This is a genomic window from Streptomyces sp. JHA26 (assembly GCF_002005565.1).
Taxonomy (GTDB): domain Bacteria; phylum Actinomycetota; class Actinomycetes; order Streptomycetales; family Streptomycetaceae; genus Streptomyces.
Window position 1 is genome coordinate 170,437 of the sequence record NZ_BDJC01000001.1, and the last position, 112,393, is coordinate 282,829.

Below are 112,393 nucleotides of genomic sequence, written 5' to 3' on the forward strand. Positions count from 1 at the left end.
AACTATTGACGCTTGACGCGAACAGGCCAACACTGGCGCCGTTGTCGATCCCCCCAGGAGAGGAAGCACCGCCATGAGCGTGCTCGTCCAACCCGTGCGGCGCGGCAGTCGCGGCGTCGCACTGCTCGTCAGAACCGCGTGGGCCGTCGCCCTGGCCGCCCTGGCCGCGATGATGCTGCCGGGCACCGCTCACGCCGACACGGTCGTGACCACCAACCAGACCGGTACCGACAACGGCTACTACTACTCGTTCTGGACCGACAGCCAGGGCACCGTCTCCATGAACCTGGCGTCCGGCGGCCGGTACAGCACCTCGTGGCGCAACACCGGCAACTTCGTCGCGGGCAAGGGCTGGAGCAACGGCGGGCGCAGGACCGTGCAGTACTCGGGCACGTTCAACCCGTCCGGCAACGCGTACCTGGCCCTCTACGGCTGGACGTCCAACCCGCTCGTCGAGTACTACATCGTCGACAACTGGGGCACCTACCGGCCCACGGGCACCTTCATGGGCACCGTGAACAGTGACGGCGGCACCTACGACATCTACAAGACGACGCGGTACAACGCCCCGTCCGTCGAGGGCACCCGCACCTTCGACCAGTACTGGAGCGTGCGGCAGTCGAGGCGGACCGGCGGCACCATCACCACGGGCAACCACTTCGACGCCTGGTCGCGTGCCGGGATGCCGATGGGCAGCTTCAACTACTACATGATCATGGCGACCGAGGGCTACCAGAGCAGCGGCAGCTCCGACATCACGGTCGGCGGCACGAGCTCCGGCGGTGGCGGCGGTGGCGGCGGTGGCGGCGGTGGCGGCGGTGGTGGTGGTGGCTGCACCGCCACGCTGTCGGCCGGGCAGAAGTGGGGTGACCGGTACAACCTCAACGTCTCGGTGAGCGGGGCCAGCAACTGGACGGTGACGATGAACGTGCCGTCCCCGGCGAAGGTGCTGTCCACCTGGAACGTCAGCGCCAGTTACCCGAGTTCACAGGTGCTGACGGCCAGGTCCAACGGCAGCGGCAACACCTGGGGCGCGACCATCCAGGCCAACGGCAACTGGACCTGGCCCAGCGTCTCCTGCAGCGCGGGCTGACCCCGGACACGAGGAACGAGGAGGACCCACTCGTATGCGCACCAGACCCCGCCCGTCATGGCGTTCCCGCGTCACCGGGGTGGCAGCCGCCGGGCTGACCGTCGCCGCGCTGGCCGCCGCGGGCACCGTCACCGCCGATGCCGCGCCCGCCGCCGCACCCGCACGGGCCGCCGCCTGCAACGGCTACGTCGGCCTCACCTTCGACGACGGCCCCTCGAGCACCACCCAGGCCCTGCTCAACGCCCTCAAGCAGAACGGGCTGCGGGCCACCATGTTCAACCAGGGCCAGTACGCGGCCCAGAACCCGTCACTCGTCCGCGCCCAGGTCGACGCCGGCATGTGGGTCGCCAACCACAGCTACACCCACCCGCACATGACCCAGCTCGGCCAGGCCCAGATGGACGCGGAGATCTCCCGCACCCAGCAGGCCATCGCGAACGCGGGCGGCGGCACGCCGAAGCTGTTCCGCCCGCCCTACGGCGAGACCAACTCCACGCTGCGCTCGGTCGAGGCCAAGTACGGCCTGACCGAGGTCATCTGGGACGTCGACTCGCAGGACTGGAACAACGCCAGCACCGACGCCATCGTGCAGGCCGTGTCCCGGCTGGGCAACGGCCAGGTCATCCTCATGCACGACTGGCCCGCCAACACGCTCGCGGCGATCCCCCGCATCGCGCAGACCCTGGCGAGCAAGGGCCTGTGCTCCGGCATGATCTCCCCGACGACCGGACGCGCGGTCGCCCCCGACGGCGGCGGCACCGGTGGCGGTGGCGGGGGTGGCGGTGGTGGTGGCTGCACCGCCACGCTGTCGGCCGGACAGAGGTGGGGTGACCGGTACAACCTCAACGTCTCGGTGAGCGGGGCCGACAACTGGACGGTGACGATGAACGTGCCGTCCCCGGCGAAGGTGCTGTCCACCTGGAACGTCAGTGCCAGTTACCCGAGTTCACAGGTGCTGACGGCCAGGTCCAACGGCAGCGGCAACACCTGGGGCGCGACCATCCAGGCCAACGGCAACTGGACCTGGCCGACGGTCAGCTGCAGCACCGGCTGACCCGGCCGAGGACCCGTGGCGCGACGGCCACCGGCCGTCGCGCCACGGGCCGCAAAAGGAGGTGCGCGCACCGGCGGGCCCGGGATACGTTCCTGCCTGTTCGAGGGGGAACCGACATGACGAAGCTCAACCAGATCATCGCCGTCGAGAAGGGCGTCAAGAGCAAGGCGCTCCAGGACGTCACCGCCGCGCACGCCAAGGTGCAGAAGCCCGCGCTGCTGGCCGGCATCTCGCGCACGTACCAGCCGAAGGACGAGGAGGGCGAGCAGCTGCCGCCCGAGTCCACGCGGGTGCAGGTACGGGCCGAGGACGTGCTGCGCGAGATGTCCACCTCGCTGACCCGGCTGTTCGACGTGACCGCCACCAAGGACTGGGCGAACTGCACGGCCCGCGCGGACGTCACGGTCGACGGGCGGACGGTCGTCGCCGACGTCCCGGTCGGCCACCTGCTCTTCCTGGAGAAGCAGCTCACCGACCTGCACGCCTTCGTCAAGAAGCTGCCCACGCTCGACGCCGCCGAGTCCTGGTCCCAGGACCCGTCCACGGACTGGTGGAAGACGGACCCGGTCCGCACGATCCGCACCAAGAAGGTCCCGCGCAACCACGTCAAGGCCGAGGCGACCGACAAGCACCCGGCGCAGGTCGAGGTGTACTACGAGGACGTCCCGATCGGGTACTGGACGACGGTGAAGTTCTCCGGGGCGCTCCCGGCGCGGCGGGTGAACGAGCTGCTGGAGCGGGTCGAGAAGCTCCAGCAGGCCGTGAAGTTCGCCCGCGAGGAGGCCAACGGCGCCGAGGTCGCCGACCAGCGGGTCGGCGACGCGGTGTTCGGCTACCTGTTCGGCTGACGCCGGTCACGGGTAGCCCCACGATCGCCCTCGCGTGCGAGCGCGGGGGTGCGCGACAGGCGCGGGCCGGATTGAGGACCGGCTCGCGCGACGAGCGCAAGCTGAAACTGAAGTTCAGCCTGAAAGGCGCAGGCGAAACGCCTGAACCGTCAAACTCAGACTCTCGCTCCAGCTTCAGCATCGCCGCCCATCGCCGGATCGACCGGGTACGGACGAACGCCGTCGGATGCGAGTTCGACTCTCGCCTGCACCTCTCGCGCGGTGCGGTAGTTCAAAGGAAGAACACGACGGCATGATGACTGATCCGTCCCCTTAAACGCGCCGGCGTGCGCGTTCGGGTGGCATCCCCAGGGGCCCGGGAGCTGGATACGACTCCCGGGCTCCGCCACGTCCGGGGCGCGCCACGTCCGGGGCGCGCCGGCCCGGACGTCCGCTCAGCACCAGCGGGTGCGCGGGCAGTTCCAGCCGCCTCCGCCTCCGCCACCGCCCCCGCCGGACGAGCTCCCGGAGCTGTCCGGCAGCCCGTTCGGCCAGCTGCTGTTGCGGTTCCGGTCGCCGGGGAACGGGTCGCGGTAGTCGGGGTCTCCGTCGTCGTCGCGGTCCGGCAGGTTCGGCCTGTCGCCGTCCTCCCGGTCCGGGTCCGGGCAGCCGTTGTCCGGGTCGGTCAGTTCGAGGGTCACCCACAGGCCGACGGTGACGTCCCCGCCCTCGGCCGGGTCGGTCGCGCACACGCGCCAGTCGTCGTACTCACCCTCGTCGGGCAGCTGGTCGTTGAGGTACGCCGTGTCCGCCCGGATGTGATCGGCCGGGACGGTCCCGAGGCCGACGACCTCCTTGTGCGCCGTCTTCCACGTCTTCCAGACCAGATCCGGCATCGTCGGCCACGGGACGGGACCGCCGTCCGTCTCGGGGCACGGGCTGCCGACCTTCACCGCCCCGAAGTCGATCGTCTTCGTTCCGGACGACGTCCAGCCGGTCTTCTGGAAGCAGACGGTCCAGTTGAGGCGCATCATGATGCTCTTGTCCTGGTCGGACGCGTCGTGCTCGTCGACGCCGAAACCGGCCGCCTCAGCCTTCTCGCGGGCGTCGTCCAGCGTCATGCCCCGGTAGTCCGCGGCCTCCGGCCGAGGCTTGGTGCTCGGCTTCGCGCTCGGGGACGGCGACACGGAGGCGAGGGCCCCGGCCGTGCCTCCTCCGGCTCCCGCCTTCCCGTCCGCCTCCGCCGCGGCGGTCGACGCCCCGCCCTCGGGCGTCTCCGGGAGGACCGCGCCGAGCAGCGCCATGGCCCCGATCGTGGCGGCCACCTTCACGCCCTTCTGCCAGGGACTGTCCTTCCAGATCAGGACGATCGCGGCGATCAGGGCGAGGAAGCCCACGTACTCGTTGAGCAGACCGAGCAGGGGAACGGCGAGTACGGAACCGGCGCGGGCCTGGCCGGTCCGCCACCAACGGGCCCCGGGGCCCGCCGGACCGGCGGGTGGTGGTGGCGTGGGAGGGGTGGGCGGATGGTGCATGAGCGGTGTCTTTCCTGGAGCAGGGTCCTGAAGGCCCGTGAGGCTCTACCGACCCTCTGCCGAGCGACCGCATCGTACAGAGGCGGTCATACCGGATGGAACGGCGGCTGCCGCTGTCCGCAGGTGACCGGTACGCCGCCGCTCACGGGAACGCTCCTCCGGGAAGCGGGTCAAGCTTCCCCCGGCTCGGACGCTTGGTGGGGAAAGCGGGCGCAGGTGACCGTCCGACACCCCTCGCGGCCGTCCCGCGCATCCGGGAGCGACCACGGGCACATGAGGGCAGGGGAGCCGCGACCTCTCGCGGACCGAGTCAGCCGACGCTAGCGGACGGGGCCCTGCTCGTCGACGAGGAAGTCAGGCCTTCCACGGAACAGGTCAGTGGTCACCGGTCCGTAGGCGACGTTGAAGGTGTCCAGCCAGTAGGACCAGTCCCGGATCCCCAGCGCGCTGCTGAAGCGGTAGTTCAGCTGCCAACGGACCCACTGCCCGGGGGCGAGGCGCACGGCCGGCAGGCGTCGTCGCCGTGGCGGCAGGGCGAACAAAGGCTCCACTCGTGGGAAGACCCGCAGGCGTCCTTCGGCTTCACGGAGTTGTACATCGACCTTGCCCAGGTCCTCAAGAGTGTCATGAGGCTGGAAACCGTCCTCCTCGCGCATGCGCACCACGTGCGCCGGCGGCCGCGGTGCAGGGGGAAGGGGAACCCGATCGGGGCGGCATTCCTGCGCGCGGCACTCCCGCCTCCCCGGGACTCCTTGGTCCACGATGTCCGCACCCACTGCACGGTGATCTCCATGTCACCTCACTCCCCGTCCGGCTCGTTCAGGATCTCGCCGTAGTAGTGGCGCCGCTGGCTCAGCGTCCGGGCGACGTCCTCGTCCGTGACCCGGGAGATCTCCCCGAGGTGCCCCAAGAGGTTGTCCCGTTGGGGATGGGCGGAGCCTTTGACGTACTCCGTGGTGACGGACACCCCGGCGGCGAGCAGCAGGTGGTGCGGAAGGCCGCACCAGGTGTCGAAGCTCCGGCAGACGGCTCCCCACAGGAGCCAGACGTCCTCGACGCGGCGTTCTTCGGCGACCCGCAGAGCGGCGAGTTCGATGCTGTGGCTGAATCCCCAGGAGTGCCCGTGCCACCGTGTCTCCTGAAGCAGCAGGAACCGGGCGAAGTCCCCGTCTTCCCGGCAAGGCTCCCGGACCAGGGCTTCGAGGACCTGCTGCCTGTCCTCCGAGCGGGAATCCACGGGCAGCCCGTCCGCGGTGTGCTGCCCGTCGAACTCCAGAAGCTCCCACCGCTCGGGGTCCCCGCGCCACCACACCAGGTCGGGTACGGCGGGACGGCTCATGGGCGTGCCTTCCGTGCGAGGAGGGACGTCGTTGTATGTACGCGATCAGCGTCGGCGGGGACGGCCCAGTTTCGCACGACTGCTGCCGGCCCTGGGCCGTCTGCGAGCCACCTGAGGGGCGATCGCGTCGAGCCGCGGTTCCGGTCGCGGATCATGTCCCGCAGGGCGGTCCGGGCGGCAGCCAGGTCGTCCCGTGCCTCGGCCGCCCCGTCCTGCAGGCTCCCGCCCCTTCCCCGCACTGCCGGTCCGCGTCGACCGCCCGGCCCGCGGGAGCCGTTTCCCGGCACGCCGGGGCGGGTCAGTCGAACAGCTTCTCCTGCTTGCTCTCCGCCGCCTTCCGCATCCGCCTGTTCCGTGCCCCCACGACCACCGTCGTCGCCGCGGCCGTCACCGCGAAGGCCGCCGGGACCATCCAGTTCCGGTTGACCGCGTGGCCCAGGGCGTGGTCCACGGAGAGGCGGCCGGGGCCCGTGACCGCGAGGCCGGCGGCCGTCAGGCCCAGGGAGGCCGCGTACTCGTAGCCGCCGCTCTGGGCGAAGAAGCCGTTCGGGGCGTGCACCGCCGCGACGCCCGCCATCGCGCCGGCCGCCGCCGCACCCGCGGCCGGGGTGGCCAGGCCCAGCGCCAGCAGGACGCCGCCGCCGGCCTCCGCGAGGCCCGCCGCGGTCGCGCTGGCCCGGCCCGGGGCGTAGCCCATGGCCTCCATGGCCCGGCCGGTCCCCTCGAGCCCCCCGCCGCCGAACCAGCCGAGCAGCTTCTGCGCACCGTGGGCGGCCAGGACGCCTCCCGTCCCCAGACGGAGCAGCAGCAGTCCGAGATCGCGTCGGTCGTAGCAGGTCATGTCGGCTCCTTCGGGAGAACGTGAGGTGATGCCCCTCCTCGCGTTCCCACCGTCACACCGGCCCCGCGCCCCCGCACCCGACCGGTCCGCAGCGGGCGCCGTTCGGGTGGCGGGGGTGCGGGACCGGTGTGACGCTGGCCGGCATGACGATCCAGACCACCCGACTCAGCGACCCGGCCGTGAGGGCCTTCGTCGCCGCCGTCAACGCCCACGACCGCGAGGCCTTCATGGCGCTGCTCGCGCCGGACGCCACCATGGCCGACGACGGCGACGACCGGGACCTCGCCCAGTGGATCGACCAGGAGATCTTCTCCTCCAACGGCCACCTGGAGGTCGACAACGAGTCGAACGGCGGACGCTCCCTCATCGCCCGCTACCGCAACGACACCTGGGGCGAGATGCGCACCCGGTGGAGCTTCACCGTGGACGACGACGGCCGCATCGCGCGGTTCGAGACCGGGCAGGCGTAACCGGGGCCGTGCAAGGCCGCGCGGTCGCACTTGCCTTCGGGTGCGCTTCAACTCCTAGCGTCCCCGGGCATGGAGACCAACGGAACGACCAGGACCACCAGGACCCTCGGCCGAGGGGGCATCGAGGTCAGCGCGCTCGGTTTCGGCTGCTGGGCCATCGGCGGCGAATGGCGGGACACCGCCGGGCAGCCGCTCGGCTGGGGACGCGTCGACGACGACGAGTCCGTACGGGCGATCCGGCGCGCCCTCGACCTCGGCGTCACCTTCTTCGACACGGCGGACGTCTACGGCACCGGGCACAGCGAACGCGTGCTGGGCCGCGCCCTCGGCAAGCGACGGGACGACGTGGTCGTCGCCACCAAGTGGGGCAACGTCTTCGACGCGGACACCCGCACCCTCACCGGCGCCGACGACTCGCCCGCGTACGTCCGCCGAGCGCTCACCGCGTCGCTGGAGCGCCTGGGCACCGACCACGTGGACCTCTACCAGCTGCACCTCGCCGACGCCGACCCGGAGCGCGCCGCGGACCTCCGCGACGTCTGCGAGGAGCTCGTGACGGAGGGGCTGGTGCGCGCGTACGCGTGGAGCACGGACGACCCCGCGCGGGCCGCCGTGTTCGCGTCCGGTGAGCACTGCGCGGCCGTGCAGCACCGGGCCAACGTCCTCCAGGACGCGCCCGAGATGATCGCCCTGTGCGAGGCCTCGGGGCTGGCGAGTGTCAACCGCAGCCCGCTCGCCATGGGGCTGCTCGGCGGCAGACACGCGGACCGGCGGGCCCCGGCGGCCGGGGACATCCGCAGCAGACCGCCGGCCTGGCTGCCGGGGTTCGGGGACGGGACCGGTGCCGACCCGGAGTGGCTGGCGCGGGTCGAGGCGCTGCGGGACGTCCTCACCTCGGGCGGCCGCACGCTCGCGCAGGGCGCGCTGGCCTGGCTGTGGGCCCGCAGTGACCGCACCGTGCCGATCCCCGGGTTCCGTTCCGTCGCGCAGGCCGAGGAGAACGCGGGCGCGCTGGAGAAGGGGCCGCTCACCGACGGCCAGACGGCCGAGGTCGAGCGGATCCTCCGGGGCTGACGCCGACGGGCATGTCGGCGGCAGCCGTCCGCCCACCGGTGCGCATCCCGCGGTCCCGCGCGGGATCCACCCCCCTCCGGTGGCCGGAACGGCTGCCGCCTCCCCCCTCGCCATGGTTCGCGGAATCCTGGAAGGCCGACGCTCCGAGTGTGAAGCTTCGGTGAAGGAAAGTTGAGCATAAGTCCGCCGCCGGCCGCAAGGGTGCGGACTGTTGAATTCCGGTTGTGCGGATCGCCGACGGGCCGTCAAGGGGACCGCCCGAGCGGTCCGTTCAGCCGCGCCCCACGTACGGCATCGTCGTCGCCATGACCGTCGCGAACTGCACGTTCGCCTCCAGCGGCAACTCCGCCATGTGCCGCACCGTGCGCGCCACGTCGACGACGTCCATCACCGGCTCGGGCGCCATCTCCCCGTTGGCCTGGAGCGCTCCGGTCCGCATACCGGCCGTCATGTCGGTCGCCGCGTTGCCGATGTCGATCTGGCCGACCGCGATGCCGTAGGGCCGGCCGTCCAGGGACAGCGACTTGGTCAGGCCCGTCAGCGCGTGCTTGGTCGCCGTGTACGCCACCGAGTGCGGACGCGGCGTGTGCGCGGAGATCGAGCCGTTGTTGATGATCCGGCCGCCCTGCGGAGTCTGCTCCTTCATCTGCCGGTACGCCGCCTGCGCGCACAGGAACGCCCCGTTGAGGTTGGTGTCCACCACGTGCCGCCACGCGTCGTAGGGCAGCTCCTCGACCGGCACGCCGCCCGGGCCGAACGTCCCGGCGTTGTTGAACAGCAGGTCCAGCCGCCCGAACCGGTCGCGCACGGCGGCGAACAGGGCGGCCACGTCCTCGGGCCGTGACACGTCGGTCCGCACGGCGAGCGCGGCGCCGCCGGGGACGAGCGCGGCCGTCTCCTCCAGGGTCCCGGCGCGCCGGCCGGCCAGGACCAGCGTCCAGCCCGCGCGCAGCAGTTCGGCGGCGACCGCGCGGCCGATGCCGGAACCGGCACCCGTGACCACGGCGATCCTCTCCCGGCCGGTCATGTCGTACGTCCCCTCGTCAGCGGTTCTCGCGGTGTTCATGAAGCCGCAGCGTACGCGTGGGGGACGGACCGGCGATCATGCGGAACTCATCCGTCCGCCACAGGCCCGTCATGTCCGCGCCAAGATGGCGTCGTTCCCGGCCATTCGAATGCCCCCTGCACCCACCGCAAGGGGAGGAACGGATGACACCCGCGAACCACCAGGACCCGAACCGTGCCCGGACCGACCGGGCCGACCGGGCCGCGCACGCGCCCGAACTCCGCGCCGCCGCCCGCCACCTGGGCCGCCGCCGCTTCCTGACCGTCACCGGCGCCGCCGCGGCGCTCGCCTTCTCCGTGAACCTGCCCGCCGCCGGCACCGCGAGCGCTGCCGAACTCGACCCGGCCCGGCTCACCGGCGACCCCTTCACGCTCGGCGTCGCCTCGGGCGACCCGCTGCCGGGCTCCGTCCTGCTGTGGACGCGCCTGGCCCCCACGCCCTACCAGGCCGACAGCGGACTGCCCGCCAAGCGCGTCACCGTCGGCTGGGAACTCGCCCTCGACGAACGCTTCCGCCGCGTCGTCAGACGGGGCACCGCCACCGCCCACCCCGAGTTCCACCACGCCGTCCACGTCGAGGTCGACCACCTCGCCCCCGGCCACGTCTACTACTACCGCTTCCGCGCCGGCCGCTTCGTCAGCCCCGTCGGCCGCACCCGCACCGCGCCCCCGGCCCGCAGCCGGGCCGCCGAGCTCACCTTCGGCCTGGTCTCCTGCCAGCGCTACGACCAGGGCTACTACACGGCCTACCGCCACCTCGCCGAGGAGGACGTGGACGTCGTCTTCCACCTCGGCGACTACCTCTACGAGTACGCCGTCAACGCCGTCGGCGGCTCCCGCGCCTACCCGGCCGGCACCCTGCCCGACCTGTTCGACCACGAGACGGTGACCTTGGAGGACTACCGCCTGCGGTACGCCCTCTACAAGTCCGACCCCGACCTGCGGGCCGCGCACGCCGCGCACCCCTTCGTCGTCACCTGGGACGACCACGAGACCGAGAACAACTACGCGGGCGACACCCCGGAGAACAGCGTGCCACCCGAGGAGTTCCTGCTGCGCCGGGCCGCCGCCTACCGGGCCTACTGGGAGAACATGCCGCTGCGCCGCCCGCAGCTGCCCGACGGACCGGACCTGAAGCTGTACCGCCGTCTGCACTGGGGCCGGCTCGCCCAGTTCGACGTGCTCGACACCCGCCAGTACCGCTCCGACCAGGCCTACGGCGACGGCTGGCAGTTCCCCGGCCCGGAGTCCGAGGACCCGAGCCGCACCCTGACGGGCGACGCCCAGGAGCGCTGGCTGATCAACGGCTGGCACCGGTCGGACGCCGTGTGGAACGTGGTGCCCCAGCAGGTCACCTTCTCCCGCCGGTACAGCTCCACCGCCACCCCGGCCAAGGTCTCCATGGACTCCTGGGACGGCTACCCGGCCTCCCGCGAACGGATCCTGGCCGGCGCGCAGGCCGCCGGTGTCGAGAACCTGATGGTCCTCACCGGCGACGTGCACGTGCACTACGGCTTCGACATCAAGCGCGACTTCTCCGACCCGGACTCCCGGACCCTGGGCACGGAGATCGTCACGTCCTCCGTCACCAGCGGCGGCAACGGCTCCGAGAAGCCGTCCAACTGGGACGCCTACACGGCCGCCAACCCGCACCTGCGGTTCTACAACGGGCTGCGCGGCTACGCGACGGTGTCGCTGGGCCGTGAGCTGGCGCGCGCCGACTTCAAGACGGTGTCCCACGTGACCACCGAGGGCGCGCCGCTCACGACCGCCGCCTCCTTCGTGACGGAGGTGGGCGAGCAGGGGCTCAAGCCGGCGTGACCTCACGCTCCGCGGCCACCTCGACGGGGTGCTCGCCCGGGTAGCGGACGCCGACGCGGTCCCGGATCGCGTCGAGCGTCCGCATCACGGCGAGGGTGCCGTCGAGCGGGACCAGCTGCGAGCGGGTCTCACCGGCCCGCAGCGCGCGCATCACCTCCCGGGCCTCGTGCTTGAGGCTGGCCCGGGGGCCGTCGGCCGGGTCGGCCGTGAACTCCTCGGGGTCGCGGCCGTCCCGGTGCAGCACGAAGCGCTCCGGGAAGAAGAAGCCGTCGGGGACGTCGATGCGGCCCTGCGAACCGGTGACCGACGCGGCGTTGGGCGTACCGCCGGTGATGGAGCAGTGCACCGAGGCGAGAGCGCCGCTCGCGTAGGAGAGCAGCGCTCCCGTCTGGAGGTCGACGCCCTCCGGCGAGAGCACCGCCCGCGCCGTCACGTCCGACGGCTCACCGAGCAGGAGGTGCGCGAACGACACCGGGTACACGCCCAGGTCGAGCAGCGCGCCGCCGCCCTGTGCCGGGTCCCGCAGCCGGTGCGCGGGCGGGAAGGGCCCCGCCAGTCCGAAGTCCGCCTGGAGACTGCGGACCTCGCCGATCGCGCCGTCGTCGACCAGGGCCTTCAGCCGCCGCACCATCGGATTGCAGTACATCCACATCGCTTCCATCAGGAAGCTGCCGCGCTCCCGCGCCAGCGCGACCAGTTCCCCCGCCTCACGCGCGTTCAGCGTGAACGGCTTCTCGCACAGCACGTTGCGGCCCGCCTCCAGACAGAGGCCGGCGGCGGCCCGGTGCGCCGCGTGCGGAGTGGCGACGTACACCACGTCGACGTCCTCGTCGCGGGCCAGCGACTCCCAGTCCCCGTACGCCCGCGGTATCCCGAACCGCTCCGCGAACGCCTTCGCCGACGCCTCGGTCCGTGAGGCGACCGCCACGACCTCCGCGTCCGGCAGGTCGACCAGATCCGCCGTGAACGTCGCCGCCATCCCCCCGGTCGCCAGAATCCCCCAGCGCACCTTCTGCTCGGTCACCGTGCCCCACCCTCGCTCACGTTCAGACAAGTCCGTACGAGCTGAGAGCATAGGTGCCGGATCTGTCGAAGAGGGAGGGGCACATGCCCGAGCGCGGGCCGTCCATACCGCACGCGTCACCGTCGGACACCACACCACCCGGCACGCCCCGGGCGGCCGGACCGGACACGGAACCGGCCGTCCGTCCACCGCGCGGCACCCGCCGCGCCAGTCTGCTCGTCACGCTCGTCCTCGGCGGCCTGACCGCCACGCCGCCGCTGGCGATGGACATGTACCTCCCCGCGCTGCCGGAGGTCACCGAGTCCCTGCACGCCCCGGCGGCGACCGTCCAGCTCACGCTCACCGCCTGCCTGGCCGGCATGGCCCTCGGCCAGCTCGTCGTCGGGCCGATGAGCGACAAGTGGGGCCGCCGCCGCCCGTTGCTGACCGGCCTCGCCCTCTACGTCGTCGCCACCGCGCTGTGCGCCCTGGCGCCCACCGTCGAACTGCTGGTCGCCTTCCGGCTGGCGCAGGGACTCGCGGGCGCCGCCGCCATCGTCATCGCGCGGGCCGTCGTGCGCGACCTGTACGACGGTGTGGCCATGGCCCGCTTCTTCTCCACCCTCATGCTGATCTCCGGCGTCGCCCCGGTCGTCGCACCGCTCATCGGCGGGCAGATCCTGCGGGTGACGGACTGGCGGGGCGTGTTCGTCGTGCTCACCGTGGTCGGGGTGCTGCTGGGCGGGGTCGTGTGGGCCAAGCTGCCCGAGACCCTGCCCGAGGCCGAACGGCACGCCGGCGGGATCGGCGACACCCTCCGCTCGATGCGCGGCCTGCTCGCCGACCGGGCCTTCACCGGGTACATGCTCGCCGGCGGCTTCGCCTTCGCCTCGCTGTTCGCCTACATCGCGGCCTCGCCGTTCGTCATCCAGGAGATCTACGGCGCCTCCCCGCAGACGTTCAGCCTGCTGTTCGGGCTCAACTCGATCGGCCTGGTCGTGGCGGGGCAGATCAACGGCAAGGTCCTCGTCGGGCGGGTCGGCCTGGACCGGGTGCTGGGCATCGGCCTCCTCGTCGTCATCGTCGCCGCGACCGCGCTGCTGCTGATGTCCCTCGGCGTCTTCGGCGAGGCCGGGCTCGCGCCGGTCGCCGCCGCGCTGTTCGTGCTGATGTCCGCGATGGGCATCAGCCTGCCCAACACGCAGGCGCTCGCGCTGATGCGGGTCAAGCAGGCCGCCGGGTCCGCCTCGGCGCTGCTCGGCACGTCCTCCTTCCTCATCGGCGCCGTCGCCTCGCCGCTGGTCGGGATCGCCGGGAAGGACACCGCCGTGCCGATGGCCGTCGTCCAACTGGGCGCGTCCCTGGTGGCGTTGGCCTTCTTCCTGGGCATGTGCCGCCCCTTCGCCGGGCGTGCGACCGCGGAGGGGGCGGAGAGCTGAGCGCTCCGAGACTGCGCCGCGGCACCCCGGAACGGGCCGGACTCGACCCCGAACAGCTCCGTCGTGTCGTGGAGGACGTGCACGCCCTCACGGCCGGCGAGCGGCCCTGGGCGGCGGGCGCCGTCGTGGCCGTGGGCCGCGGGCCCGTGCTCGCCGTCGAGGAGGCGGCGGGCTGGGCCGTGCGGTACGCGTCCTACGATCCGCGCGCCGACTCCGGCGTGGAGCTGCCCGCCGGCTCCCGCGTGCCGACGACCGTCGGCACGCCCTTCGACCTGGCGTCCCTGACCAAGCTGTTCACCGCGGTCGCCGCCGTGCAGCAGATCGAACGCGGCACGCTCGGCATCGACGCGGAGGTGGGGGCGTACCTGCCCGACTTCCGCGGCGCCGCCGCGCACGGCGTCACCGTGCGGCAACTGCTCACGCACACCTCCGGGCTGCGGCCCGAACTGCCGCTGTACGACTGCGCCGACGACGAGGAACGCCTACGGCGGCTGCGTGCCGAACCACCGGTGGGGGTGCCCGGCACGTACTGCTACTCCGACCTGAACATGCTGCTCCTGCAGAAGGTGCTGGAGCGCGTCAGCGGGCGCGGCCTCGACGCCCTCGTGCGCGACGGGATCACCCGGCCGCTGGGCATGACGGCGACGCGCTTCGGGCCGTGCCCCGGCGCGGCGGCGACGGAGGACCAGCGGCGGCCGTGGGCCAAGGCGGACCGGGGGATGCTGCGGGGCGTCGTCCACGACGAGAACGCCTGGGCGCTGGGCGGGGTGGCCGGACACGCGGGGCTGTTCTCCACCGGCCGGGACCTCGCGGTCTTCTGCCGGGCACTGCTCGCGGGCGGCTCGTACGGGCCCGCGCGCATCCTCGGCCCCGACTTCGTGGAGCTGCTCCTCGCCGAGCCGGGGCTCGGCTTCGCCCTGGACCAGCCGTGGTTCATGGGGGAGCTGGCGGGGCGCGGGGCGGCCGGGCACACCGGCTTCACGGGCACGATGCTGGTGCTCGACCGCGCGACGGACACGTTCGCGGTGCTGCTCGCCAACACGGTGCACCCGCGGCGCCGGCCACCGGACAACGGGCCGCGGGCGACACTGGGGACACGGGTGGCGAAGGCGGTGCGGGCGGTCTGACCGCCGCGCGCCGCCGGTCCGCGCACTCGCGGGCCGTCGTGTCCGGACGGCCCGGGAGGCGCCCCGGCGGTGCCGGGGCGCCTGGGCCCGCGCCCTCCGCCCCGTAGAATCTCCGGGTGAACGCCCCCGCCACCCCCGCCGACACCCTGCGCACCGCCCTCGCCGGTCTCGTCGACGGGCTCCCGCCCCGCCAGGCCGCGCAGGCCGTCGAGCGGCTGATCGCCAACTACCGCGGGGACACCCCGACCGACGCCCCGATCCTGCGGGACCGCGCGGACGTCGTCGCGTACGCCGCGTACCGCATGCCGGCGACCTTCGCCGCCGTGCGGTCGGCGCTCGCGGCGTTCGCGGACGCCGTGCCCGACTGGACGCCCGCGAGCCACATGGACGTGGGCGGCGGGACCGGCGCGGCGACCTGGGCCGTCAGCGACACCTGGGGCGGCGTCCGCCCGGTGACCGTGCTCGACTGGGCCGAGCCCGCGCTCGCCCTCGGCAAGGAGATCGCCGCCGCCCACCCGGCCCTGCGCGACACCCGCTGGCAGCGCTCCCGGATCGGAGCGGCGCTCACCGTCGAGAGCACCGATCTCGTCACCGTCTCCTACGTCCTCAACGAACTGGCCCCGTCCGACCGTGCCGCCCTCGTCGACGCCGCCGCCGGCGCCGCCCGGGCCGTCGTGATCGTGGAGGCGGGCACCCCCGACGGCTACGCCCGGGTCATCGAGGCCCGGCAGCGGCTGATCGCCGCCGGCTTCCACGTCGCCGCGCCCTGCCCGCACAGCGCCGCCTGTCCCATCGTCCCCGGCACGGACTGGTGCCACTTCGCGGCGCGGGTCAGCCGTTCCTCCCTGCACCGCCAGGTCAAGGGCGGATCCCTCGCCTACGAGGACGAGAAGTTCAGCTACGTCGCCGCCGCCCGCTTCCCGGCCGCCCCCGCCGCCTCCCGCGTGGTCCGGCGCCCGCAGATCCGCAAGGGACAGGTCCTGCTCGACCTGTGCGAGACCGACGAGCAGCTCCGCCGCCGGACGGTCACCAAGCGCCACGGCGACCTGTACAAGGCGGCCCGCGACGCGGAGTGGGGCGACCCGTGGCCCCCGGCGGCGGAGCGCTAGTCAGGACTCCTCCCGTTTCTCCCGGAGCCTGCGCAGCAGTTCCCGTTTCTGGGCCCGCGCGTCCGGCGCGCCGCCGATCCGGCCGCCCCGGTCGCCGCCGCGCAGGGCCTTGCGGCCGAGGGTGCGGCGCGCGCCGCCCACGCCCAGCATGTTTCCGGCTCCGCCTCGGGTCATGGAGGCTCACTTCCCTTCACTCGAATTGACGAGACGGTTCGTCTCGCTTGATGTCGTCACCACTGTCAGGCGAGACGCACCGTCTTGTCAACTGGTAAGTTCGGGCCATGGCCACCCAGAAATCCACCCAGGTCCCCGACGCCACGCGCCGCAGCACCAGGTCCCGCCGGGCCATCTACGACGCCGCCCTCGCGCTCGTCGCCGAGGTCGGCTACCCCAGGACCACCGTCGAGGGCATCGCCGCCCGGGCCGGAGTCGGCAAGCAGACCATCTACCGCTGGTGGTCCTCGAAGGCCGACGTCCTGCTGGAGGCCTTCCTCGACCTCGGCGAGCAGTCCGCGCAGGCGGCGGGCCAGGAGGCGTACGCCATCCCGGACACCGGCGACCTCGCCGCCGACCTCAAGGCCGTGCTGCGCGCCACCGTCGACGAGCTCACCGACCCGAAGTTCGAGGCGCCCTCGCGCGCCCTCGCCGCGGAGGGCGTCGTCAACGAGCAGCTCGGCCGGGAGTTCGTCGCCAAGCTCCTGGAGCCGTCGCTCCAGCTCTACGTCGACCGGCTGCGCGCCGCCCAGGACGCCGGCCAGATCCGGCCGGAGATCGATCCGCGCATCGCCCTCGAACTCTTCGTCTCCCCGCTCGCCCAGCGCTGGCTACAGCGCACGGCCCCGTTCGACCACGACTACACCGACACGCTCGTCGACTATGCGCTGTACGGCCTCGTCCCGCGCTGACCAGTGAGGTTTGTCCCTTCCCGCCCCCTCAAGCGCCGATTGGTGGGAGCATGGGGCATGCTGGTGCGCACGACGGCGAGGCGAGGGGATAGATGAGCGCGGACTTCGGTGGCCGGCCCGGCCTGCGGGACAAACTCTCCCAGTGGCTGCGCAAGGGCCGCCCGAAGGAGGCCGCCGGTGACGGTGGCCGGGAGTCCCTGCTGCTCGCCGCCGCCGCCGCGGGGCTGCCGCTGGCACCCGCCGCCCACCCCGTCGGCTACCGCTGTTCCTGCGACCGCGTCGGCTGCCCCACCCCCGCCCGGCACCCCGTGTCGTTCGCCTGGCAGACGCAGTCCACCACCGACCGGTCGCAGGTCGAGCGCTGGGCCCGGCACCAGCCGGAGGCGAACTTCATCACCGCGACCGGCATGGTCCACGACGTCCTCGACGTGCCCCTGGAGGCCGGCCGCGAGGCGTTGCGGCGGCTGCTCGACGCGGGCGTCGAGGTCGGGCCCGTCGCCGGGAGCGACGACGGCCGCATGCTGTTCTTCACCCTCACCCGCGGCACCCCCGAGCAGGAGGACGAGTGGTGGCCGTGCGAACTGGACTGCCACCCCGAGACCATGGACGAGCACCCCGGCCTGCGCTGGCACTGCCGCGGCTCCTACGTGCTCGTACCGCCCGCCCGGCTGCCCGGTGAGGACCGGACGGTGCACTGGGTGCGCGGCCCCGAGCACCCGCTGCCCGACCCGCTGACCCTGCTGGAGACCCTCACCGACGCCTGCGCCCGGCACGTCGGCGAGGAGAGCGACCCCGCCGGCACCGCCTGGCCGCTGCGCCGCTGAACGCGGGCCGGCCGCGAGGGCGCGCTACTCGCCCTTCGCCGACGTCATGCCCTGGATCCGGCCCAGGACGGACACCTGACCGCTGCCCGCCGGGTCCAGCGCGACCTCGTTGGAGACGAACTCCATCGTCAGCGACTGCTTGATCTCGCCGTCCGTCAGCGCCAGCACGTCCTTGTTCGGCGTGGGCACGGAGGTGCCCTGCGCGGCCGTCTGCTTCTCGAAGTGGCGCGTGGTGAAGAACACCATCGCCCCGCCGTCCTTCGTGCGCAGCGCCAACGGCGCGTAGTCGCCGTTCGTCAGCGGCTCGTCGATGTACTGGGTGACCAGCCCCGGCCTGACCGACCGCTTCGTGCGCAGCTCCCGCCACGCGCTGGTGTGCGCACCGTCCGCGAAGGTCTTCCCGCCGTCCTTCAGGTACGTCGTGTAGGCCTTGCTCAACCCGGCGGGCACGGCGGCCAGTTCGGTGGAGTTCGCGGGGACGGCCTCGGCCCAGCCGTCCTCGTCGGTCTTGAACTCGGGCACGTCACCGGGGGCGACCAGCGTCAGGTACGCGACCTGCCAGGTCTCCTCCAGGCCGTTGCGGGTGAACACCAGCAGCCAGCGCGCCTCACCGCCCTTGTTGGCCCTGGTGTCCGCGACGAACCAGCGCGGCCAGCCCGCCTTCTTCGGGATGGTGAACTTCGCGTCCGTCAGCTCCAGCGGCGTGTGCGAGGGATTGCCGCCCGGGCTGTTGGTCCGGCCCGCCTTCAGCCGCGCCGAGTCGATGGCGGCGAGGGCGCCGGTGGTGTACTCGGCGTCCAGGGAACCGTCGTAGGCCCTGTCGGCCTCGTTGTACGCGTCCGTGAACTGCTGGAGCGCCTTCGCGGCCTCGGCCCGAGTGGTGGCGGGGAGCACCTCGCGCTCGCCGTGCACCACCACGCAACCGCTCGCCGACAACGACAAAGCGGTCACCGAGGCCGCTATCAGTGCGCTCCGGTCAAGCCTGCGGGGCCTTCGAGGGCCGCGATCCCTGCTCATCAGGTTCCTTCACCTTCCCCTTCCCGGAGGCGAACCCTACCGGGGCGAGGAACAGCGCGAGCGCCGGGACCAGGTACAGCAGCCACACCGTGACCTGGAGGACGGTCGGGTCGGGCTGGAAGTTGAACACGCCCTTGAGCAGGGTGCCGTACCAGCTCGACGGATCGACGGTGTCGCTGATGTCGAAGGCCAGCTTCGTCAGGCCCGGCAGCAGGTCGGCCTCCTGCAGGTCGTGCACGCCGTACGCCAGCACGCCCGCGGCCACGACGACCAGCATGCCGCCGGTCCAGGTGAAGAACTTGGCCAGGTCGATGCGCACCGCGCCCTTGTAGAACAGCCAGCCGAGCAGCACCGCCGTCGCCAGGCCCAGGGCCACGCCGATCAGCGGGCGCGGGGTGCCGTCGCTCGCCGCGTGCACCGACGCCCACACGAACAGGGCGGTCTCCAGGCCCTCCCGGCCGACCGCGAGGAACGCGGTGGCCACCAGCGCGCCCGTGCCCATCCTCAGGGCCGCGTCCAGCTTGCCGTGCAGCTCCGCCTTCAGGTGGCGGGCGGTGCGCCGCATCCAGAACACCATCCACGTCACCAGCACGACCGCGACGATCGACAGCGAGCCGCCGAGGGCCTCCTGCGCCTTGAACGTCAGCTCCTGCGAACCGTATTCGAGGACGCAGCCGAAGCCGAACGCGATGGCGACCGCGACCCCGATGCCGGCCCAGATCGGCTTCAGCGCGTCCCTGCGGCCCGTCTTGACCAGGTAGGCGATGAGGATGCAGACGACGAGGGAGGCCTCCAGGCCCTCACGCAGTCCGATCAGGTAGTTGGAGAACACGGTTACGCCTCCTTGGCGAACAGCGTGCTGCCCCACCAGTCGTCCGCGTCACGGACGCCGGGCGGGACCGCGAAGACCGCCGAACCCACGTGCTGGATGTATTCGTTGAGCGCGTCCGTCGCCAGATTGCGCTGGACGCGGATGAAGCCGGTGCGCACGTCGCGCTGGTAGGCGAGGAAGAACAGGCCCGCGTCCAGACGGCCCAGGCCGTCGGTGCCGTCGGTGAACGAGTAGCCGCGGCGCAGGATCGTCGCCCCGCCGTTGGAGTCGGGGTGGGCGAGCCGCACGTGCGCGTCGGGCTTCATCGCCTTCAGGAACGGCTCGTCGCGCTCCTTGGCCTTGCCGACCGGGGCGCCCTCGCCCTTGTCGCGGCCGAAGACGTCCTCCTGCTCCTGCAGCGAGGTGCGGTCCCAGGTCTCGATGTGCATGCGGATGCGCCGGGCGACGAGGTAGGAGCCGCCGGTCATCCAGTCCGGGCCGTCCTTCGCGCCGACCCACACGTGCCGGTCCAGGCGCTCGGTCTCCGTGCCGGAGATGTTGCGGGTGCCGTCCTTGAAGCCGAACAGGTTGCGCGGGGTCTGCGCGTCCGCCGTCGTCGAGGACGTCTTGCCGAAGCCCAGCTGGGACCAGCGCACGACGACCTTGCCGAAGCCGATGCGGGCCAGCTGGCGGATCGCGTGCACGGCGACCTGCGGGTCGTCCGCGCAGGCCTGGACGCACAGGTCGCCGCCGCTGCGGCCGCGGTCGAGGTTGTCGCCGGGGAACTTCGGCAGGTCGACCAGCGCCTCGGGACGCCGGCCGGCGAGGCCGAACTTCCCGAACAGGGACGGCCCGAAGCCGACGGTGAGCGTCAGCCGGGACGGCTTGAGGCCCAGCGCCTCGCCGGTGTCGTCCGGCGGGGCCTCGGCCAGACCGCCGTAGGCGCCCTCGCCGACCGGCTGCCCGGCGGTCATCCTCCGGGCAGCCGCCGTCCAGTCCTTCAGCAGCCGGACGAACTCGGCGCGGTCGTCGGTGGTCACGTCGAACGCCGCGAAGTGCAGCCGGTCCTGCACCGGGGTGGCGATGCCCGCCTGGTGCGCCCCGTGGAAGTCGACCGCGCCGCCCGCGTCGGCACCGGCCGGGTCCACGTCGTCGCCGGTGCGGGCCATCGTCATCGCGCCGCCCGCCGCGGCGGCGCCGAGGGCGAGCCCCGCACCGCCCCAGCCGATCAGCGCCCGGCGCGAGGGCGCCTGCGTCCTGCCGTCCGTGTCCGTCATCGTCGTCCCCCGGCGCTACTTGCCGACCACGGCGGCGGCGAGCTTGGACAGCGGCTCGGCGAGCGCGTTGACCGCGTCCGACAGCTCCTTGCGGTCGGCCTTGCCGACCTTGTCGTAGGAGGTGAACTCGTACGACGTCGGGCCCGGCCGGTACTGGTCGAGCAGCTCGTCCAGGGCGGCGAACCGCTTGTCGAGGTCCGCCGCCAGCGCCGCGTCGTTCTCCTTCGCGACCGGCTTCAGCAGCTCGTACGACTTCCGGGCGCCCTCGACGTTGGCCTTGAAGTCGACCAGGTCGGTGTGCGAGTAGCGCTCCTCCTCGCCGGTGACCTTGCCGGTGGCGACCTCGTCGAGGAGTTCCTTGGCGCCGTTGGCCATGGAGGTCGGGGTGATGTCGGCGGTGCCGACGCGGTTCTGCCAGTCCTTCAGGTCGGTGACCAGCGTGCCGGCGAGTTCCTTCTCGCGGTCGCCGATCTTCCCGTCCTGCCACAGCGCCTTCTCCAGGCGGTGCCAGCCGGTCCAGTCGGTCGCCGGGTCCTGGCCGTCCTCCAGGCCGTCCTCGCGGACGTCGACCTTCGGGTCGATGTCGCCGAAGGACTCCGCGACCGGCTCGGTGCGCTCCCAGCCGATGCGGGAGGGCGCGTACGCCTTCTTCGCGGCCTGGAGGTCACCGGCCCGCACGGCCTTCGCGAACGCCTCGGCCTTCGGCAGCGTCTCGTCGGCCTGCTGCTGCACGTACTGCCGGTAGGCGGCCACGGCCGCGTCCAGGCGCGGGTCGCGCTCGGCGGCCTTGCCGCCGGTGGCCCTGACGTCCTGGCGGATGCCCTTGCCCTTCATGCCCGGCTTGCAGGCGATCCGGTAGTCGCCGGCCTTCACCTCGGCGGTGACCCGCTGCTTGGTGCCGGGGCCGATGTTCTCCCGCTCGGTGACCACGCGGTCGTCGGGGAACAGGAGGTAGACCTCGGTGACCTCGGACCCCTTGTTCTCGATGGCGAGCTCGACGTGCCCGGCCGGGAACTCCTTCGTCGACACGTCGCACGCGTCGTCCGTCGCCGTGACGGTGACGACGTGGCCGCCGTCGGCCGAATCGCCCTTCTCGGCGCATCCCGTCACGGCGGTCAGGGCCGCCGCGGTGGCGACGGCGGTGACGACGGAGAGTCTGACGGCTCGCATGCGGGCTCCAAAGGATGGCCGAAAGTACGCGTGACGGGCCTCATAGGGAAGGTGAGGCTCGCCTAACGTACCTAAGGTTTTCCTAAGGGATAACCGTCGATGCGGTGATCCGAATCTCATGGACGGCGCAGGAGCACGGACCGGTCACGGTGGCTCAAAGGCGTGCTCATGGGAGAGTCAAAGGAAGGTCAAGAGGGGCGTGGTGGGGCGACCCGCGCGCCTCCGGGTGCGGCCGACCGTCCCCGTCCGGCCTCCGCGGCGGGCCCGGCCCCGGCGATGCTTGAATGCCCCGGTGACTGACTACGACGTACTGCGCGTCTTCTGCGCGCCGAACGGCGGATACGGCAACGAGCTCGGCGTCGTCCGGGACGGCTCCGTGCTGCCCGGACGGGACGAGCGGCAGGAGCTCGCCGCCAAACTCGGCTTCAGCGAGACCGTGTTCGTGGACGACCCCGAGCGCGGGATGATCGACATCTACACCCCGACCCTGGGCCTGCCGTTCGCCGGCCACCCCTGCGTCGGCACGGCCTGGCTGCTCGACGTGCCCGAACTCGTCACCCCGGCCGGAACGGTGGGCGCCCGCCAGGACGGCGAGTTCAGCTGGATCGAGGCCCGCCCCGAGTGGGCCCCGCCGCGCACCCTGCGCCAGTACGCCGCCGTCGCCGAGGTCGACGCGCTGCCGGTGCCGCCCAAGGGGGAGTGGGTCTACGCCTGGGCCTGGGAGGACGAGGCGGCGGGCCGCGTCCGGGCGCGGGCCTTCCCCGGCCGCGACGACGGCATCGACGAGGACGAGGCGACCGGGGCCGCGGCACTGCTGCTGACCGAGCGGCTGGGCCGCGCGCTCAACATCACGCAGGGCGTCGGCTCCCAGATCCTCACCGCCCCCCAGCCCGAGGGGTGGATCGAGATCGGCGGCCGGGTGCGCCTGGAGCGGTGACGGCCGGCGGCCGGACCGGTCAGGGCAGCGTGAGGATCTCCGCACCCGTGTCGGTCACCACCAGGGTGTGCTCGAACTGGGCGGTCCGCTTCCGGTCGCGCGTCACGACCGTCCAGCCGTCGTCCCACATGTCGTACTCGTGCGTCCCGAGCGTCAGCATCGGCTCGATCGTGAAGGTCATCCCGGGCCGGATGACGGTCGTCGCGTGCGGGCTGTCGTAGTGCGGGACGATCAGCCCGGAGTGGAACGACGAGTTGATCCCGTGCCCGGTGAAGTCCCGCACCACCCCGTAGCCGAAGCGCTTCGCGTACGACTCGATGACCCGGCCGATGATGTTGATCTGCCGGCCCGGCTTGACCGCCTTGATCGCACGGTTCAGCGACTCCCGGGTGCGCTCGACCAGCAGCCGGCTCTCCTCGTCCACGTCGCCGACCAGGTACGTCGCGTTGTTGTCGCCGTGCACGCCGCCGATGTACGCCGTCACGTCCAGGTTGACGATGTCTCCGTCGCGCAGCACCGTGGAGTCCGGGATGCCGTGGCAGATCACCTCGTTGACGGAGGTGCACAGGGACTTCGGGAAACCGCGGTAGCCGAGCGTCGAGGGGTAGGCGCCGTGGTCGCACATGTACTCGTGCGCGACCCGGTCCAGCTCGTCCGTGGTCACGCCCGGCGCGATCAGCTTCGCGGCCTCGGCCATCGCCCGCGCCGCGATCCGCCCGGCCACGCGCATCGCCTCGATCGTCTCGGGCGTCTGCACCTCCGGCCCCGTGTACGGCGTCGGCGCCGGTTTGCCGACGTACTCGGGCCGGCGGATGTTTCCGGGTACGGAACGGGTGGGGGACAGCTCCCCTGGGACGAGCAGCGACTGGCCAGACATGCCGCGAGTCTAACCAGGGGGCGTCGGGGAAGATGACGGTGGCGAGAGGAGCTGGTCATGGCCCTGTTCAAGAAGCGCACGGTCGGCAAGCCGGGCGAGTGGTACTACTGCCTGGAGCACAAGAAGGTCGAGGAGGGCCCGGAGTGCCCGGCCAAGGACCGCTTCGGACCGTACGCGTCCCGGGCGGAGGCCGAACAGGCGATGCGGACGGCGCGCGAACGCAACCTGGAGTGGGAGAACGACCCCAAGTGGCACGACGCCCCGGCCGCACGCGCGGACGAGGACTGACGAGGACCGGTCAGACACCCGGCGCGGCGGCTGCCGCGCGCTTCTCGCGCAGCCGCACCGCGTGCTCGTTCGTCCGCGCGTCGTACGTCATCATCGTCGGCAGGCACAGCGCCAGCAGGCCCACCGCGCCGGCGCACAGCAGCCCGCCCGACCACACCGACGCCCGCACCCCGACGAGCGCGGCCGTGCCGCCGGCCCGGACCTGACCCAGCTGCGGGCCCACCGAGTACGACAGCAGCTCGATCCCGGCGAGCCGGCCGCGCAGCTCGTCCGGGATCGTCTGGTTCCACATCGCGCTGCGGAAGACGCCGCTGACCATGTCGCAGGCACCGGCCAGGACGAGGCACAGCAGCACCAGCCACACGTCGCCGGCGACACCGGCGGCGGCGATCGCGACGCCCCAGCCGACGGCCGCCAGCACCACCATCCGCCCGTGCCGGTGCACCCGCGTCGTCCAGCCGCTGCTCACGCTCACCAGCAGCGAACCGGCCGGGATCGCCGCGTACATCAGGCCGAGCGACCACTCGGCGTCCAGCTCGTCCGCCAGGAACGGCAGCACGGCCAGCGGCATCGCCAGGAACATCGCGGCGAGGTCGATCGCGTACGTGCCCAGCAGCTCCTTGCGGTTCCACGCGTACCGGGCACCCTCCGCGATCGCCGCCCAGGACGGCTTCGCCGCGTCGTGCGAGGCGGGGGACGCGGCGAGGCGCACCCCCAGCAGGACGGACACGGCGAAGGTGACGAGGTCCACCCCGTACGCCCACTCCGCCCCCGCGTACGCCACCACGACACCGGCCAGCGCGGGACCGGCGATCCCGCCGACCTGCCAGCGCAGCGCGTTCAGCGACGCGGCGGCCGGCAGGTGCTCGTGCGCCACGATCCGGGGGACCAGCGAGTCCAGTGCGGGCCGCTGGAGCGCGCCGAGCGCCGAGGTGAGGGCCGCGACGACGTACAGCGGCCACACGGCCGGGCCCGGCAGCAGCGCGTTGACCAGCAGCATCACGCACAGCAGGCCCTGACCGGCCTCCGTCCACACGATCAGCTTCCGCTTGTCCCAGGCATCGGCGAGCGCCCCGCCGTACAGCCCGAACACCACCAGCGGCACCAGTTCCACGGCACCGATCGCGCCGACGGCCGCCGCCGACCCCGTCAGCTCCTTGACCTGCACCGGCAGCGCGACGAACGTCAGGAAGCTCCCGAAGTTCGTGATCAGCCCCGCCAGCCACATCCGCCGGAAGTCGGCGGAGGCCCGCCAGGGGGAGAGGTCGGGCAACAGGGCACGCAGCCCGGCCGGGGCGGGGGAGTCTTCGGTCACGAGGGGCCATCGTCGACGGACCGGACACCGGGGGCAACCGGTTTTCCCCGGCGGCGCCGGCCCGCGCGACCCGCCCCGGCCGCGCGCGGGGCGCCGGACGCCCCACGCCGTCACCAGCGGGGCGGCGGCGGAGCCGTGAGGTGGTCGGTCAGGCGGGAGAGACGGTCACGGAACCGCCGGCGCCCCCGCGGCGGCGGCCCCGCGTTCTCCCCCGCCGCCGCGCTGACCAGGTGCTGCACGGTGTCCAGGTCCAGCTCCGCCCCGTCCGGCACGGTCAGCGTCTCGTGCGCCATGGCCGTCAGCTCCCGCTCGCCGCTGCCCAGCGCCAGCACCGTCGCGCCGGCCCGCCGGGCGTCGTGCACCCGCTCCAGCAGCGGGGCCCCGGGGTCGTCGGGCGCCACCACCAGCAGCGTCTCCCCCCGCCGGGCCGCCGCCAGCCGCCCCAGCCCCACCGCCAGATGCGCCGGGTCCGACGGACGCGCGTCGTGCCGCACCAGGGTCGGCGCCAGCTCCGGCGTCCCCGACCAGGCGGCCTCGTCCACCAGGTGGGCCGCCAGATGCCACGGCTCGTACCCGGCCGTGCCCACCAGCAGCAGCCCGCCCCCGTACGGCACCACCGATCCCCGCAGCGCCCCCGCGAAACGCCGGGTGGCCCCCAGCCACTCGGTCCCGGCGAGCACGTCCCGCAGCAGCGCTACCCGTACGGCGTCCATGCGCCCGCATCCTGCCGCAACCCGGCCCGGCCGTCCCGGCGTTCGCCCCGGATTCCCCCGACCCGGGGACGGCGCCCCGCCCGGCGGCACCCGGGCCGGTGCGGCGGCCGGGGCGGACGTAGGGTCGGGCCCATGACCTCTACCGACAGTGCCGCACAGAAGGCCCCCGCCAAGGACCCCTGGGACCTGCCCGACGTCTCCGGGCTCGTCGTCGGCGTGCTCGGCGGGACCGGCCCGCAGGGCAAGGGCCTCGCCTACCGCCTCGCCAAGGCGGGCCAGAAGGTGATCGTCGGCTCCCGCGCCGCCGAGCGCGCCCGGGCCGCCGCCGAGGAGCTCGGGCACGGCATCGAGGGTGCCGACAACGCCGAGACCGCCCGCCGCAGCGACATCGTGATCGTCGCCGTGCCGTGGGAGGGCCACGGCAAGACCCTCGAGTCCCTGCGCGGGGAACTGGCCGGCAAGCTCGTCGTCGACTGCGTCAACCCCCTCGGCTTCGACAAGAAGGGTGCCTACGCCCTCAAGCCCGAGGAGGGCAGCGCCGCCGAGCAGGCCGCCGCCCTGCTGCCGGACAGCCGGGTCACCGCCGCCTTCCACCACCTCTCGGCGGTCCTGCTCCAGGACCCGGAGATCGACGAGATCGACACCGACGTCATGGTGCTCGGCGAGGAGCGGGCCGACGTGGAGATCGTGCAGGCCCTCGCCGGACGCATCGCCGGCATGCGCGGCGTCTTCGCCGGGCGGCTGCGCAACGCCCACCAGGTCGAGTCGCTGGTCGCCAACCTGATCTCCGTCAACCGCCGCTACAAGGCACACGCCGGGCTCCGCGTCACCGACGTGTGAGGCGATGGGGGACACTGGTGGGTGCCGGTACCGCGCGTGCCGGCCGCACCCGCAGTGCCGCAGTACCCGCACGTGTCCCCCCGACAGGAGCCCCGCCCATGCCCCGCCTCGCCGTCTACGCCCTGATCGTCTGCGTGCTCGCCGTGGTCGCCGCCGTCGTCTCCTTCGTGCAGGGCAGCGTGGTGATCGGGGTCGTCTGGGTGCTGATGACGGGCGTGTCCTCCAACATGTGCTGGTACTACGTCAAGCGCGGCCGGACCCCGCGCCGCGAGTCGGTCACGAACTGACCGAGCAGAACGCGTCGGTCTGCCAGAACCGGTACAGCTCGAAGCCGCAGTACGAGTCGACGTCGCCGATCCCCAGCCCGCGCAGGATCGCGTCGACCGCGTCGAAGAACACGCCGTTGACCGACGGCAGCCACAGCAGCGCGAACACGAACAGCAGCCCGAACGGCGCGAACGGCTCCACCTGCCGCCGCACGCCGTGCGACAGCCAGGGCTCGATCACCCCGTAGCCGTCCAGGCCCGGCACCGGCAGGAAGTTCAGGATCGCGGCCGTGACCTGGAGCAGCGCGAGGAAGGCGAGCGCGAGCCGGACGTCGCGCGGCACGCCGTCCAGCGCGTCCAGCCAGAACGGGGCCGTGCACACCGCGGCGAACAGGACGTTCGTCAGCGGACCCGCGGCCGAGATCAGACTGTGCCGCCAGCGCCCGCGGATGCGGCCCCGCTCGATGAACACCGCGCCGCCCGGCAGGCCGATCCCACCCATGATCACGAACAGTACGGGCAGCACGATGCTCAGCAGCGCGTGCGTGTACTTCACCGGATTCAGCGTGAGATAGCCCTTCGCGCCGACCGAGACGTCCCCGCTGTGCAGCGCGGTGCGCGCGTGCGCGTACTCGTGCAGGCACAGCGAGACGACCCACGCGGCCGTCACGAACAGGAACACGGCCAGGCCCGGCTGCTCGGCGAACCCGGTCCAGGTGGCCCACCCGGTGACCGCCATGACGGCGACGATCCCGAGGAAGACGGGACTGATCCGGCGGTCGCCGGGGCGGGTGGTGGCGGCGGTCATGGGACTCCCTGACTGACGTGCGCAGGCACGGCCTGGCCCGAGGCGATCACGAGGACTGCCGACCGTACCCGGCGCGGCGGGTGTTCGGCGAGGCCCCGGCCGGACGCTGCCGCGCCGCACCGGACGAACCCCGTGACCGGTCCCGACGGCGCCAGGGACAATGGGCCCGTGCGCTACCGCATCCTCGGCACCACCCAGGCACTCCGCCCCGACGGCACGGCCGTCCCCGTCGGCGGGGCACGGCTGCGCGCCCTGCTGACCGTGCTCGCCCTCAGGCCCGGCCGCGCCGTGCCCGCGGGGCTGCTGGTGGAGGAGGTGTGGGGCGGCGACCCGCCCGTGGACGCGCCGGGCGCCCTCCAGGCACTGGTCGGGCGGCTGCGCCGGGCGCTCGGCGCGGACGCGGTCGCCTCCGCCGACGGCGGCTACCGGCTCGCCGCCGCCCCCGACGACATCGACCTGCACCGCTTCGACCGGCTGGCCGGGGAGGGTTCCCGCGCCCTCGCCGACGGCGACCCGGACAAGGCGGCCGAGCTCCTCGCCGACGCCCTCGCCCTGTGGCGCGGCCCCGCCCTCGCCGACCTGCCCGACCGCACCGCCGAGGCGGCCCGCTGGGAGACCCGGCACCTGGACGTCCTGCGCGCCCGCCACGCCGCCGCCCTGGACCTCGGGCAGGCGGAGCACGCCCTGCCCGAGCTGACCGCGCTGTGCGACGGCCACCCCCTGGACGAGCCCCTCCAGGCCCTGCGGCTGCGCGCCCTGCGCGACACCGGCCGCACCGCCGAGGCGCTGGCCGCCTACGAGGACCTGCGCCGCCTGCTCGCGGACCGCCTCGGCACCGATCCGGGGCCCGAACTGCGGGCGCTGCACGGGGAGCTGCTCAACCCCGCGACGCCCTCCGGCCCCACCGCGCCTTCCGGTCCCACGGCGGACGCCGGCCCCACGGGGCGCGCGGCGCCCGCCGGACCTGCGACGGACCCCGGTTCCGCACCGCCCGCCGCCCCCGCCGCGCGATCCGCGTCCGGGACCCGCGAGGCCCCCGCCGCGGTCCGCCCCCGGGGCAACCTCCGCGCCCGGCTCACCTCGTTCGTCGGCCGGGACACCGACATCCGGGCCCTGCGCGCCGACCTGGCGACCGCACGGCTGGTCACCCTGCTCGGACCCGGCGGAGCCGGGAAGACCCGGCTGTCGCAGGAGGCCGCCGAGGACGCCGGTGACTGCGCGCCGGACGGCGTCTGGCTGGCCGAGCTCGCCCCCGTCGACGACCCCGGCGCCGTACCGGAGGCCGTGCTGACCGCCCTCGGCGCCCGCGAGACCGTGCTGTACGGCGCCGGCGCCGAGGAGATGCGGGCCGTCACCGCGACCGACCGGCAGGCCACCGCCGTCGAGCGCCTCGTCGAGCACTGCGGCCGGCGCCGCATGCTGATCGTCCTCGACAACTGCGAGCACGTCGTCGACGCCGCCGCCCGGCTCGCCGAGGAACTGCTCGCCCGCTGCCCCCACCTGACCGTCCTCGCCACCAGCCGCGAACCCCTCGGCGTCCCGGGAGAGGTGCTGCGCCCGGTCGAGCCGCTGCCCGAGCCGGCCGCGCTGCGGCTGCTCGCCGACCGGGGAGCGGCCGCCCGCCCCGGCTTCCGCCCCGACGCCGACGAGGGGACCGCGGCGGCCTGCGCCGAGATCTGCCGCCGCCTCGACGGCCTGCCGCTCGCCATCGAACTGGCCGCCGCCCGGCTGCGGATGCTCACCCCGCGCCAGATCGCCGACCGCCTCGACGACCGCTTCCGCCTGCTCACCTCCGGCAGCCGCACCGTCCTGCCCCGCCAGCAGACGCTGCGCGCGGTCGTCGACTGGTCCTGGGACCTGCTGGACGAGGACGAACGGGACGTCCTCGGCCGCCTGTCGGTGTTCGCCGGCGGCTGCGACCTGGCCGCCGCCGAGGCCGTGTGCGGGCCGGCCGCGCTGGAGGCGCTCGGCTCCCTGGTCGACAAGTCCCTGGTCGTCGCCGCCCCCGCCGGCGACGGCGAGATGCGCTACCGCCTGCTGGAGACCGTCTCCGAGTACGCCGCCGAACGCCTCGACGAGACCGGAGCCCGCGCCGACGCGGAACACGCCCACCTGACGTACTACCGCGAACTCGCCCGCACCACGGACCCGTTGCTGCGCGGCCCCGAGCAGCTGACCGCCATCGAGCGGCTGGAACGCGAGTACGAGAACCTGCGCACCGCCCTGCGCCACGCGATCGCCGAGCGCGACGAGCAGGAGGCGCTCAGCCTGGCGCTGTCGCTGGTCTGGTACTGGCAGATGCGCGACCTGCGGGTGGAGGCCCGGAACTGGTTCAGCGAGGTCATGGCCCTCGGCCCGGACCCGTTCGGCGAACCGGTCCGGCGCGCCGAGCCGGTGTGGGAGCGGTGCACGGCCGCGCCGCCCCCGATGACCGGGGAGGTGCTCGCGGAGGCCCGGCGGGGAGTCCACCTCGCCCACCTCGCCTGCATGGACACCGAGCTGGACGCCTGGCAGAACCCGCAGGCCCAGCGGAAGCTGCGCGTGATCGCCGAGACCTACGAACCGGGCATGCCGCAGACCTGCTTCCCGCCCGGCCTGCTCTGGTTCTTCGCGGTGATGCTCTCCGGCGACATGGACCGGCTGCACGAGATCATGAACGCCACGGTGCGCACCTGCCGTGAGACACCGGGGTTCGACTGGGAGCTGGCCGGCGCCCTGCAGATGCGCGCCCAGATGCTCGCCAACCGCACCGACTGGGCGGGCGACGCGGCCCGCGACGCCGACGAGGCGCTGGACATCTACCGCCGCCTCGGTGACGCCTGGGGCACCGCCGAGGCCCTGGCCGCCCACGCCGAGGCCCAGGAACGCCAGGGCGAGTACCGGCAGGCCGCCGCCTCCTACGAGGCCGCCGCGGAACTCGCCCGGCGGCTCGGGGCCCACGCCCAGGTGGACATCCTGGACGCCCGGCTCGGCAGCGTGCTGGTGGAGGCGGGCGACGCCGAGCGGGGCGAGCTCATGCTGCGCGCGGTGGTCGCCCGGACCGAGGGGACGGGACACAACGCCGCCATGCCGGCCGCCCGGCTCTACCTCGCCGGCCGGCTCGGCATGACCGGCCGGATCGCCGAGGCCCACGAGGAACTGCGGCTGCTGCGCGAGAACTTCTCCCTCTCCCAGTTCGTCGTCTTCGACGCCTTCCTCCTCGCCGCCGAGGCGTGGCTCGCCACGCTGGAGGGCCGCCACGAGGAGTGCCTGGCCAGGATCCGGGAGTCGCTGGAACGGGCGGACGACCCGTTGTCCGCCGTCATCGCCCCGCACATGCGGTCCGGGTTCCTGACCATCGCCGCGATGGCGATGGCCCGGGTGGACGGCGGGCGCCGCGCCGTGGACGCCGCGCGCTGCATCGGCGCCGCCGACGCGACGCTGCCGCCGGACCACGTGGCGATGGGCCTGGAGCGGGACGCGCGCGTCCGGGCCGTGGAGCGGGTCCGTGACGTGCTCGGCGCCGAGGCCTACGAGGCCGCCCACGCCGAGGGCACCGGCCTCACCGCGGAGGAGGCCGGCGCCCTGGTCTGACGTGTCCGGGCGCGTCAGGCCTTCGTACGGAACTTGTGGATCGCGATCGGCGCCATCACCGCCGTGATCCCCACCGACCAGGCGACCGTCATCCACAGGTCGTGTGCGACGGGGCCGCCCACCATCAGGCCGCGCGCGGCGTCGGCGAGGGCCGACAGCGGGTTGTAGTCGGTGAAGGCCTCCAGCCAGCCCGGCATCGACTGCGTCGGCGCGAAGATCGAGGAGCCGAACTGGAGCGGCATCAGCACCAGGAAGCCCATCGCCTGCACGGACTGGGCGTTCTTCATCACCACGCCCAGCGTGAGGAAGATCCACATCAGGGCCGAGCCGAACATCACCGACAGTCCCACGGAGGCCAGCAGCCCGCCCCAGTCGGTGATGTCGAAGCCGACGAGGACGCCGACGATCAGCAGCACCACCGTGGCGAACAGCATCCGCAGCAGCTCCACGGCGATCTTGGCGAACAGCACCGAGCCGCGCCCGATCGGCAGGGACCGGAAGCGGTCCATGACACCGGAGTTGAAGTCCTGGTTGAAGCCGGTGCCGACCCCCTGGGCCATGTTCATGCCCATCATGGCCATCAGACCGGGCACCACGTACTGGACGTACGCCTGCTGCCCGCCGCCCAGCGACTGGCCGATGGAGCCGCCGAAGACGTAGACGAACAGCAGCGTGAAGATCACCGGGAACAGGATCGCGTCGAACATCGACTCCGGGTCCTGCCGGATCCACAGCAGGTTGCGGCGGACCAGCGCGCCGGTGTGCCGCAGGTGCCCGCGCAGCGAGATCCGCGCGTCGGGGGCGTGGGTGATGGTGGTGGCGCTCATACGGCGACCTCCTCGCGGGCGTCGGTGGCGGCCGCGGCGTCCTGCGGGGCACTGGCGCGGTGACCGGTGAGGGACAGGAAGACCTCGTCCAGACTGGGCAGTTCGGTGGTGATGGAGGCGATGGTGACGCCGCGCGCGGTGACCGCGCCGACCACGGCGGTCAGCTGCTCGTCACTGAGGATCGGCACCAGGACGGTTCCGCTGCGGGTGTCCACGGTGGCGTTGGCGAGCCCGGTGATGCCCATCTCGTCCAGGAACGAGGCGAGCGGGCGCAGGTGGGCCGGATCGACCGGACGGACGCGCAGGGTGCGCCCGCCGACCTTCGCCTTCAGCTCCTCGATGCCGCCGTTCGCGATGACCTTGCCGCGGTCGACGACGGTCAGCTCGGAGGCGAGCTGCTCGGCCTCCTCCATGTACTGGGTGGTCAGCAGCACGGTGACGCCGTCGCCGACCATGCGCTTGACCTCGTCCCACACCTCGTTGCGGGTGCGCGGGTCCAGGCCGGTGGTGGGCTCGTCCAGGTAGAGGACGGCCGGGTGGCCGATCATGGAGGCGGCCAGGTCGAGGCGCCGCCGCATGCCGCCGGAGTAGGTGGCCGCGGGGCGCTTGGCCGCCTCGGTGAGCGAGAACCGCTCCAGCAGTTCGTCGGCACGGGCGCGGGCGTCCCTGCGGGACAGGTCGAGCAGCCGCCCGATCATGTAGAGGTTCTCCCAGCCGGGGAGCTTCTCGTCCACGGACGCGTACTGCCCGGTGAGTCCTATCACCCGCCGCAGCTGCCGCGGCTGCCGTACGACGTCGTAGCCGGCGACGTGCGCCTGTCCGGCGTCGGGGGTGATGAGGGTGGACAGGATGCGCACGAGGGTGGTCTTGCCGGCGCCGTTCGGCCCGAGCACGCCCATCACGGTGCCCTCACGCACGTCCAGGTCGACGCCGTCCAGCGCCTTGGTCTCGCCGTAGTGCTTGACCAGCCCCCGCACGGTGACCGCGCTGTTCGCGGCCGGGGGGTTGTCGTCGATTCGCTTCATGCGGAAGACACTGTCAGGACCCACTGACAAACCACCGACACGTCGCCGACAGCCCCGACATCCCACCGACGACCACCGCGGCCGTCGATCGGGCAGCCACTGCGGCGAGCCACCGGCTCCGCGGGAGCGGCACCGGTTCGGGTGCGGAGACGGGCCCCGCCGACGGGGGAAGATCGGCGGGGCCCGGTGGTGCCGTGTTGGTCCGGTGGACGTCGGTCTAGTGGACGGAGTGCTCCTCCAGCGGGAACGTTCCGCCGACGACGTCGTCGGCGAACGCCTTCGCCGCGTCGCCCATGACCTGGCGCAGGTCGGCGTACTTCTTCACGAACTTCGGCACCCGTCCGCCGGTCAGCCCGAGCATGTCGGTCCACACCAGCACCTGCGCGTCCGTCTCCGGACCCGCGCCGATGCCGACGGTCGGGATGTGCAGGGTGCGCGTCACCTCGGCGGCCAGCTCGGCCGGCACCAGCTCCAGGACGACCGCGAAGGCGCCCGCGTCCTGCACGGCCTTGGCGTCGCGCAGCAGCTGCTGGGCGGCCTCCTCGCCGCGGCCCTGCACCCGGTAGCCCATGGCGTTGACGGACTGCGGGGTGAGGCCGATGTGCGCCATCACGGGGATGCCGGACTCGACGAGCAGCCGGATCTGCTCGTGCGACCGCTCACCGCCCTCCAGCTTCACGGCCCCCACGCCCGCCTCCTTCACCAGCCGGGTCGCCGAGCGCAGCGCCTGCACCGGACCCTCCTGGTAGGAGCCGAAGGGCAGGTCGGCGACGATCAGGGCGCGGCTGGTGCCCCGGACCACGGCGGCCGAGAGCATCGTCATCTCGTCCAGCGTGACGGGCACGGTGGTGTCGTAGCCGAGGTGGCAGTTGCCCGCGGAGTCGCCGACGAGCATGACCGGGATGCCGGCCTCGTCGAAGACGGACGCGGTCATCGCGTCGTACGCGGTGAGCATGGGCCACTTCTCGCCGCGCTCCTTGGCGGCGGTGATGTCCCGGACGGTGATGCGACGGGTGCTCTTGCCCCCGTACAGCGCCCTGCCGCCGTCGGCGGGCTTGGCCTGAGGCGTCTGGGCAGCCGAAAGCTGCGTCATGGCAACGGCTCCTTCATGTCATCTCGAGGCGCCCTGACGGCGTCCCCGGATCCCCTTCATGGTGGCATCTCATGCCGACGGTCGGCTAGGGGACCCGCGCCATGCGGCGTACGACCGGACTCGACGGGTGCGGACGGGTGCAAACGGGTGTAAGGGCCCGGCAAGGCGATTCCGGTACGGAACGGTCCCGTGTCCCCGGTACGGAACGGTCCCGTGTCCGAGGAGTCCCGGGCTCGACGGTGCGAGAGGGCCGGCTCGGCCGCGAATGTGAGCGTTCCGTCACAGAGGCCCCTGGTCCCACCCCTGTTCGGAACTCCGGACACCGGCTCGCGCGTCCTCGTGCCCGAACGGTCGTCACGGGACGGCGGGAACGGAACCGATCATCCCCTAGGGTGCTGTGACACGGGGGGCGACGGTATGCACGGCAGGCAGTGAGGCGGCGGTATGGCGCAGCAGGCGTACATGACGGAGACGGACAACGGCGGCTCGGGACCCGAGCGTCGGAGCTCCCGGCTCCGGCGCCTGTTCGACCGGCTGGTCACCGGCTGGCGCGGCGACCGGCGGATCTGGCGCCGGGGTCTGATCACGGCGGCGGTGGCCGTGCTCCTGGCCGTCGTCATGGCGGCGCACTCGCACGTCCCCAACGCCGTCGGCAACCTCGGCAGCCTCACCGAGACCTTCCTGCCGTGGTTCGGCCTGCTGATCCCGGTCCTGCTCGTGATCGCCCTGGTCCGCAAGTCGGCGACGGCGCTGATCGCCCTCGTCCTGCCGGTGGCCGTGTGGCTGAACCTCTTCGGCGGTCTGCTCTTCGACAAGACCGGCGCCGGCGGCGACCTCACGGTGGCCACGCACAACGTCAACGCCGACAACGCCGACCCGGCCGGCACCGCCCGCGCCGTGGCCGCCGCCGGCGCCGACGTGCTGGCCCTGGAGGAGCTGAAGGCGTCCGCCGTGCCGACGTACGAGAGGGCGCTGGAGTCGGCGTACCCGCACCACGCGGTCGTCGGCACCGTCGGACTGTGGAGCAAGTACCCGATGAGCGACGTGAAGGCGGTCGACATCCGGCTGGGCTGGAAGCGCGCGATGCGCGCCACCGTGGCCACCCCCTCCGGCCCGGTCGCCGTCTACGTCGCCCACCTGCCCTCCGTCCGGGTGAAGCTGGAGGCCGGTTTCACCGCCCGGCAGCGGGACAAGAGCGCCGCCGCCCTCGGCGAGGCCATCTCCGACGAGAAGCTGCCCCACAAGATCCTGCTCGGTGACCTCAACGGCACCATGAACGACCGCGCGCTCACCGCGATCACCTCGCAGATGCGCTCCCCGCAGGGCGCCGTGGGCGACGGCTTCGGCTTCAGCTGGCCGGCGTCCTTCCCGATGGCCCGCATCGACCAGATCCTGGTCACGGGCGTCGAGCCGGAGACCAGCTGGACGCTCCCGGCGACGGGCAGCGACCATCTGCCGATCGCCGCGCGTGTGAAGGTCGACACAACGGCTTCCTGAGATTCGCCGCGGGAACATTCGCCCTGAGAGTCTTTGTTCCGTACGGGAACATAAAAACGTCCCCTCCCCGTACGCACACCCCGCTCTCGAAAGGCGAGACCCTTCATGCCCCTGGCCCTGCTCGCCCTCGCCGTGGGCGCCTTCGGCATCGGCACGACCGAGTTCGTGATGATGGGCCTGCTGCCCGATGTCGCCGGCGACCTGCACATCTCGATCCCCACCGCCGGACACCTGGTCTCCGCGTACGCGCTCGGCGTCGTCATCGGCGCCCCGCTGCTCGCGGCGGCCACCGCGCGGATGTCCCGCCGCACGGTCCTGATCGCCCTGATGGCGCTCTTCGTGCTCGGCAACGCCCTGTCGGCCGTCGCCCCCGGCGAGGTCTCCCTGCTCGCCGCCCGCTTCGTCAGCGGCCTGCCGCACGGCGCCTTCTTCGGCGTCGGCGCGGTGGTCGCCACCGGCATGGTGGCACCGGAACGCAAGGCCCGTTCCGTCTCCCTGATGTTCCTGGGGCTGACGGTCGCCAACATCGTCGGCGTCCCCGCGGCCACCGCCGTGGGCCAGCAGCTGGGCTGGCGGGCCACGTTCCTCGGCGTCAGCGTGATCGGCGTCGCGGCGATAGCGGCCCTCGCCGTCCTGATCCCGCGCGACGGCGCCCCCGCCCCCACCACGGGCCTGCGCGGCGAACTGGCCGCCCTGCGCTCCCTGCCCGTCTGGCTGGCGCTCGGCACCACGGTCGCCGGCTTCGGCGCGCTCTTCGCCGCCTACAGCTACATCACGCCGATGCTCACGGACGCGGCGGGCTTCGCCGACGCGAGCGTCACCCTGCTGCTGGCCCTCTTCGGCGTCGGCGCCACCGCGGGCAACCTGCTGGGCGGACGCCTGGCCGACCACTCCCTGCGCGGCACGCTCTTCGGCGGCCTCACCTCCCTGGTCGTGGTCCTCGCCCTCTTCCCCCTCCTGATGCGCACGGAGGTCACGGCGGCCGCCGCGGTGGCGCTGCTCGGCACGGCCGCCTTCGTCACCGGCTCGCCCCTCCAGCTGATGGTCATGGAGAAGGCCTCGGCGGCCCCCTCCCTCGCCTCCTCGGCCAACCAGGCCGCCTTCAACCTCGCCAACGCCGGCGGCGCCTGGATCGGCGGCCTCGCCCTCGCGGCGGGCTTCGGCGCCACCTCCCCGGCGCTCGCGGGCGCGGGGCTGGCGGTGCTCGGCCTGGGCGTCGCGGCCACGGCCTACGCGGTGGACCGACGCCGGGGCGCCGCGGGCGCCGGGCGGGAGCGGGTGGTGGCGGGCCACGTCCCGGAGACGGCGGAGACGGTACGGCGCTGACGGGGGCGGTACGGCGCTGACGGGGGCGGTACGGCGCTGACGCCCGCCCGCGCGGCCCGGCCGCCGCGCGGGCGGTCAGAGGTCGTCGGGGAGGATCCGGAAACAGGCGTACCGCCCGCCCGAAGGCCGTACGGCCCGGAAGTCCCGCAGATCCCTCGTGAGTACGGCGTCCGTGTCGTACTCGGCGGCGAGGGCCACGTCGACCGCGTCCACCAGGTCCAGGTCGAGCGACGCGTACCGTGCCCGCACCGTCAGTGCCGCGTCCAGGATCTCCGGCGTGGGCGGGGCGAGGACGAGCCGCATCTGCCGCACGCGTGCGGTGAGGGAACGCAGGATCGCGTCGGCGGCAGGGCGCCCGGCCCGGCTGGTCGCCACCTGGTGCACCTCGGTGAGCGCGAGCGGGGTGGCGACGAGGAAGCCGCACGCGTCGGCGGCCTTCCTGGCGGCGTGGTGGTCCGGGTCGGAGCGGTTGAAGAGGGTGAGGAGGCCGGAGGCGCCGGCCACGGCGATCACGCGGCGCGGCCCCGGTTCCGGCGTTCGCGCTCCTCGTACCCCTCGGTGACCGCGGCCCGGATCCCGCCCTTGTCCACGGGGCCGCCGAGGTCGAAGGTCTCCTCGTCGGACACGAACGGTTCGCCCCAGACGCGGTGCGCCAGGGCGATGCGGTGGATGCCCTCGCGGATGATCTCCGCCTCCGCGACACCGAGGCGTGCGGCGGCCTCCTTGATGAGCGCGAGGTCGCTGTCCTCGGCGTAGACGTTGGTGCGCTTCAGAGCCATGCTTCGATGGTACAGCTCCTGTACCACCTCGGGTGCGGCGTCGCGGACTCCTTACGGCGAAAAGGCCGTGCGAAGGTGCTCCGTGGCGCTGCAGGATGCGGACCATGACCGCCCGCGCCACCACCCCCGCCCGCCTCGGTGAGACACGCCTGTCGGACGGCCGCCTGCTCGGCTGGGCCGAGTGGGGGCCGCCGGACGGTGTGCCCGTCCTGCTGTGCCCCGGTGCGGCCACGAGCCGCCGGCTCGGCTTCGGCGCGGGCGCCGTCGACGCGCTCGGCGTCCGCCTGATCTCCGTCGACCGCCCCGGACTGGGCGCCTCCACGCCCGCCCCGGGCCGCGCCCTCGCCGACTTCGCCGCCGACGTCCGCCGGCTGTGCGCCCTGCGGGGCCTCGGGCGTCCGGCCGTGGTCGGCAACTCCCAGGGCGCGCCGTTCGCGCTCGCCTGCGCCGAGGCCGGCCTCGCTTCCGCCCTGTCCCTGGTCTCGGCGGCCGACGAGGTGGCCGCGCCCGAGTTCGCCCCCGCCCTGCCCACGGACCTGCGCGCCCTGACCGAGCTGGCCGTGCGGGACCCGGCCGCCGCAGAGGAGTTCTTCGCGGGCTTCGACGCGGAGGCGATGTGGGACCTGGTGATGGGCGGCAGCCCCGCATGCGACCTCGCCGTCTACCGGGACCCCGGCTTCTCGGCCGCCTACCGCCGGGCCCTGGCCGAGGGGTTCGGACAGGGCGCCGCCGCCGGATACGCCCGCGACAGCGTCCTCGCCATGGGACGGTGGCGCATCGGGTGGGACCGGATCACCGTCCCGGTCGACATCTGGTACGGCGAACAGGACACCACGCACTCGCCCGACCACGGCACCCTGCTCGCCACCCGCCTCCCCGACGCCCACCGCCGCATCGTCCCCGGCATCGGCGGCGCCCTGCTGTGGACGCACGCGGAAGCCGTGCTGACCTCGTTGCTGGGACGTGCCGGCCGTTGAGGAACCGGCGGTCCCCCGTTCGCGTGCCGGTGCCCCGACCGCCGCATCCGCACGGATCCGCCCGCCTCCCGTGAGCGGCGTCGCGACACGACGCGTACGACGGAGGGGTGCGGATGTCGGTGGGCAGTGGGACGGACGAGCCGGGCCGGGAGGTCGACCCGGACGACGAGTGGGGCGTGGCGGTCATCGCCACGGTCGGACGACAGCTGAAGCTGCGCCGCGAGGCGGCGGGCATGCGGGCGGGCGGCTTCGGGGTGGCCGTCGGGTACGGGGAGGACCTGGTCCACAAGATCGAGGGCGGTAAGCGGATTCCCCGCCGGGAGTACCCGGAGAAGGCGGACGAGGTACTGGGGGCGGACGGGCTCATCGCCGCGACCTGGGAGGACGTGAGGAAGGTCCGGTACCCGAAGCTGGTGCGGGACCTGGCCACGATGGAGTCACGGGCCGTCGGGTTGCTGTCGTACGGCATCCACAGCCTGCACGGTCTCGTCCGGACCGAGGAGTACGCCCGCGCCCTGCTGGCCACGCGCCGACCGGCGCTCTCGGAGGACGAGTTGGAGAGGGCGGTCGCCGCACGGATGACCCGCAAGGCCATCTTCGAACGGACACCCGCCCCGGAACTCGGCTTCGTGCAGGAAGAGGTGACCCTGAGGCGCCCCGACGGGGGGGCAGGATGGTGTTGCGCAGACAGCTCGAACACCTGCTGCAGGAGCAGCTGCAGCGACAGCAGCAACCCGGACGACTGCGTCGAGGTGGCCATGACCCCCGCCACCGTCCACATCCGCGACTCCCAGCACCTCGGCGGCCCCCGCCTCGCCGTCGAGTCGGCGGCGTGGGCGACGTTCGTGGCCTGGCCCCGCGCGGTCAGTCCTCGGGTCTGATCTCCGAGGCGCCGAAGAGCAGCCCGGCCGTCGCGCGACGTGGACGGCAGTGCAGGGGCGGTCGGCATCGACGCCACCAGGGCACCGGACGCGCCCTGACGGGCCCCGGACCAGGCGGTCCGGGGCCCGTCAGGGCTACGCCGTGGCTCAGAGGCACATGGGGCGCGCCTGGCCGGACGCCACCGACGCGCCGAGGCCGGCGCAGACGGAGACCGGGCCGGCCTCGGTGTAGAGACCCGCACCGACGGAACCGCCGGACGTGAGGACGACGGTGCTGACGGCGAGGCCGCCGGACACCTGGTCGAGGTCCGTGTCGGAGAGCGCGGCCGTGTCGACCTGGGGGACGAGGTTCATGACAGGTCTTCCCTTCGCGTGAAAGAAATCGGAGCGGTGGAGCGCGCACGCCGGAGCTCCGGATCGGGGGGTCCGGAACCGATTGCCGGGGTGCCGCGCGTTGATCAAAGCACGCTCGCGAACGACCCGCCGTCCGCGCGTCGTCGAGCGTTCACCGGTGTGTGCGTGCGGTCGGGGAAGGAGCCCCCGTCTTCACGTAATCCCCCGGTGGGAGAGCCTCCCGGAGGGCCGCGATGCGTACGAGTACCCCTCCCCGCCACCGTCTCGCCCGGTCCACGTGATCGTGTGATGAACGCTGTGCAGGTCCGCGGAATTTTCGGAGGACGGACGCCGGCCCGAATCCTTTGGACCGGCCACGCCGGGCGGGACCGGCTCGACCACATCGCCGGCCGCGCACAGGACCGGTCGTGAAGGACGCCTCGTCGCACCGTCCGCCCGGAGTCAGCGCATACCGGGCAGGCGGCGCAACTCGGCGACCTTCATCAGCCGGGCGAGAAGGAGGTAAACCGCGGCCGTCGCCAACGACCCGCCGGCCAGTGCGACGGCCGTCGGCAACGTGCCGCTCCCCAGACCCGCACACGCGCGTGCCGCGGCCCAGCCCAGCCCTGCAGCCGGGCCCGCGGCGCAGAACAGCTTCACGTAGGTGCGGCGCAGGCCGCCGTCGTCGATGCGCGCCCCGAGCCTCCTGCGCAGCAGGTGCGCGGTGAGTGCGAGACCGGCCGTGTAGGAGAGTGTGTAGGCGCCGGCCATGCCGACGACCGCCCAGCGGGCGGGCAGGAGCATGTGACACGCCGTGGCCAGGGCGATGTTCACGCCCGCGATCCAGGCGGCCACGAAGAACGGAGTGCGCGTGTCCTCGAAGGCGTAGAAGCCGCGCAGCAAGAGGTACTGGGCGGAGAACGGGATGAGCCCGAGTCCGAACGCCTGCAGCATGTACCCCAGCGGGCGGGCCGAGGCGGCGTCCGTGGCCCCGTGGGCGAACAGCAGCGATGAGATCTGCGGCCCCAGGGCGAGGAAGAGGAACGCGGTGGGCACGATGACCACGCCGCTGATCCGCAGTACCCGGGACAGGTCCGCGCGCAGGTCCGGGATGCGCCCCTCGGTGACGGCCCGGCTCATGCGCGGCAGCAGGGCCGTCACCAGGGACACCGTCACGATCGACTGCGGCAGCATCCAGATGGTCTGCGCGTAGGTGTAGGCCGAGTAGCCGGCGCCGGCCTGTGGCAGTTCCCGGTCGGCGGCATTGGCGTAGTTCGTGACCACCGTCAGGGCGACCTGGTTGGCCAGCACGAACAGCAGCGTCCACTTCGCCGCGTGGACGCTCTTGCCCAGGCCGGTGCCCCGCCAGTCGAACCGCGGGCGGAAACGGAATCCTGCCGCGCGCGCGAACGGGATCAGCGCCAGGGCCTGCAGGGCGATGCCTGCCGTCGTCCCGATCCCCAGCAACCGCACCTGCTCGGAGGTGATGTCCTCCACCCGCTCGGGCACCGTCATCAGCCCCAGGTAGGAGGCGAACATGGCGACCAGCACGACGTTGTTCAGCACCGGGGTCCACATCATCGCGCCGAACTTCTCGCGCGCGTTCAGGACCTGCCCGTAGATGCTGAACAGCCCGTAGAAGAAGATCTGCGGCAACAGGAACCGCGCGAACGTCACCGTCAGCTCGAAAGCCTCGTGACCGTCCGGGGTGTCCCGCATGTACAGGCCCACGATCTGCGGCGCCGCCCACACCGCCAGCGCCGTCCCCACGCCCAGTACGCAGACCACGAGCGTGACCAGACGCTGCTCGTAGGCGCGTCCGCCGTCGGGCTGCGTCGCCCTGGCCCGCACCAGTTGCGGCACCAGCACGGCGTTGAGCGCCCCACCGATCAGCAGCGTGTACAGACTCGTCGGCACGGTGTTCGCCGTGTTGTACGTACTGGCCAGCAGACCGGTGCCGAGCGCCGCGGCCTGCAGCACTTGGCGGATCAGCCCCGTCGCCCGTGACACCACCGTGCCGACGGCCATCAGTAAGGACGAACGAGCCAGCCCGCCCTTGTCCTTCTTCCGCCGGGCGGCATGCCGCCCCCTTCTCCGCTGCTCCTGCGGCCTGACCTGCGCCACGGAGTCCGCCCCCTCGACCATGCCGTCAACCTATGCTCCGGGGTCTCAGGGCCCCCAAGCGGCTCCCTCCTGCACAACCGTGCAGCGAACCAACGCCGCGACCGCGGGCCGGGAACACGGCGGTGCTCTACGCCGTGGACCAACGCAACAGCATGGGTCGATCGGTCGAACCTCCGGGTCGTCCGGACCTCATCCAAAACAGCGGAGAGTCCGCAATGACGTTCGAGAGTGCGCAAGGAGGTCGGATGACTTATGCGGGCCGTGGAACTTGTACGAAAAAGGCAACTCGCTTGACCAGGTGTAACCTTGACCCGGCGTGTGTCGTTTGGTGACCTCAATGCACATCGGGGGGCGTGGAGTGGGGGAAGAGTTGCTGCCGCGCAGCGTTGATGGCCGTCAATGCGTCCATCGAACAGAGGGGGAGCGCCGATGACGACCTACGCACTCAGCTTTGAGGTACAGCCGCTGTGCGACGTAGCCGCTGTCGAGGAAGCGTTCTACGAGCACTTCGACGGAACAGTCGCTGAATCTTTCGGGCGCTTTCTCATCACCATGTACATGGACGGCCACGACAATGGGGTGAGCGCCGCCAAGAATGCGGCGATGGAGCTCCAGCGCAAGCTCGACGTCGTCGTCTGCCGCATGGATCGCGACCTGGTCGACGCCTCGGAGATCGCTCGCCGTACCGACCGCAGCAGGGAAAGTATTCGCCAGATCATTCACGGCGAGCGCCACAAAGGTGAGGCGTTTCCAGTGCCGCTGGGTGCCCCTAACGGAAAAAGGATCTGGGAATGGGGCGTCGTCAACGAGTGGCTTCATCGGAACATTCCGGAAAGCGGTGATCCCGAGCGCTACCTCAGCCGGGACGAGATGGCGGTCGTAGACGCATGGCTTGTTCGATGGGGCACGATGCCGCAAGAGCAGCACGTGCGCTCCGAGTTCTACGAGATCACGGCAGCACAAATGGTGAGCACCGAGTTTCAGCGCCCCAGTACATCCCATCGCCCGAGTGGCGGCTGGGTTTCCTCCTGGAATGTGCGGCGTCAGACGCAGACTGAATCGCTGGCTTCGCGAACTGCTGGTTGAGGCGGAATACCATGCCTTTCGTTCTGAACGTGGCAGAAGATGAGCAGAAGCAGGCGCTTGGCGTTGCCAAAAGAGCTCACCTTTCGGGCATCAGAGTTCTCGAGGTGCACGCAAAGGTGCTCGACGCGGAAGCCGCTGATGAACTCCAACCCCTGGACGAGCTCTCGACGAAGCTCACGGTGGGACGTTCGGAAGGCCGCCTGCTGTACCGCTTCGAACACGATCTCACCATCAAGGGCTCGGACGACAAGGACGCCCTGCAGATCGGCCTCCATGTGGGTGCCCTCTTCGACTTTCCGGAAGAGGGCACCCCGGACGGAGATGCAAGTGAGGAAGCCCTTGCCGCATTCGGGCGCACTACCGTGCAGATGGCGGTCTACCCCTATGTGCGGGCAACGGTCTCCGACCTGGCAGCCCGTTTGGGCTGTGGTCCCGTCACGCTGGACCTCCTGGTCCTGCAGTAGGCGGCAGACGGCCCGGTGCCGGTGAGGCGCCCGGGGCCGGCGGTTTGAGGTCGCCGGCCCCAGGGGGGCGGTTCGACGGCCCGGCCGCGCGGCCCCTACAGCACCGGCAGCGACTTCCTCAGCTCGAACGCCGTGACCTGGGAGCGGTACTCCTCCCACTCCTGCCGCTTGTTGCGCAGGAAGAAGTCGAAGACGTGCTCGCCCAGGGTCTCGGCGACCAGGTCGCTGTGTTCCATCAGGGCCAGGGCCTCGCCCAGGTTCTGGGGGAGCGGCTCGATGCCCAGGGCACGGCGTTCGGCGTTGGACAGGGCCCACACGTCGTCCTCGGCGCCCGGCGGCAGCTCGTAGCCCTCCTCGATGCCCTTCAGGCCGGCGGCCAGCAGCACCGCGTAGGTCAGGTACGGGTTGGCGCCGGAGTCGATCGAGCGGACCTCGACGCGGGCCGAGCCGGTCTTGCCGGGCTTGTACATCGGGACGCGGACCAGCGCCGAGCGGTTGTTGTGGCCCCAGCAGATGTAGGACGGGGCCTCACCGCCCGCGCCGGCGGTGCGCTCGCTGCCGCCCCAGATGCGCTTGTAGCTGTTCACCCACTGGTTGGTGACCGCCGAGATCTCCGCCGCGTGCCGCAGCAGGCCCGCGATGAAGGAACGGCCGACCTTGGAGAGCTGGTACTCCGCGCCCGACTCGTAGAAGGCGTTGCGGTCGCCCTCGAAGAGGGAGAGGTGCGAGTGCATGCCCGAGCCCGGGTACTCCGAGAACGGCTTCGGCATGAAGGTGGCCTGCAGGCCCTGCTCGAGGGCCACCTGCTTCATGACCAGGCGGAACGTCATGATGTTGTCGGCCGTGGACAGCGCGTCGGCGTAGCGCAGGTCGATCTCCTGCTGGCCGGGGGCGCCCTCGTGGTGGGAGAACTCCACCGAGATGCCCATCGACTCCAGCATGGTGATCGCCTGGCGGCGGAAGTCCATGCCGATGTTCTGCGGCGTGTGGTCGAAGTAGCCGGAGTTGTCCGCGGGCGTCGGCACCGAGCCGTCGACCGGCTTGTCCTTCAGCAGGAAGAACTCGATCTCCGGGTGCGTGTAGAAGGTGAAGCCCAGGTCGGAGGTGCGGGCCAGGGCGCGCTTGAGGACGTAGCGCGGGTCCGCGAAGGACGGCGAGCCGTCCGGCATGAGGATGTCGCAGAACATCCGGGCCGTGCCGGGCGCCTCCGCGCGCCACGGCAGGACCTGGAACGTCGACGGGTCCGGCTTGGCGATCATGTCGGACTCGTAGACCCGGGCGAAGCCCTCGATCGCGGAGCCGTCGAAGCCGATGCCCTCGTCGAAGGCCTGCTCCAGCTCGGCCGGGGCCACGGCCACGGACTTGAGGAAGCCCAGCACGTCCGTGAACCACAGGCGTACGAACCGGATGTCGCGCTCCTCGAGCGTCCGGATCACGAACTCCTGCTGCTTGTCCATCTTCCGCTTCCCCATCCTTGCTGGTCAGGCCGCCTGTCTCCGGTACGGCGGAAGGCGGTCGGGCACCTGAGCATCACACCACAGCACCGTTTCGTGCGCGTTGCGGACCTTGATCGGCCGGCCGACCCCGGCCTGAACGGGACCCGGCCGTGTGCACCGCTCACCCGCAGCGTAGAGGCCGCGTGTTCGATCGGGCCATTCCTGCGGTCCCGCCGCGTCACAACATGTGACTTCCCTACGGGAGAGCACTCCCGCATCATTACGATCAGCGCACTCAACGCCTCCCTTTCTAGAAGGGCACACACCCCATGGGTTCCGCCAACAAGAGCAGCAGCACGGCGCGGCAGACACGCATAGCGGAGATGCGACGTGCCGAGGAGGCCCGCGACCGCCGGAACCGCATCCTCACGATCGGGATCGGCGTCGTGGTCGTCGTCGGTCTCGTCGTCGGCGGCGTGGTCCTCGTGCGCTCGCAGTCCGACGACTCCGACGACACGGCGGCCCCCGACGCCAAGACCTCCGGCAAGTTCGTCGCCGGCGCGGACGGCGTGCAGACCTGGAAGGGGACGCTGTCCCGCGACCACGTCACCCGGAAGGTGACGTACCCGGTCGAGCCCCCGGTCGGCGGCGACCACAACCAGGTCTGGATGAACTGCGACGGCGACGTCTACACCAAGCCGCTGAACAACGAGAACGCCGTGCACTCGCTGGAGCACGGCGCGGTCTGGGTGACGTACAACGACAAGGCCCCGAAGGCCGACGTCGACGCGCTGGCGGCGAAGGTGAAGAAGACCCCGTACTCGCTGATGAGCCCCGACGACAAGCAGAAGGAACCGATCGTGCTGACGGCCTGGGGCCACCAGCGCACCGTGACGGGCGCGAGCGACCCGAACGTGGACGCGTTCTTCGAGAAGTTCGTCCAGGGCGAGCAGACCCCCGAGCCGGGCGCCGCCTGCACCAACGGGCTGTCGCAGTGACACCCCGGAGGGCCGGCTGGATCGCGGGGGCCGCCGCGGCGGTGCTCGTCGCCGCCGGCGCCCTCACCTACGCCGGCGCCGACGACGACGGCGGGGCCGGCACCCCGGCCGCGGACTCGGCGGACGCCGGGTTCGCGCGGGACATGGCGGTGCACCACCAGCAGGCCGTCGAGATGTCGTACATCGTGCGCGACCGCACCGACGACGAGGAGGTGCGGCGGCTCGCCTACGACATCGCGCAGACCCAGGCCAACCAGCGGGGCATGCTGATCGGCTGGCTCGACCTGTGGGGGCTGCCGAAGGTGTCGTCCGACCCGCCCATGACCTGGATGGGCATGGGCGACATGCCGTCGGCGGGGGAGGGCTCGCTGATGCCCGGGATGGCCACCGACGCCGAGATGGACAAGCTCGCCGGCCTGAGCGGCAGGCAGGCCGAGGTGTACTACCTCCAGCTGATGACCGAGCACCACAAGGGCGGCGTCCACATGGCCGAGGGGTGCGCCGCCCGGTGCACGGTCGGAGTGGAGAAGCGGCTGGCCCGGGGCATGGTGGAGTCGCAGGAGTCGGAGATCCGGCTGATGGCGGACCTGCTGGCGGAGCGCGGCGCCCGACCGCGGGCATGACACCGGAACGCCCGACTCCACGACCCCGGCCGACGGCCGCGCCCCGGGCCCCTAGCGCTGCCGCCGGAGATCCGCCAGCACCCGGTGCAGCGGCTCCGTCTGCCGGCGCCGGTACTCCTGGATCGACCAGCCGTTGCCGTCCGGGTCCGAGAAGTACATGAACGTGGCACCGTCGTCCGGCGCGTACTGCACCGGCTCGGAGACCTCCAGGCCGCGCCCCACCAGTTCCGCGCGGGCCGCCTCGATGTCGGCGACGCACAACTGGAGCCCCTGGTAGGAACCGGGAGCCGGCCGGGGCCCCCGGGTCAGCTCCCAGACGCTGTCGCCGAGGGCGATCGAGCAGCCGGAGCCCGGGGGCGTGAGCTGCACGATCCGCATCCCCGGCATCACCTCCTGGTCGACGTCGACGTGGAAGCCGACCTTGTCCCGGTAGAAGTCCCGGGCACGGTCGATGTCGGTCACGGGCAGCGGGATCACTTCGAGGGTGAAGTCCATGCCCTCACCGAAGCGGATGGCGGCACGCCCCGCCACCGAAAAGGCGGAAGAGGCGGAATCCCGCGCGCGACGGCGTCCGGATCACGGACGGCGCCGTCCGCCCCTGCGCCCACTCGCGGCTCCCCGGTTACGCTCAAGGCCGTACGACCTTGATCCGACGGGGGCCGGCACCACCGGCCCGCAGGTCCGACAGGAGGCCGAGATGACGGCGCCGGGGCGCAGGAGCAGTACCTTCACGCGACTGCTGCGGCACGGTTTCACCGATCCCTCGGCCGCCGAGCGGCTGCTGGACGGCGTGGAGCTGACGCCGGTCCGCAACGACCCGGTCCTGCTGGAGGCGCTGGGCGCCACCGCCGACCCGGACCTCGCCCTGCACGGCCTGGTCCGGCTGCTGGAGGCACAGCCCGGTCCCGTCGCGCGCCGGGAGCTGCTGGACACCCTGATAGCGGCCAAGCCGCTGCGCGACCGCCTCCTCGGCGTGCTCGGCGCCTCCGAGGCGCTCGCCGACCACCTCGCCCGGCACGCCGGCGACTGGCAGGCCCTCGTCACCTACGAGCCGCGTGACCTGCACCGCGGTGTCGAGGAGTTCGAGCGCGGCCTCGCCGAGGCCACCGACCCCGTCTCGCTGCGCGTCGCCTACCGGCGCTGCCTGCTGTCCATCGCCGCCCGCGACGTGTGCGGCACCATCGACGTCGCCGAGACCGCCGCCGAGCTCGCCGACCTCGCCACCGCCACCCTGCGCGCCGCCCTCCGCCTCGCCGAGGAGGCCGCGCCCGAGGACGCCGCGCTGTGCCGGCTGGCGGTGATCGCGATGGGCAAGTGCGGCGGCCACGAGCTGAACTACGTCTCCGACGTCGACGTCATCTTCGTGGGGGAGGCGGCCGGCGAGGCCGACGAGAGCAAGGCGCTGCGGGCCGCGACCTCCCTCGCCTCGCACATGATGCGGATCTGCTCCGAGACGACCGTCGAGGGCTCCATCTGGCCCGTCGACGCCAACCTGCGTCCCGAGGGCCGCAACGGCCCGCTGGTGCGCACCCTCAGCAGCCACCTCGCCTACTACCAGCGCTGGGCCAAGACCTGGGAGTTCCAGGCGCTGCTCAAGGCCCGCCCGGTCGCCGGCGACCCGGCCCTGGGCGGCGAGTACGTCGCCGCCCTCCAGCCCCTGGTGTGGCAGGCCGCCGAGCGCGAGAACTTCGTCGCCGACGTGCAGAAGATGCGCCGCCGGGTGGTGGAGAACATCCCCGTCGCCGAGGTCGACCGCCAGCTCAAACTGGGACCGGGCGGCCTGCGCGACGTCGAGTTCGCCGTGCAGCTGCTCCAGCTCGTGCACGGCCGGGCCGACACGTCCCTGCACAGCGGTACGACGCTGGACGCGCTGAGGGCCCTCGCCGCGGGCGGCTACGTCGGCCGGGTGGACGCGGCCCAGCTCGACGAGGCGTACCGCTTCCTGCGCTCCATGGAGCACCGCATCCAGCTCCACCGGCTGCGGCGCACCCACCTCGTGCCCGAGGACGAGGCCGACCTGCGGCGCCTGGGCCGTTCCCTCGGTCTGCGCAACGACCCGGTCACCGGGCTGCTGCGCGAGTGGAAGCGGCACGCCGCCGTCGTGCGCCGGCTGCACGAGAAGCTGTTCTACCGGCCGCTGCTCGACGCGGTCGCCCAGCTGACGCCGGGGGAGACCCGGCTGCGCCCCGACGCGGCCCGCGAGCGGCTGGTCGCCCTCGGGTACGCCGACCCGGCCGCCGCCCTGCGGCACCTGGAGGCGCTGGCCTCCGGCGTCACCCGCAAGGCCGCGATCCAGCGGACCCTGCTGCCGGTGCTGCTGGGCTGGTTCGCCGACTCCGCCGACCCGGACGCGGGCCTGCTCAACTTCCGCAAGGTCTCCGACGCGCTCGGCCGGACGCCCTGGTACCTCAGGCTGCTGCGGGACGAGGGCGCGGCGGCCGAGAACCTCGCCCGGGTGCTGTCCGCCGGGCGCCTCGCCCCGGACCTGCTGATGCGGGCGCCCGAGGCCGTGGCGCTCCTCGGCGACGGCGACGCCGGGGGACTGGAGCCGCGCGGGCGGGCCCAGCTGGAGCAGGAGGTGCTCGCCGCGGTCCGTCGCGCAGACGGCGCCGTGCAGGCGGTCACCGCGGCGCGCGGGATGCGGCGCCGCGAGCTGTTCCGCACGGCCGCCGCCGACATCGTCGGCTCCTACGGCACCGAGGCGCACCCCGTCGAGGCCGACCAGGGCGCCCTGGTGGACCGGGTCGGCGCCGCGGTGTCGGACCTGACGGCGGCCACGCTGGCCGGCACCCTGCGGGCCGTGGTGCGCGAGGGCTGGGGGGACACCCTGCCCACCCGGTTCGCGATCATCGGCATGGGCCGCTTCGGCGGGCGCGAGCTGGGCTACGGCTCGGACGCCGACGTGCTGTTCGTGCACGAGCCCCGGGACGGGGTCGACGAGCGGGAGGCCGCGGACGCCGCGAACAAGGTGGTCGCCGAGATGCGCCGCCTGCTCCAGGTGCCCAGCGCGGACCCGCCCCTGATCATCGACGCCGACCTGCGCCCGGAGGGCAAGTCCGGACCGCTGGTGCGCACGCTCAAGTCGTACGCGGCCTACTACCGGCGCTGGTCGCTGACGTGGGAGTCGCACGCGCTGCTGCGGGCCGAGTTCGTCGCCGGCGACGAGGACCTGGGACGGCGGTTCACCGAGCTGGTCGATCCGCTGCGGTACCCGGCGCGGGGGCTCTCCGAGGAGGCGGTACGGGAGATCCGGCGGCTCAAGGCCCGCATGGAGTCCGAGCGGCTGCCGCGCGGCGCCGACCCCAAGCTGCACGCCAAGCTGGGACCGGGCGGCCTGTCCGACGTGGAGTGGACCGTGCAGCTGATGCAGCTGCGGCACGCCCACGCGGTACCGGGCCTGCGCACGACCAGCACCCGGCAGGCCCTCGCGGCGGCGTCCGGGGCGGGACTCGTCTCCGAGGAGAACGCCGCGACCCTCGACGAGGCGTGGGTGCTGGCGACGCGGGTGCGCAACGCGGTGATGCTGGTGCGCGGACGGGCCGGCGACACGTTCCCGACCGACCCGCGCGAACTGGCGGCCGTGGGCCGCTACCTCGGCCACGGCTCCGGCCACGCGGGCGACATGCTCGACGAGTACCGCCGCACGGCCCGCCGCGCCCGCACGGTGGTGGAGGACCTGTTCTACGCGTGACCGCCCCGGCCGCCACCGCTGCGGGCGGCCGTGCCTCCCTCAGCGCCTGAACGGCCCGGGAGGCACCCTCAGGGACGCGGGGCTCGCCCCCCGGCACCGGCGCCCGGCGCCCTCAGGCGCGCGTGGGCGCCCACGCGCGCCGTCGCACCCCGCCGCCCCCCGGCACCACCCGGGGCAACGCGTACGGCAGGCTCCCGCACCAGACCCGGGCCACCGCGTAACCGAAGGCCAGGCACAGCACACCCCCCACCGCGTCCAGCCAGAAGTGGTTCGCCGTGGCCACGATGACCACCAGCGTGAGCACCGGATACGCCAGCCCCAGCACCCGCACCCACGGCACCGACGCCAACGCGAAGATCGTCAGCCCGCACCACACCGACCACCCGATGTGCATCGACGGCATCGCGGCGTACTGGTTGGACATGTTCTTCAGGTCCCCGGACGCCATCGACCCCCACGTCTGGTGGACCATCACCGTGTCGACGAAGCGCCCGCCGTTCATCAGCCGGGGCGGGGCGAGCGGGTACAGGTAGTAACCGAGCAGGGCCACTCCCGTCGTCGCGAAGAGGACCAGACGGGTCGCCGCGTACCGCCCCGGATGGCTGCGGTACAGCCAGACCAGCACGCCCAGCGTCACCACGAAGTGCAACGTGGCGTAGTAGTAGTTCATGCCGACGACCAGCCAAGTCACCGAGTTGACGGCATGGTTGACCGTTTCTTCCACGGCGATGCCGAGTTGCCGCTCGGCCTGCCAGATCCAGTCGGCGTTGCGCAGTGCCTGCCCCCGCTGCTCCGGCACGGCGTTGCGGACGAGCGAGTACGTCCAGTAACTGAGCGCGATCAGCAGGATCTCGAACCACAGGCGGGGCCGGCGCGGTGTGCGCAGCCGACGCATCAGGCCCCGCCCCGCCACCTCCGTGACAGGATGCGGAACGCCCTCTTCCGAGCGTTCCGGAGTCCTCACGGTCACGTCACCCATAGGCATGAAGTCTGCCAGAAAAGCCCTGTCCCACCGATCATCCCCCGGGAGGATACGCGGCGCATCCGGCCACTACGGGACGGCTCAGGGACGGCTCCGCTCACCCGGCGCCGAGGCGGTCGAACCGCGCACCACCAGCTCCGGCATGAACACGAACTCGCTGTGCGGCGCGGGCGTCCCGCCGATCTCCTCCAGCAGCGTGCGCACCGCCGCCTGGCCCATCGCCGGGACCGGCTTGCGGACGGTCGTCAGCGGGGGGTCGGTGAAGGCGATCAGCGGGGAGTCGTCGAAGCCGACGACCGAGACGTCCTTGGGCACGTCCAGCCCGCGCTGCCGGGCCGCCCTTATGGCGCCCAGCGCCATCATGTCGCTGGCGCAGACCACGGCCGTGCAGTCCCGCTCGATGAGCGCGGCGGCCGCCGCCTGGCCGCCCTCCAGGGTGTAGAGGGAGTGCTGGACGAGTTCCGTCTCCACGGTCCGCGCGTCGAGGTCCAGCTGTTCCTGGACGGTGCGGACGAAGCCCTCGATCTTGCGCTGCACCGGCACGAACCGCTTCGGGCCGAGGGCCAGCCCGATGCGGGTGTGGCCCAGCGAGACGAGGTGGGTGACGGCGAGGCTCATCGCGGCGCGGTCGTCCGGCGAGATGAAGGGCGCCTGCACCTTCGGCGAGAAGCCGTCGACGAGGACGAACGGCACGCCCTGCGCGCGCAGCCGCTCGTAGCGCTCCATGTCGGCGGTGGTGTCGGCGTGCAGTCCGGAGACGTAGATGATGCCGGCGACCCCGCGGTCGACCAGCATCTCCGTCAGCTCGTCCTCCGTGGAGCCGCCCGGGGTCTGGGTGGCGAGGACCGGCGTGTAGCCCTGGCGGGTCAGCGCCTGGCCGATGACCTGGGCCAGGGCCGGGAATATCGGGTTCTCCAGCTCCGGGGTGATCAGCCCCACCAGGCCCTCGCTGCGCTGCCGCAGCCGCACGGGCCGTTCGTAGCCCAGGACGTCGAGGGCGGCGAGCACGGACTGCCGGGTGGTGGCGGCGACGCCGGGCTTCCCGTTGAGGACGCGACTGACCGTCGCTTCGCTCACGCCCGCCTGGGCGGCGATGTCGGCAAGCCGTGTGGTCACAGGGGTGGACTGTACCTGCCGGATGGCGCCTTGCACACCGACGGGGCGCCGTGGGCGCCCCGTCGGACGGCCCGGCGCGGACTGCTGCGTCATCGCGCTCCCTCGAGAAAGTGGCGGCAAGAGCTTGCAGAGTCTTGCACAACCGGCCCGATACCGCTCGTGGCCTGTAAGCAAGCGTCTCACGATGGTCGCCAGGAGGTCACACCCGGATAACTTCGGAGATCTCTTGCACTTTTTTGCAGCAAGACCTTTCGCCGCGCTTACATCGCTGTTACGTTCACGTCGCCCGACGGCAGCAACGGCGCGTCGGTGTCGGCAGGAGCGGCGGACGGGCCCGCACCCTGCACCACACGGGCTTTCACCCTCAAGGAGAACTCATGCGGCGTGGCATAGCGGCCACCGCTCTGGTGGCGTCCCTCGCCCTCGCGGCGACGGCGTGCGGCGGGGACGACGGCGACAGCAAGTCGGGCGGACCGGTCACCATCACTTACTGGGACACCTCCAACGCGACCAACGAGGCGCCGACCTACAAGGCCCTGGTCAAGGAGTTCGAGGCCGCCAACAAGGGCATCAAGGTCAACTTCGTCAACGTGCCCTTCGACCAGGCGCAGAACAAGTTCGACACCGCCGCCGGTTCCAAGGGCGCCCCGGACGTGCTGCGCTCCGAGGTCGGCTGGACGCCCGCCTTCGCCAAGAAGGGCTTCTTCCTGCCGCTGGACGGCACCGAGGCCCTCGCCGAGCAGGACAAGTTCCAGCCCAACCTGATCGAGCAGGCCAAGTACGAGGGCAAGACCTACGGCGTGCCGCTGGTCACCGACACCCTCGCCTTCGTCTACAACAAGGAACTGTTCGCGAAGGCCGGCGTCCAGCCCCCCAAGACCTGGGACGACCTGAAGAAGGCCGCCGCCACCATCAAGGACAAGACCGGCGCCGACGGCTACTGGGGCTCCACGGCCGGCTACTACGGGCAGCCGTTCCTGTACGGCGAGGGCACCGACACGGTCGACGCCGACGGCAAGAAGATCACCGTCAACTCGCCCCAGGCGAAGAAGGCGTACGGCACCTGGCTGAGCCTCTTCGACGGCAAGGGCCTGCACAAGGCCGACACCACCGCGGACGCCTACGCCCACATCCAGGAGGCGTTCGTCAGCGGCAAGGTCGCCTCGATCATCCAGGGCCCGTGGGAGATCACCAACTTCTACAAGGGCTCCGCCTTCAAGGACAAGAACAACCTCGGCATCGCCACCGTCCCGGCCGGCTCCACCGGCGAGGCGGGCGCCCCGACCGGCGGCCACAACCTGTCGGTGTACGCCGGTTCGGACCAGGCCCACCAGGAGGCGGCGCTGAAGTTCGTGAAGTTCATGACCTCGGCGAAGTCCCAGGAGACCGTCGCCCTGAAGAACTCCACGCTGCCGACCCGCGACGACGCCTACACCGACAAGGTCAAGACCGACCCGGGCATCGCCGGCTACCAGACGGTCCTGCCCGCCGCCCGGCCGCGCCCGGCGCTGCCGGAGTACAGCTCCCTGTGGACCCCGCTGGACGACGAGCTCCCGCAGATCGCCGGCGGCAAGAAGTCCCTGGACGAGGGGCTGGGCGACGCCGAGGCGGCGATCGTCAAGCTGGTGCCGGACTTCAGCAAGTAGGTCCCCCGACCGCCGGGCCCCCGCACCGGGGGAGGGGCCCGGCGGTCACCGGCCGGGCCCCCGGTCCCGGCCGCTGCCCCTGACCTTCCCGATGCTCCCGAAGGTGTCGAACCATGACAGTCGCCATCGACCGCGCGACCGGCAAGCGCCGCGGTGACCGCACCCCGCGGCCCGGCCTCGGCCGGCGTCTGAAAGACGGCTACCAGAAGCACTGGTACGCCTACGCCATGATCGCGCCGGTGGCCGTCGTGATCGGCGTCCTCGTGCTGTACCCGCTGGGCTACGGCCTCTACCTCACCCTCACCGACGCCAACAGCCTCAACAGCGCGCGCACCATCGGCGTCAACGAGATCGAGGCCACCTACAAGTTCGTCGGCCTGGACAACTACGCCGACATCCTGTGGGGCCCACGGCCTACGACCGCTTCTGGTCGCACTTCATCTGGACCATCGTGTGGACGGCCGTCTGCGTCGGCCTGCACTTCTTCCTCGGCCTCGGGCTCGCCCTGCTGCTCAACCAGAAGATGCGCGGCCGCACCCTCTACCGGCTGATCCTGGTCCTGCCCTGGGCCGTGCCCACCTTCGTCACCGTCTTCGGCTGGCGCTTCATGCTCGCCGACGAGGGCGTCATCAACGCCGCCCTGGACTGGCTGCACCTGCCGACGCCCGCCTGGCTCGAGGACACCTTCTGGCAGCGCTTCTCCGCGATCATGGTCAACACCTGGTGCGGTGTGCCGTTCATGATGATCTCGCTCCTGGGCGGCCTGCAGTCCATCGACGCCAGCCTCTACGAGGCCTCCGAGATGGACGGCGCGAACGCCTGGCAGCGCTTCCGCCACGTCACCCTGCCCGGCCTCAGGGCCGTCAGCTCCACCGTCGTGCTGCTCGGCATCATCTGGACCTTCAACCAGTTCGCCGTGATCTTCCTGCTGTTCGGCAACACCGCCCCCGACGCGCAGATCCTCGTCACCTGGGCGTACCAGCTCGGCTTCGGGCAGCAGCCGCGCGACTTCGCGCAGTCCGCGGCCTACGGCATCCTGCTGCTGGCCATCCTGATCGTCTTCACCTCCTTCTACCGCCGCTGGCTGAACCGCAATGAGCAGCAGCTCGCGAACTGAGGCAGGAGCCGCCATGAGTACAAGCACCGCGCCCACCCAGGCCCCCGCCGAGCAGACCGCCGCGCCCGCCGCGCCGCCGCGCAGGGTGCGCCGCCGCGGCGAACGCGGCCGCGCCGCGTCCCTCGCCTCCCACGGCGTGCTGATCGTCGCGAGCCTCGTCGCGCTCTTCCCGGTCGCCTGGCTGGTCTTCCTGTCCCTCGGCCCGGACAAGGACGACTACCTGCACCCCGGACGCATCTGGTCGAAGATGACCTTCGACAACTACGCGTTCGTGCTCCAGGACACCAACTTCTTCGACTGGCTGAAGAGTTCGCTGATCGTCTCGCTGGGCACCACGGTCATCGGCGTCCTGGTCGCCGCGACGACCGGCTACGCGGTCTCGCGGATGCGCTTCCCCGGCTACCGCAAGCTCATGTGGATCCTGCTGGTCACCCAGATGTTCCCCATCGCGGTCCTGATCGTGCCGATGTACCAGATCCTGTCGAAGCTCCAGCTCATCGACAACTACTTCGGCCTGGTCCTCGTCTACTGCTCCACCGCGGTGCCGTACTGCGCCTGGCTGCTCAAGGGCTACTTCGACACCATCCCGTTCGAGATCGACGAGGCCGGGCGGGTGGACGGGCTGAACCCGTTCGGCACCTTCTTCCGGCTGATCCTGCCGCTGGCCCGGCCGGGCCTCGCGGTCGCCGGCTTCTACAGCTTCATCACGGCCTTCGGCGAGGTCGCCTTCGCCTCGACGTTCATGCTGAGCGACACGAAGTACACCTTCGCCGTCGGACTGCAGAGCTTCGTCAGCGAGCACGACGCGCAGCGCAACCTGATGGCGGCCACCGCCGTGCTCGTCGCGATACCCGTCTCCGCGTTCTTCTACCTGGTGCAGAAGAACCTGGTGACCGGCCTCACCGCGGGCGGCACGAAGGGCTGACCGCCCCACCCGGAAAACGTCCGGCCGCGGTGCCATCCGACCCCGCTGCACCGCGGCCGGCCGCCCCTTTCCCCCACCACGCCTCCACTCCGTCACGTACAAGGACGTCATGAGCCAGCAGCACTCCGCCGCACCGGCCCCCACCTCCGCCACCGCCACCGTCGCGAGGCGCCGCGACTGGTGGCGCGACGCGGTCATCTACCAGGTGTACCCGCGCAGCTTCGCCGACAGCAACGGCGACGGCATGGGCGACCTGGAGGGTGTCCGCACCCGCCTGCCGTACCTGCGCGACCTGGGCGTGGACGCCGTGTGGCTCAGCCCCTTCTACGCATCCCCGCAGGCCGACGCCGGGTACGACGTCGCCGACTACCGTGCCGTCGACCCCATGTTCGGCACCCTCCTGGACGCCGACGCGCTGATCCGCGACGCCCACGGGCTGGGCCTGCGCATCATCGTCGACCTGGTCCCGAACCACTCCTCCGACCAACACGAGTGGTTCAAGCGCGCCCTCGCCGAGGGCCCCGGCTCCCCGTCGCGGGACCGCTACCACTTCCGCCCGGGCAAGGGCGAGAACGGCGAACTGCCGCCCAACGACTGGGAGTCCATCTTCGGCGGCCCCGCCTGGACCCGGGTCACCGAGCCCGACGGCACGCCGGGGGAGTGGTACCTGCACCTGTTCGCCCCCGAGCAGCCCGACTTCAACTGGGAGCACCCGGCCGTCGGCGACGAGTTCCGCTCCATCCTGCGCTTCTGGCTGGACATGGGCGTGGACGGCTTCCGCATCGACGTCGCCCACGGCATGGTGAAGGCCGAGGGCCTGCCCGACCTCGGATCCCACGAGCAGCTCAAGCTGCTGGGCAACGATGTCATGCCGTTCTTCGACCAGGACGGCGTCCACGACATCTACCGGCAGTGGCGGCTCATCCTCGACGAGTACTCCGGCGAGCGCATTTTCGTCGCGGAGGCGTGGACCCCGACCGTCGAGCGCACCGCGAACTACGTCCGGCCCGACGAGCTGCACCAGGCCTTCAACTTCCAGTACCTGGGCACCCACTGGGACGCCGAGGAGCTGCGCACGGTCATCGACCGCACCCTGGACGCCATGCGCCCGGTCGGCGCCCCGGCCACCTGGGTGCTGTCCAACCACGACGTCACCCGGCACGCCACCCGCTTCGCCAACCCGCCCGGCCTCGGCACCCAGATCCGCCTGGCCGGCGACCGCGAGCTGGGCCTGCGCCGCGCCCGCGCCGCCACCCTGCTGATGCTGGCGCTGCCCGGCTCGGCCTACGTCTACCAGGGCGAGGAACTGGGCCTGCCGGACGTCGTCGACCTGCCCGACGAGGTCCGCCAGGACCCGGCGTACTTCCGCGGCGCCGGCCAGGACGGCTTCCGCGACGGCTGCCGGGTGCCGATCCCGTGGACGCGCACGGGGTCGTCGTACGGCTTCGGCGACGGCGGCAGCTGGCTCCCGCAGCCGGCGAACTGGGGCGAGCTGAGCGTCGAGGCCCAGACGGGCGCGCCCGGCTCGACCCTGGAGCTGTACCGGGCCGCGCTGGCCGCCCGCCGTGAGCACGCCGACCTGGGCGCGGGCGACGCCGTGCAGTGGCTGCGGGCGCCCGAGGGCGTCCTCGCCTTCCGGCGCGGGGAGTTCACGTGCGTGGCCAACACCACCGGCGAGTCGGTGACGGTGCCCGCGTACGGGCGGCTGCTGCTGGCCAGCGGTGAGGTGACCGAGGCCGACGGCGAGGCCGAGGTGCCGGCGGACACGACCGTGTGGTGGACGACGGCCTGACACCCGCGTCGACGGGGATCCACGAGAATCTTCGGGCAATCGCGTACGGCCCGCTGCCCTTTCGGGCGGCGGGCCTTTACCATCTGCGTCACCCACAGTTTGCTGAAGCTTTCAGCAAGAGCCTTCAACGACGAAGGAACCCCACATGGCACGCAGAGCCCTCACGGGCGCCGTCGCTCTGGCCGCGGCCGCCCTTGTCATGACCCCAACGGGCGCGCAGGCTTCCCCACCCGGCACCAAGGACGTCACCGCGGTCCTCTTCGAGTGGAACTTCGCCTCCGTCGCCAAGGAGTGCACCACTACCCTCGGCCCCGCCGGCTACGGCTACGTCCAGGTCTCCCCTCCCGCCGAGCACATACAGGGCTCGCAGTGGTGGACGTCGTACCAGCCCGTCAGCTACCGGATCGCGGGGCGGCTCGGTGACCGCGCCGCGTTCAAGAACATGGTCGACACGTGTCACGCGGCCGGCGTCAAGGTCGTCGCCGACACGGTCGTCAACCACATGTCCGCGGGCAGCGGCACCGGCACCGGCGGCTCGTCGTACACGAAGTACGACTACCCCGGGTTGTACTCCTCGTACGACTTCGACAACTGCACCTCACAGATCAACAACTACGGCGACCGCTGGAACGTCCAGAACTGCGAGCTGGTCGGCCTCGCCGACCTCGACACCGGCGAGGAGTACGTCCGCGGCGCCATCGCCCGGTACATGAACGACCTGCTGTCACTGGGCGTCGACGGCTTCCGCATCGACGCCGCCAAGCACATGCCGGCCGCCGACCTGGCCAACATCAAGTCCCGGCTGAGCAATCCGAACGCCTACTGGAAGCAGGAGGTCATCTACGGCGCCGGGGAGGCCGTCCAGCCCACCGAGTACACGGGCAACGGGGACGTCCAGGAGTTCCGTTACGCCTACGACCTCAAGCGGGTCTTCACCAACGAGAACCTCGCCTACCTGAAGAACTACGGCGAGGGCTGGGGCTATATGAACAGCTCCGTCTCCGGCGTCTTCGTCGACAACCACGACACCGAGCGCAACGGCTCCACGCTCAACTACAAGGACGGCGCCGCCTACACCCTGGCCAACGTCTTCATGCTGGCCTGGCCCTACGGCGCTCCCGACGTCAACTCCGGCTACGAGTGGTCCAGCACGGACGCCGGGCCCCCCAACGGCGGTCGGGTCGACGCCTGCTGGCAGAACGGCTGGAAGTGCCAGCACAACTGGCCGGAGATCAGGTCCATGGTCGCCTTCCGCAACGCCACCCGGGGCCAGGCGGTCACGAACTGGTGGGACAACGGCGGCGACGCCATCGCCTTCGGGCGCGGCTCGAAGGGCTTCGTGGCCGTCAACCACGAGTCCTCCAGCATCTCCCGCACCTACCAGACGTCCCTGCCCGCCGGGACCTACTGCAACGTCCAGAACAACACGACCGTCTCGGTGGACGGCTCGGGCCGGCTCACCGCGACCCTCGGCGCCGACACGGCGCTCGCGGTGTACGCGGGCAAGTCCGGCTGCTGACCCTCCCGCCCCGGTCCTCGGGGACCGGGCCCACGGTGCCGTACAAGGCCGCCGGGGGCCCGGTGGGAGGGCCCCGCCAAGCGGAGCAACAGCGCATGCGCAGGCCCCGCACGGGTTCGAGGCTGGCGGCATGAGCATCCGTCCGTGGGTCGTCGTCGAGCCACCGGACGGCCGTGGCCTGCGCCGGGTGACCGTGGGCGGCGCCACCGCGGGCAGCGTCTGGTCCCCGCGCGGCCTGCGCGCACTGCTCGACCGGATGGGGTACGCGGACACCGACCTGGACGACCCCACGTCCGTGTGCTGGCGCGGCGGCGACCGGAACGCCTGGCCGGACCGCCCCTGGCGACGGCGCACGACCATGGTGGTCATGGTGGTCGGACTGCTCGCCTCGATGGTCCTCAACGTGCTGATCGGCTGGCCCGACGCCTCCGGGGCGCTGACCTTCGCCCAGCGTGTCAGCGGGGCCCTGTTCGTGCTGTCCGGCCTGGTCCAGGGGGCCGGGGCGGTCCTGGCACCCGGCTACTGGGGCCGGCGCGAGTTCCGGGCCTCGGGGGCGGTCGTCCTGCTCGGCGTCCTGATCGCGCTGGCCACGGACGGCCTGCTGTTCCTGATGTGGCTGGAGGAGACGGAGTACACGCCCTGTCTGCTCGCCTTCCTGCCCCTGGGCTGCTGGTCGGTGTGGGCTCTGGTCCTGCTGGTCAGGGAGAAGGCCTGGAAAGGCGTGCCGCAGCCGAAGAAGTTCGCGGCGGGGGTGTTCGTGACGGCCCTGCTGACCGGCGTCAGTCTCGCGTACTCCACCCTCTACCAGCCCGCGACGGCCCCCATGCGTTTCGCCCTCGAAGCAGAGTTCGGCAGGGTCCGCGAGGACCGCTCCCTCCCTTTCGTCCAGGTCCCGCTGAAACTCTCCGTGAAGAACACCGGAGAGGTGTCGGTCTACGTCATCATCAACGACTTCACCGTCTACGGCAGGACCGCCCGGTACTCCGAGCGCGGGGACTCCTCGGCACAGGCGTGGAAGGAGAGCTTCCAGCGCGAGGAGGAGGCCGAGCGGCACGTCGACGGGCTCACCTACCAGCGGCTGAGCAGCGGACGGCTGTACGAACCCGGGGACGTGCTGGAGGCCGGGCAGGAGGACACCCGCGAGCACGTCGTCCAGATCCCCAGGAACATGCCGTACGACCTGCTCCACGTCGACCTCCAGCTCACCTACATGCGCAAGGACCGGGGCCGCATCGACGTGGAGCACTTCCGGGAGCAGCACGAGTCGTGGCGGCACCCCCGCTACACCTGCCGGGCGGCCCGGTGCCCGGCGGACACGCTCGCCTACACCGGCCGGGTGTGGCACAACAACAACCTCGTCAACGTGACCCGGAAACCGCTCTACGTGACGGCGTTCTGGTCGCCGACGTCCCACCCGCTCTACTCCGTGTCCTCGTTCCACTTCACGGGCGGCTGGATCGATCCCGCGGCGGACAGGAGGGAGATCGGCAGGTTCGGCATCGCGACACGTCATGCCGACGGTGAGATCTCCGTCGCGGAGCTGCTGAGCTTCATACCTCCTGCGCCGCACTGAGCCAGTTCCCCGACTCGACACCCGCCTCGCTGTCCAGCAGCACGGCCGCCCGGAGGCAGTCGCGCGCGTGAAGACCGAGGGAGTGGTAGAGCTCGTCCGCCGGCAGCGAGTCGGCGAGCCCGGGGATCATCCGCCTGATGGCCAGCGCGCTCTCGGCGATCTTCTCGTTCCGCAGCTGCGCGTACACGTCCAGGGTGTCGTTCGCCGCCTCCTCGGACTTCCAGAAGTCCCGGACGCCCTCGCTGTCCCAGGCGGCGGGGACCAGGTGCCGGAGGTCCTCGGCGAGGGTGGCGTCCGGGACGGCCTCGAAGACGGAGTTGGTGCAGAGTTCGGCCGCCTTGCCGAGCGGTTCGTCCGGCAGCCCCTGGTCCTGGACCGCCTTCTTGACGTCCCTCTCCATCCGGTCCCTCTTCTCCTTCGCCCCGGGGTCGCCGGGCGGTGACGAACCGGCCTGGTGGGCGCTCTCCGCGAGCTCCTTCCGTCGGCCGTCCGAGGTGTTCGGGTCGCTCGCGGTCTCCACCGCGGTCGCCTCGTGCAGGGACTCCGCCGACTCGTGGGCGGCGGCACCGCTGCTCGCGCTCGGAGGCGCGCTCGGGTCCGCGGTCGCTGCTGCCCCTTGCCGGGGCGACAACAGGTGGTGCGCGGTGTCGACCAGGTCGCTCGTCACGTCCGGTGGCGCGTCCTGGTCGGCGACGAGCCGCAGGACGGAGGTCGTCCGTGCCACGACCAGGGTGCGCAGGCGCGCGTCCTCGGTCGGGGTCCCCGGCCGGCTCGCCGCGTCCAGCGCGGAGGCCACCTGCCGCACCAGCCCGGTGAGCTGCGCGCGCACCGCTCCGGGGGTCGCGGGGTCGGCGATCGCGTCCAGCGCGGCGGCCACCCGCTGTGCGCTGCGGACGGTCCCGTCACGCTGTTGCGGCGGGGTCCGCGGATCGCTCACCGCCACCAGCGCGTCGGTCAACCGGTCCACGCTCGGCGCCAGTTCATCGGGGATGTCCTGCTTTTTGGCGTCCAGCTCCGCCGTGACGTCGTCGACGGCTTCCTGCTGCTGCTCCAGGGCGGCGGAGGCCGCCGCGCCGCCCCGGTCCGTCCCGGACGGCGTCGTGGTGCCCGGTGTGCCGTCCGAGGTCGTCCCGGACGTCGGCGACGGGGAGGAATCCGACGTGGGCGTCGGTGTCGACGGGGCCGTCGACGGGGGCGCCGTCCCCGACCGGTCCGAGGTGGGCGTGGGAGAAGGCGTCGTGTCGGCCGGCGTCGAAGCGGGGGTCGGGTCCGACCCGGCTCCGCCGGGCACCGGCGCCCCGGCCGCCGGGGCCACCGGCCCCATGGTCAACGCGAGCGCCGTGACCAGGGTGGTCGCACCGGTCAGGTGGGGGACGTGTCGCCGGGGGATTCTGGCCATGAGGGATCCGGAGGGGGCTTCGCGCAGGAACTGCGCCACACCCACCACTCTTCCCCCACGCGGCGTATGCCGCAACGGCAACGCCGCTGCCCGGCGCCCGGCCGGACCCGCATCCCGGACACCTGGTGAAAATTCTTACCGACTTTTTCAGGACTCTTGCTGTAAGTCTTTCCCCGGCGATACCGTCCCCGCGGGCGCCCCGCAGCGCAGCTGCGCCGTGGCGTCGGGGTCGGACCCGAACGAGCCGCAAGCACAAGGAGTTTCCGCCTGTGATACCGAGATGCCCGGCGCCCGTGAGGCGCCGCAGTGCACGGGGCGGACGGGCCGCAGCCGTCACCGCCGCCGCCCTCGCGGCCGCGCTGGTGCAGCCGCTCGCCGCCCACGCCGACGCCCCGCCCGCACCCCCGTCGGACGCGAAGCTGGCGAGGACCGCCGCCCGCCACGACCTGACCCGCGAGCAGTTCTACTTCGTCCTGCCGGACCGCTTCGCCAACGGCGACACCCGCAACGACAGGGGCGGCCTGACCGGCACCCGTCTCACCACCGGCTACGACCCCACCGACAAGGGCTTCTACCAGGGCGGCGACCTCAAGGGCCTCACCGACCGGCTCGACTACATCAAGGGCCTGGGCACCACCTCCATCTGGATGGCGCCCATCTTCAAGAACCAGCCCGTCCAGGGCACCGGCAAGGACGCCTCCGCCGGCTACCACGGTTACTGGATCACCGACTTCACCCAGGTCGACCCGCACTTCGGCACCAACCAGGACCTGAAGAACCTCATCTCCAAGGCGCACGCCAAGGGCATGAAGGTCTTCTTCGACGTCATCACCAACCACACCGCCGACGTCGTCGACTACGAGGAGAAGTCCTACGACTACCTCTCCAAGGGCGCCTTCCCGTACCTGACCGAGGACGGGCAGCCCTTCGACGACGCCGACGGCTCGCGCCGCTTCCCCCGCGTGGACACCGGGTCCTTCCCGCGCACGCCGGTCGTCCCGGCCGCGAAGAAGAACCTCAAGGTCCCCTCCTGGCTCAACGACCCGACGATGTACCACAACCGGGGCGACTCCACCTGGGCCGGCGAGTCGGCCACCTACGGCGACTTCAACGGCCTCGACGACCTGTGGACCGAACGGCCCGAGGTCGTCAGCGGCATGGAGAAGATCTACGAGCGGTGGGTGAAGGACTTCGCCATCGACGGCTTCCGGATCGACACCGTCAAGCACGTCGACATGGAGTTCTGGACCCAGTGGGCGACCGCGCTGGACGCCTACGCCGCCAAGAAGGGCCGCGACGACTTCTTCATGTTCGGCGAGGTCTACTCCGCCGACACCTCCGTCACCGCCCCCTACGTCACTCAGGGCCGCCTGGACTCCACCCTGGACTTCCCCTTCCAGGACGCGGCCCGCGCCTACGTCTCCCAGGGCGGCAGCGCCAAGAAGCTCGCCTCCGTCTTCGGCGACGACTGGAAGTACACGACCGACAAGGCCAACGCCTACGAGCAGGTCACCTTCCTCGGCAACCACGACATGGGCCGTTTCGGCACCTTCCTGAAGCAGGACGACCCGGAGGCCACCGACGCCGAGCTGCTGAAGAAGGACAGGCTCGCCAACGAGCTGATGTTCCTCAGCCGCGGCAACCCGGTGATCTACTACGGCGACGAGCAGGGCTTCACCGGCGCCGGCGGCGACAAGGACGCCCGCCAGCCCATGTTCGCCTCCCGCACCGCCGACTACCTCGACGACGACCAGCTCGGCACCGACCGCACCCACGCCGAGGCCGCCTACGACACCGGCGCACCGCTGTACCGGCAGATCAGCACCCTCGCCGAGCTCCGCAGGGACAACCCGGCCCTCGCCGACGGCGTCCAGACCGAGCGGTACGCCGCCGACGGCGCCGGCGTCTACGCCTTCTCCCGCACCGACGCCGCGACCGGCACCGAGTACGTCGTCGCCCTCAACAACGCGGACGGGCCGAGGACGGCCACCTTCGCGACCGGCTCCGCGCACACGACCTTCCGCGGCCTCTACGGCACCGACGCCACCGTGACGTCCGGCGCCGACACGAAGGTCACCGTCACCGTGCCCGCCGGCACGGCGATCGTCCTGAAGGCCGCGGGCCGGCCCGCCGCACCCGCCACCGCACCGGCGATCACCCTCACCGCGCCCGCGCCCGGCGCCACCGGCACCGTCGAGCTGACGGCCGACGTCACCGGCGGACGGCTGAACCGCGTCGTCTTCGCCGCTCAGACCGGCGACGGCAGGTGGCGCACCCTCGGCTCCGCCGACCACGCCCCCTACAAGGTCACCCAGACCATCGGCGAGGACACCCCGGCCGGCACCGCCCTGCGCTACAAGGCGGTCGTGATCGACTCGGCCGGCCGCACCGCGAGCGCCCTGGCCGCCTCCACCACCGGCACCCCGCCGGTCGAGGCCCCGCCCACCGCGTCCTCCCGCGACCACGCGATCGTCCACTACAAGCGGCAGGACGGGAACTACGGCGACTGGGGCCTGTACGCCTGGGGCGACCTCGCCGACGGCGAGGCGACCACCTGGCCCGCCACCCACCCCTTCATCGGCCGCGACGCCTACGGCGCCTTCGCCTACGTCAAGCTCAAGCCGGGCGCGTCGAACGTCGGCTTCCTCGTCATCGACAAGGACGGGAACAAGGACGTCGCCGCCGACCGCACGATCGACGTCACGAGGACGGGCGAGGTGTGGATCGAGCAGGGCGAGGAGACCGTCACCACCGAGCGGCCCGACTACCCGGCCCAGGACACCACCAAGGCCGTCCTGCACTACCACCGCGCCGACGGGAACTACGACGGCTGGGGCCTGCACACCTGGACCGGTGCCGCGCACCCCACCGACTGGTCGAAGCCCCTTCAGCCGGTGAAGACCGATGCCTATGGCGCCGTCTTCGAGGTGCCGCTCGCCGAGGGGGCCACCAGCCTCAGCTACATCCTGCACAAGGGCGACGAGAAGGACCTGCCCACCGACCAGGCCCTGGACCTCAAGGCGAACGGCCACGAGGTGTGGCTGGTGGGCGGCCAGGAGGAGTACCTGCTGCCGCAGCCCGCGGGCTCGGCCGCCGCCGTCGACCTCACCACCGCCAAGGCGGTCTGGATCGACCGGAACACCGTCGCCTGGAACGGCTCCGAGGGCGCCGCCTCCACCCAGCTGCTCGCCTCCCGCACCGGCTCGATCGAGGCCGCCGACGGCACCCTCACCGGTGACGACGCCCGGTGGCTCCGCCTGACGAGGACCACCCTCACCGACGCCCAGAAGGCGAAGTTCCCCCACCTGAAGGCGTACACCGCCTGGTCCGTCGACCCCCGCGACCGCGACCGGGTCCGCGAGGCCCTGCGCGGCCAGGTCGTCGCCTCCCAGCGTTCCGCCACCGGCGCCGTCCTCGCCGCGACCGGCGTCCAGACCGCCGGAGCCCTGGACGACCTCTACGCCGGTGCCACGAAGGCCGGCCTCGGCCCGGTGTTCCGCCACGGCCGGCCCACGCTGTCCGTGTGGGCGCCGACCGCGCAGAGCGTGAAGCTGGAGATCGGGAACCGCACGGTGGGCATGCGGCGCGACGACGCCACCGGCGTCTGGTCCGTCACCGGCCCCGCGTCCTGGAAGGGCGAGCCCTACCGGTACGTCGTCCAGGTCTGGGCGCCCAGCGTCGGCGAGGTCGTCACCAACAAGGTCACCGACCCCTACTCGGTCGCCCTGACCACCGACTCCGAGCGCAGCCTCGTCGTCGACCTGGCCGACCGGTCCCTGAAGCCGCGCGACTGGTCGACGTACGACAAGCCGAAGGCCGTACCGCTCAAGGACGCCCAGATCCAGGAGCTGCACATCCGCGACTTCTCCGTCGCGGACCGCACGGCCGACCCGGACCACCGGGGCACCTACCTCGCCTTCACCGACGAGGACAGCGACGGCTCGAAGCACCTGCGCGAGCTGGCGAAGGCCGGCACGTCCTACGTGCACCTGCTGCCCGCCTTCGACATCGCCACCATCCCCGAGGACGAGGCCGACCGGGCCACCGCCGACTGCGACCTCGCCTCCTACCCGGCCGACTCCGACAAGCAGCAGGAGTGCGTGGCGAAGACGGCCGCCGAGGACGCCTACAACTGGGGCTACGACCCGTACCACTACACGGTCCCCGAGGGCTCCTACGCCACCGACCCGGACGGCACCGCCCGCACCGTCGAGTTCCGCAGGATGGTCAAGGCCCTGAACGAGGACGGCCTGCGCGTCGTCATGGACGTCGTCTACAACCACACCGCGGCGAGCGGCCAGGCGGACACCTCCGTCCTCGACCGGATCGTGCCCGGCTACTACCAGCGCCTCCTCGCCGACGGCTCGGTCGCGAACAGCACCTGCTGCGCGAACACCGCCACCGAGAACGCCATGATGGGCAAGCTGGTCGTGGACTCGGTCGTCACCTGGGCCAAGGAGTACAAGGTCGACGGGTTCCGCTTCGACCTCATGGGCCACCACCCGAAGGCCAACATCCTCGCGGTCAGGAAGGCCCTCGACGAGCTGACCCTCGCCAAGGACGGCGTCGACGGCAAGAAGATCATCCTGTACGGGGAGGGCTGGAACTTCGGCGAGGTCGCCGACGACGCCCGCTTCGTCCAGGCCACGCAGGAGAACATGGCCGGCACCGGCGTCGCCACCTTCTCCGACCGGGCCCGCGACGCCGTGCGCGGCGGCTCCCCCTTCGACGCCGACCCCGGCGTGCAGGGCTTCGCCTCCGGCCTGTACACCGACCCCAACTCCTCGAAGGCCAACGGCACCGAGGCCGAGCAGAAGGCCCGCCTGCTGCACTACCAGGACCTGATCAAGGTCGGCCTGACCGGCAACCTCGCCGGTTACCGCTTCACCGGCACCGACGGCAAGGAGGTCACCGGCTCCCAGGTCGACTACAACGGCGCCCCCGCCGGATACGCCGCGGCCCCGGGCGACGCCCTCGCCTACGCCGACGCGCACGACAACGAGTCCCTGTTCGACGCCCTCGCGTACAAGCTGCCGGCGGGCACGTCCGCCGACGACCGGGCCCGCATGCAGGTCCTCGCCATGGCGACCGCCGCTCTCTCCCAGGGCCCCGCGCTCTCCCAGGCCGGCACCGACCTGCTGCGCTCCAAGTCCCTGGACCGCAACTCCTTCGACAGCGGCGACTGGTTCAACGCCGTCCACTGGAACTGCGCCGACGGCAACGGCTTCGGCCGCGGGCTGCCGCCGGCCGCCGACAACCAGGACAAGTGGACCTACGCGGCACCCCTGCTGACCTCGGTGAAGGTCGGCTGCCCGCAGATCACCGGCGCCTCGGCCGCCTACCGGGACCTGCTGCGCATCCGTACGACGGAGAAGACCTTCTCCCTCGACACGGCCGCGCAGGTGCAGTCGGCGCTCTCCTTCCCGCTCTCCGGGAAGGACGAGACACCCGGCGTGATCACCATGCGCCTCGGTGACCTGGTCGTGGTCTTCAACGCGACCCCCGAGGAGCAGCGGCAGCGGGTGAGCGGAGCCGCCGGGACCGGCTACCGACTGCACCCGGTGCAGGCGTCCGGAGCGGACCCCGTCGTGAAGAACGCGGCCTACGCGCAGGACTCGGGCACCTTCACGGTCCCGGCCCGCACGGTGGCGGTCTTCACCCGCGCGGGCTAGCGGCAGCCGCGGTTAGGGTGCTCCTGTCCGCCCGAGAACAGGAGCACCCATGCCGCAGATCACCATCGAGCGTTCCGCCCGGTTGGACGACGTCGACTGGGAGGAGGTGGCGGTCGCCCTGCACCCGGTGGTCGTCGAGACGGCCGCCGCGCGGCTGGAGGCCTGCAAGACGCGGGTCCTGCGCAGCGAGGAGGACGTCGTCGGCGCCGAGAAGGAACGGCACGCCGTCGTGAACGTCTCGATCGCCCTGCTCGCCGGACGCAGCGACGAGACGAAGGCACGGCTCGGCGAGGCCGTGGTGGAGCTGCTGCGCAAGCACGTGACGCCGAGGGACGGGATCACCCTGCACCTGTCGGCCGAGGTGCGCGACCTCGACCCGTCCTACCGCAAGGCCGAGGTCTGAGCCACGACGCCGACCAGCCGGCCGGCCAGGTCCGTGAACGGGCCGTCGGCCGGCTCGTCCTCCAGGATGCCGCGCAGCAGGGCGCCCATCTCCTCGTCGTGGGCGGCGCTCACCGCCAGCAGCGCGACGAAGTCGTGCACGAGCTGGACCTCCAGCTCGGCGCGCGGGATGCGCCGGCCGTCCAGCCAGAGCAGGGCCGTCGACTCGGCGAGCGAGATCCAGGAACGGACGACCAGCTCCAGGCGCGCGGGCGGATCGGTGACCCCCAGGTGCGAAAGGATCTGGACGTACGCGGCCTGCCGCACGGAGTCGACGAGCGCGTGCGCCGTGGACGTCGTGCTCAGCGAGCAGGCCTCGCCCGCGGAGACGGCCGGGCCCCCGCGCATCAGGGCCGAGAAGCCGGGGCCGTGCTCGTCGACGAAGTCGAAGTAGCGTCCCATCACCCGCAGCAGCCGCGCCCCCAGCGGGCCCTCCCGGGGCTCCACGAACCGGGCGGCCAGGTCGTCGGAGGCGCGCTGCAACGCGGCCTCGTACAGGCTGAGTTTGCCGGGGAAGTAGTGGTAGACCAGCGGGCGCGAGATGCCCGCGGCCGACGCTATCTCGTCGATGGAGACCTCGTCGGGCGAGCGGCGGCTGAACAGCTCGAGCGCGACGCCGATCAACTGCTGCCGTCGCTCCTCGACGCCCATTCTGCGGCGTACCCCGGTAGTCATACGAACACTTTACCGATCGGCTCCGGTCCCCGAACGGGCCGGAGCACCGTCGGTGTTCACCGGCCCGACGGGCCCGGCACGGGCGGGATCGGGGGCCGGTGCCGGCGGGTGCGTCCGCGTCTAGCGCAGCCCGCCGATCGTCCGCCCGTCCTCCAGGGTGCCCTTCAACTCGGCCCGCGCGCCCCGTTCGGCCCCGGCCGTCAGCAGGTTGCCGTCGGCGGAACCGCTGACGCCGCCCGTCGCCTCGATCGACTCCGTGTCCCGGCTGCCGGCGGCCAGCAGGTACCAGTCCCCGTCCTCCGACTTCCACAGCACCCCGGCCAGCACGTGCGGGTCGCGCTTGCCGCACGCCGGTACGTCCTGGGCCTTCGCGGCCACCGCGCCCCGCGCCCCGCCCGGTGTGCGGAACTGCGCCATCACCCGGGCCCCGTCGCCCCGCCAGGTCTCGGCCCGCGTGCACGTCCACTCGCCCGAACCGGTCTCGTCGGGCAGCGGCTGGCTCGCGAACTCCCAGGCGTTCACCGACCGCACCCCCTGCCCGCGCACGGCGCCCAGGGAGCAGGCGTACGGCGCCCAGGCGTGCAGCGCCTTGGCACCGGAGACGTCCTTGGTCTTGCCGGGCCGCCCGGTGGTGAGGCGGGCCGGGACCAGCTCGCCGAGGTCGCTCAGCAGGCGGGTGTGCGAGCCGTCGGTCACCTGGAGCACGTTCCACGACGTGCAGGCCCCGGTGCGCTGGACCGGAGTGGCCAGCGGCGAGGTCACCCCGCCGGTCAGCGTCAGGTCCATCGCGCCGGACCCCGGCTTCGCCAGGTCCCGTTCGGCCGCCTTCGTCACCCAGGGCGCCGTCAGGTAGCGCACGTTGCCGTCGGTCCGGCCCAGCACCACCGCGTTCGCCTCCGTCCGGCCGGCCCCGTCGGCCCGCGCGAAGTCGAGGGCGGCGCCCGCCGTGCCGTCCTTCGGCTCGGCGTAGCGGACGATGCGCAGACCGTCGTAGAAGATCACCACGTGTGCCGTGTCGACGGTCCCGGCGTACAGCAGCTGCGGCGGTCCGGCCGGTCCGCCGGTCGCGGTGCCCGCCGTCGCCGAGACCCGCACGCTCCCGCCGGGGCGGGCCCAGACGGCGAGCGCCCGGCGCAGCAGCTTCCGGTCGCCGGTCAGGCCGCCGCGCGCCGGCCACACCGAGAAGTCGGTGCGCGCGGACGTCTTCCAGGCGGCGGGGGCGGCCCGCGTCAGCTTGCCGGGGTCGAGGGCCGCCTCGGCCGCCGGATTGCGCGCGTACGCCGGGGCGGCGGCGCCGTCCGGCCCCCAGCCGTCCCCGGGCAGGCCCAGCAGCGCCCCGCACACCACCAGCGCCGCCCCGGCGACCAGCGCGGCCTTCGCGTGCCGCCGGCGCCGCATCAGATCGGTGGGCCGGGCCTGCAGCGAGCAGGGGTCGAACTCGGGGGAGCCGAGCAGCGCGTACCGGTCCGCCACCTCGTCGGCCTCACGCAGCGCGGCGTCGGCGTCGGCGACCCCGGCGGCCGTCAGCAGCCGCCGTACGTCGCCGTCGGGGAGCCGGTCGAGACCGCGCAGCGCGTACGCCGCCCGGGCCGGACCGGACAGGGCGGCCAGTCGCTCGTCCAGGGCGAGTTCGTCGGCGCCGCCCGAACGCGGGAACAGCTTGAGCCCCCACACCTGGGGCAGCAGCGGCGGCAGCTGGGAGCGCCTGGGCCACGCCCGGCGCCGAAGCGGCAGCCCCGCCTCCAGCGCCGTACGCACGACCCGCAGCCGCACCAGGGCGTACCCCGGGTCGCCCTCACGGCCGGCCGACTGGGCCGGGATCACGGGCGTCGCCGTCCGGTTCCGGGGCAGTGCGCGCTGGGTCAGGGCGTGCGCGGTCAGCACCCGGCGGCTGCGGCCGAGGTCCGGCGGCAGCACCAGGTAGGCGAGCCGGACCAGGCCCGGATAGTGCTCGACGAGCGCGGCCTCGGCCTGCTCGACGTCGACGACCGGATCGGCCGAGGAGGCCGAGGACGATGCGGGGCGCGGGGCGACATCCTGTGGCTGCACGTCCAGCGCAACGAGCCAACCGGCCCGTGGTCACCCGGGAACCCTTGAGCGTTCCGCGCCCCGCCGCCGTATCGATGACCGGGGCCCCTCGCCGGGGCTCCGTGCGGCATGTCGCCCCAGCGGACCGGAGGAACACATGAGGCTGACCCGACCGATGCTCGCGCCGGCCGCCCTGGCGGCGGTACTGGCGCTGACGGGCTGCGGCGCCGACGGGGACGGCACGGACGCCGTGCCCGCGACGGCGACCGGCAGCCTGGAACACCTCGCCGCCGAGGCCGAGTGCACCCCGGACATGCAGACCGACGCCGACACCATCCGCCAGGCCCTGTGCGGGAAGGGCGACGGGAAGTACGTCCTCGCCACCTTCGCCACCGACCGCGGCCAGCGCGAGTGGATCGACACCGCCAAGGACTACGGCGGCTACTACCTCGTCGGCCGCAAATGGGTCGCCGTCGGCCACGAGGACGTCGTGACCGCCCTGCGCGACCGGCTCGGCGGCACCCTGGAACAGGGCGCGCGGCACGGGGGCGGCACGCACCCGGCCGGACACGGCGGCCACGCGAGCTGACCGCCCGCGGAGACGGGGAGGCCGGTGGCGGACACCCGCCACCGGCCTCCCCGTCTCCGTCTCCGTCTCCGTCCGTTTCTCCGGTGGGACTACGTGCAGTCCCGGCCGTCGTTGATGCAGTCGACCACCTTGTTCATCAGGTTCTCGTCCATGACGTTGATGAAGTCGTTGTGGTCGGTGATCGGCTTGTGCAGCTGCTCCGGGAAGCTGTCCACGGCGTACGGGTTCCGCACCTGGCCGTTCTCGACGACCGGGGTGGGGATGTCGTACACCAGGCGGACCTGGAGCTGGGGGATGGCCTGGAAGCCGTCCGGGCAGTTGCCGTTCTCGTCGACGAACGCCGTGTGGGTGCGGTGGTTGGCGCTGTCGATGTTCCGGCCGTCCCAGCAGCTCTGGAAGTTGGTCGTCCGCACCACCTGGCTGCCGTCGGGGCACAGCGGGTACTTGTCCGTGACCTGCCGGTCCTCGAAGCCGGTGCAGCTCCACGAACTGTTGGCGTTCGCGTCGCCGTTGGTGAAGGACTTGGCGTCACCGGTGATGATGCGCAGGAACTTCGGCATCGCCACCACGTCGCCCTGCCGGCTGCCGACGAACCTCAGCTCGGCCTGGGCGGGCTTGAGGATCCGGCCGATGTTGCCCTCGGCGCCACCGCCCTGGTCGCCCGCGTCGAACTCCTGCGTACCGTCCTGGAGCCGCAGCACCGGCCAGTAGTAGGTGGACTTGTCGCCCTGGTTCCGGCACGAGGTGTCGGCGTTCGCCAGGTCGTCGTCGCTGGAGAAGGCGTTGTTGTCCTGGTTGCCGACGTAGTCGTGGGTGTGGTGCGCGCCGTTGTCGACACCGGGGGCGGCGATCAGGTTGTCGCTGTTGAACAGGTTGTTCTCGTTGACGCCGCAGTCGGTGGTGAAGGTGCCGGTGGAGCCGCCGTCGCCGTCGGCGGCGAGGCCGTTGCGGCTGTTGCGCGAGTTCGGCCGGACGTCGTTGATGTCGATGAAGTCGTCGGCCACCGGGCCCGCGACACCGTTGCCGTTGTCGTCCTGGTTCTGGCCTCCACCGCCCTGGCCACCGCCGTCGTTCTGACCACCGCCGTCGTCCTGGCCGCCGTCCCCCTGGCCGTCACCGCCCTGCTGCTGGCCCGCGGGCCGGCCCTGGCAGCCGGCCAGGTCGTCCAGGGTGTCGTCCGCCCGGCCGCCGACCCGGTTGATCTCCAGCTGGATCCGGTCGATGATCACCTTCCGCCGGTCCCTGAGGGGTCCGAGGATGGCGTTGTCGACGAACCGGGGATCCCCGGCCTGCGCGCGCCGCGTGGTGGCGAGCCGCTGGTAGGCGTCGGTGATCTGGCTGTCCAGCGTGGCCAGTTCACCGTCCACCTCACCGCGGGCCCGGTCCGGCACGTCGCGCATCCGCTGGCCCACGTCGGGACAGTCGATGGTCGCGACCCACGCCCCGGCCGACCTCGTCCGGTTGTGACCCCCGTGCTCCTCGTGGGCGGAGGCGTAGAAGTTCGCCCAGACCAGCCCGCCCCCGCCGAGCGCCAGGGCCGCCACCCCGGCGACGGCCTTGGCGGCCAGTGGCATGCGGCGTTTTCTCGTGTTGCGTCCCATCAGTCTCCTAGCGAAGGGCGCTCGGCCGGGGCCGAGGGGGCTTCCCTGCTCTGGTGATGTGTCCTTCATCCCGTCAGGGGCCGGTTCGGGCTGGACCGCGACCTCCGGGCCGGAAGCCACCGTGTCGACGGAGGCGGAGTCACGGAACTCCTCCGACTTCTTCGTGAGGAGCACCGGGCACCGAGGCGCCCGACCTGAGTGAAGCGGCTCCCTTGATTACGGGAGCCGCTCCGAGGATGTTCAGCCGTTCCGGAAATTACTGAGGGCTGTGGGACGGGCGGGACGCGGGAAAGGTCAGCGGCCGCGGTCCAGATACGCCAGAACCGCCAGGACACGGCGGTTGTCGTCGTCCGAGACCTCGAGGCTCAGCTTGGCGAAGATGTTCGCCGTGTGCTTCGCGATCGCGCGCTCCGTGACGACGAGCCGGCCCGCGATCGCCGCGTTGGTGCGCCCCTGCGCCATCAGCTCCAGCACCTCCAGCTCCCGGGGCGTCAGCCGTTCCAGCGGCCGGTCCTGTGCCGCACGCCGGCTGAGCAGCTGCTGGATGACCTGCGGATCCATCGCCGTGCCGCCCGCCGCCACCCGCCGCACGGCGTCCACGAACTGCTCGGCGTCGAACACCCGGTCCTTGAGCAGGTACCCGACCCCGCCGCTGCCGTCGGCGAGCAGCTCGCGCGCGTACAGCTGCTCCACGTGCTGCGACAGCACCAGCACCGGCAGCCCCGGCCGCTCCCGGCGGGCGGCCAGCGCGCACTGCAGGCCCTCGTCGGTGTGCGTGGGCGGCAGCCGGACGTCGACCACGGCGACGTCCGGCTCCAGTTCGGCCAGCGCCCGGGACAGCTCGGGGCCGGACTCGACGGCCGCGGCGATCTCGAAGTCGTGGGCCTGGAGGAGCCGGACCAGTCCGTCGCGCAGCAGGAACAGGTCTTCGGCTAGGACAACGCGCAAGGGATCTCCATGGTGACCATGGTGGGGCCGCCCGCCGGGGAGCTGACGGCCAGGACGCCGTCGAATGTACCCAGCCGCCGCTCCACCCCGGCCAGCCCCGACCCCGCCCCGGCCACCGCACCGCCCTTGCCGTCGTCGGTGACCGAGATGCGCAACCGCCCCTCGGCGTGGTGCACGTCGACCCAGATCCGGTCGGCGCCGGAGTGCTTCACGGCGTTGGTGAGCACCTCGCTGACCGCGAAGTACGCGGCCGACTCCACGGGCGCCTCCGCGCGGCCGGGCAGGTCCACGTCGGTCTCGACCGGGACGGGCAGCCGCAGCGCCAGCGCCCGTACGGCGTCCCCGAGTCCGCGTTCGGCGAGGACCGGCGGGTGGATGCCGCGCACCAGCTCGCGCAGCTCCGTCAGCGCCTCGGCGGAGGACCGCCGGGCCTGCGCCAGCAGTTCGCGGGCCCTGGCCGGGTCCTTCTCGATCAGTGCCTCGACGGTGCCCAGGTCCATGCCCATGGCGACCAGCCGGGCCTGCGCCCCGTCGTGCAGGTCCCGCTCGATGCGGCGCAGTTCGGCGGCGGAGGTGTCGACGGCGTCGCGGCGCGTCTCGGTCAGCACGCGCACCCGCTCGGCCAGTTCGCCCTCGCCGCCGCCCAGCAGGCCGGCGGTGAGCCGGAAGTGGGCGCGCAGCATGCGCGGGGCGAGCCAGAGGGCCGGCACCAGGAGGACGACGGCCAGCGCGGCGGCGTAGTACGCGGAGGTCTGGTCGGTGACGTGCACGAAGCCGTACCAGTAGCCGTCGGGCATCGCCCGCCACAGCCCCGCCGCGATCACGAGCCCCTCCAGCGGATACAGGGGCAGCGCGAAGGCGAGCAGCGCGGTGACGAAGCCCACCGTCATGTCGGCCGGCAGCCAGCGGAAGTCCCGCCAGGTCGCCGGGTCGCCGAGCATGCCGAAGGTGCGGGCCCACGGGTTGGCGTCCGCCGGCAGCGGCCGGTACGTCCGCGGGACGCGCACCCCGCCCCACTCGGCGGCCAGCAGCCGCCGCCGGTCCGCGAAGGCCCGCACCCCCGTCAGCACCCACGGGGTGGTGACGATGCCGACGCCGATCGGGACGAGTGCGATCGACAGCAGGGTCAGGCAGAAGCACAGCACCGCGCCGGGGAGGCAGACCAGCGCCAGGGCCAGTCCCCGTACGGCCGCCAGGCCCACGTCCCGTATCCGCATCCCGCTGCTGCCGTCGCGCGTCGTCTCGAAGCTCATGGCCCCAGTCTCGCGGAGCCGGGAAGGCGGGTCACGGGGCCGGGCACCCGGTCAGGGGGTGGTGCCAGGTACACCCCCGGCCGCCGCGAGCACCTTCGCCTCCGTCTCCGGGTCCAGCCCCACCGGCGGCCGGTCCGGGCGCCGCGGCGCCGTGCCGCCGACGGCCCGCAGCCAGGCCCAGGTGTCGGAGACGGTCTCGGCGACCGGACGGCAGCGCAGCCCCGTCGCCAGCGCCCGGGAGACGTCGGCCGTGTGCAGGGCGTCGTGCAGGTCGCTGCCCGGCGGCACCCACACCGGCAGCTGCGTCCACGGCTCGACACCGGCGTCGAGGACGGCGTCGGGGGCCGTCCAGCGCAGTTCGGCCGCGCCTCCCGTGGCCCGGACGCAGGCGTCGAGCAGGGCGCCCATGGTGGTGTGCCCCGGCGCGGAGACCAGGTTGTACGGCCCGCTCAGCTCCTGCTCCACCGCGCCGAGGGCCCAGGCGGCGAGGTCGCGGACGTCGACGTACTGCAACGGCAGGTCGCGGGGTCCGGGCGCGAGCACCGGGCCGCCGCGCGCGACGCGGCCCAGCCACCACGGCAGCCGCCCGATGTTCTCGTACGGGCCGAGGATCAGTCCGCTGCGCACGAGCACCGAGCGGTCCGCGCCGAAGGCGTCCTGGACGGCCAGTTCGGCGCCCCGCTTGTCCCGGGCGTAGTCGCTCCGCCCGGCGTCCGCCGCCGCGCCCTCGACCAGCGGGGCGTCCTCGGTGTACCCGGCGGGAGGGGCCCACGCGTACACCGAGCAGCTCGACACGTACACGTACCGTCCGGCACGGCCGGCCAGCAGCCGCGCCGCGTCCAGCACCGCGCGGGGCGCCGCCGACCAGGTGTCGACGACGGCGTCCCAGGTGCCCTCGGCCAGGGCGGTGAGCCCGTCGGGCGCGGTGCGGTCGCCGTGCAGCGACCGCACCCCGGCCGGCGGCGCGTGCCGCCCCCGGTGGAAGACGGTCACCTCCCAGCCGCGCCCGAGGGCCGCCTCCACCACGGCCCGCCCCACGAACTCCGTACCGCCCAGCACCAGTAGCCTCATGCGGACCACTCTGCCCGGTGCGGCGGCCCCGGGGAACGGTCCTCTGCCGACGGCAGAGCGCCCGCGTCCTCAGTGTCCGGTGGGCGGCGTGTACTTGTAGCCGACGCGTCGCACGGTCTGGATCGTCCGGCGGTGCTCGTTGCCCAGCTTGCGGCGCAGCCGGGCGACGTGCACGTCCACGGTGCGGCCGTCGCCGACGTGGCCGTAGCCCCACACCGTGGTGACGAGCTGGTCGCGGGTGTGGACCCGGTGCGGGTGCGCCACGAGGTGGGCGAGCAGCTCGAACTCGAGGTAGGTGAGGTCGAGTCGGCGTCCGTCCACGGAGGCGGTCCGGCGCGCGGGGTCGATCCGCACCAGCGGGTCGTCGAGGACGTCGGCCTCCTGCGCGTCCTGCCGCGCCTCGTCGGGTGCGGCCGCCGGCGCGAAGGGCGGCTGCTGGCCGGCGGGGACGAGCACCAGGTAGCCGACCATGGGCGGTCGGCCCGGCAGCGTGGGCAGGGTGTGCGGGGGAGCGGGCAGCCAGGTGGCGCCCGGCGGCAGGAAGTCCCTGACGTCCACCACCTCGTCCCGGTCCACGGCCCGCAGCCGGTGGCGGGCCGGGGAGACGGGAGCGGGGGCGGTGGCGGGAGCGGGAGCGGGGGAGAGGGAACGGGTGGTCGCCATGAGAGGTCAGCTCTTTCGCGCGAGGAGTTCGTCGGGAGGACGACGGCCGCGGCACGGCGGCCGGGGCGTCGGGGACGTACGTCGTGCGCGTCGGCGAAAGCCGGGACTACGGCTTCACAGGGCCGGCGCGGTCGTCGCGCGGCAACACACCCGGTCGAAGTCGTGGTGCTGACGGGAGGGCCAGAAGGGCTCGAGGTCGTGGCGACCCGTCGCTGCGTGCTTCTGGAAGGCGGACATGGGTCCATTGAAGCAGAAGGCCGCCCGGTTCAGGAGACTCCTCTCACTGCTTGGACGTCCGCCGGCGTCCTCCTGACACCTCGTCGGCCGGGGACCGACGCCGAAGGGGGCGCCCGCCGTCGTGGCGGACGCCCCCTTCCGGGACGGTGCGGATCAGACCTGACCGGCCTTCTCCAGGGCGGAGCAGCAGGTGTCCACCAGCAGGCGGGTCACCACGTACGGGTCGACGTTGGCGTTGGGACGGCGGTCCTCGATGTAGCCCTTGCCGTCCTTCTCGACCTGCCAGGGGATGCGGACCGAGGCGCCGCGGTCGGAGACGCCGTAGGAGTACTCGTTCCACGGGGCGGTCTCGTGCAGGCCGGTCAGGCGGTCGTCGATGCCGGCGCCGTAGTTCTTGACGTGGTCCATCGGCTTGGAGCCCTCGCCGAGCGACTCGCAGGCGGTGATGATCGCGTCGTAGCCCTCGCGCATCGCCTTGGTGGAGAAGTTGGTGTGCGCGCCGGCGCCGTTCCAGTCGCCCTTGACCGGCTTGGGGTCGAGGGTGGCGGAGACACCGAAGTCCTCGGCGGTGCGGTAGAGCAGCCAGCGGGCCACCCACAGCTGGTCGGAGACCTCCAGCGGCGCCAGCGGGCCGACCTGGAACTCCCACTGGCCGGGCATGACCTCGGCGTTGATGCCGGAGATGCCGAGGCCGGCCTTCAGGCAGTTCTCCAGGTGCGCCTCGACGACGTCGCGGCCGAAGATCTCGTCCGAGCCGACACCGCAGTAGTAGCCGCCCTGCGCAGCCGGGAAGCCGCCCTCGGGGAAGCCGAGCGGGCGGGCACCCTTGAAGAAGGTGTACTCCTGCTCGATGCCGAAGATCGGCTCCTGCGCGGCGAACCGCTCGGAGAGCTCGGCCAGCGCGGCACGGGTGTTCGTCGGGTGCGGCGTCAGGTCCGTGTCGAGGACCTCGCACAGCACCAGGATGTCGTCGCCGCCGCGGATCGGGTCGGGGCAGGAGAAGACCGGCCTGAGCACGCAGTCCGAGGAGCTGCCCTCGGCCTGGTTGGTGGAGGAGCCGTCGAAGCCCCACAGGGGGAGGGCGTCCAGACCGGCCGGGGCGTCCGTGATGATCTTCGTCTTGGAACGGAGCTTGGCCGTCGGCTCGGTGCCGTCGATCCAGATGTACTCGGCCTTGAAGGTCACGGGGACACATCCTTCGGGGTGGGTCTGGGCGCACTTGCGGGTGCTGCGGCGCTGCGGCATCGAGGCGCCGCCTCTACTGCCGTGCAGAGTGTCAACGGGCGATTTCCCGTCCGTTGCCCGTATGTGAACCCCGTGTTACCTGGGGAAGGTGTGGCGCGACTCACGACCCCCGGCCTCCGCTCGGTGCGGGCGAGCGGAGGCCGGGGGCGGGGAGAGAGGGAGTCACCCGGTCAGCGGGTCATGGAGCATGGGTCATGGAGCATGGGTCATGGAGCATGGGTCATGGGTCAGCCCACCTTCTCGATCAGGGCCCGGCGGATCAGGAACTTGCCCTGCTCCCGGACCTGTTCGAAGGCGGCGTCGTTGAGCAGCACGCAGCTGCCGGAGACCGAGTTCACCTCCACGGTCGTGGACTTGTCGTTGTCCAGGTTGGTCACCCTGAGCTTGGTGCCCACGGGGAACTGGTTGCTGGAGGCGGCCGGGGCGCCGCCCTCGCCGGAGAGGGTGACGGTGGAGCCGTTGCACACCTGTTCACCGGCCTGCGCGGCGCCGCCCGCCTGGTCCCCGGCCTGCTGACCGGCCGCTTCCTGCCCGGCTCCCGCCTGCCCGGCGTCCTGGCCCGCGTCCTGGCCGTCCTGCGGCGGCTGCGCGGCCTGGGAGTCCTGAGCCGACTCCCCCACCGCGCACCCGGACGCCTCCTGCTTGCGCTCGATCTCCGCGACGACCGCCTCGCGGTTGGCGATCCGGGCCTCGGACTGCGCGTCGGGTGCGGCCCGCTGGCCCTCGATGAAGCGCTGGTTGTTGCCGAGTGCGGTGGCCAGGCCCTGGCAGACGGTGGAGTCCTGCGCGGACCTGGTCTGCGCGTCCTGGGTGGTCTGGGCGGCGTTCGAGGTGTTCGCCATCACGAAGGCCCCGGCGCCCGCCACCGACGCGGCGCTCACCAGCAGTGCGATCTTCTTCTTCGTACCGAGACTTCTCCTGCGCGACATGCGCGCCTCCTGAAGAGGTAGGGGAGCGTACGTCGCTAGGTACGAGATATCGAACGCGGTTGCTCAGGGGTCACGGGGATCCACCGGAGTAACCTGCGTCACAGCCGGGTCGAGGGGGCGCGCCGGGGGCCCCGGGTCCGGCCACCGGCGGTGCGGTGCTCAGCGGGACAGGGCGTCCCGTACCGCGTCCTCGGAGCGGCCCACGACGGCCGTTCCGTCGTCCGCCGTGATGATCGGGCGCTGGATCAGCTTCGGGTGCGCGGCGAGCGCGGCGACCCAGCGGTCGCGTGACGCCTCGTCACGGGGCCAGTCCTCCAGTCCGAGTTCCCTGGCGTCGGCCTCGCCGGTGCGGGTGATGTCCCACGGTTCGAGGCCGAGACGGGTGAGGACCTCGCGGATCTCGTCCTCGCTCGGCACGTCCTCCAGGTAGCGGCGGACGGTGTAGTCGGCGCCCTCGGCGTCGAGCAGGCTGATGGCGCTGCGGCACTTGGAACAGGCCGGGTTGATCCAGATCTCCATGCCGCACACGGTAGCCCGAGGGGCGCGGAACCCGTTCTCCCCACACGCCTCGGCACCCCCGAAAGCCCTTGTGGCCAGGGGCTTTTGTCAGTGGGGAGCGGTAAAATAGAAGCAGTGTTCGAGGGTGTCGCCGGGGTGTCCGGACGGCGCCCCGACCGCGACAGGAGGATGCCCGTGTCCGCAGCCGCACTGAAGCAGAAGCCCTTGCCCACCCAGTCGACCGCCGAGCGACCCGTCCTGCTCGACCTGCCGTACCAGCCCGTGGTGAAGCGTCCGCTGCCGGCGGGCCGCCCCCGCGAGTGGTACGTCACGCACAACCGCCGGCTCAAGGCGATGCGACTCGCCATCGCCCTGCTCGACTCCGGCGTCTACCTGCCGAACCAGGCCCGCAACGAGACGATACGCAGCGCCGCGGAGACGATCGGCGTGCACCCGCCGTCGGACACGACGTGCCACATGGTGCGGGCGCTGATGCGGTACTCGCGGTGACGCGGGCGCGGGGCACCGTCTCCTTCCGACGGCGCCCCGCGCTGCCGTTGCCGTCTCCCCGGGCCCGCGCCGGTCACAGCCCGGGCGCGCCCCACACCGGGAACCACCGGCCCAGGTCCTCCTCGACCGGCAGCTCGCCGGAGAGCACCGCCCGTATCCGCAGCTCCAGCGCGGTGTCCCGCTGCTCCCGGTCACCGGGCAGGGGCGCGAAGGGGTAGAAGGTGCCCCGCTTGTACAGGTAGACCAGCGCGAGCCGGCGCCCGTCGTCGTGGCGGAAAGCGGCCAGGGAGCACAGCAGCTGCGGTCCGAAGCCGTTGACCTCCAGCGAGCTGTTCACCGCGTGCAGGTCGTTCACCAGCAGGGGCAGCTCGCCGGGGGAGCGGTGCGAGACGAGCCAGGAGTAGCCGTAGGAGTCCTGGCACAGTTCCACCGGGGTGCGGCCGGCGTCCGCGTCCAGCAGCGCCCGCACCTCGCGGTGCGTCTGCTCGAAGGCGGCGCCCTCTACCGTCGCGAAGCACACCGCGCCCTGCCCGGTCGGCGTGAGACCGGTCGCCGCCTCGAGGGCCACCGCCGCCGAGGGCAGCGCGAAGAGCCGGTCCAGATCGGGCGTCACGGGCTTGGAGCGGCCCAGCAGGATGTCCAGCAGGCCCATCGGTTCAGGCCTTCCCGGGCGCCGCCGGCTCACCCAGCTCGGCGGAGATCCGGCCCAGCTGCTCGAGCCGCTGCTCCAGGCCGGGGTGGGTGGAGAAGAACCGCCCGAGACCCGGCTCGGCGCCGAGGGCGGGCGTGAAGTAGAAGGCGTTGAAGGCCTGGGCCGTGCGCAGGTCCTCGGTCGGGATGCGGGCGATGTCGCCGGTCACCTTGGTGAGCGCCGCCGCCAGTGCCGAGGGGCGGCCGGTGAGCAGGGCGGCGGCCCGGTCCGCGGCCAGCTCCCGGTACCGGGACAGGGCCCGGATCAGCACGAAGCTCACCGTGTACACCGCCGCGGAGACGCCCATCACGGCCGCGAACACGACCAGGGTGTTCTGGTCCCGCCGTCCGCCGCCGAACAGCTGGGAGTAGAAGGCGAACCGCACGATCAGCCCCGCGATCACGCCGAGGAAGGACGCGACCGTGATCACGGCGACGTCCTTGTGCGCCACGTGCGACAGCTCGTGCGCGAGCACCCCCTCCAGCTCGGCCGGCTCCAGCCGGCGCAGCAGGCCGGTGGTCACGCAGACCACCGCGTTGTCCGGGTTCCGCCCGGTCGCGAACGCGTTCGGCATGTCCATCGCCGACACGGCGACCACCGGCTTCGGCATGCCGGCCATCGCCGAGAGCCGGTCGACCACCGCGTGCAGCTGCGGGTACTCGTCCCGCTCCACGACCCGCCCCCGCATCGCGAACAGCGCGACGCGGTCGGAGAACCAGTACTGCGCGCCCAGCATCAGGGCCACGATCACCACGACGAGGACCCAGGACTTCAGCAGCACGATCAGCGCGGCGACGAAGCCCACGTACAGCAGGCCGAGCAGGAACAGCGTGATCCCCATGCGCGTGGTCAGTCGCCGGTCGCTGTGGAAGCGGCTCTGCATCTGCATCACCCCGCGGTCGCGAACTCGTCCCGCTGTCCAGTGTGCACCCGGCGTCCTCGGCGCTACGGCGCGCCGGGCAGCGACAGCCTCCGGGTGATCCGGCCGAACAGGTCCATCAGCGGCTCGCCGACGTCCCGGCCGAACTCGGTCAGCCCGTACGTGACCTGTGGCGGCGTCGTCGGCTCGACCTTCCGCCAGACCAGGCCGTCCTCGACCAGGGCGCGCAGGGTCTGGGCGAGCATCTTCTCGCTGATGCCCTGGATGCTCTCCCGCAGCTCGAAGAACCGGAGGTCGTTGCGCCGCAGGGATATCAGCACCCAGATGCCCCACCGGCTGGTCACGCGGTCCACCATGTCGCGCGCGAGGCAGTCCGTCCGGAACACGTCGTAGCGCTGACCGGTCCCGGCCTCTCCGCGCTGCACACCTTCCGTCATGACAGGAGCTTACTTCAAAGTGTGTCCTTACCAAAAGTTAGCCCCTGCTCCTAGTGTGAAGGCATACGGAGGACATCCGACAAGGAGCTGAACATGATCGTGGTGACCGGGGCCACCGGGAACATCGGCCGACCGCTGACGCGGGCGCTGGCGGAGGCGGGCGAGCAGGTGACGGCGGTGTCACGGCGTCCGGCGGCGGTGCCGGACGGAGTCCGCCACGTGGTGGCCGACCTCGCCGATCCGGCCGGCCTGGAGCCCGTGCTGACCGGGGCCAAGTCGCTGTTCCTGCTGCTGCCCGGCGACCTGCACGCCACGGGAGCCGACCCCGCCGCCGTCATCGGCGCAGCCGCGGACAGCGGTGTCCGGCGCATCGTCCTGCTCTCCACGCTCAGCGTGGTGACCCGACCCTTCGGGGCGACGCGGATCGCGATGCGCGCGCTGGAGGACACACTGCGGGAGTCCGGCCTGGAGTGGGCCGTCCTGCGACCCGGCGGCTTCGCCTCCAACGCACTGTGGTGGGCCGAGTCCGTCCGCGCGCAGCGGGTCGTCGCCGCGCCCTTCGGCGACGTCGGAATGCCGCTCGTCGACCCGGCGGACATCGCCGCGGTGGCGGCGGCCTGCCTGCTGGACGACCGGTACACCGGCGGCGCGTACGAACTGACCGGCCCGGAGGTGATCACTCCGCGCGGGCAGACGGAGGCCATCGCCGCCGCGCTGGGCTCACCCGTGGCGTTCCACGAGCTGACCCGCGACGAGGCCAGGGCCGCCCTGGTGCGGAACATGCCCGCCGAGATCGCCGACGACACCCTGGACATCCTCGGCGAGCCGAGCCCCGCCGAGCTGCGCGTCAGCCCGGACGTCGAGCGCATCCTCGGCCGCGCACCGCTGCCCTTCGCCGACTGGGCGGCCCGCAACGTCGACGCGTTCCGCTGAGACCGGGCGGTACCACCCGGTACCGGGCGGTACCACCCGGTACCGGGCGGTACCACCGGTGGGTCCTAGTAGGACGACCGGAAGTCGGCGTACCCGAGCAGCACGATCACGGCGGCCACGCAGCCGAGCACCACGGCCGTGGACACCCACGACGACCGGCGGCCGGATCCCCTGTGGTCGGGGTCGGCGCGGAAGGGGACCGGTCCGGGCGGGTTCTCCTTCCAGCGCGCGGCGAGCATCCGGGCGCGGGCGGAGGGTTCCTTGTACTCGGCCCCCTCGGCCCACTCCAGGTCGAACTCCCGCTGCTCGTCGTCCCGTTCGGACATCCCCGCCCCTCTCCCCGTTTCGCCGGTCGAACATCCGTGTTGGTACACCAGGGAGGTCGGCCCGCGCAAACGACTCCTGCTCTCCCGCGACGCGGGCGGCGACCGCTCCCGGACGGTGGCCGCCCTGCGCGAGATCCCGCCGGGGCTGAAGGACCGGGGGTAGGCGTTCGGCTTCCCGGTCCGCCGACCCCCGGGGCCGGGCCGCTACTCCTGGTCGCCGGCCGCCGACTTCACCACCTCGTCGATCAGCAGCCTGTTCTCCCGGTCCGCGCTCTCCCCGAGCGCGAACCGGCTGCGGACGTAGCCGTACGCGAGGCCGAGGCGCGGGCTCGCGAAGGCGACGGAGCCGGCCGCCCCGGAGTGGCCGAAGGAGTCCGGACCGAGGGCCGGGTGAAGGTCGTCGAAGACCTGGAAGCCCAGCGCGAACCGGCTCTCCTGGCCGCCCACGGCGTCGACACCCGTGAAGTGGATCTCGCTGAACGTCGCCATGGTGTCCGCGGTGAGCAGCGCCGGCCTGTCGTCCAGCCCGCCGATGACCGCCGCGTAGGCGCCGGCCACGCCGCGGGCCGAGGCGACCCCGCCCGCCGAGCCCTGTCCGAGGGCCCGGGTGCGCCGGAAGTTCGGGAAGACGGACAGGTCCGGCATGTACTTGGTGCTGAAGGCGACGGAGACCAGCCGCGGCACCTCCGGCACGATCTCGTCCGGGTCCGGGACGGCGGGCTCCACGGGCAGGTAGCGGGGCTCCAACTCCTCGGGCAGGCCCAGATAGAAGTCGACGCCGTACGGCCGCCGCACCCGCTGCTCCCACCAGTCCTGGAGGGTCCGCCCGGTGACGCGGCGAACGACCTCGCCGGTGAGGGCGGCGATGACGAGCCCGTGGTAGCCGGAGGCCGTGCCGGGCTTCCAGTAGGGAGCCTGTGCGGCGAGCCGGTCGGCGAGCAGGCGGTCGTCGGCCAGTTCCTCGATCGTGAAGACCTCGTCGACGCCCGGCACCCCGGCCTGGTGGGCCAGCAGCTGCCGCAGCGTGACCTCGTCCTTGCCGGCCGCGCCGAACTCGGGCCAGTACGCGGCCACCGCGCGGTCCAGGTCGAGGACGCCGTCCTGGACGAGCAGGGCGACGACGAGATGGGCCGCGCCCTTGCTCACCGAGAACACGCCGGTCAGCGTGTCCCCGTCGGTCACGGGCCCGGCCCAGAGGTCCACCACCCGCACGCCCCGGCGGTACACCGCCAGTTGCTGCCCGGTCGGCTGCGGCTGCTCCCGCGCCAGCCGCGCGAAGACCTCACGCACCCCTTCGTATCCGGCGTGGACGTGTCCACGCACCGTCGGCCCGCCCGTCGGTCCGCCGTCGCCGGTCGTGCCGCTGTGAGTCCCACCGTGGTCGGTCAACCGTCTCTCCCCTTGTCGGTTCCGTGTCGTCCGTGTCGGTTCCGTTGCGCGGTGCATCGTTTCTGCCCAGGCGGCCGCACCGGCACGCCTGCGCCCCTCCGGGCGGACGCCGTCAGTCGTCGTGCTGGGCGCGGACCGTCAGCAGATAGCCGGCCTGGAAGCGGCTCTGCGCGCCCAGCTCCTCCATGATGTCCGCGATGTGGCGTCGGCAGGTGCGCACCGACATGCCCAGGCGGGCGGCGATGGAGGCGTCCGTGAGGCCTTCGACGAGCAGCCGGACGATGGCCTGCTTGATGTCCCCGGCGACCTCGGCCCGGGTGCCGAAGGCCACCGCGTAGGGCTCGGCCGCCAGCCACAGCCGTTCGTAGGTCTCCACGATGAAGGCGACCACGTTCGGCTCGCGGACCACGGCCGCGCCCAGCCGGTTGCCGGGCAGGGAGATGACCGCCGTCTCCCCGTCGAAGACCAGCAGCCGGCTGAAGTGGTCGTCCAGCGTACGCACCTGCGCGCCCAGCTCCGACATGTGGTCGACGTAGGCGGCGGTGCCCGGGCTGAACCTGGCGGTGTGCTGGTACAGGACGCGCATCCGCACGCCCCGGCCGAGGGCTGCCCGGTCCCGGGGCGCGGCTTCGTTGAGGACGTCCTCCTCACGGGCGCCGCCCGGCTGGGCCGTCAGTATCTCGGTGCGGGCCCGCGCGGTCAGGTCGGCGATGACCGCGCGGACCTCGTCGAGGTCCGGCACCACTTCGAACCTGCTCTCCCGCTCCCGGGCGAACTGGCTCGTCTCGAAGTCGGGGAGGAAGGACATGATCGATGCCCTGGCCTCCTCCGCGAAGGCGCGGCGGGAGCGGATCTCGCGCTCGACCGGGCTGACGACACGGGCCACGGCCTCCTCGGGTGCCACCGCGCGCAGTTCGTCGGCGGGGCCGCCGCGCAGCAGCCCCAGGTCCAGCAGCTCCCGGACGGCGGCGCCGACGCGCTCCGCGGGCAGGCCGGTCGCCCGGCTGAAGGAGTTGACTGAAATGGTCTCCCCCATGGCGTGTTGTAGTGCATAGGAATACACACTCCGCAGGACCGTACTGCTTACTCCGCTTCCATCCGTATCGGTCAACTCATCCCCCCATAAGGTCATATGTAGACCTGGCATCAACCTGCCATGCAGCTAGATGAGTCATTCTGCGCCCTCATGCACCTGCCAGTCCTGGCATGGTGATTCATCCAGCCCCCATCGACGCGAAGGAGCTTCTGTGGCGGGTCGGTGAACAAAGACCACCATGCAGATGAAGGCAGGGAACATGAAGATTGCGCGCAAGACGGTTCTCGCCGGCTGGATCCTGGCCGCGGCACTCGGTGTGCTCGGCGGCGCGACCGCGAGCACCGACACCGTGAGCACGGCCGGCGGCGCCTCGACCTTCGACACCGGCTGGGGCTGATCCCCGACCCCGCTGGTTCCGTCAGTTCAGGTAGTCCGACAGCTCCGTCAGTTCCGACAGCTGTTCCTTCGGCGCCCCCCGTCACGTGGCCGCGCCCCCAGGTCCTGTCGTCACCCGGGCCTCTCCGCATCCCTCGCCGCCACCCTTCCCGTGGCCGCGGCCTTCCGGGCCCCTGCGCGGGGACGGCTCTCCGAGGCTCCTCACACCTCTCTCACGAGAACGAGCGAACAGGTCACCCCATGATTCTGACCGGGAGTGAGATCGCGCGCGAACGGGCGAATGGTCGTATCACCATCGAGCCGTTCACGCCCGAGCAGGTCAACCCCAACAGTTACAACTTCCGCCTCGGCAAGACCCTGCGGGTCTACCAGGAGATGCCGCTGGACGCCCGGCGCACCAACGACTTCGAAGAGGTCGAGATCCCGGACGACGGCTATGTGCTGGAGCCCGGACGGCTCTATCTGGCCCACACCGTCGAGGTGCTGGGCAGCGAGCACTACGCGCCCACGTTCGCGGCCCGCTCCTCGGTCGCCCGGCTGGGTCTGTTCATCAACCTCTCCGCGAGCCTCGGCGACATCGGCTACACCGGCCAGTGGACGCTGCAGCTGTACACGATGAACCGGGTGCGGGTGTACCCCGGCATCAACATCGGCCAGATGATGTGGTGGCGTCCGCAGGGCGAGATCGTCCTGTACGACGGCAAGTACCAGGGGTCCGTCGGCCCCCGCTCCAGCGACATCCACGTCGACTTCGACAAGCAGTTCGCCCGCCAGCGCTTCCCCGGGCTCGGCGCGAGCTTCGACGCGAACGACGTCGGCCCCAAGTTCGCCCAACTCGCCGTCTCCAGCCACGACTTCCCCGTACCGGCCGCCTTCTGCGTGCCCGCGGGCGAGTTCACGGACGCGCTCAGTGCCGAGCAGAACGCCGCGCTCGCCGACGCCTTCGGCGACCTGAAGGCCACCGTGGGCGCGTTCTTCACCGACTCCGTCGCCAAGATCCAGAAGATCGGCGCCGAGATCCGCGTCCCCGAGCAGGCCCGCAAGCTGCTGGCCGCCCGGCTGCACGAGATGTTCCCGGACGCCGGGGACGACCGGACCGAACTGGCCGTGCGCTCCTCGGGCCTCGACGAGGACACCGAGGCCTCCAGCCTCGCCGGGATCCACCAGTCCGTGCTCGGGGTCAGCGGCGTGGACGCGGTCGTCGACGCCGTCGAGCGGTGCTGGCGCTCCTACTACGAGGCCCCGGCCGTCGCCGCCCGCATTCGCGCCGGCGACTTCTCGCCCGCGCCCCGGCTCGCCGTGATCGTCCAGCGGCTCGTCCGCCCGGCTCTCGCGGGTGTCGCGTTCACCGGGCTGGACGGCGACGGCGACCGGGTGTCCGTCGAGTACGTCGAGGGCCTCGCCGACGAGCTGGTCGCCGGCGTCGCCGTACCGCGGCGTGCCGAGTCGGCCGCGCCCGGCACCGGTCCCGAGGTACCGGACGCGGCCGAACAGCGGGTTCTGGCCCAGGTCGTGGACCTGGCCCGGCGGCTGCGCGCGAGCCGCGGACAGGACGTGGACCTGGAGTGGGCGGCCGACGCCGACGGCGTCCACCTCGTCCAGGTGCGCCCGCTCACCGCGGCCCGCGAGACCGTCCACGCCAGCACCGAGCCGGTCACCGAGGCGCACCGGCTGTACGTCGACGAACTGCCCGCCGACTTCAACCTCGGTGCGGTGGCCGCCGTCTACAGCGGCTACAGCGCCAAGCGCGGTCCCGCGCACCGGCTGGCCCACGAGCACGGGGTGTCCACCGGCGCCGGCTGGGTGATCCGCTTCAACGGCCGTGGCCTGCACGGCGACGAGGGCGCCCGGGCGCTGCGCGACACGCTGGCCGGCGGCACCGACGAGTGCGTCCTCGACTTCGGCGACACCCTGCGCCAGATCGTGGTGCCCAAGGAGGAGGTGCCCCGCCAGCTCGCCGTCACCACCGGCGCGTCCGCGGACGGCACCGACCTGCACACGGTGGTGGTGCGCGACTTCGTCCGCGGCGAGCTCGGGGTGATCTCCCGACGGGCGGGCGAGGCCGGCCTCGTCGTCGAGTACACCGACGAGGGCCTGATGGCCCTGAACCGCGGCACCGCGGGCGGCGAGGCGATCGTCGTCAAGGACGTGACGGCGGGCTACGACGACGACGCCAACGTGACCTGCCCGGCCGGGGGCACGGTGCTGCGTCCGCACCTCGACGAACTCGCCCGCTTCACCGCGGCGATGCACGCCAAGCACGGGCCGGTGACCCTGGAGTGGGTCTTCGACCGGGGCACGCTGTACTTCGTCGACTACTCGGTGCTCGGCGGCGACGACACCGTCACCGTCGCCCACGGAGAGGTCTGCATCTCCCCCGGCACCGCCCGGGGACCGCTGCTGCGCCTGGACGACGACGCGCTGCTGCGCCGCCTGTCCATCGGCCCGGCCGTGAGCATCGACAAGTCCCAGGACGTCACCGAGCACGAGGGCCTGGCCCGCATCCTCGACCTGGTCAGGTCCTACGACGAGAAGCCCGTGATCAGCGCCGCCCGGCCGTACGCGGTGCTCTCCGTGCTGCTGGAGCACGTCGCGGGGTTCGTCTTCGACCAGGGCTCGGCACTGGGACACCTGGCGATCCTGCTGCGCGAGGCCCGCATCCCCGCGGTGACCGCCGCCGGGATCAGCGGAACCGAGGCAGTGATCAGCGATGGCACGGTCGCGACGACCGGCCGCAAGGGAGAGTGACCGTGAGCGAGACCACCCCCACCCCCGCCGGACGACGGGCCTGGCTGGCCCTGGGCGGCCTGCACCTCCTCAACGGCACGGCCCCGCTCGCCGGATCCGACCCGGTCGTCCTCGTCGAGCTCGGCTCCCCGGTGGAACAGGCCTTCCCGAGCAACACGGTCGTCCTGCGCTGGGACCGGCTCGGCCCGCTGGAGCTGGCCGTCCGCACCGTCGACGGAACCCGCCGGCACACCGCGAAGGCGGCTGGCGACGAGCTCTTCCCCGGCATGCTGCCCGGCCGGAAGCTGCGCGCGGCCGTCACCGAGGTGACCGGTCGGGACACCGGCCCGCTGGTGCCGCTGTTCTACGTCACCGCGGACGGCGACCGGGCCCACGTGCACAGCCAGATCCGCTTCCTGGCCGAGGACGCCTGCTTCATCCGGATCACGCCCGAGGCCGTGGACACGGCCGGCGTCGAGGAGCTGGCCTGGCTGCCGGAGGCGGTCCGGCTGCACGCGGAGCAGTTCCTCTTCCTCAACAACCACCAGCGGTACTACCGCAAGTGCTTCAGCGGCAAGGAGCTGGAGTACAAGTACACGCTCACCCCGCCCGTGGACTCCTGGACGCTGACGGTGGAGCTGTACCGGAGCCTGCTGGACGGCGAACTGCCCGGCTACGTCATGGAGTACCGGGACGAGTACCAGGCCTGGGACTACCTCAACCACCTCTTCGAGGTCACCGGCCCCACCGAGGCCGAGCGCGGCTACGCCTCCTTCATCCCCACCACCGACGGCAAGCACCTGCTGAAGCGGAAGTGGTACGCCGAGGACACCTTCGACCGCAGGGAGAGCCACACCTACGGGCTCGACCTGGCCGACGACGGCGGCTTCGAGCGGTACGTCCGCGACGAACTGAAGGTGGAGGCCGTCCGGCTGCCGTCGTTCCGCCGCGTCCGCTACGACATCAACTTCGAGTCGGTGCGCACCGGTCACGTCTACGGCGTCTTCTTCGACCACTGCAGCCTGGTCGAGGCGCGCGAGGTGACGCTCAACCAGTGCGAGCTGGAGTACCTGCGCAGCCGGGTCGCCGTCGAGCCCGACGAGGCCGAGGTGCTGGCCGAGATGGAGGAGATCGCCGGCTGGCTGGAGGCGTTCCTGCGCGAGCACGGACTGGACGACCGGCGGGGCTTCTACTCCAAGCGCACCTTCCTCAAGGACGCCGTCGCGGCCCGGCCCGAGCTGGCCCGGAAGGTCGGCTGATGACGGGCGGCGCCGTGCGGGCGGTCCTGCTCGACCTGGAGGGCACCCTGTACGCCCGGGGCGCGGTGATCGACGGCGCGGTGGAGGCGGTGGCGGCCCTGCGCGAACTGGGCGTGGGGCTGCGCTTCCTGACCAACACCGACTCCAGGACGGCGGAACACCTCCGGGGCGAGCTGGCCGGGTACGGCCTGGCGGTGGCGGAGGAGGAGCTGTTCACCCCCGTGGTGGCGGCGGGCCGGCTGCTGACCGCCGCCGGGGCCCGCACCTACCCCCTGGTCTCCCGCGAGCTGCGCGCGGCGCTGCCGACCCTGGTGGACGAACCGCCGTACAGCCACGTGCTGATCGGGGACTGCCGGGACACCCTGGACTACGCCGCGCTCGACGGCGCCTTCCGCGCGGTGCGGGACGGGGCGGCGCTGCTGGCCCTGCAGACGGGCCGCTACTTCAAGCGGGCCGACGGGGACCACCTGGACACCGGCGCGGTCGTCGCCGCCGTCACGTACGCCGCCGGGACCGAGGCGAGGGTGCTGGGCAAGCCCGCGACCGACTTCTTCGAACTCGCGGCCGGCTCCCTGGACGTGCCCGTCACGGCGTGCGTGGTGGTCGGCGACGACGCGACGACCGACATCGCCGGGGGCCGTGCGGCGGGGCTGCGGACCGTGCAGGTCCGCACGGGCAAGTACGCCGACCAGAAGGCCGAGGGGCTGACCGGGCAGGCCTCGCACGAGCTGGACTCCGTCGCCGGACTGCCGGGGCTGATCCGGGAGTGGGGCGTCCTATGACCGTCTACTGGGTGGTCTGGGACGCCGGGGCGCACTGGGTGGTGGACCGGCTGGAACGCGAGGGCGCCCTGCCCAACGTCAGCCGGATGCGGGAGCGCGGCGTGTTCACGGCCGCGCGCCCGGCCCGGCCCAACTGCCAGACCCCGCCGTCCCTCGCGACCCTGTTCACCGGCACCTGGCCGGCCGAGCACCGGGTCACCGGCTTCACCGTGCCGGGTGCCGGGAACGGCGTCGCCAGCCACGTCAGCGGCTTCTCCCCGGGCTTCCCGGCCATGCCCACCGTGTGGGAGGCGATGTCCGAGAACGACCTGACCAGCGCGCTGGTCCACGCCCCCTGGGTCTTCGACGCCGACGACCACGTCGGGCCGCACATCGACGGCGCGGTGGAGGCGTACAGCGACCGGCTCACCCGGCACGCCCTGCGCACCCTGGACCCCGGCCCCGGCGAACAGCCCTGGGACATCGGCGGCCACCGCGTCGACGCCCTGGTCGAACGGGCCCCGGACGGGACCGAGCGGGTACGGCTCATCGGCGGCGGACGACCGCTGCTGCTGGACCCCGACCAGGGATGGCAGCCCCTGGGACTGGACCCGCGCCACGGCACCTGGGTGCGCTGCGTCCGGGTGGACGGGCGGCTGCTGCTGGTGCACACCGGGGTCTGGCGGACGCGTACCGCCGGGCGCAACACCAAGATGCTGCACCGGCTCGCGCAGTGCCCGCCGTTCGCCGGCGAGGGGGTCGGGCCGCTCTACCGCAGGGCGGCGTTCGGGCCCCGGCTGGCGGAGGGCGGGGACGGCTCGGCCGAGGAGGTCTTCCTGTCCTCGGTGGAGTGCGTCGCCCGGTCCTTCGGCGCCGCGGCCGACGCGGTCCTGGAGACCCACGACGCCGACCTGGTCGTCGTCTACCTGCCGATGACCGACGACGTGGGCCACGAGTTCCTCGGCTGGTGCGACGAGCGCAGCGCGGCCCACCGCCCGGACCTCGCCGCCCGCGTGTGGTCGTACGTGCGGCGCTGCCACCGCTGGTCGGACGCGATTCTCGGCCGGGTCCTGGACCGGGCCGGCACCGAGGACACCGTGGTGCTCGGCGCGGACCACGGCATGGTCGGCAGCACCCGCCTGGTGCATCTCAACGACCAGCTGGTGCGGTCCGGCCTCGCGGTGCGGGGTGCCGACGGGGAGCCGGACCCGGCGGGTTCCCAGGTCTTCTACCATCCGGCGAACAACGGCTCCCTGTGGCCCGGCGAACGCACGGCCGGCGATCCCGCGCGGGCCCGGCAGGCGATGGCGCGGGCGCGGGCCGCCCTGTCCGCGATCACCGACCCCGAGACGGGCCGCCCCGTGGTGGCCGGCTTCCTCGACGGCGACGGCTCACCGCTCACCGACACCCGGGCCGACCCCGCGGTGACCTATGTCGCCCTCGCCGACGACTACCAGCCCAGCTCCCTGCTGCTGGGGGAGGGCCCGGTCGTGCGGCGGGTCGCCAAGACCGGCGCCCACGTGGTCAACACCGGGGACAGCAGGCTCCACGCGATCCACGCCGCGATCGGACCGGGCATCCGGCCCGGCCGCGCCGTGGGCGTCCTCGACAACACCCTGCCGGCCGCGCTGGTCCTCGGTCAGCTGGGCCTGGGCACGGACGCCGAGCGCCTGTACGACTCCGGCCCTTTCGAACCGACCGACGAAGGATGATGGTCATGCCGTCCGCCTTTCCCCACTTCCTCTCCCCCGACGAGCTCACCGCCCGTCGCCACGCCCAGGTGACGACCTTCCTCACCGGCCGCGGCCTGGAGCCCGGATGGCTGTCCGACCTGATGCGCGAACGCGTCGGCCCCGGCCTGCTGCTGCTGACCAGCTCTCCGGTGCACGGACTGGCCAACCCCACCAGCGACCTGGACTTCATCCGCATCCAGGAGGCCGCGATCGACGGCCCCCGGATCTCCACCAAGATCTTCGAGGACGGCCACCACCTGGAGGTCGTCTCGTTCAGCGAGACCGAACTCGCCTCGAACCTCGAGGAGCTGAACCGGCTCGCCGCGCTCCCGGCCGAGCAGACCGTGGCGGGCTTCCGCGCCTGGGACAAGCAGCGCGAGCCCCGCCGCAAGCAGACCGAGCGCATCGTCAACGGCATCGCGATGGACGGCTCCGCCCCCTACCTGCCGTGGCTCCCCGCCCTCAGCCGGGTCTGGTGCCGGGCCGCCCTGCAGACCGCGGTCGAACAGGTCACGCACGCCGCGCTGGCCGAGGCCGCGGGCGAGACACGCGGACGCGTGGGCTACGCGTACAACGTGCTGCTGCACCTGATGGACGGCCTGCTCTCGCACCACGGCGACGTGTACACCACCCGCAAGTGGTACGCGCTGCGCTGGACCCGGCTGATGTCCGAGGGCGGCTGGCACGACGAGCGGCTGCAGTCGGCGGCCGCCGGACTGGAACGCCTCCGCAAGGAGGTCCACACCTTCCTCGACCCCGCCGCGGCCGCCGAGCCGCTGGCGGCACCGCTCACGGAGCTGGCCCTGGACGCCGTACGGGCCACCGGGACCGCCCGGACCGTCACCGTGAGCGTCGAACTCACCGGCCGGGTGAAGGCCTTCCTGCCGGGCGCCGCCGTCCTCCTGGGCCAGGACAGCGGCGTGGTGCTACCGGGCGTCGCCACCGAGTCCGACCTGCCGCTCACCGGGGCCCCGGCCCGCCTGGACGAGCTGTCCGCGCTCGGCGCGCCGGCCGCCGCCGCCCTGCTGCGGGCGCTGCGCGCGGGCGCGGCCCGGCTGCGGATCGGCTACCTGGACGAGGAGGCCGGGCGATGACGACGTACACCACGACAGACAGGGGCGACGCGGAGATGACCGACGACCGCGGCCGGGCGGCGCGCACCACGCGCGGCGCGAACGAGCTGACCGCCTTTCCCTCGGTACGGGCCGGGCACGTCATGGCGGGCCCGCAGGCCGTACAGGTCTGGGTGCAGGCCGCCTGGCTGATGCTGGCCGAGGGCCGGGCCTACATCGAGGACCTCGAAGGGGGCACCGAGCAGCCGCAGATGCAGCAGGCGGCGAAACTGCGGTTCCTGGAGCAGCTGCTCGACATCGACCAGCGGCTCGCGGGCCGTGTCGCCGTGGACGACGCGCACTGCCTGGCGCTCGCGCTCGAGTACGGGATGCGCGAGGTGGTCGACGCCACCGGCCCGGAGCTGGCCGGGGTGTTCGGCCTGCACGAGGAGTTCGGCGGCGACAGCTGCGCGGTGGACGAGATCCACGTGCTGTGGGAGCGGCTGCTGGACGCGTTCCCCGGCGAGCTGCCCGACCGGCTGGTCGCCGAGGGGCAGCGGGACATGCTGCGGACCCTGCGGGTCTGGGCGGAACTCGCCCGTACGGCCGGGCTCGACATCGGATTCCTGGCCCCGTTCATGAAGGCCGCCTGAGACCGCCACCACGGAAACGAGGTTGCACATGCCTGAAGTACAGGCGGAGACCCTGATCGAGGGGCACGCCCCGGAAACGGTGTGGGAGTTCGTCAAGGACAGTTCGCTCGTCGCCTCCCGCGCCCGGCACGTGGTGGCCGTACGGCCGCGGTCCGAACAGGACAAGACGTTCCGCATCAACGAATGGACCGTGCTGCTCAACGGCAGCGAGGTCACCTGGAGACAGCGCGAGGCCGCCGGCCCCGGTCTGCGGCTGCGCTTCGAGCAGACCGCCGGTGACCTGGAGAAACTGTCCGGCGAGTGGTCGGTGGCCACGGCCGGCCCGGACACCCGGGTCACCCTCGCCCTCGACTACGAGCTGGGCGTCGACGGTCTCGCGCCGCTGCTCGAGCCCATCTGGTCCCAGTCCTTCCAGGCCCACGCGGACGAACTGCTGCGTGCCCTCACGGCCTGCGCCGCACAGCGGGGAGCGACCTCGGCATGAACCTGTACCTGAACTTCCTGCACACCACCGTGCGCTTCGACGTCGCCGAGGACGCGACGGCCGTCTTCGAGCCCGTGCGCCGCTTCTTCCGCCACCTGATGGCACCCGCCCCGGCCGGCGACGTCACCTTCTCCGTGGACGTGCGCTCCTACGACCCGCGGACGGACGTCGCCCCCGAGGTGTGGGAGGTGCCGCAGTCGGTGATCCGGCGCAGCAACGCCGCCGAGTTCAACTTCGACGCGCACGTCGTCGACACCGGGGGCCGCCGGACGTACGTCAACCGCGCCACGCTGCTCGACGCCCCGGCCGACACCGCGAAGGACAACACCTTCCTGGTCCGGATCACCGAGGGCTCCACGGTGCAGATCCTCGACTTCGTGCGCGATCTCGTCATCCGGCACGAGGAGAACCTCGGCACGGTGGTGCTGCACGCCTCCGGTCTGCACCGGGACGGCGAGGCCGTGATCATCGCCGGGCCCAAGGGCGCCGGCAAGACCACCACCCTGCTGTCGGCCCTGCGCCGGCCCGGCTGGCAGTACTTCACCGGCGACAAGCTCTTCTGCACGATCGAGGACGGCCACATCCTCGCGCACCCGTGGCGCGACTACCCGTACGTCGGGGTCGGCACCATCCGGGCCGACGCCCGGCTGGAGCGGCTGGTCCGGGACACGGTCGACGACCGGATCGACGCCTACGAGCCCGGCCACAAGATCCTCATGGACCCCGACGTCTTCGAGTCCTGGCTCGGCGCCGAGTTCACGGCCGAACCCAAGCGGCTGGCCGCGCTGCTGCTGCCCGAGGTCAGGCCGGGCGAGCCGCTGACCGTGCGCCACCTGACGGACGGCAACGAGCGCTGGGCGCACCTGAACAAGATCGTGGACCGCCAGGTCGACACCACCTTCTTCACCTGGCAGACCTATCTGGTCCCCGACTACACCGCGTTCTACCAGGGCCTGGCCGAACTGCGCGCCGTCCTCGGATCCGTGGACATGGTGCGGCTGCGCGGCACGCTCGACGTCGACCCGGACGCCGTGCTGCGGCGCCCCACCGAGACCGGGAAGGAGACCGCACGATGAGCAGCGACGCCCGCAGCGGCCTGCGGATATCCGTGGTGGGTCTGGCCGGTGCCGGGAAGTCCACCTGCGCCTCGCTCATCGAGGAGTTCGCCGGGGACAAGGGCCTGACCCACACCCGGATCAAGCTCGCCGAGCCGCTGTACGACCTCCAGGCGGAGGTGTACCGCAGGGCCGGCGGCCCGCTGGCGGACGGGGCGCAGGACCAGGTCCTGATGGAGGCGCTCGCCGACGCGATGCGCCGCATCCGCCCCGACGCGCTCGCCGCCGACTTCACCGCCCGCCTCGCCCGGGCCGACGCCGACGTCATCGTCAACGACGACCTGCGCGACCCGCACGTGGACGCGCCGGCGCTGCGCGGCCACGGCTTCCGTGTGCTGCGCATCACCTGCGACGAGGAGCTGCGCCGGGAGCGGCTGGCCGGCCGGGGCGACCCGTCCCGCGCCGACCGTTCGACCCGGGAGATCGACCTGATCACCCCGGACGCCGTCATCGACAACGGCGCGGGCCTGGACGAGTACCGGGTCGCCGTGCACGAGCTGCTGGGGAGCTGGCTGTGATCCTGAGCGGACCCGAGATCCTGTCCGAGGTACGCGCGGGACGGATCCACATCGACGACTTCGACCCGGAGCGCCTGGAGCCGAACAGCTACGGCTTCCGGCTCGCCGACGACCTCCTCTGGTACGAGCAGGACGTGATCGACTGCTACGAGCCGCCGAAGGCCGAGCACGTCAAGATGGGCCCCGAGGGCATGGTCCTCGAACCGGGCCGCTTCTACCTCGGCGGCACCATGGAGGCCATGGGCAGCCCGCACTACGCGGCCACCCTCTACGCCTGCCGGTCCGCCTCCACCCTCGGCATCTGGATCCAGTTCTCCGCCCCGCTCGGGCACAGCGGCGCGGTCTTCCCGTGGACGCTGGAGATGAAGGTGGCCCACCCGGTCCGGGTCTATCCCGGGATGACGATCGGGAAGCTGGCCTTCTGGTCGATGCAGGGCGACTCGACCGGCTACGACGGCAAGTACACGGGTTCCACCTCCGCCGTCGCCTCCCGCTTCAGTCTGGACGCCCGTGTCACAGACTGAACTCTGCCGGGTCCTGCTCGCCCTCGCCCTGCTGCTGGCCGCCGCGCACCTCACGGGCCGGCTCTTCGCCCGGTTCCGGCAGCCGCCCGTCGTCGGGGAGATCCTCGGCGGCCTGGTGCTGGGGCCGACCGTGCTGGGGCAGCTGCTGCCCGGCGTCGAGAACTGGCTGTTCCCCGCCGAGGGGCCGGTGGCCTTCGGGCCCGCGCTGGTCTACCAGCTGGGGATGCTCCTGCTGATGTTCACGGCCGGGGTGGAGATGCGTACGGTCTTCTCCCGCAAGGACGGCCGCTCGGTCGCGGTGATCGCCGCGGCCGGGATGGCCGTGCCCTTCGCGATCGGCCTGCTGGCCGTCGAGGTCGTCGACACCGGCGACCTCGTCGGACCGGCCGACGACGTGACCGCGCTGACCCTGGTGCTGGCCTGCGCCATCGCCGTGACCAGCATCCCGGTGATCTCCCGGATCATGCTCGACGTCGGTATCATCCGGACCCGGTTCGCCAAGGTCGTGCTGTCGGTCGCGGTGGTCGAGGACGTCGTGCTGAACGTGATCCTGTCCGTGGCGCTGGGCATGGTCGCGGGCGCCGGGAGCGAGGGCTTCGGACTGGCCCACACCCTGGGCGTCGGCTCGGCCAACGCCTCCGCGGCCTACCACTCGGTGGCCTCGGTGGTCTTCTTCGTCGTGATGACGCTGGTGGCGCTGGCGATGCGGCGCCTGCCGCGCCCGGCGCGCGGCGGGCCGGACGGTGCGGGCAGCCCGCTGGGCGCGGTCGCCGTGCGCATGGCCGTGCTGCTGGCCGTGGCCGCGAGCTGTGTGTACCTGGGGGTCGCGCCCATGTTCGGCGCGTTCGTCGTGGGCTTGCTGTCCGGCATGACGGGGCGGACCTCGGGCAGCGAACCCCTGGGACAGCTGCGGGGGTTCGCCGCCGGGTTCTTCATCCCGGTGTACTTCGCGACGGTCGGTCTCAAGCTCGACCTGGTGCACTCCTTCGACCTGTGGTTCACGGTCGGCTTCATCCTGGTGGCCTGCCTGGCGAAGGCGGCCAGCGCCTACGCCGGGGCCCGGCTGGCGAGCCGTTCGAAGGCCGAGTCCCTGGATCTCGCGGTCGCGCTGAACGCGCGCGGCGGGCCGGGCATCGTGCTGGCGACGGTGTCCTTCGACGCCGGGATCGTCAACGCCTCGCTGTTCACGACCCTGATCCTCACGGCGATCGTCACCTCGCAGATCGCCGGCTGGTGGCTCGAACGGGCGGTGGCCCGCGGGGCGTTCGCCGCGGAGGGCGTCCCGGCATCCCGCGCCGGGGGCGCCGACGCCGGGGCCGGCACCAAGAGGCCCGTGGACGCCGCGTCGGGCTGACCCGGCGCGGCCCCCTCTCCCTTCCACCCGCGACCCACGGGAGCCCCCTTGGACACGCAGATCCGCCCCTCGCCGCCCACGACGACCAAGCACATCCTCGCCCCCGACACCGCGCACCCGGTGGTCTCCACCACGGCCGAGCAGCCCGACATCGTCGCCGGTGACGGAGACCTGGGCGGCACCGTGCGGCTCGGCACCTCCCCGGGCGACCGGCTCGTCGAGTACGTCGAGTACCCGCGCGAGGTCCGCCCCTGCCCGGTCGCCACCCGGGCCCACCCGGAGCTGCGCTCCCGCCCGACCCGCCCGCGCCCCCTCTTCGCCGGCCTGGTCAGGGCCGCCGTCGACCGCATCACCACCGTCCCGTCCGCGGCCACCCCCACACACCGATAAAGGAGCCCCCGCATGGGTATCTCGCAGGGCCACCGCCCGGTCGTCGCGATAGTCGACGCCTTCTCCACGGCGAGCCATCTCGCCCCGCTCTTCCACGCCCGCGGCTACGACTGCGTACACGTCCAGAGCCTCGCGCGGCCGCCCGCCGCGTTCGGCGCGACCTTCCGGCCCGACGACTTCCTCACCACCGTCGTGCACGGCGGCGACGTGGCCGAGACGCTCGCCGCGCTGGCCCCGTACGCCCCCGTCGCGCTGCTGGCCGGCGCGGAGATCGGCGTGGAGCTGGCGGACGTCCTCAGCGAGGCGCTCGGGCTGCGGACCAACGGCACCGAACTGAGCAGCGCCCGGCGGGACAAGTTCCGCATGGTGGAGACGGTCAAGGCGGCCGGGGTGCCGGCCGCCGACCAGATCCTCGCCACCGACCTGGACACCCTGCTGGAGTGGTACGGCGAGACCGGGCGGACCGTCGTCCTCAAGCCGGTCCGCAGCTCACTGAACGACGGGGTGTCCTTCTGCGGCACGGCCGAGGAGGTCCGGGCGGCGTTCACCGCGCTCGTCGGCGCCGAGAGCGCGGTCGGCCTGCGCAACGACGCCGTGGTCGCACAGGAGTACCTGGTGGGCGCCGAGTACTACGTCAACACGGTGAGCCTGGACGGCCGGCACTACGTGTGCGACGTCTGGAAGACCCAGCACCTCGGTGTGAACGGCGTGCGCGACCTGCTCGGCGGATCGGCGCTGATGGTCCGCCGGGGGCCCGAGCAGGACCTGCTGACCGAGTACACGTTCTCCGTGCTGGACGCCCTCGGGGTCCGCAACGGCCCCGCCCACACCGAGCTGAAGCTGACTCCGCAGGGTCCCCGGCTGGTCGAGACCGGCGCCCGGGTGTGCGGCGCCATGCTGCCCCTGCTGACCCGGGCGGCGATCGGCGAGAGCCAGCTGGAGTGGACGGTGCTCGCGTACACCGACCCGGCGGCCTTCGAGGCCCGTCGGCACACCGACTACGAGGTCGCCCGGCACGCGGTCTGCGTCAACATGGTCGCGCCGGAGGCGGGCAAGCTCGTCGCCTACCCGAAGCTGGCCGACCTGCGCGCGCTGGAGAGCTTCCACGACGTGCTGCTGAAGGTGCGGCCGGGCGAGGAGATCTCACGGACCGTCAACGACCTCACGTACCCGATGCTGGTGCATCTGCTGCACGAGGTCGAGGGCGTCGTGACGCACGACTACATGACCGCCCGGTACCTGGACGGCGAGGGTTTCTACGATGTCGCCTAGCCGCCGTCTCGCCGTGGCCGCCGGACCGCTGCTGGTGCTCGGCTACTGCGTCATCAACTCGACCAAGTCGGTCTTCGAGGGCGCCCTGGTCCAGGACCTCTCGCCGGAGTTCATCGCCTTCAACTCCTTCGTCATGGCCCAGGCGTTCTACTTCCTGACCCTGCGCGACAAGCGGGAGCTGCGGGCCGCGGTCCGGCGCTGTCTGCCGGACGTGGTGATGCTCAACGTGTCCACCGCGGTCTGCTGGATCGCGGTGCTGTACGCGTTCACCGCGTTCGAACCGGCCCTGGCCAACTCGTTGATCATCGGTCTCGGCCCGGCCGTGACCATCGTGCTGGGGTTCAAGCTGCGACCCGGCACGAAGGCGCTGCCGCTGGAGGTGGCCGCGGCCGGGGCGATGCTCGCCGCCATGGCGTACCTGCTGGTCACGGCCTCCGACGGCGAGTCGGCCATCGGGGAACTGCCCACCGGGAAGCTGATCTTCGGGCTGGTGATGTGTGTACTGACCACCATCTCGCTGTCGGGGGTGACGTACTACACCAAGCGGCTCGGCGACGCGGGGATGGCGGTGCGGCAGATGATGGCCTCGCGGTTCGTGGTCCTGATCGTCGCCACCTTCGTCATCCTGATCGCACGCGACAGCTTCGGCGCGTACTCCCGGGGCAACGTCGGCGCCATCCTCGTGATCAGCCTCGTCGGGGTGATCATCTCGCTGTACCTGCTCCAGCAGGGCATCGTGCGGACCGAACCGATCACGGTCTCCATGCTGTTCGGGACGAATCTGCTGATCACCTACGTGGTCCAGTTCTTCGACCCGCGTCTGCACCAGTCCCAGGACACCTTCTACGGCGTGCTGGCGATCTCCCTGGCCATGTGCCTGGGCACCTGGGCCCGCTGGCGGGCGGGCAAGCAGGACGCCGGGCAGCCCGAGCGGGACCTCACCGCCGAGGCGGAGGTGAAGGCGTGACCGTCCTGGCCCACCTCAGCGACCTGCACCTGGACGGCACCGCGCGCAGCGCCGAGCGCACCCGCCGGGCCGTCGCGCGTCTGACCGGGCTGCCCGGCGCGGTGGACGCCGTACTGATCACCGGGGACATCGTGGACCGGGGCACGGTCGCGGAGTACCGCCAGGCCCGCGAGGTCCTCGCCCCGCTGTACGAGCGCCACCGGGTGCTGCTGTGCCCGGGCAACCACGACTCCCGCCCGGAGTACCGGCAGGTGCTGCTCGGGGGCGGCGGCGGTACGGCGACGGGGCCGGTCAACGAGGCTCGTGACGTCGCCGGCGTCCGCATCCTGATGTGCGACTCCTCGATACCCGGACGGGCCGAGGGCCTGCTGGAACCGGAGACCCTCGACTGGCTCGACGAGTCCCTCGCCGCCGCCCCCGACCGACCGGCCTTCGTCGCCCTGCACCACCCGCCCGCGACGCTCGGCCTGCCGTACGTCGACCGCATCGGCCTGCGCGAACCGGACGCCCTGGCGAAGGTCCTCGACCGCCATCCCCAGGTGGCCGCCGTCCTCTGCGGTCACGCCCACACCCCGGCCACGACCTCCTTCGCCGGCCGTCCCCTGCTGTGCGCCCCGGGAATCATCTCCACGGCCCTGCTGCCCTGGGAACAGGGCCCGGACTCCTCCTGGACGAGCCACGAGGCGCCGCCCGCGCTGGCCTTCCACCTCTACGAGGGGGGCCGGATCACCAGTCACGTGCGGGTGGTGTGACCGGCTGTTCCCCGTCGGTGACCGCGCCGGTGGACCCGCCCTGGTCCCGGCAGGCGTGACCCCTGAGCGGTCACCGGGGGAGGAGCCGGTCCGAAGAATCGCGCGAGCACGGTTCGCACGCTCTGAGGCACTCCTGCACGTCCGGGCGCTCCAGGAGCGACGTGACGACCGATTCCGAGCAGGCCCAAAAGCCCCGGGGCCGAAAAGCCGTGGGCCGGCCCTCCCGCGCGGGGAGGACCGGCCCACGGCCCACGGACGGCCCGGGGGAGCAGCCACCCGCTCCGACCCGGGGCGACATCACACGTCGAAGTACAGCTCGAACTCGTGCGGGTGCGGACGCAGCTGCAGCGGGGCGATCTCGTTCGCGCGCTTGAAGTCGATCCACGTCTCGATCAGGTCCGGCGTGAAGACGTCGCCCTGGAGGAGGAACTCGTGGTCGGCCTCGAGGCGGTCGAGGACGGCGCCGAGGGAGGTCGGGACCTGCGCGACGTTGGCGTGCTCCTCGGGAGCCAGCTCGTAGAGGTCCTTGTCGATCGGCTCGGCCGGCTCGATCTTGTTCTTGATGCCGTCCAGACCCGCCAGCAGCAGCGCCGAGAAGGCCAGGTACGGGTTGCCGGAGGCGTCCGGGGCGCGGAACTCGACGCGCTTGGCCTTCGGGTTCGAGCCCGTGATCGGGATGCGCATCGCGGCGGAGCGGTTGCGCTGCGAGTACACCAGGTTCACCGGCGCCTCGAAGCCCGGCACCAGGCGGTGGTAGGAGTTCACCGTCGGGTTGGTGAAGGCCAGCAGCGACGGGGCGTGCTTGAGGATGCCGCCGATGTAGTAACGGGCGGTGTCCGACAGGCCGGCGTAGCCCTGCTCGTCGTAGAACAGCGGCTCGCCGTTGCTCCACAGCGACTGGTGGACGTGCATGCCCGAGCCGTTGTCACCGAAGATCGGCTTCGGCATGAAGGTCGCCGTCTTGCCGTTCCGCCAGGCCACGTTCTTCACGATGTACTTGAAGAGCATGAGGTCGTCGGCGGCGGCCAGCAGCGTGTTGAACTTGTAGTTGATCTCGGCCTGGCCGGCGGTGCCCACCTCGTGGTGCAGGCGCTCCAGCTGGAGACCGGACCGCTGCAGTTCCAGGGACATCTCGGCGCGCAGGTCGGCGAAGTGGTCGACCGGCGGGACCGGGAAGTAGCCGCCCTTGTAACGGACCTTGTAGCCGCGGTTGTCCTCCAGGGCACCGGTGTTCCAGGCACCGGCCTCGGAGTCGATGTGGTAGAAGGCCTCGTTCTCCCGGGTGGCGAAGCGCACCGAGTCGAAGACGTAGAACTCCGCCTCGGGGCCGAAGTACGCCGTGTCGGCGATGCCGGTGGAGGCGAGGTAGGCCTCGGCCTTCTTCGCCACGTTGCGCGGGTCACGGGAGTACTGCTCGCCCGTGATCGGGTCGTGGATGAAGAAGTTGATGTTGAGGGTCTTGTCCCGGCGGAACGGGTCGATGCGCGCGGTGGACAGGTCGGGGCGCAGGGACATGTCCGACTCGTGGATGGCCTGGAAGCCGCGGATCGAGGATCCGTCGAAGGCCTGCTCGTCGTCGGGGTCGAACGCCTCGGCGGGCAACGTGAAGTGCTGCATGACGCCCGGCAGGTCGCAGAACCGGACGTCGACGAACTTGACGTCCTCGTCCGCGATGAACTTCTTGGCCTCGTCGGCGTTCTGGAACATCCAGCTCCTCCTACTCCCGACCGTCCCGCCGGGGTGGTAGATCGTTCGTGCGGCCAGTGCGGGTGGCACACGCTGCCTCGACCCTAGGGACGGGTGATTTCTCGGGCGTGACCCATTTGTTTCGCAGAAGTTAACCGGCTGCCTTCCAGCCTAGGCCCCATCCGGGCCCGGCACACCCCGCCGTGCACCCCGCCGCGCCCCCGCCCGCACCCCGCCGCCCCTGGGATACAGGGGGGCGCAGTACCGTGGACGGGTGGACAACAGGCAAGCAATCGGATCGTGGCTCTCCGGGCCGCGCGCGGCCGTCGAAGGGGCCGGCGCCGATCTCGGCTACCGGGGCGAGCAGCTCGGGCTGCCGGAGGAGGGACCCGGCTCCATCGCCCGTCCGGGCCGCAGGCTCGGCGCCCTCGCCGTCGACTGGGCGCTGTGCTCCCTGATCGCATACGGCCTGATCACGGGCAGTTACGGCCAGGCCGCGAGCAACTGGACGCTGCTGATCTTCTTCGTGCTCAGCGTCCTGACCGTCGGCACGATCGGCTTCACCCCGGGCAAGCGCCTCTTCGGCCTGCGCGTGGTGGAGCTGCGCACGGGCCGCGTCAGCCCGGTGCGCGCGCTGCTGCGGTCGGTCCTGCTGTGCGTCGCGATCCCCGCGATGATCTGGGACCGCGACGGCCGGGGGCTGCACGACCGGCTGGCGCGCACCGTGGAGGTGCGGATCTAGCCCGCGGTTCCCCCCGCGGTTTCTCCGGGGTTCCTCCCACACGCCTCTACGGCGACGGGGGCGCCCGGAGCCGATGCGCGGCTGCCGCCGCGTGGCTCCGGGCGCCCCCGTCGCCGTAACGCGTTCGGGTGGTGCCGGGTGCTGGATCCCGCCGGGCTCAGCGCCGGGGGTTGCCGCCCTTCGGCATGCGCATGCCCTTGGGCATCGGGCCCTTGGGCAGGGGCATGTTGCTCATCAGGTCGCCCAGGGCGCGCAGCCGGTCGTTGGTCGTGGTGACCTGCGGGCCGGTCAGGACGCGCGGGAGCTTGAGCATGGTCGTGCGCAGCTTCTTCAGCTCGACCTGGCCCTCGCCGGTGCCCACGATCAGGTCGTGGACGGGCACGTCGGCGACGATCCGGTTCATCTTCTTCTTCTCGGCCGCCAGCAGGGACTTCACCCGGTTCGGGTTGCCCTCGGCGACCAGCACGATGCCGGCCTTGCCGACCGCGCGGTGCACCACGTCCTGGTTGCGGTTCATCGCCACCGCGGGGGTCGTCGTCCAGCCCCGGCCGATGTTGTCCAGCACGGCCGCGGCGGCGCCCGGCTGGCCCTCCATCTGCCCGAAGGCCGCCCGCTCGGCCCGGCGCCCGAAGACGATCGCCGTCGCGAGGAAGGCGAGCAGCAGGCCCAGGATGCCGAGATAGATGGGGTGACCGATCAGAAAACCGATCGCGAGGAGGACACCGAAGACGACGATGCCGACACCCGCGAGTACAAGACCGATCTTCTTGTCGGCCTTGCGGGTCATCTTGTAGGTCAGAGCGATCTGCTTCAGTCGCCCGGGGTTCGCAGCGTCCGCTGCAGGTTCCTTCCTCGCCATGACGTGAAGTCTACGTGGCCCGGGAGGCGCCGACGACGGCAGTGCCCGGCGCCGCCGAACGGGGGAGGTCAGAGGCTGTCGGTGACGACCTGCTGCTGCAGGACCCGCTCGGTCTCGATCCGCTCCTTGGCCCGGCGGCGGTCCTCCAGCACGGAGGTCCAGGCGTTGCGCCGGGCGGTGCGCTGGCCGCTGCTCATCAGCAGCGACTCGACGGCCCGCAGGGCGTCGGTGAACGACGGGATGGCGGTGGCGCGGACGGGCGCGGCCTGCATCGTGGAGGTCCCCCCTCGGTACGGGTCCGGGTGTGGGCGTACGTGCTGTGATTCCAGGGTCACTGATTGGTGTTACCAGGGCGTGACCCGCCGGTCAAACGCACGTGAAGCGGTGGTGCCGGGCCCCGGAACGACGCCGCGGCCCCGACCGGTGCCCTCATCTGCGAGGACGGTCGGGGCCGCGACGTATCGGCCACTACTGTGGAGTAGCTTCTTGTGCGTGAATTCACACGGGGTGCGCCTCCGCCGGGCGGGCGGAGGCCGGCGTCCCGTCAGACGGCCTGGCCGGCGACGACGGTGTCGCGCTTCTCGACGGCCATCCGGTACAGCCGGCCGGCGCGGTAGGAGGAGCGCACCAGCGGACCGGACATCACGCCGGAGAAGCCGATCTGCTCGGCCTCCTCCTTCAGCTCCACGAACTCCTGCGGCTTGACCCAGCGCTCCACGGGGTGGTGGCGCACGGACGGGCGCAGGTACTGCGTGATGGTGATCAGCTCGCAGCCCGCCTCGTGGAGCTGCTTCAGCGCCTCGCTGATCTCCTCGCGGGTCTCGCCCATGCCGAGGATCAGGTTCGACTTGGTGACCAGGCCGTAGTCGCGGGCGTCGGTGATCACCTTGAGGGAGCGCTCGTAGCGGAAGCCGGGGCGGATCCGCTTGAAGATCCGCGGGACCGTCTCGACGTTGTGCGCGAAGACCTCGGGGCGGGAGTCGAAGACCTCGCGCAGCAGCTCCGGCACCGCGTTGAAGTCGGGGGCCAGCAGCTCGACCTTGGTGCGGCCGTCGGGGCGGTCGGCGGTCTGCTGGTGGATCTGGCGCACCGTCTCGGCGTACAGCCAGGCGCCGCCGTCCGGCAGGTCGTCGCGGGCCACACCGGTGATGGTGGCGTAGTTCAGGTCCATGGTGACCACGGACTCGCCCACCCGGCGCGGCTCGTCGCGGTCGAGCGCCTCGGGCTTGCCGGTGTCGATCTGGCAGAAGTCGCAGCGCCGCGTGCACTGGTCGCCACCGATGAGGAAGGTCGCCTCGCGGTCCTCCCAGCACTCGTAGATGTTGGGACAGCCGGCTTCCTGGCAGACCGTGTGCAGGCCCTCGCTCTTCACGAGGTTCTGCATCTTCGTGTACTCGGGGCCCATTTTCGCCCGGGTCTTGATCCACTCGGGCTTGCGCTCGATGGGGGTCTGGCTGTTGCGGACCTCCAGGCGCAGCATCTTGCGTCCGTCGGGTGCGACTGCGGACACGACCGGCTCCCTAGCAATTGATTCTTCGGCGTGCCCCAGGGTACGCCCGTGGATGTGTGGGTCGGCGGCGGTGGCGGCCTGGACGGGGGCCGCTCCGGGGCCTGTGGACGGGCCTGCCCGACCACGACGTCGAACGCCGGTCGGGCCGGATTTATGCCGCGGGCGTCTTCTCGATCACCCTCGGCTTCAGCTCCGCGTTCTCCAGGACGTCCCGCAGGTGGCGCTCCACCACCGGGAGGACCTCCTCGATGGTCACGTCCCGGCCCAGCTCGTTGGCCAGGGAGGCGACGCCCGCGTCGCGGATGCCGCACGGGATGATCCTGTCGAACCACGTGTTGTCCGGGTTCACGTTCAGCGAGAAGCCGTGCATGGTGACGCCCTTCGCCACCCGGATGCCGATCGCGGCGATCTTGCGGTCCTCGCGGCGCTGGCCCGCGTTGGACGGGGCGTACTCCGGCCCGTTGAGGCGGGGGTCGAACTCCTCGTCGGTCAGCCTCGGGTCGAAGTCCAGGGAGAGGCCGCCGAGCACCGGGCGCTGCTCCACCGGGTCGCCGAGGACCCAGACCCCGCTGCGGCCCTCGATCCGGGTGGTCTCGACGCCGAACTCCGCGCAGGTGCGGATCAGGGCCTCCTCCAGCCGCCGCACGTGCGCGACGACGTCGACCGGGCGCGGGAGCTTCTGGATCGGGTAGCCGACCAGCTGGCCCGGCCCGTGCCAGGTGATCTTGCCGCCGCGGTCCACGTCGATGACCGGCGTGCCGTCGAGGGGGCGCTCGTCGTCCGCGGTGCGCCGGCCGGCGGTGTAGACCGGAGGGTGTTCGAGGAGCAGCACGGTGTCGGGGACCTCGTCGGCGAACCGCGCGGCGTGCACCCGGCGCTGCTCGTCCCACGCCTCCTGGTACTCGACGCGCTCGGCACCGAACCCCATGCGGATGAACCGGAGCTCACTCACGGCAAGAGCCTCCCTGGAAGGTCGTAAGGCACGAACCGTGCCCACGCCACTGTACGACCGGCCGTCCGGCCTCCGTCGGGGGGCCGCCGCCCGTCAGCCCGACAGGAATTCCTCACACGATCGGATGAATGCCGGGGGAAGCGTGCGACCGGGTGCTCACTCTCCGCTACATTCGCGCCGTTCACGAGGCCATAAGGGCTGCTCACAGGCGCTCCGGGCACATCGAGGGGCCCGGAAGGCAGGAGACCGCACCGCACCATGACGGAACGACCCGCGCAGCGCACCCCCAACCGCCAGCTCGCCGCCCTCATCGCCGAAGCGGGGTTCTCCAACGCGGGTCTCGCACGACGCGTCGACCAGCTCGGACTCGAACACGGCCTGGACCTGAGATACGACAAGACGTCCGTCACCCGGTGGCTGCGTGGCCAGCAGCCGCGCGGCACCACCCCCGCCCTGATCGCCGAGGTCTTCACCCGGCGCCTCGGCCGCCGCCTCACCGCCCAGGACCTCGGCCTGGACGCCTGCGCCCCCGTCTACGCGGGCCTGGAGTTCGCCGCCACCCCGGAGGAGGCCGTCGACATCGTCGGCGGGCTGTGGCGCAAGGACTCCGGCAGCCACGCCGAGCTGCGCAAGATCGCCTTCACCCCGGCCGGCCTGGTCGTGCCCAGCCGGGACTGGCTGATCGGCCGCGCCGACGAGAAGGTGGCCCGCACCGAGGTGCCCGTCCGCATCCCCGCGCAGGGCCGGCCGGCGTTCCGCGGCGGCCCGGCGCCGCTCGCCTCCTCGCGCCGGCGGGCACCGGCCGAGCGCGGGCCCGGCCAGAAGGTCACCGGCGGCGACCTCGCCGCGCTGCGCTCGGTGGGCGAGCTGTTCCGCACCCTCGACGACCGCTACGGCGGCGGCCACGCCCGCCAGGCCCTCGTGCGCTACCTGGAGCACGAGCTGGAGCCGATGCTGCGCGGCACCTACGGCGAGCAGACCGGCCGCCGGCTGTTCGCCGCCGCGTCCGACCTGACCCGGCTCGCGGGCTGGACGTCGTACGACATCGCCGCGCACGGCCTCGCCCAGCGCTACTTCGTGCAGGCGCTGCGGCTCGCCCAGGCGGCCGGCGACCGGGCGTACGGCTCGTACGTGCTGGTCACCATGAGCCGGCAGGCCGTCTACCTCGGCCACGGCCGCGAGGCCGTGCAGCTCGTACGCGTCGCCCAGCAGGGCGTCGGCACCTCCGCGCCGCCGGTCGTGCAGACGCTGCTGCACGCCGCCGAGGCGCGGGCGCACGCCGTCCTCGGCGAGGTGCGGGCCTGCACCGCCGCCCTGGTGCGGGCCGAGCGGGCCCTGGAGACCGCCCGGCCCGGGGACGAGGTGCCGCACTGGGCGCGCTTCTTCGACGAGGCCCAGCTCGCCGACGAGTTCGGGCACTGCCACCGCGACCTCCAGCAGTACCGCGCCGCCGCCCAGCACGCGGAGCGCTCCCTGCAACTGCGCGCCCCCGCCTACGCCCGCAGCCGGCTGTTCTGCCGGGTCGTCCTCGCCACCGCCCGCCTCGGCCTGGGCGAGCTCGACCAGGCCTGCCAGCTGGCCGCCGAGGCGGCCGGGCAGGCGGCCGAGATGCGGTCGGTGCGGGCGGCGGAGTACGTGCGCGACTTCGAACGGCGCCTGGAGCCGTACCGGGACGCGGCACCCGTGCGGGGCTACCGGGACAAGGTGGCGGCCCTGGGGTGACCTCCCTACGCGGCCCGTGCCGTGGACAGGGGCTCGGCCGTGTGCATCGGCCGGCCCGCGCCCAGGTCCGTCAGGATCGCCGCCGACGCCCGGTGGGCCGAGTGCAGCGCGCCCTGGACGGTGCTGGTGTCGCGGTGGTCGCCGCACACGTACAGACCGGCCAGCAGCCGCACCGGCCGGTGCGGGTCGTGCGGCGGGCGCATGGCGGGCACCGCCTCGGCCGTGTGGTGCACGGCCAGGGTCTCCCAGCGGTCGGTCGACGTGCCGTAGAGGCGGGCCAGGTGGATGCGTACGGCGGCGTCGACGTCGGACGGGACGGGGCCGAGGACCGTCGACGAGACCAGGGCGCGGCCGGCCGGCGCGCGCGACGGGTCCACGTGGCTGACCACCGCCGTGTGGGCGACCGGCCCGCCGCGGTCCGCGTCGAGCAGCAGGGACGCGCCGGTCGCCGGGGGTTCGTCGGTCGTGTGGTGCACCACCGTCACCGGATGGAAGTCCGGCACCCGCAGGCCCGGCAGCAGCTCGGCGGCGGCGCGGGCGTCGGTCGCCACCAGGACGGCCCGGCAGCGGACGACGCCGTGCTCGGCGGTGGTCACCGCGTTGGTGGCGACCGAGGTGACCCGGACGCCGGTGCGCACGGTGCCCGGCGGCAGTGTCCGCGCCAGCAGTTCCGGCACGGTCTCCGCCCCGCCCTCGGGCAGCACCGGCCGCCCGCTCGCGAAGGCGCGCAGCGCGAGGTCGGCGCACCGGCTGGAGGTGGTGAGGTCCGGGTCGTACAGCAGGGCGGCGAGCAGCGGCCGCAGGAAGCCGTCGATCGTGCGGGCGGGCAGCCCGCGGGCCGCCAGCGCCTGGGCGGCGGGCAGCTCCGGGCGGGCCAGCAGCCGTTCGACCGGGGTGCCCGCGAGGCGGCTCAGCGCGGCGCCGAGCCGGGCCTGGTCGACGGCGGTGCCCAACGGGGCACCCGGCCGGGGCCGGGGAGCGGGTACGGGCCTTCCCGGCAACCGGGGCGCGGAAACCGACCGGGGGGCGCTCGCCAGAGCACGCACCGTATGGAGTGCGCCCCGTGCGCCTCGTGCGCCGGCCGGAGCGCCCGCGCGGTGGTGGCGCCCCTCGCTGTGCAGCAGCACCCCGGGCGCGAACGGCAGCAGCGCGAGGCCGTCCAGCCCGGGGGTGAGGCGCAGTTCGGGGTACGCCGTGGAGAGCAGCTGTCCGATCCTGTCGAGCCGGAATCCGTCGACCTTCTCGGTCGCCATCCGGCCGCCCACGCCATGGGCGGCCTCCAGGACCGTGGTCGTCACTCCTGCGCTGGTCAGCCGATGCGCCGCGGCGAGACCGGAGATCCCGGCCCCCACGACGACGACGTCCGCCTGGTACGCGGGCTCAAGCACGTGCCCCTCCTCGAGGTTGCGCGGCCGCTGGAGACGTCATGCCCCCAACCGGCTTGAGGGATACCCGAGTTCGTGTCGAGATTAGGGCCGGAACCGGTCATCGGGAGTCGCACGGGGGCAGGGCACGGTCGCACGGCGGTCGCATGAGGGCGCCGTTCGGTCGCAGAACGGTCACCGGGGCCCGGGACGGGCCCCGCCTCACAGCGCCGCCCGGATCGCCCCGTCGATCTCCGGGAACGCGAAACGGAACCCCGACTCCAGGAGGCGGGCCGGCAGCACGCGGGCGCTGCCCAGGACGTCGCCGGACATCTCGCCGAGCACGGCCCGCAGCACCGGCGCGGGCACGGCGAACGGCGTCGGCCGGTGCAGCACCCGCCCCATCGCCGCGGTGATCTCACGGTTCGTCCGCGGGTGCGGGGCGGTGAGGTTGAAGGGCCCGGACAGGTCGTCCTGGTCCAGGAGGTGCCGCAGCGCCGCCACCTCGTCGTGCAGCGCCACGAACGACCAGTACTGCGACCCGTCGCCCAGCCGCCCGCCGAGCCCCGCCCGGAAGAGCGGGAAGAGCCGCCCCCAGGCACCGCCGTGCCGGGCGACGACCAGCCCGGTCCGGGCGAACACCGTCCGCACGCCCGCATCCCGGGCGGGCGCCGCCGCGCCCTCCCACTCCACGCACACCGACGGCAGGAAACCCTCGCCCGCGGGCGCGCTCTCGTCGACGGGCCGCCCGCCGGTCTCCCCGTAGAAGCCGATCGCGCTGCCGTTCACGAAGACCCGCACCGGCCGCTCCAGCGAGGCGACGGCCTCGGCGAGCGCCCTCGTGCCCCGCACCCGGCTGTCACGGATCCGCGCCTTGTACGCCTCGCTCCAGCGGTGGTCGC

Annotated in this window: 102 protein-coding genes and 4 pseudogenes (1 of these 106 cut by a window edge); 55 read left to right on the plus strand and 51 right to left on the minus strand. The window is 72.4% G+C overall.

Features of this window, described 5'->3' with window-relative positions; translation table 11 throughout:
* The first annotated feature begins 73 nt into the window (after positions 1-73).
* The 3 genes from JHAT_RS00800 to JHAT_RS00810 all read left to right on the plus strand — a co-directional run bounded on the left by JHAT_RS00800 (position 74) and on the right by JHAT_RS00810 (position 2,995).
* Positions 74-1,093, plus strand: a complete 1,020-nt coding sequence (locus JHAT_RS00800) for a glycoside hydrolase family 11 protein (protein ID WP_077796029.1) — start codon at positions 74-76, stop codon at positions 1,091-1,093.
* Between the two features lie 34 nt (positions 1,094-1,127).
* Entirely contained in the window at positions 1,128-2,147 is a 1,020-nt protein-coding gene (locus JHAT_RS00805; protein WP_077796030.1) for a polysaccharide deacetylase family protein, read from the plus strand.
* Between the two features lie 116 nt (positions 2,148-2,263).
* Positions 2,264-2,995, plus strand: a complete 732-nt coding sequence (locus JHAT_RS00810) for a hypothetical protein (RefSeq protein WP_077796031.1) — start codon at positions 2,264-2,266, stop codon at positions 2,993-2,995.
* A gap of 434 nt (positions 2,996-3,429) precedes the next feature.
* On the opposite strand, the gene JHAT_RS00815 is transcribed toward JHAT_RS00810, so the two are convergent.
* From JHAT_RS00815 to JHAT_RS00830, 4 genes and pseudogenes are all read right to left on the minus strand, one after another.
* A complete protein-coding gene (locus tag JHAT_RS00815) occupies positions 3,430-4,509 on the minus strand; it encodes a hypothetical protein (protein ID WP_143660333.1) in 1,080 nt (359 codons plus the stop codon).
* Positions 4,510-4,829: 320 nt separating this feature from the next.
* A pseudogene (locus tag JHAT_RS00820) lies at positions 4,830-5,302 on the minus strand (hypothetical protein).
* A 6-nt stretch (positions 5,303-5,308) separates the two neighbouring features.
* Positions 5,309-5,848, minus strand: a complete 540-nt coding sequence (locus tag JHAT_RS00825; protein ID WP_077796033.1) for a hypothetical protein — start codon at positions 5,846-5,848, stop codon at positions 5,309-5,311.
* A 298-nt stretch (positions 5,849-6,146) separates the two neighbouring features.
* Positions 6,147-6,689 (minus strand): DoxX family protein, encoded by a 543-nt coding sequence (locus JHAT_RS00830; protein ID WP_077796034.1) that lies wholly within the window; start codon positions 6,687-6,689, stop codon positions 6,147-6,149.
* A 143-nt stretch (positions 6,690-6,832) separates the two neighbouring features.
* Between JHAT_RS00830 and JHAT_RS00835 the strand changes: the two genes are divergently transcribed.
* Positions 6,833-7,159, plus strand: coding sequence for a nuclear transport factor 2 family protein (locus tag JHAT_RS00835; protein WP_077796136.1), 327 nt, complete (start codon positions 6,833-6,835; stop codon positions 7,157-7,159).
* A gap of 69 nt (positions 7,160-7,228) precedes the next feature.
* A complete protein-coding gene (locus JHAT_RS00840; protein WP_077796035.1) occupies positions 7,229-8,233 on the plus strand; it encodes an aldo/keto reductase in 1,005 nt (334 codons plus the stop codon).
* Between the two features lie 271 nt (positions 8,234-8,504).
* Here the strand turns inward: JHAT_RS00840 and JHAT_RS00845 are convergent, their stop codons facing one another.
* On the minus strand, positions 8,505-9,299 hold the full coding sequence (locus JHAT_RS00845) for an SDR family oxidoreductase (RefSeq protein ID WP_077796036.1): 795 nt from the start codon (positions 9,297-9,299) through the stop codon (positions 8,505-8,507).
* A 143-nt stretch (positions 9,300-9,442) separates the two neighbouring features.
* On the opposite strand from JHAT_RS00845, the gene JHAT_RS00850 reads away from it, so the two are divergent.
* Positions 9,443-11,119, plus strand: coding sequence for an alkaline phosphatase (locus JHAT_RS00850; RefSeq protein WP_077796037.1), 1,677 nt, complete (start codon positions 9,443-9,445; stop codon positions 11,117-11,119).
* Here JHAT_RS00850 and JHAT_RS00855 read toward each other — a convergent pair.
* Positions 11,106-12,143 (minus strand): Gfo/Idh/MocA family protein, encoded by a 1,038-nt coding sequence (locus JHAT_RS00855; protein WP_171990680.1) that lies wholly within the window; start codon positions 12,141-12,143, stop codon positions 11,106-11,108. The genes JHAT_RS00850 and JHAT_RS00855 overlap by 14 nt on opposite strands.
* Positions 12,144-12,226: 83 nt before the next feature.
* Between JHAT_RS00855 and JHAT_RS00860 the strand changes: the two genes are divergently transcribed.
* The 3 genes from JHAT_RS00860 to JHAT_RS00870 all read left to right on the plus strand — a co-directional run bounded on the left by JHAT_RS00860 (position 12,227) and on the right by JHAT_RS00870 (position 15,797).
* Positions 12,227-13,561: a multidrug effflux MFS transporter gene (locus JHAT_RS00860; protein ID WP_077796039.1), complete on the plus strand. Its 1,335-nt coding sequence runs from the start codon at positions 12,227-12,229 to the stop codon at positions 13,559-13,561.
* The gene (locus JHAT_RS00865) at positions 13,513-14,688 is read left to right on the plus strand and encodes a serine hydrolase (protein ID WP_171990681.1); all 1,176 of its coding nucleotides are present in this window, start codon (positions 13,513-13,515) and stop codon (positions 14,686-14,688) included. The genes JHAT_RS00860 and JHAT_RS00865 overlap by 49 nt, the downstream gene beginning before the upstream one ends.
* 116 nt (positions 14,689-14,804) lie before the next feature.
* The gene (locus JHAT_RS00870; protein WP_077796040.1) at positions 14,805-15,797 is read left to right on the plus strand and encodes a small ribosomal subunit Rsm22 family protein; all 993 of its coding nucleotides are present in this window, start codon (positions 14,805-14,807) and stop codon (positions 15,795-15,797) included.
* On the opposite strand, the gene JHAT_RS34490 is transcribed toward JHAT_RS00870, so the two are convergent.
* A complete protein-coding gene (locus JHAT_RS34490; protein WP_171990682.1) occupies positions 15,798-15,971 on the minus strand; it encodes a DUF6243 family protein in 174 nt (57 codons plus the stop codon). It lies immediately after the preceding gene.
* Positions 15,972-16,078: 107 nt separating this feature from the next.
* Between JHAT_RS34490 and JHAT_RS00875 the strand changes: the two genes are divergently transcribed.
* Complete coding sequence (locus JHAT_RS00875; RefSeq protein WP_077796041.1) at positions 16,079-16,702, plus strand: TetR/AcrR family transcriptional regulator; 624 nt, start codon at positions 16,079-16,081, stop codon at positions 16,700-16,702.
* 92 nt (positions 16,703-16,794) lie between these two features.
* On the plus strand, positions 16,795-17,526 hold the full coding sequence (locus JHAT_RS00880) for a bifunctional DNA primase/polymerase (protein WP_077796042.1): 732 nt from the start codon (positions 16,795-16,797) through the stop codon (positions 17,524-17,526).
* A 24-nt stretch (positions 17,527-17,550) separates the two neighbouring features.
* Here JHAT_RS00880 and JHAT_RS00885 read toward each other — a convergent pair whose 3' ends face one another.
* The 4 genes from JHAT_RS00885 to efeO are packed head-to-tail and all read right to left on the minus strand — an operon-like array spanning position 17,551 to position 21,801.
* A complete protein-coding gene (locus JHAT_RS00885; RefSeq protein ID WP_171990683.1) occupies positions 17,551-18,543 on the minus strand; it encodes a hypothetical protein in 993 nt (330 codons plus the stop codon).
* Positions 18,503-19,375, minus strand: coding sequence for an iron uptake transporter permease EfeU (gene efeU / locus JHAT_RS00890; protein WP_077796043.1), 873 nt, complete (start codon positions 19,373-19,375; stop codon positions 18,503-18,505). The genes JHAT_RS00885 and efeU overlap by 41 nt, the downstream gene beginning before the upstream one ends.
* Before the next feature lie 2 nt (positions 19,376-19,377).
* The gene (efeB, locus tag JHAT_RS00895) at positions 19,378-20,631 is read right to left on the minus strand and encodes an iron uptake transporter deferrochelatase/peroxidase subunit (protein ID WP_077796044.1); all 1,254 of its coding nucleotides are present in this window, start codon (positions 20,629-20,631) and stop codon (positions 19,378-19,380) included.
* A gap of 15 nt (positions 20,632-20,646) precedes the next feature.
* A complete protein-coding gene (gene efeO / locus JHAT_RS00900; protein WP_077796045.1) occupies positions 20,647-21,801 on the minus strand; it encodes an iron uptake system protein EfeO in 1,155 nt (384 codons plus the stop codon).
* A gap of 292 nt (positions 21,802-22,093) precedes the next feature.
* Here efeO and JHAT_RS00905 point away from each other — a divergent pair, with 292 nt between their 5' ends.
* Positions 22,094-22,738 (plus strand): PhzF family phenazine biosynthesis protein, encoded by a 645-nt coding sequence (locus tag JHAT_RS00905; protein ID WP_077796046.1) that lies wholly within the window; start codon positions 22,094-22,096, stop codon positions 22,736-22,738.
* A gap of 19 nt (positions 22,739-22,757) precedes the next feature.
* Here JHAT_RS00905 and map read toward each other — a convergent pair whose 3' ends face one another.
* Positions 22,758-23,615 carry a type I methionyl aminopeptidase gene (gene map / locus JHAT_RS00910; protein WP_077796047.1) on the minus strand — a complete coding sequence of 286 codons (858 nt, stop codon included), beginning with the start codon at positions 23,613-23,615 and terminating at the stop codon, positions 22,758-22,760.
* A 57-nt stretch (positions 23,616-23,672) separates the two neighbouring features.
* Between map and JHAT_RS00915 the strand changes: the two genes are divergently transcribed.
* Positions 23,673-23,903 (plus strand): hypothetical protein, encoded by a 231-nt coding sequence (locus JHAT_RS00915; RefSeq protein WP_077796048.1) that lies wholly within the window; start codon positions 23,673-23,675, stop codon positions 23,901-23,903.
* Between the two features lie 10 nt (positions 23,904-23,913).
* Here JHAT_RS00915 and JHAT_RS00920 read toward each other — a convergent pair whose 3' ends face one another.
* Positions 23,914-25,218: an MFS transporter gene (locus JHAT_RS00920; RefSeq protein WP_077796049.1), complete on the minus strand. Its 1,305-nt coding sequence runs from the start codon at positions 25,216-25,218 to the stop codon at positions 23,914-23,916.
* Positions 25,219-25,328: 110 nt separating this feature from the next.
* Positions 25,329-25,931 (minus strand): hypothetical protein, encoded by a 603-nt coding sequence (locus JHAT_RS00925; protein ID WP_077796050.1) that lies wholly within the window; start codon positions 25,929-25,931, stop codon positions 25,329-25,331.
* Positions 25,932-26,063: 132 nt separating this feature from the next.
* On the opposite strand from JHAT_RS00925, the gene npdG reads away from it, so the two are divergent.
* Both npdG and JHAT_RS00935 read left to right on the plus strand, forming a co-directional pair.
* Entirely contained in the window at positions 26,064-26,771 is a 708-nt protein-coding gene (gene npdG, locus JHAT_RS00930) for an NADPH-dependent F420 reductase (RefSeq protein WP_077796051.1), read from the plus strand.
* A 98-nt stretch (positions 26,772-26,869) separates the two neighbouring features.
* A complete protein-coding gene (locus JHAT_RS00935) occupies positions 26,870-27,058 on the plus strand; it encodes a hypothetical protein (protein ID WP_077796052.1) in 189 nt (62 codons plus the stop codon).
* Here the strand turns inward: JHAT_RS00935 and JHAT_RS00940 are convergent.
* Positions 27,048-27,845, minus strand: coding sequence for a site-2 protease family protein (locus JHAT_RS00940; protein ID WP_077796053.1), 798 nt, complete (start codon positions 27,843-27,845; stop codon positions 27,048-27,050). The genes JHAT_RS00935 and JHAT_RS00940 overlap by 11 nt on opposite strands.
* Positions 27,846-28,013: 168 nt before the next feature.
* Here JHAT_RS00940 and JHAT_RS00945 point away from each other — a divergent pair, with 168 nt between their 5' ends.
* Positions 28,014-31,418, plus strand: a complete 3,405-nt coding sequence (locus tag JHAT_RS00945; RefSeq protein ID WP_253195360.1) for a BTAD domain-containing putative transcriptional regulator — start codon at positions 28,014-28,016, stop codon at positions 31,416-31,418.
* Between the two features lie 14 nt (positions 31,419-31,432).
* Here JHAT_RS00945 and JHAT_RS00950 read toward each other — a convergent pair whose 3' ends face one another.
* From JHAT_RS00950 to panB, 3 genes are all read right to left on the minus strand, one after another.
* Positions 31,433-32,245 (minus strand): ABC transporter permease, encoded by an 813-nt coding sequence (locus JHAT_RS00950; protein WP_077796055.1) that lies wholly within the window; start codon positions 32,243-32,245, stop codon positions 31,433-31,435.
* On the minus strand, positions 32,242-33,270 hold the full coding sequence (locus JHAT_RS00955) for an ATP-binding cassette domain-containing protein (protein ID WP_077796056.1): 1,029 nt from the start codon (positions 33,268-33,270) through the stop codon (positions 32,242-32,244). Before JHAT_RS00955 ends, JHAT_RS00950 begins: the two co-directional genes overlap by 4 nt.
* 217 nt (positions 33,271-33,487) lie before the next feature.
* The gene (panB, locus tag JHAT_RS00960; RefSeq protein WP_077796057.1) at positions 33,488-34,363 is read right to left on the minus strand and encodes a 3-methyl-2-oxobutanoate hydroxymethyltransferase; all 876 of its coding nucleotides are present in this window, start codon (positions 34,361-34,363) and stop codon (positions 33,488-33,490) included.
* Positions 34,364-34,807: 444 nt separating this feature from the next.
* Between panB and JHAT_RS00965 the strand changes: the two genes are divergently transcribed.
* Both JHAT_RS00965 and JHAT_RS00970 read left to right on the plus strand, forming a co-directional pair.
* Positions 34,808-35,860 carry an endonuclease/exonuclease/phosphatase family protein gene (locus JHAT_RS00965; protein ID WP_077796058.1) on the plus strand — a complete coding sequence of 351 codons (1,053 nt, stop codon included), beginning with the start codon at positions 34,808-34,810 and terminating at the stop codon, positions 35,858-35,860.
* Positions 35,861-35,965: 105 nt separating this feature from the next.
* Positions 35,966-37,186, plus strand: a complete 1,221-nt coding sequence (locus tag JHAT_RS00970; RefSeq protein WP_077796059.1) for an MFS transporter — start codon at positions 35,966-35,968, stop codon at positions 37,184-37,186.
* A gap of 75 nt (positions 37,187-37,261) precedes the next feature.
* Here the strand turns inward: JHAT_RS00970 and JHAT_RS00975 are convergent, their stop codons facing one another.
* On the minus strand, positions 37,262-37,699 hold the full coding sequence (locus tag JHAT_RS00975; RefSeq protein WP_077796060.1) for a type II toxin-antitoxin system VapC family toxin: 438 nt from the start codon (positions 37,697-37,699) through the stop codon (positions 37,262-37,264).
* Positions 37,696-37,965, minus strand: coding sequence for a CopG family transcriptional regulator (locus JHAT_RS00980; RefSeq protein ID WP_077796061.1), 270 nt, complete (start codon positions 37,963-37,965; stop codon positions 37,696-37,698). Before JHAT_RS00980 ends, JHAT_RS00975 begins: the two co-directional genes overlap by 4 nt.
* A 104-nt stretch (positions 37,966-38,069) precedes the next feature.
* Between JHAT_RS00980 and JHAT_RS00985 the strand changes: the two genes are divergently transcribed.
* From JHAT_RS00985 to JHAT_RS34910, 3 genes and pseudogenes are all read left to right on the plus strand, one after another.
* The gene (locus tag JHAT_RS00985) at positions 38,070-38,942 is read left to right on the plus strand and encodes an alpha/beta fold hydrolase (protein ID WP_077796062.1); all 873 of its coding nucleotides are present in this window, start codon (positions 38,070-38,072) and stop codon (positions 38,940-38,942) included.
* Between the two features lie 113 nt (positions 38,943-39,055).
* Positions 39,056-39,651: pseudogene (locus JHAT_RS00990) on the plus strand (Scr1 family TA system antitoxin-like transcriptional regulator); the annotation flags it as partial.
* Between the two features lie 49 nt (positions 39,652-39,700).
* On the plus strand, positions 39,701-39,823 hold the full coding sequence (locus tag JHAT_RS34910) for a DUF397 domain-containing protein (RefSeq protein ID WP_077796063.1): 123 nt from the start codon (positions 39,701-39,703) through the stop codon (positions 39,821-39,823).
* A 147-nt stretch (positions 39,824-39,970) separates the two neighbouring features.
* Here the strand turns inward: JHAT_RS34910 and JHAT_RS01000 are convergent, their stop codons facing one another.
* On the minus strand, positions 39,971-40,177 hold the full coding sequence (locus JHAT_RS01000; RefSeq protein WP_077796064.1) for a hypothetical protein: 207 nt from the start codon (positions 40,175-40,177) through the stop codon (positions 39,971-39,973).
* A 441-nt stretch (positions 40,178-40,618) separates the two neighbouring features.
* The gene (gene murJ / locus JHAT_RS01005; protein ID WP_077796065.1) at positions 40,619-42,301 is read right to left on the minus strand and encodes a murein biosynthesis integral membrane protein MurJ; all 1,683 of its coding nucleotides are present in this window, start codon (positions 42,299-42,301) and stop codon (positions 40,619-40,621) included.
* A 408-nt stretch (positions 42,302-42,709) separates the two neighbouring features.
* Here murJ and JHAT_RS01010 point away from each other — a divergent pair, with 408 nt between their 5' ends.
* Both JHAT_RS01010 and JHAT_RS01015 read left to right on the plus strand, forming a co-directional pair.
* On the plus strand, positions 42,710-43,366 hold the full coding sequence (locus JHAT_RS01010) for a hypothetical protein (protein ID WP_077796066.1): 657 nt from the start codon (positions 42,710-42,712) through the stop codon (positions 43,364-43,366).
* Between the two features lie 11 nt (positions 43,367-43,377).
* Positions 43,378-43,830 (plus strand): hypothetical protein, encoded by a 453-nt coding sequence (locus JHAT_RS01015; RefSeq protein WP_077796067.1) that lies wholly within the window; start codon positions 43,378-43,380, stop codon positions 43,828-43,830.
* 95 nt (positions 43,831-43,925) lie between these two features.
* Here the strand turns inward: JHAT_RS01015 and glnA (JHAT_RS01020) are convergent, their stop codons facing one another.
* Positions 43,926-45,287, minus strand: a complete 1,362-nt coding sequence (gene glnA / locus JHAT_RS01020) for a type I glutamate--ammonia ligase (protein ID WP_077796139.1) — start codon at positions 45,285-45,287, stop codon at positions 43,926-43,928.
* Between the two features lie 308 nt (positions 45,288-45,595).
* Here glnA (JHAT_RS01020) and JHAT_RS01030 point away from each other — a divergent pair, with 308 nt between their 5' ends.
* Positions 45,596-46,264, plus strand: a complete 669-nt coding sequence (locus tag JHAT_RS01030) for a DUF3105 domain-containing protein (RefSeq protein WP_077796069.1) — start codon at positions 45,596-45,598, stop codon at positions 46,262-46,264.
* Positions 46,261-46,887: a DUF305 domain-containing protein gene (locus JHAT_RS01035; RefSeq protein ID WP_077796070.1), complete on the plus strand. Its 627-nt coding sequence runs from the start codon at positions 46,261-46,263 to the stop codon at positions 46,885-46,887. Before JHAT_RS01030 ends, JHAT_RS01035 begins: the two co-directional genes overlap by 4 nt.
* Positions 46,888-46,938: 51 nt before the next feature.
* On the opposite strand, the gene JHAT_RS01040 is transcribed toward JHAT_RS01035, so the two are convergent.
* Positions 46,939-47,382, minus strand: a complete 444-nt coding sequence (locus JHAT_RS01040) for a VOC family protein (protein WP_077796140.1) — start codon at positions 47,380-47,382, stop codon at positions 46,939-46,941.
* A gap of 202 nt (positions 47,383-47,584) precedes the next feature.
* On the opposite strand from JHAT_RS01040, the gene JHAT_RS01045 reads away from it, so the two are divergent.
* The gene (locus JHAT_RS01045; protein ID WP_077796071.1) at positions 47,585-50,578 is read left to right on the plus strand and encodes a bifunctional [glutamine synthetase] adenylyltransferase/[glutamine synthetase]-adenylyl-L-tyrosine phosphorylase; all 2,994 of its coding nucleotides are present in this window, start codon (positions 47,585-47,587) and stop codon (positions 50,576-50,578) included.
* Positions 50,579-50,690: 112 nt separating this feature from the next.
* On the opposite strand, the gene JHAT_RS01050 is transcribed toward JHAT_RS01045, so the two are convergent.
* Both JHAT_RS01050 and JHAT_RS01055 read right to left on the minus strand, forming a co-directional pair.
* Positions 50,691-51,563, minus strand: a complete 873-nt coding sequence (locus tag JHAT_RS01050) for a phosphatase PAP2 family protein (protein WP_375603537.1) — start codon at positions 51,561-51,563, stop codon at positions 50,691-50,693.
* 78 nt (positions 51,564-51,641) lie between these two features.
* Positions 51,642-52,676 carry a LacI family DNA-binding transcriptional regulator gene (locus tag JHAT_RS01055; RefSeq protein WP_077796073.1) on the minus strand — a complete coding sequence of 345 codons (1,035 nt, stop codon included), beginning with the start codon at positions 52,674-52,676 and terminating at the stop codon, positions 51,642-51,644.
* Between the two features lie 377 nt (positions 52,677-53,053).
* Here JHAT_RS01055 and JHAT_RS01060 point away from each other — a divergent pair, with 377 nt between their 5' ends.
* The 6 genes and pseudogenes from JHAT_RS01060 to JHAT_RS01085 all read left to right on the plus strand — a co-directional run bounded on the left by JHAT_RS01060 (position 53,054) and on the right by JHAT_RS01085 (position 61,248).
* Positions 53,054-54,322, plus strand: a complete 1,269-nt coding sequence (locus JHAT_RS01060; RefSeq protein ID WP_077796074.1) for an extracellular solute-binding protein — start codon at positions 53,054-53,056, stop codon at positions 54,320-54,322.
* A gap of 113 nt (positions 54,323-54,435) precedes the next feature.
* A pseudogene (locus JHAT_RS01065) lies at positions 54,436-55,439 on the plus strand (carbohydrate ABC transporter permease).
* A 13-nt stretch (positions 55,440-55,452) separates the two neighbouring features.
* The gene (locus JHAT_RS01070; RefSeq protein ID WP_077796075.1) at positions 55,453-56,364 is read left to right on the plus strand and encodes a sugar ABC transporter permease; all 912 of its coding nucleotides are present in this window, start codon (positions 55,453-55,455) and stop codon (positions 56,362-56,364) included.
* A gap of 109 nt (positions 56,365-56,473) precedes the next feature.
* A complete protein-coding gene (locus JHAT_RS01075) occupies positions 56,474-58,156 on the plus strand; it encodes a glycoside hydrolase family 13 protein (RefSeq protein ID WP_077796076.1) in 1,683 nt (560 codons plus the stop codon).
* A gap of 145 nt (positions 58,157-58,301) precedes the next feature.
* A complete protein-coding gene (locus JHAT_RS01080) occupies positions 58,302-59,675 on the plus strand; it encodes an alpha-amylase family protein (protein WP_077796077.1) in 1,374 nt (457 codons plus the stop codon).
* 130 nt (positions 59,676-59,805) lie between these two features.
* On the plus strand, positions 59,806-61,248 hold the full coding sequence (locus JHAT_RS01085) for a hypothetical protein (protein ID WP_077796078.1): 1,443 nt from the start codon (positions 59,806-59,808) through the stop codon (positions 61,246-61,248).
* On the opposite strand, the gene JHAT_RS33585 is transcribed toward JHAT_RS01085, so the two are convergent.
* A complete protein-coding gene (locus tag JHAT_RS33585) occupies positions 61,226-62,647 on the minus strand; it encodes a hypothetical protein (RefSeq protein ID WP_171990685.1) in 1,422 nt (473 codons plus the stop codon). The genes JHAT_RS01085 and JHAT_RS33585 overlap by 23 nt on opposite strands.
* A 269-nt stretch (positions 62,648-62,916) precedes the next feature.
* Between JHAT_RS33585 and pulA the strand changes: the two genes are divergently transcribed.
* Positions 62,917-68,319: a pullulanase-type alpha-1,6-glucosidase gene (gene pulA, locus JHAT_RS01095; protein ID WP_077796080.1), complete on the plus strand. Its 5,403-nt coding sequence runs from the start codon at positions 62,917-62,919 to the stop codon at positions 68,317-68,319.
* A gap of 49 nt (positions 68,320-68,368) precedes the next feature.
* Positions 68,369-68,722, plus strand: a complete 354-nt coding sequence (locus tag JHAT_RS01100; protein WP_077796081.1) for a 5-carboxymethyl-2-hydroxymuconate Delta-isomerase — start codon at positions 68,369-68,371, stop codon at positions 68,720-68,722.
* Here the strand turns inward: JHAT_RS01100 and JHAT_RS01105 are convergent.
* Positions 68,701-69,435, minus strand: a complete 735-nt coding sequence (locus JHAT_RS01105) for a TetR/AcrR family transcriptional regulator (RefSeq protein WP_077796082.1) — start codon at positions 69,433-69,435, stop codon at positions 68,701-68,703. The genes JHAT_RS01100 and JHAT_RS01105 overlap by 22 nt on opposite strands.
* Before the next feature lie 120 nt (positions 69,436-69,555).
* Positions 69,556-71,484, minus strand: coding sequence for a hypothetical protein (locus JHAT_RS01110; RefSeq protein ID WP_077796083.1), 1,929 nt, complete (start codon positions 71,482-71,484; stop codon positions 69,556-69,558).
* 136 nt (positions 71,485-71,620) lie between these two features.
* Here JHAT_RS01110 and JHAT_RS01115 point away from each other — a divergent pair, with 136 nt between their 5' ends.
* A complete protein-coding gene (locus tag JHAT_RS01115; protein WP_077796084.1) occupies positions 71,621-72,052 on the plus strand; it encodes a hypothetical protein in 432 nt (143 codons plus the stop codon).
* An 89-nt stretch (positions 72,053-72,141) separates the two neighbouring features.
* Here the strand turns inward: JHAT_RS01115 and JHAT_RS01120 are convergent, their stop codons facing one another.
* From JHAT_RS01120 to JHAT_RS01160, 9 genes are all read right to left on the minus strand, one after another.
* Positions 72,142-73,653 carry a DUF1996 domain-containing protein gene (locus tag JHAT_RS01120; RefSeq protein WP_077796085.1) on the minus strand — a complete coding sequence of 504 codons (1,512 nt, stop codon included), beginning with the start codon at positions 73,651-73,653 and terminating at the stop codon, positions 72,142-72,144.
* 294 nt (positions 73,654-73,947) lie between these two features.
* Positions 73,948-74,601 (minus strand): response regulator transcription factor, encoded by a 654-nt coding sequence (locus JHAT_RS01125; protein ID WP_077796086.1) that lies wholly within the window; start codon positions 74,599-74,601, stop codon positions 73,948-73,950.
* Entirely contained in the window at positions 74,586-75,854 is a 1,269-nt protein-coding gene (locus JHAT_RS01130; protein ID WP_077796087.1) for a sensor histidine kinase, read from the minus strand. The genes JHAT_RS01125 and JHAT_RS01130 overlap by 16 nt, the downstream gene beginning before the upstream one ends.
* A gap of 51 nt (positions 75,855-75,905) precedes the next feature.
* Entirely contained in the window at positions 75,906-76,925 is a 1,020-nt protein-coding gene (locus JHAT_RS01135; RefSeq protein ID WP_077796141.1) for an SDR family oxidoreductase, read from the minus strand.
* A gap of 69 nt (positions 76,926-76,994) precedes the next feature.
* Positions 76,995-77,588, minus strand: coding sequence for a winged helix-turn-helix domain-containing protein (locus tag JHAT_RS01140; protein ID WP_077796088.1), 594 nt, complete (start codon positions 77,586-77,588; stop codon positions 76,995-76,997).
* 114 nt (positions 77,589-77,702) lie between these two features.
* Positions 77,703-77,825 (minus strand): hypothetical protein, encoded by a 123-nt coding sequence (locus JHAT_RS35700; RefSeq protein WP_077796089.1) that lies wholly within the window; start codon positions 77,823-77,825, stop codon positions 77,703-77,705.
* Positions 77,826-77,978: 153 nt separating this feature from the next.
* On the minus strand, positions 77,979-79,010 hold the full coding sequence (gene glnII / locus JHAT_RS01150) for a glutamine synthetase (RefSeq protein WP_077796090.1): 1,032 nt from the start codon (positions 79,008-79,010) through the stop codon (positions 77,979-77,981).
* A gap of 287 nt (positions 79,011-79,297) precedes the next feature.
* Entirely contained in the window at positions 79,298-79,999 is a 702-nt protein-coding gene (locus tag JHAT_RS01155) for a hypothetical protein (protein WP_077796091.1), read from the minus strand.
* Positions 80,000-80,158: 159 nt separating this feature from the next.
* A complete protein-coding gene (locus JHAT_RS01160; RefSeq protein WP_077796142.1) occupies positions 80,159-80,518 on the minus strand; it encodes an arsenate reductase family protein in 360 nt (119 codons plus the stop codon).
* Between the two features lie 174 nt (positions 80,519-80,692).
* Here JHAT_RS01160 and JHAT_RS01165 point away from each other — a divergent pair, with 174 nt between their 5' ends.
* Entirely contained in the window at positions 80,693-81,007 is a 315-nt protein-coding gene (locus JHAT_RS01165) for a hypothetical protein (RefSeq protein WP_077796143.1), read from the plus strand.
* A 73-nt stretch (positions 81,008-81,080) separates the two neighbouring features.
* On the opposite strand, the gene JHAT_RS01170 is transcribed toward JHAT_RS01165, so the two are convergent.
* The 3 genes from JHAT_RS01170 to JHAT_RS01180 form a co-directional block, all read right to left on the minus strand.
* Positions 81,081-81,659, minus strand: a complete 579-nt coding sequence (locus JHAT_RS01170; protein ID WP_077796092.1) for a hypothetical protein — start codon at positions 81,657-81,659, stop codon at positions 81,081-81,083.
* 4 nt (positions 81,660-81,663) lie between these two features.
* Positions 81,664-82,581, minus strand: a complete 918-nt coding sequence (gene htpX, locus JHAT_RS01175) for a zinc metalloprotease HtpX (protein WP_077796144.1) — start codon at positions 82,579-82,581, stop codon at positions 81,664-81,666.
* Between the two features lie 62 nt (positions 82,582-82,643).
* The gene (locus JHAT_RS01180) at positions 82,644-83,015 is read right to left on the minus strand and encodes a helix-turn-helix domain-containing protein (protein ID WP_077796093.1); all 372 of its coding nucleotides are present in this window, start codon (positions 83,013-83,015) and stop codon (positions 82,644-82,646) included.
* Positions 83,016-83,108: 93 nt separating this feature from the next.
* Between JHAT_RS01180 and JHAT_RS01185 the strand changes: the two genes are divergently transcribed.
* Positions 83,109-83,948 (plus strand): SDR family oxidoreductase, encoded by an 840-nt coding sequence (locus JHAT_RS01185; protein ID WP_077796094.1) that lies wholly within the window; start codon positions 83,109-83,111, stop codon positions 83,946-83,948.
* Positions 83,949-84,013: 65 nt separating this feature from the next.
* Here JHAT_RS01185 and JHAT_RS01190 read toward each other — a convergent pair whose 3' ends face one another.
* The 3 genes from JHAT_RS01190 to JHAT_RS01200 all read right to left on the minus strand — a co-directional run bounded on the left by JHAT_RS01190 (position 84,014) and on the right by JHAT_RS01200 (position 86,699).
* Positions 84,014-84,274 carry a hypothetical protein gene (locus JHAT_RS01190; RefSeq protein WP_077796095.1) on the minus strand — a complete coding sequence of 87 codons (261 nt, stop codon included), beginning with the start codon at positions 84,272-84,274 and terminating at the stop codon, positions 84,014-84,016.
* 204 nt (positions 84,275-84,478) lie between these two features.
* Positions 84,479-85,564: a serine hydrolase domain-containing protein gene (locus JHAT_RS01195; RefSeq protein WP_253195361.1), complete on the minus strand. Its 1,086-nt coding sequence runs from the start codon at positions 85,562-85,564 to the stop codon at positions 84,479-84,481.
* Between the two features lie 211 nt (positions 85,565-85,775).
* Positions 85,776-86,699, minus strand: coding sequence for a LuxR C-terminal-related transcriptional regulator (locus JHAT_RS01200; protein WP_253195362.1), 924 nt, complete (start codon positions 86,697-86,699; stop codon positions 85,776-85,778).
* Between the two features lie 259 nt (positions 86,700-86,958).
* Here JHAT_RS01200 and JHAT_RS34495 point away from each other — a divergent pair, with 259 nt between their 5' ends.
* The 16 genes and pseudogenes from JHAT_RS34495 to JHAT_RS01270 all read left to right on the plus strand — a co-directional run bounded on the left by JHAT_RS34495 (position 86,959) and on the right by JHAT_RS01270 (position 102,656).
* Positions 86,959-87,096, plus strand: coding sequence for a hypothetical protein (locus tag JHAT_RS34495; protein WP_216353412.1), 138 nt, complete (start codon positions 86,959-86,961; stop codon positions 87,094-87,096).
* A gap of 239 nt (positions 87,097-87,335) precedes the next feature.
* Positions 87,336-89,843, plus strand: coding sequence for a PEP/pyruvate-binding domain-containing protein (locus JHAT_RS01205; protein ID WP_077796097.1), 2,508 nt, complete (start codon positions 87,336-87,338; stop codon positions 89,841-89,843).
* A gap of 2 nt (positions 89,844-89,845) precedes the next feature.
* Entirely contained in the window at positions 89,846-91,081 is a 1,236-nt protein-coding gene (locus tag JHAT_RS01210) for a hypothetical protein (RefSeq protein WP_171990687.1), read from the plus strand.
* The gene (locus tag JHAT_RS01215; protein WP_077796099.1) at positions 91,081-91,863 is read left to right on the plus strand and encodes an HAD-IIA family hydrolase; all 783 of its coding nucleotides are present in this window, start codon (positions 91,081-91,083) and stop codon (positions 91,861-91,863) included. The genes JHAT_RS01210 and JHAT_RS01215 overlap by 1 nt, the downstream gene beginning before the upstream one ends.
* On the plus strand, positions 91,860-93,554 hold the full coding sequence (locus JHAT_RS34915) for an alkaline phosphatase family protein (RefSeq protein WP_216353413.1): 1,695 nt from the start codon (positions 91,860-91,862) through the stop codon (positions 93,552-93,554). The genes JHAT_RS01215 and JHAT_RS34915 overlap by 4 nt, the downstream gene beginning before the upstream one ends.
* Positions 93,555-93,559: 5 nt before the next feature.
* A complete protein-coding gene (locus JHAT_RS34920; RefSeq protein ID WP_253195363.1) occupies positions 93,560-94,669 on the plus strand; it encodes a DUF6001 family protein in 1,110 nt (369 codons plus the stop codon).
* Entirely contained in the window at positions 94,666-95,280 is a 615-nt protein-coding gene (locus JHAT_RS01225) for a DUF6031 family protein (RefSeq protein WP_077796100.1), read from the plus strand. Before JHAT_RS34920 ends, JHAT_RS01225 begins: the two co-directional genes overlap by 4 nt.
* Before the next feature lie 28 nt (positions 95,281-95,308).
* Positions 95,309-95,764: a type II toxin-antitoxin system RatA family toxin gene (locus JHAT_RS01230; RefSeq protein WP_077796101.1), complete on the plus strand. Its 456-nt coding sequence runs from the start codon at positions 95,309-95,311 to the stop codon at positions 95,762-95,764.
* Positions 95,761-96,840 carry a hypothetical protein gene (locus tag JHAT_RS01235; protein ID WP_077796102.1) on the plus strand — a complete coding sequence of 360 codons (1,080 nt, stop codon included), beginning with the start codon at positions 95,761-95,763 and terminating at the stop codon, positions 96,838-96,840. Before JHAT_RS01230 ends, JHAT_RS01235 begins: the two co-directional genes overlap by 4 nt.
* A complete protein-coding gene (locus tag JHAT_RS01240) occupies positions 96,837-97,397 on the plus strand; it encodes an AAA family ATPase (RefSeq protein WP_077796103.1) in 561 nt (186 codons plus the stop codon). The genes JHAT_RS01235 and JHAT_RS01240 overlap by 4 nt, the downstream gene beginning before the upstream one ends.
* On the plus strand, positions 97,394-97,921 hold the full coding sequence (locus JHAT_RS01245) for a deoxycytidine triphosphate deaminase (protein WP_077796104.1): 528 nt from the start codon (positions 97,394-97,396) through the stop codon (positions 97,919-97,921). Before JHAT_RS01240 ends, JHAT_RS01245 begins: the two co-directional genes overlap by 4 nt.
* Positions 97,908-99,275, plus strand: coding sequence for a cation:proton antiporter (locus JHAT_RS01250; RefSeq protein WP_077796105.1), 1,368 nt, complete (start codon positions 97,908-97,910; stop codon positions 99,273-99,275). The genes JHAT_RS01245 and JHAT_RS01250 overlap by 14 nt, the downstream gene beginning before the upstream one ends.
* A 102-nt stretch (positions 99,276-99,377) precedes the next feature.
* A pseudogene (locus JHAT_RS01255) lies at positions 99,378-99,665 on the plus strand (CTP synthase); the annotation flags it as partial.
* Positions 99,666-99,677: 12 nt separating this feature from the next.
* Positions 99,678-100,937: an ATP-grasp domain-containing protein gene (locus JHAT_RS01260; RefSeq protein WP_077796106.1), complete on the plus strand. Its 1,260-nt coding sequence runs from the start codon at positions 99,678-99,680 to the stop codon at positions 100,935-100,937.
* Positions 100,927-101,904: a hypothetical protein gene (locus JHAT_RS01265; protein ID WP_077796107.1), complete on the plus strand. Its 978-nt coding sequence runs from the start codon at positions 100,927-100,929 to the stop codon at positions 101,902-101,904. The genes JHAT_RS01260 and JHAT_RS01265 overlap by 11 nt, the downstream gene beginning before the upstream one ends.
* Positions 101,901-102,656, plus strand: coding sequence for a phosphodiesterase (locus tag JHAT_RS01270; protein WP_077796108.1), 756 nt, complete (start codon positions 101,901-101,903; stop codon positions 102,654-102,656). The genes JHAT_RS01265 and JHAT_RS01270 overlap by 4 nt, the downstream gene beginning before the upstream one ends.
* Before the next feature lie 297 nt (positions 102,657-102,953).
* Here the strand turns inward: JHAT_RS01270 and glnA (JHAT_RS01275) are convergent, their stop codons facing one another.
* Positions 102,954-104,363, minus strand: coding sequence for a type I glutamate--ammonia ligase (gene glnA, locus JHAT_RS01275; protein WP_077796109.1), 1,410 nt, complete (start codon positions 104,361-104,363; stop codon positions 102,954-102,956).
* A gap of 253 nt (positions 104,364-104,616) precedes the next feature.
* Here glnA (JHAT_RS01275) and JHAT_RS01280 point away from each other — a divergent pair, with 253 nt between their 5' ends.
* Positions 104,617-105,084: an RDD family protein gene (locus JHAT_RS01280; protein WP_077796110.1), complete on the plus strand. Its 468-nt coding sequence runs from the start codon at positions 104,617-104,619 to the stop codon at positions 105,082-105,084.
* 157 nt (positions 105,085-105,241) lie between these two features.
* Here JHAT_RS01280 and JHAT_RS01285 read toward each other — a convergent pair whose 3' ends face one another.
* From JHAT_RS01285 to lipB, 4 genes are all read right to left on the minus strand, one after another.
* Positions 105,242-105,943, minus strand: coding sequence for a DUF4191 domain-containing protein (locus JHAT_RS01285; protein WP_077796111.1), 702 nt, complete (start codon positions 105,941-105,943; stop codon positions 105,242-105,244).
* Between the two features lie 68 nt (positions 105,944-106,011).
* Complete coding sequence (locus tag JHAT_RS01290) at positions 106,012-106,215, minus strand: hypothetical protein (RefSeq protein WP_077796112.1); 204 nt, start codon at positions 106,213-106,215, stop codon at positions 106,012-106,014.
* 272 nt (positions 106,216-106,487) lie between these two features.
* On the minus strand, positions 106,488-107,453 hold the full coding sequence (gene lipA / locus JHAT_RS01295; RefSeq protein WP_077796113.1) for a lipoyl synthase: 966 nt from the start codon (positions 107,451-107,453) through the stop codon (positions 106,488-106,490).
* 151 nt (positions 107,454-107,604) lie between these two features.
* Positions 107,605-108,405: a lipoyl(octanoyl) transferase LipB gene (gene lipB / locus JHAT_RS01300; RefSeq protein WP_077796114.1), complete on the minus strand. Its 801-nt coding sequence runs from the start codon at positions 108,403-108,405 to the stop codon at positions 107,605-107,607.
* A gap of 258 nt (positions 108,406-108,663) precedes the next feature.
* Here lipB and JHAT_RS01305 point away from each other — a divergent pair, with 258 nt between their 5' ends.
* A complete protein-coding gene (locus tag JHAT_RS01305; protein WP_077796115.1) occupies positions 108,664-110,127 on the plus strand; it encodes a regulator in 1,464 nt (487 codons plus the stop codon).
* A 5-nt stretch (positions 110,128-110,132) separates the two neighbouring features.
* Here JHAT_RS01305 and JHAT_RS01310 read toward each other — a convergent pair whose 3' ends face one another.
* Entirely contained in the window at positions 110,133-111,515 is a 1,383-nt protein-coding gene (locus tag JHAT_RS01310; RefSeq protein WP_077796116.1) for an NAD(P)/FAD-dependent oxidoreductase, read from the minus strand.
* A gap of 198 nt (positions 111,516-111,713) precedes the next feature.
* Positions 111,714-112,393, minus strand: partial view of a TIGR01777 family oxidoreductase gene (locus JHAT_RS01315; RefSeq protein ID WP_077796117.1) — the 3' portion only. 223 nt of this gene lie beyond the right edge of the window; 680 of the gene's 903 nt are visible here — the last part of the coding sequence; the start codon falls outside the window, past its right edge; it ends in the stop codon at positions 111,714-111,716.

What these genes read in the sequence shown, in the direction of transcription:
- JHAT_RS00800 (WP_077796029.1), top strand. Translation starts at nt 74, where the DNA reads ATGAGCGTGCTCGTCCAACCCGTGCGGCGCGGCAGTCGCGGCGTCGCA.
- JHAT_RS00805 (WP_077796030.1), top strand. Translation starts at nt 1,128, where the DNA reads ATGCGCACCAGACCCCGCCCGTCATGGCGTTCCCGCGTCACCGGGGTG.
- JHAT_RS00810 (WP_077796031.1), top strand. Translation starts at nt 2,264, where the DNA reads ATGACGAAGCTCAACCAGATCATCGCCGTCGAGAAGGGCGTCAAGAGC.
- JHAT_RS00815 (WP_143660333.1), bottom strand. Translation starts at nt 4,509, where the DNA reads ATGCACCATCCGCCCACCCCTCCCACGCCACCACCACCCGCCGGTCCG.
- JHAT_RS00825 (WP_077796033.1), bottom strand. Translation starts at nt 5,848, where the DNA reads ATGAGCCGTCCCGCCGTACCCGACCTGGTGTGGTGGCGCGGGGACCCC.
- JHAT_RS00830 (WP_077796034.1), bottom strand. Translation starts at nt 6,689, where the DNA reads ATGACCTGCTACGACCGACGCGATCTCGGACTGCTGCTGCTCCGTCTG.
- JHAT_RS00835 (WP_077796136.1), top strand. Translation starts at nt 6,833, where the DNA reads ATGACGATCCAGACCACCCGACTCAGCGACCCGGCCGTGAGGGCCTTC.
- JHAT_RS00840 (WP_077796035.1), top strand. Translation starts at nt 7,229, where the DNA reads ATGGAGACCAACGGAACGACCAGGACCACCAGGACCCTCGGCCGAGGG.
- JHAT_RS00845 (WP_077796036.1), bottom strand. Translation starts at nt 9,299, where the DNA reads ATGAACACCGCGAGAACCGCTGACGAGGGGACGTACGACATGACCGGC.
- JHAT_RS00850 (WP_077796037.1), top strand. Translation starts at nt 9,443, where the DNA reads ATGACACCCGCGAACCACCAGGACCCGAACCGTGCCCGGACCGACCGG.
- JHAT_RS00860 (WP_077796039.1), top strand. Translation starts at nt 12,227, where the DNA reads ATGCCCGAGCGCGGGCCGTCCATACCGCACGCGTCACCGTCGGACACC.
- JHAT_RS34490 (WP_171990682.1), bottom strand. Translation starts at nt 15,971, where the DNA reads ATGACCCGAGGCGGAGCCGGAAACATGCTGGGCGTGGGCGGCGCGCGC.
- JHAT_RS00875 (WP_077796041.1), top strand. Translation starts at nt 16,079, where the DNA reads ATGGCCACCCAGAAATCCACCCAGGTCCCCGACGCCACGCGCCGCAGC.
- JHAT_RS00880 (WP_077796042.1), top strand. Translation starts at nt 16,795, where the DNA reads ATGAGCGCGGACTTCGGTGGCCGGCCCGGCCTGCGGGACAAACTCTCC.
- JHAT_RS00885 (WP_171990683.1), bottom strand. Translation starts at nt 18,543, where the DNA reads ATGAGCAGGGATCGCGGCCCTCGAAGGCCCCGCAGGCTTGACCGGAGC.
- efeB (WP_077796044.1), bottom strand. Translation starts at nt 20,631, where the DNA reads ATGACGGACACGGACGGCAGGACGCAGGCGCCCTCGCGCCGGGCGCTG.
- efeO (WP_077796045.1), bottom strand. Translation starts at nt 21,801, where the DNA reads ATGCGAGCCGTCAGACTCTCCGTCGTCACCGCCGTCGCCACCGCGGCG.
- map (WP_077796047.1), bottom strand. Translation starts at nt 23,615, where the DNA reads ATGTCTGGCCAGTCGCTGCTCGTCCCAGGGGAGCTGTCCCCCACCCGT.
- JHAT_RS00915 (WP_077796048.1), top strand. Translation starts at nt 23,673, where the DNA reads ATGGCCCTGTTCAAGAAGCGCACGGTCGGCAAGCCGGGCGAGTGGTAC.
- JHAT_RS00925 (WP_077796050.1), bottom strand. Translation starts at nt 25,931, where the DNA reads ATGGACGCCGTACGGGTAGCGCTGCTGCGGGACGTGCTCGCCGGGACC.
- npdG (WP_077796051.1), top strand. Translation starts at nt 26,064, where the DNA reads ATGACCTCTACCGACAGTGCCGCACAGAAGGCCCCCGCCAAGGACCCC.
- JHAT_RS00935 (WP_077796052.1), top strand. Translation starts at nt 26,870, where the DNA reads ATGCCCCGCCTCGCCGTCTACGCCCTGATCGTCTGCGTGCTCGCCGTG.
- JHAT_RS00940 (WP_077796053.1), bottom strand. Translation starts at nt 27,845, where the DNA reads ATGACCGCCGCCACCACCCGCCCCGGCGACCGCCGGATCAGTCCCGTC.
- JHAT_RS00950 (WP_077796055.1), bottom strand. Translation starts at nt 32,245, where the DNA reads ATGAGCGCCACCACCATCACCCACGCCCCCGACGCGCGGATCTCGCTG.
- JHAT_RS00955 (WP_077796056.1), bottom strand. Translation starts at nt 33,270, where the DNA reads ATGAAGCGAATCGACGACAACCCCCCGGCCGCGAACAGCGCGGTCACC.
- panB (WP_077796057.1), bottom strand. Translation starts at nt 34,363, where the DNA reads ATGACGCAGCTTTCGGCTGCCCAGACGCCTCAGGCCAAGCCCGCCGAC.
- JHAT_RS00965 (WP_077796058.1), top strand. Translation starts at nt 34,808, where the DNA reads ATGGCGCAGCAGGCGTACATGACGGAGACGGACAACGGCGGCTCGGGA.
- JHAT_RS00970 (WP_077796059.1), top strand. Translation starts at nt 35,966, where the DNA reads ATGCCCCTGGCCCTGCTCGCCCTCGCCGTGGGCGCCTTCGGCATCGGC.
- JHAT_RS00980 (WP_077796061.1), bottom strand. Translation starts at nt 37,965, where the DNA reads ATGGCTCTGAAGCGCACCAACGTCTACGCCGAGGACAGCGACCTCGCG.
- JHAT_RS00985 (WP_077796062.1), top strand. Translation starts at nt 38,070, where the DNA reads ATGACCGCCCGCGCCACCACCCCCGCCCGCCTCGGTGAGACACGCCTG.
- JHAT_RS34910 (WP_077796063.1), top strand. Translation starts at nt 39,701, where the DNA reads ATGACCCCCGCCACCGTCCACATCCGCGACTCCCAGCACCTCGGCGGC.
- JHAT_RS01000 (WP_077796064.1), bottom strand. Translation starts at nt 40,177, where the DNA reads ATGAACCTCGTCCCCCAGGTCGACACGGCCGCGCTCTCCGACACGGAC.
- murJ (WP_077796065.1), bottom strand. Translation starts at nt 42,301, where the DNA reads ATGGTCGAGGGGGCGGACTCCGTGGCGCAGGTCAGGCCGCAGGAGCAG.
- JHAT_RS01010 (WP_077796066.1), top strand. Translation starts at nt 42,710, where the DNA reads ATGACGACCTACGCACTCAGCTTTGAGGTACAGCCGCTGTGCGACGTA.
- JHAT_RS01015 (WP_077796067.1), top strand. Translation starts at nt 43,378, where the DNA reads ATGCCTTTCGTTCTGAACGTGGCAGAAGATGAGCAGAAGCAGGCGCTT.
- glnA (WP_077796139.1), bottom strand. Translation starts at nt 45,287, where the DNA reads ATGGACAAGCAGCAGGAGTTCGTGATCCGGACGCTCGAGGAGCGCGAC.
- JHAT_RS01030 (WP_077796069.1), top strand. Translation starts at nt 45,596, where the DNA reads ATGGGTTCCGCCAACAAGAGCAGCAGCACGGCGCGGCAGACACGCATA.
- JHAT_RS01040 (WP_077796140.1), bottom strand. Translation starts at nt 47,382, where the DNA reads ATGGACTTCACCCTCGAAGTGATCCCGCTGCCCGTGACCGACATCGAC.
- JHAT_RS01045 (WP_077796071.1), top strand. Translation starts at nt 47,585, where the DNA reads ATGACGGCGCCGGGGCGCAGGAGCAGTACCTTCACGCGACTGCTGCGG.
- JHAT_RS01050 (WP_375603537.1), bottom strand. Translation starts at nt 51,563, where the DNA reads ATGCCTATGGGTGACGTGACCGTGAGGACTCCGGAACGCTCGGAAGAG.
- JHAT_RS01060 (WP_077796074.1), top strand. Translation starts at nt 53,054, where the DNA reads ATGCGGCGTGGCATAGCGGCCACCGCTCTGGTGGCGTCCCTCGCCCTC.
- JHAT_RS01070 (WP_077796075.1), top strand. Translation starts at nt 55,453, where the DNA reads ATGAGTACAAGCACCGCGCCCACCCAGGCCCCCGCCGAGCAGACCGCC.
- JHAT_RS01075 (WP_077796076.1), top strand. Translation starts at nt 56,474, where the DNA reads ATGAGCCAGCAGCACTCCGCCGCACCGGCCCCCACCTCCGCCACCGCC.
- JHAT_RS01080 (WP_077796077.1), top strand. Translation starts at nt 58,302, where the DNA reads ATGGCACGCAGAGCCCTCACGGGCGCCGTCGCTCTGGCCGCGGCCGCC.
- JHAT_RS01085 (WP_077796078.1), top strand. Translation starts at nt 59,806, where the DNA reads ATGAGCATCCGTCCGTGGGTCGTCGTCGAGCCACCGGACGGCCGTGGC.
- JHAT_RS33585 (WP_171990685.1), bottom strand. Translation starts at nt 62,647, where the DNA reads ATGGCCAGAATCCCCCGGCGACACGTCCCCCACCTGACCGGTGCGACC.
- JHAT_RS01100 (WP_077796081.1), top strand. Translation starts at nt 68,369, where the DNA reads ATGCCGCAGATCACCATCGAGCGTTCCGCCCGGTTGGACGACGTCGAC.
- JHAT_RS01105 (WP_077796082.1), bottom strand. Translation starts at nt 69,435, where the DNA reads ATGACTACCGGGGTACGCCGCAGAATGGGCGTCGAGGAGCGACGGCAG.
- JHAT_RS01115 (WP_077796084.1), top strand. Translation starts at nt 71,621, where the DNA reads ATGAGGCTGACCCGACCGATGCTCGCGCCGGCCGCCCTGGCGGCGGTA.
- JHAT_RS01120 (WP_077796085.1), bottom strand. Translation starts at nt 73,653, where the DNA reads ATGGGACGCAACACGAGAAAACGCCGCATGCCACTGGCCGCCAAGGCC.
- JHAT_RS01130 (WP_077796087.1), bottom strand. Translation starts at nt 75,854, where the DNA reads ATGAGCTTCGAGACGACGCGCGACGGCAGCAGCGGGATGCGGATACGG.
- JHAT_RS01135 (WP_077796141.1), bottom strand. Translation starts at nt 76,925, where the DNA reads ATGAGGCTACTGGTGCTGGGCGGTACGGAGTTCGTGGGGCGGGCCGTG.
- JHAT_RS01140 (WP_077796088.1), bottom strand. Translation starts at nt 77,588, where the DNA reads ATGGCGACCACCCGTTCCCTCTCCCCCGCTCCCGCTCCCGCCACCGCC.
- JHAT_RS35700 (WP_077796089.1), bottom strand. Translation starts at nt 77,825, where the DNA reads ATGTCCGCCTTCCAGAAGCACGCAGCGACGGGTCGCCACGACCTCGAG.
- JHAT_RS01155 (WP_077796091.1), bottom strand. Translation starts at nt 79,999, where the DNA reads ATGTCGCGCAGGAGAAGTCTCGGTACGAAGAAGAAGATCGCACTGCTG.
- JHAT_RS01160 (WP_077796142.1), bottom strand. Translation starts at nt 80,518, where the DNA reads ATGGAGATCTGGATCAACCCGGCCTGTTCCAAGTGCCGCAGCGCCATC.
- JHAT_RS01170 (WP_077796092.1), bottom strand. Translation starts at nt 81,659, where the DNA reads ATGGGCCTGCTGGACATCCTGCTGGGCCGCTCCAAGCCCGTGACGCCC.
- htpX (WP_077796144.1), bottom strand. Translation starts at nt 82,581, where the DNA reads ATGCAGAGCCGCTTCCACAGCGACCGGCGACTGACCACGCGCATGGGG.
- JHAT_RS01180 (WP_077796093.1), bottom strand. Translation starts at nt 83,015, where the DNA reads ATGACGGAAGGTGTGCAGCGCGGAGAGGCCGGGACCGGTCAGCGCTAC.
- JHAT_RS01185 (WP_077796094.1), top strand. Translation starts at nt 83,109, where the DNA reads ATGATCGTGGTGACCGGGGCCACCGGGAACATCGGCCGACCGCTGACG.
- JHAT_RS01190 (WP_077796095.1), bottom strand. Translation starts at nt 84,274, where the DNA reads ATGTCCGAACGGGACGACGAGCAGCGGGAGTTCGACCTGGAGTGGGCC.
- JHAT_RS01200 (WP_253195362.1), bottom strand. Translation starts at nt 86,699, where the DNA reads ATGGGGGAGACCATTTCAGTCAACTCCTTCAGCCGGGCGACCGGCCTG.
- JHAT_RS34495 (WP_216353412.1), top strand. Translation starts at nt 86,959, where the DNA reads ATGAAGATTGCGCGCAAGACGGTTCTCGCCGGCTGGATCCTGGCCGCG.
- JHAT_RS01205 (WP_077796097.1), top strand. Translation starts at nt 87,336, where the DNA reads ATGATTCTGACCGGGAGTGAGATCGCGCGCGAACGGGCGAATGGTCGT.
- JHAT_RS01215 (WP_077796099.1), top strand. Translation starts at nt 91,081, where the DNA reads ATGACGGGCGGCGCCGTGCGGGCGGTCCTGCTCGACCTGGAGGGCACC.
- JHAT_RS34915 (WP_216353413.1), top strand. Translation starts at nt 91,860, where the DNA reads ATGACCGTCTACTGGGTGGTCTGGGACGCCGGGGCGCACTGGGTGGTG.
- JHAT_RS34920 (WP_253195363.1), top strand. Translation starts at nt 93,560, where the DNA reads ATGCCGTCCGCCTTTCCCCACTTCCTCTCCCCCGACGAGCTCACCGCC.
- JHAT_RS01225 (WP_077796100.1), top strand. Translation starts at nt 94,666, where the DNA reads ATGACGACGTACACCACGACAGACAGGGGCGACGCGGAGATGACCGAC.
- JHAT_RS01230 (WP_077796101.1), top strand. Translation starts at nt 95,309, where the DNA reads ATGCCTGAAGTACAGGCGGAGACCCTGATCGAGGGGCACGCCCCGGAA.
- JHAT_RS01235 (WP_077796102.1), top strand. Translation starts at nt 95,761, where the DNA reads ATGAACCTGTACCTGAACTTCCTGCACACCACCGTGCGCTTCGACGTC.
- JHAT_RS01240 (WP_077796103.1), top strand. Translation starts at nt 96,837, where the DNA reads ATGAGCAGCGACGCCCGCAGCGGCCTGCGGATATCCGTGGTGGGTCTG.
- JHAT_RS01260 (WP_077796106.1), top strand. Translation starts at nt 99,678, where the DNA reads ATGGGTATCTCGCAGGGCCACCGCCCGGTCGTCGCGATAGTCGACGCC.
- JHAT_RS01265 (WP_077796107.1), top strand. Translation starts at nt 100,927, where the DNA reads ATGTCGCCTAGCCGCCGTCTCGCCGTGGCCGCCGGACCGCTGCTGGTG.
- glnA (WP_077796109.1), bottom strand. Translation starts at nt 104,363, where the DNA reads ATGTTCCAGAACGCCGACGAGGCCAAGAAGTTCATCGCGGACGAGGAC.
- JHAT_RS01285 (WP_077796111.1), bottom strand. Translation starts at nt 105,943, where the DNA reads ATGGCGAGGAAGGAACCTGCAGCGGACGCTGCGAACCCCGGGCGACTG.
- JHAT_RS01290 (WP_077796112.1), bottom strand. Translation starts at nt 106,215, where the DNA reads ATGCAGGCCGCGCCCGTCCGCGCCACCGCCATCCCGTCGTTCACCGAC.
- JHAT_RS01305 (WP_077796115.1), top strand. Translation starts at nt 108,664, where the DNA reads ATGACGGAACGACCCGCGCAGCGCACCCCCAACCGCCAGCTCGCCGCC.